Below are 115,343 nucleotides of genomic sequence, written 5' to 3'. Positions count from 1 at the left end.
GTTATTAAAGGTAACTTAGCCAAATTTTCGCAAAATCAACAATTAGCTAATTTTTTACTAGCTACTCAACAACGTATTTTAGTTGAAGCGAGTCTAGTTGATAACATATGGGGAATCGGTTTATCCCAAGATGCACTGAATATTGATAATCCATTAACGTGGTGTGGCAAAAATTTATTAGGGTTTGCGCTAATGATAGTCCGTGAAAAATTATCTATGTGTTTTAACACAGCTAAAAAAGCCCAATTAATATTGGGCTTTTTAATTCAATAATCATTAATTTTGTGCATTATTTTCTTGGGTGTTGGTTTCCGGTGTTTGTTCTGTTTGTGGTTTTTGAGTATTATCATTCAATTCAGGCAACTCACTAATAGAAACATGCACACTATATTGTTTTCCTTTTTCTTCAGGAAAAAATGTTGTAATTTTTTTGATGGTTTCTTCTGGATTATTGCTAGTAATTGTAATATCCAACAACGGTTTTTGGTGATTTAATGGTAAGTGGTTTTTACCGTGGAATGTTTTAGTATTTTGATTTGCTTCAGCTGCTGTATTTTCTGCTGATTTGATCGGTTCGTTGGCAAAAGCAGTTGAGGTTAATGTGATAAGTGCTAAAGATAATAGTGTTTTTTTCATATTTTCTCCTTAATAAAATAGCTGTTTTTACTTATTATTGATGAATATAAACAAGTAATTTGTGTTCATACTATACGATGTTTGGAGAAAATGTGATAGGAAAAAATAAGATACTAAACGCGTATAGAAGGATTCTTTTGAGTAAAGAAAGCAATATTTTAATTAAAAATATTGCTTATCATAATTATTAACCTAAAAGTAGGGCATCGTCAGTGACTTTTTCGCCTCGTGTTTTTTCAAACATATCTAATAAATCAGTAACGGTTAGTTTATCTCGTTGTTCTCCTGAGACATCAAGTACCACCTGCCCTTGATGAAGCATCACTGTTCTATTACCATATTCTAAAGCTTGTTTCATTGAGTGTGTTACCATTATTGTTGTTAAACGGTTTTTAGAAACAATATCATTAGTTAGTTCTAAAACAAATTGTGCTGTTTTAGGATCGAGTGCAGCAGTATGTTCATCAAGTAATAATACTTTTGAAGGTTGTAATGTTGACATTAATAAACTCACTGCCTGTCGCTGTCCACCAGATAGCAAACCCATCATATCGGATAATCGATTTTCAAGCCCTAAATTTAAAGTAGCTAATTTGTCTTTAAATAAGATACGTAGTTTACGGTTTAGCGCTGGTGACAGGGTAAAACGATGTCCACGGTTGTAGGCAATAGCGAGATTTTCTTCGATAGTTAAATTCTCACAAGTCCCTACCATCGGATCTTGAAATACTCTAGCAACCATACCCGCTCTTTTCCATGCTGGCCAACGCGTAACATCTTGTCCATTTATAATAATACTACCTGAGTCAACAAATAAATCGCCACTAATTACATTAAGTAGTGAGCTTTTTCCCGCACCATTACTTCCTATAATAGTAACAAATTCTCCCTCACTAATATTAAGATTTAATCCGCGTAATACATGATTTTCAATCGGCGTACCCTGATTAAAAGTTAATTGCAATTCTCCAACTTTAATCATGTTTACTTCCTCTTTTCTTTGAATGCTTTTTTAGCTGTTTAGGTAGAACTAAAGCAAGCACAACTAATATTGCAGTAATAAGATTTAAATCTTCTGTACCTACACCTATATTTTGTAAAAATTCGTTACTTAGGGCAAAGGCAATAAATAATCGATACAAAATAGAACCAAAAATAACCGCAAGCATTACAGCCCAAATGCGTTTAGTTGGAAATATACTTTCACCAATGATAATAGAAGCAAGTCCAATAACAATTGTTCCCACACCAATGGTGATATCAGAACCCCCTTGAGTTTGCACAAACAACGATCCACCAAGTGCAATTAGACCATTTGATATAGCCATGCCTAAAATAGTTATCCCTCCTGTCGGAATACCTTGAGATTTGGCCATTCTTTGATTTGTTCCGGTTGCTCGTAATGCTAACCCCATCTGTGTGTTTAAAAATAAATTTAGTATTATCCAAAACACAATGACAAATCCTAATACCATTAATGGTTGGACGATATATTGATTACTGTAATCTTCGGTAATGAAAGGCGAAAATATTGTTCTAGCATCCAATAAAGAGAGGTTAGGCGAACCAGCCATTTTAGGTGTTTCACCCATGATATAAGGTCCAATACCTAAAATTCGTAAATTGATCGAGTAAAGTCCAATCATAACAATAATACTAGAAAGTAACTGTAATATATTGAGTTTGACATACAGTATGCCTGTCAATGCACCTGCAATACAACCAGCAAACATACCTAATAACGTAGCTATCCAAGGATCGATACCGATATAGATACATAATCCACAAACAGCACCGCCAAGTGGAAAACTGGCATCGGCAGTAAGATCAGGAAAATCAAGTAAACGGAATGAGATAAATACACCTAAACTAACCAGTGCATAAATAAGTCCAATTCCAATTGAGCCTAATAAAAATTCAAAAGACATGAAAACGATCCATTAAAAGTAACCGCCAAAGTCGGCGGTTAGGTGTTGAAAGAGTAAAAAATTATTTTTCGACAACTTTTGCTGCAGATTTTAATACATCTTCAGATAATGTCACGCCTTGGCGTTCTGCAGCTTTTTTATTAATTGTTAATTGGGTAACATTACCAATTTGAGGTGGAATATCACCTGGTTTTTCTCCATTGAGTATACGAATGACAATTTTACCAGCTTGTCGACCTAGATCGTAATAACTCATACCCAAAGCGGCAATCGCGCCTCGCTCAGCAGAATCGGGATCGGATGCCAATAAAGGAATTTTACTTTCATTAGCAACTTTGGCTAAAGCTTCATAAGCGGAAACAACATTATTATCGGTTGTTGTATAAATCATATCAACTTTACCCTTTAAGCTTCTAGCTGCAGTTGAGATATCAGAAGTCCGCTGGGCTGGGGCGGCAATAATTTTCATTCCGCGTTTATCTAAAGCCACTTGCAATGCTTTAAGAACAATTGTTGAGTTCACTTCACTTGGGCTATAAACGTAACCAATATTTTTTGCATCAGGTTTAATCTTTAACATCATTTCTATTTGAGAATCTAATGATAGCGCGTCAGATACACCTGTGACATTTGTTTTTGACGCTTCCCAACTTGGCGTTAATTTTGCAGCGACAGGATCGGTAACTGCTGTGAAAACAATCGGAATCGTTTTCGTTGTTGCAACTAATGCTTGCGAGCTGGGTGTGGCAATTGCGACAATAGCATCGGGTTTACTTGCTGCAAACTGTTTAGCAATTTGGGCAGCATTAGCACTACTACCTTGTGCGCTGGCAAATTGTAATTTCAAGTTTTTACCTGCAATATAACCACTCTCTTTTAATTCATCTTCAACCCCTTTACGAACATTGTCTAATGCTGGGTGTTCAACAATTGCAGTGATAGCAACGTATTTTTGTTCATTTTGTGGCTCTGCCGAAGATAAAAAAGCGACTGCCGATAAACCGAGTAGCATACAAATTTTTATAATAGAATTACGCATATGAGTACTCCTGTAATATTTTTTTTACAACCAAACTGAATATTCAGTTACTATAAAGCAAAACTGAATAAATATCTACACTGAAAAATAGTTATGAGTGTAAATATTTCATTACAAGTTAAGTGCAAAACTTAATTATTTTCTCTAATCTTAGTTATTATCTATAGATGATGATTAATTATATATGTTACATTCTATATTGAATATCAATGAGTTTTTGCATGATTATTGCTCACTATAGTGAGCAATATTGTGAAGAAATTTATTGTAGGAATTAGCTATTGCCCAATAACTTTATAAGCAGATTGGATAACGTCGGTTGGTAACGTAATGCCTTGTTTTTTAGCCGCATCAAGGTTAATCACTAACTGTAATGCTTGCCCTATTTCGGGAGCAATGTTACCTGGTTTTTCGCCCTTTAATATTCTAACCACAAGTTTTCCCGATTGTCGACCAACATCGTAATAACTCATACCATAAGCGGCGACGGCTCCTCGCTCTATGGCATCAGGAAATGATGCTAAAAGTGGAATTTTATTTTCATTCGCAAATTTAACTAACGACTCATAGGCTGAAACGACATTGTTATCGGTAGTTGTATAGATTAAATCAACTTTACCTTTTAACGTATTTGCGGCTGTTGAAATATCTGCTGTTCGCTGTGCGGGAACTGCAAAAAGTATCATATTTTGTGCGGCTAGCTGTGTTTGAAGATTTTTTAATACAACAGTTGAGTTAATTTCACTTGGGCTATAAATATAACCAACTGACTTCATGTTAGGAACGATCTTCTTCATAAAATCAATTTGTGGTCCAATTTCTTGGTAATCAGAAACACCGGTAATATTGGTACCTGTAGGCTGCCAATTTTTAACTAATTTAGCTGCAATCGGATCGGTAATGCCAGCAAAAACGATTGGGATTTGTTTAGTCGCTGCCGCAGTTGCTTGGGCACTAGGTGTGGCAATAGCAACAATCACATCAGGTTTTGCCGCGACAAATTGCCGTGCTATTTGAGCTGCTGTTGCACTGCTACCCTGTGCACTTTTATATTGCACAGTTAAATTCTCATTTAATTTAAAGCCACTATTAGTTAACTCATCTTTTACACCATCACGAATTTGATCTAATGAGGGATGTTCAACTATCGCGGTAATAGCTACATTTTTTATCGAATCGGCAAAACTAAAAAAAGGCGTAAGCAAAAACAATATTATCAATAAAATAAAGCGCTTCATAAAATACACTCATCAACTAGTACAATAGTGTCATTCTAGCCTTATTAATAAAAAAAGTTAAGTTGTATTTATAAAATCCTCAAAAATGTAAGTTATATTAGAAATCTAGCTTAGATAACTTTAATGAATAACGCTTTTACACTTGGTTTTTTATTGGGCAAATATAAATGGGTTTATCCCACTTTTGGCATATCCTTCTTCTTCAGTTTTAATATCTAATATTAAGGAAGCAATATCGTCAGCAACGATTTCAATGTGAGGATCTTTATCTTGATCTAAAATTTTTAAGTAACTGTGACAAGCATCACAACACTCCGTTTTTGTTGCAGCTAATTCATTATCTAATGAAAAGTATTGAATATCTTTCATATTGTCACAGCTAGTACATTTTATTCTAGGTACATACCATTCGCTTTCACATAAACTGCAATGTAAATATCGTAAACCATTATTACTACCTAATTGGATAATACTGGCAACAGGCATACTATTACAGACTGGACATAGCCAATTTTTATCTGTGCTTTCTGCTATCGCTTTACCTTTAACTTGGCTGGCAAGTTGGCAGTAATAAACCGATAAAGCAGACCAGATAAATACTGCGTCATTCCCTGCTACACATTCAAACTCACCATTGAGTAAATGAAGTGCTTTTTCTTGTAATTGTTGTGTACTATTTTGTTTCAGCTGGTGTATAACTGAAGTAACTTGTTCGGTTGTGTTAGTCATTAGCGTGAATAACTGATTTAGATAATCTTGCCAAAAGGTCGATAAAGGAAGATTGGCTAAACTTAATGGCGGATATTCACTGTTTTTGATGTTTACAATCTCAATATTAATTGGATTGTGTTTAACTAAATTAGCTTGTTGCTCAGCTATTGCTGCACAAAAGTTAAGATAATCACTGAATGTGCTTTTTGCGGCTAACTCTTTTAGTCGTTTTGCACGACGAATATACAGTGTTTTAGGTGAGGGATAAAATAATAATGGAATTTGCCTAATAACAGAGTTTATAGTTTGTTGTTCAAGTTGCTGCTGAGGGATGATTTTAATACTCATTATTAATGACCATAATTATTATTTTATCTAAATCTTAATGCCAAATTAGCTTATTCCGCTGATCAGTATCAGCGGAGATTAGGCGTTTAATCTACAAAGTTTTATTAAGCGGGCTTTTGTTCTATTTTAGTCGATTGAGCTTCTTTAGCTTCGGTACTTGTTTTAAGTTCTTCTTGGTATATTTTTGACATTTCTGCTTCATACCAAGATGAATGATTTTTTCGTGCCCAAGCACGTGAAACGTAGCCTGTTATCATTCCTTTAATCGAACCTTTAACCCAAATAGCCATATAAGCATGACCAATAGCAAGTAAGATTAAACAAATTGCCGCAAAAGAGTGGAAAAAGATAGCTAAACGAACAATTGGTATTGGAAAGTAATCAGAAACATATCGGCGCCACATGATCATTCCTGTCACAAATAACACAAAAATTAAACTCATAATGCACCAAAATAGAAACTTTTGACCCACATTATATTTGCCAATAGGAATACCTTCTTCTTTACCCATAATCACTTTTTTGAAGTTTTTTATCCAGATAAGATCGTTCTTATTAGGAATATTATGGTGAGCCAGTTTTACAAACATAAACATTAAAAGGACAAACACAATGCAGCCAATAATTGGGTGTAATGCCCTAACTAATTGCGGGGTACCAAGCACTAATCCAAATAATTTTATTGAAGGAAAAAATAATGACAGTCCAGATAGTGCAGTTAAAATAAACAGACATACCATACACCAGTGACAGAAGCGAACAATAAGTGGTGTTCTAAGTATCATGCCTTTCTTATTCATGATGGCTCTCCTGTTGTGATGAATTTGCTGTATTTTTTCGTGAAAAAGCTGGCAAACCTAGTCGTTTTCGGGCTTGTGCATCAGCCTGTTTTTCATGTTCAATGTCTTCTTCATCCACTTCAATTGCGCCAACACCCATATAATGGAACAATAAACCTCCAAATGTTGCAACAAACGCAGCAGCTGAAAGTGGCTTCCATGCACCTTTCCAGAATTTAACAACTTCGCTAATATGTGGATCTTTTGGTAAACCATGGTATAGCTCAGGTTGATCAGCATGATGTAAGACGTACATAACATGAGTTCCCCCTACACCTTGAGGATCATAAAGACCTGCGTGTTCAAAACCGCGTTTTTTCAAATCTTCGATTCGATGTTCTGCATGGCGAATCATATCTTGCTTTGTACCAAAATGGATAGCGCCAGTTGGACAGGTTTTAACACAAGCGGGTTCTTGACCAACCGCTACGCGATCGACACATAAAGTGCATTTGTAAGAATGATTATCTTCTTTACTGACCCGAGGAATATTAAATGGACAACCCGCCACACAGTAACCACAACCAATACAATGCTCTGATTGAAAATCAACAATTCCATTCGCATACTGTATGATTGCACCTTCAGATGGGCAAGCTTTTAAACAACCAGGATCGGCACAGTGCATACAACCATCTTTACGAATAAGCCATTCAAATTTACCATTGACTTCAACTTCTGAATAGCGCATTACCGTCCATGCTTTAGGTTCTAAATCTGCTGGATTATCATATACGCCGACAGTATGACCAATTTCGGCTCGCAAATCATTCCATTCGCTACAAGCGACTTGACATGCTTTGCAACCAATACACGTAGTTACATCAATTAATTTAGCCACTTCTTGTTGATAATCTCGAGCTCGTGGAGCCGGAGTTAATGCATTTGTTGCAGAGCGGCGAATAATATCTTGAGTTTGTAATGACATAATTTTCCCTCCTTTTATGCCGCAGTGGTAACTTTCTCGATATTGACTAAGAATGATTTATATTCTGGAGTTTGTGAATTAGCGTCACCTAAATGTGGCGTTAATTCATTCACTAAAAATCCTTTCTTAGTCTGACCTGTGAATCCCCAAACGATCGGAATTCCAATGGTTTCGATTTCTTTACCATCAACAGTCAATGTTGGAAGGCGCTTAGTCACAACCGCTTTAGCCTTAATATAGCCTCGGTATGAAGTGACTTTTACGGTATCGCCAAGTTTAATACCTTTTTTATTGGCTAGATTTTCACTCAGCTCTATAAATTGTTCAGGTTGAGTAATAGATGCTAGTCTTGCATGCTGAGTCCAAAAATGAAAATGTTCGGTAATACTATAAGTCGTACCCACATAAGGAAATTGTTCAGCATTACCTAATCGCGCTAAATCCTCTTTAAATGCACGAGCCACAGGACTACTAATTTGACTTGGGTGCAGAGGATTGGTCGTAATAGGTGTTTCAAATGGTTCATAATGTTCAGGGAATGGTCCATCAACTAGTCGATTTAAGCAAAATAGTCCACCTAAACCATCATTATTCATGATAAAAGCACCCGCACCAGTGCTTGGTGATAAGGTTGCGGTAAAGTCAGGTACATCGTTTCCTACCCAACTAGAGCCATTCCATTTGACTAAAACGCGTTTAGGATCGTAAGGTTTACCATTTTCATCTGCTGATGCGCGGTTATACAAGACTCGTCGATTCATTGGCCACGCCCAAGCCCAACCAGCATGAACGCCTTTACCTGATGGATCGCTAGGATCGCGTCTTGCCATTTGGTTACCTTGTTCTGTCCAGGAACCACAAAAGATCCAAATACCTGAAGACGTAGTTCCGTCGGCTTTTAATTGGGAAAAACCGCTTAATAACTGGCCTTTTTTAAGTATGACATTGCCATTAGCATCGGTTAAATCTGCTAATGCTCGACCATTACACTCCTTGGATAACTCTTCGGCAGCTGGACCTTCAGGGTCTTGATAATCCCAAGTTAAATTATCGATAGCTTCATGGTACGCACCACCTTCTTCGGCATATAGCTCTTTTATTCTTAAGAAGATACGTGCAATAATTTCTGGATCATATATTGCTTCATAAGGTGGTCTTGCCGCTGCCCAATGCCATTGTAACCATCGAGAAGAGTTTACAATGGTGCCATTTTCTTCTGCAAAGCAGTTTGATGGTAATCTAAAAACTTCTGTTTGGATTTTACTTGGATCGACATCATTAGATTCACCGTGGTTTTTCCAAAATTCGGCTGTCTCTGTTGGCATTGGATCAATGCTTACCAAAAATTTTAGATTGGATAAACCTTCACGAATACTGTTTTTATCAGGTAGCGCGGCAAGTGGATTAAACCCTTGACAAATAAAGCCATTAGCTTGTTTATCACGCATCATCTTACTAAATCTTAAAACATCATACGTTTTGTCCCACTTAGGCAACCAATCAAAACCCCAATCGTTCTCTTTTGTTGATTTATCGCCGTACATTGACTTCATAAAACTGACAAAGAATTTTGGATAATTGCCCCAAAAGTTAACTTCGCTCGGGCCAAGCGGTTTGGGTGTTTTTTCTTCTAAATATTGTGCAAGCGTAATTTGTGATTCTTTTGGTAAATCAAGATAAGCAGGTAAACGGTTAGATAATAAACCGACATCAGTTAAACCTTGAATATTGGAGTGACCACGTAAGGCGTTAATTCCGCCGCCCATTACACCAATATTACCTAAAATAAGTTGTATCATAGCTGCAGTGCGGATAATTTGTGAACCATAAGTATGCTGAGTCCACCCTAAAGCATATAAGAACGTCGCAGCTCTATCATTAGTTTTAGTACTGGCTAAAGATTGGCAAACATGTAAAAAATTGTCAATAGGACTGCCGGTTACTTTATTGACCATTTCAGGTGTATAACGACTAACATGTTGTTTTAATAGGTTCCAAACACAACGAGGATGACTCAGTGTTTTATCCCTGAGGGCATAACCATTTTCATCTTTTTGATAGGCCCATGTTGTTTGATCGTATTGGCGGTTAGATGAATCATAACCACTAAATAAACCGGTATTGGTATCAAAATTGAAATCATCGCGTACGAGTAAACTTGCATTACTGTGGGTTACCAAATATTCAAAGTTGACTTCGTTATGGGTAATTAAATAATTAATCACACCCAGTAAAAATGTGATATCTGTTCCTGAACGAATTGGGACATAATGGTCAGCAACAGAAGCCGTTCGATGAAAACGCGGATCGATGGCGATCAGTTCTGCTCCGTTAGTAATTTTGGCTTCAATAGCCCATTTAAATCCAACTGGGTGGGCTTCAGCTGCATTTCCCCCCATGACAATAACGACATTTGCGTTTTTGATATCATTCCAGTTATTTGTCATTGCGCCGCGTCCAAAAGTGGCCGCTAGGCTTGATACAGAAGGACCATGACAAACCCTTGCTTGGGTTTCAAGGCTTAACATGCCTAACGCACGCGCCACTTTAAAAGCTAACCAACCCGTTTCATTGCTTGCTGCCGATGTGACAAGCCAACCGGTAGTTGTCCAGCGATTAACCGTTGTACCTTTCTCATTTTTTTCGATAAAATTTTTATCTCGGTCAGCTTTCATCAAACGCGCAATGCGATCAATGGCTTCATCCCAACTAATACGTTGCCATTTATCTGAGCCCGGTGCGCGATATTCCGGATATTTAACCCGTTGCTCACTTTTAATATAATCAAGGACACCGGCACCTTTTGGGCACAGTGAACCACGACTAACAGGATGATCAGGATCGCCTTCGATATGAAAAATAGACGATTCGGCATTTTTGGCGCCATCTCCACGGCTGTAGAGTAACATTCCACATCCAACCGAACAGTAGGTACAATTATTACGCGTTTCTTTTGATTTGATTAATTTATATTGGCGAGTTTGTGCGAGTGCTACAGTTGGCGCTAATCCGAGTGTAGCTACCGTTGTTCCTGCCATACCACCAGCACAGATCTTAAAGAACTGTCTACGGTTCAATAGCATATGAACTCCTTAAAAAAGCTGACATTACATTATTTGATTTATTATGTTTGAGGCTATAAACATCCCTATTTATACTAATAATAATCGTTTATTTAATAGAAATAAAGGAAAAAACGGAAATGAACTGACAAAGTTTGACATAGGTCAAAAAAGACAAAAATAAAGGTTTTAAGCTTAGTAAAAAAGATATAAAAAAATTATTTTTTGAAATAAGCTTCAGAAAAGTATTCGATATAAATCTTTATTTTTACTTAATCGTAATCATTGATTTTCTGAAACTTATTGACTATTTTATTGAGCTACTAAAGGATTTATCTCATCTATAGTTTGCATCACTCTTGCCGTAATCAAAGGTTTAAGCGTTTCATGCATAGTGGCAATTTTAGCTAAATTAGCACCACCTTGATCATCTAAATAACCTTGTTCACGTAGTGAGCTGACTAATGTAGCAAATACGCCTTTATCAAAAAACTCTGGGGCATTAATACCATGTAAAACTGATAATCTTTCGGCAATAAGCCGCCCTTCTTTTTCTAAAGTAGCACGACTAATAGACGGATCTTTTTGTAACAAAGAAAACGCAATCATATAGCGCTGCAAAGTATCTTTTGAGGATGAAGCAAGTAATTGTAATGCTGACATTTTTAAATAATTTAAGGTTAATTTATCAGGTGAATAACTAATTAAATTTAACTCAGCGTAAGTTTCAATGATTTTATTCACATATTGAGTAAGTTGTTCATCATTATGATAAAGAAATAGCTCTGATTTGATTAACGGGAATAATAATTTGATTTGATTAATCACTTCTTCTGAAGAAATCCGATTATGCTTTATTAAAATTCTGGCAACTAACGCTGGGATGATTAGCAAATGCTGGATGTTATTACGATAATACGTCATTAGCACGGCTTGCTCTGTTGTTAAGCCAACCATTTCACCCACTTCATCTGTTGTAATCACAAATTTTCCCATTTCTTTAGCGTGTTCAAACAGCTCTTCTGGCGTTTGATCGGGAATGGTTATCAAATCGGAATAAGGGATTTTCTTTAACAATTTTAGAAGATAGTCGATGTGTTCAAGTAGTCTGACTTTAGTTAACGCTCGTTGATCTGCGGCCAATAGTATTGAACAACATAAATTCATCGCATTAATTGCTGCTGACGCATTAATCCGTTCCATAATTTGCTTGGCGAGTAAATTGGTTGTAGGCGTTAACCAGTTAGGGCGGACTGTGCCTGTTGGCTCGATTGCGTCACGCCACTCAGGTATCTGTTGGTTTAAAAATTGATTAAGCAAAATAGGGTGACCAAAGTTGACATAGCCAAAACCTAACTTTTTCAATTTTAAGAAAGCTTTAAGTGTATGCCATAAGCTTTCTTTTTCTTTTTGTGCGCCGCGTAGTTCATTGGCGTAAGTTGCGACTTCTAAAACATGTTCATAACCTATATACACAGGTACAACCGTAATTGGTCTTGCATCACCACGTAACAATGTTTGTACTGTCATCATTAACATGCCTGTTTTAGGATCAAGTAATCTACCTGTACGTGAGCGTCCACCTTCAATAAAATATTCAACAGCGTAACCACGGATAAACAGTTCGGCTAAGTATTCTCTAAACACTGCTGTATATAACTTATTTCCTCTAAATGAGCGACGAATAAAAAAAGCGCCAAGTCGTCTAAATATTGGACCTGCAGGCCAGAAATTCAGGTTTATACCCGCTGCTATGTGAGGCGGGACTAATCCTTGTCGGTAAAGTACGTAGGAGAGTAATAAATAATCCATATGACTACGATGACAAGGCGCATAAACAATCTCATGCCCATTTTGTGCCAGTTCACGCACAGGATCTGCATTGGTGACTTTCAGCCCTTGGTAAAGTTTATGCCAAGCCCAAGTAAGAACAAAGTCTGTCACTCTGAGCATACGATAAGAGAAATTAGCGGCAATTTCGTTTAAATTGGCTAATGCATTTTTTTTAGCTTTATCTAAGCTAATATTTTTACTTTTTGCTTCTTCTTGTATCGCTTCGGCCAGTCTTGGACTATTTAGTAACTTATTTAGCATCTGTTGCCGAACGGGTAATTTGGGACCAACTGATGCCATTCGTAGTTTTGCAAAATGAATACGTGCTACCCGAGCTAGCTTATGTGCTAAAACAGAAATATCCTGTTTTTCATCAAATTCAATAGTCTTAAGTGAAACTGTTTTAGAAAAACGAGTATAACAATCACGCCCAGAAACGATAATCTTAAACAATTTATAGGTTGCACCTAATACTTGTAGTGAAGGCATTTTTTTGCCTTCTTTGTCTGGTCGGCGCCCAAACATAACCGAAACGGGCAACATTTGTATATCAAGATTAGGATTTTGTTGATGAGCCGAAATATAATCTTTTAAAATTTCGATGGTTTTATTTTGTTGGCGATTGGATGCAAAAATACCAGGACCTTTGTCGATATAAATGTAGGCTGGTACAGTTTTACCATTAACCTCTATACTATCTAAAGGGTCGGGTAGCTTATATTGTAAGCATAGTGACCGAACTACCATTAAGTCGATTTGTGAATTATACGGTAGTACATATAAAACAGGTCGGTGCGTATCTAAACCTAGTTCTGTAATTGGATCTGTTGGAATCGGTTTACTTTTGACAAAAAGTTTCACTAGGATCTGGATAAGAAAAAAATAAGCTTTTGTCCACCAAGAGAACATAAAAAAATAAACCTCATACTTTTGTGTTATTGATATACTTTAATCTCTTTAATTTTTAACTTATCAACCAAACTTAAAATAAGTATGTTGTTGGTAAAGCTAAATAATGCATCTTTAACACCAGAAAAGAGCAATGTATTGAGTATATACTTGTTAGCATTTTATCGTTAGTTAATTTGCACAATCTTTAGACCGTATTATTTTAATAACTTAAAAGATAAGTTATAACGATATTATCCAGTATTATAAATATTTATTAATCATGACACTACGAATAAATTGATTTTTTGTTATTACTTATTAAAAACAATGTAAAATTTGCCCCTATCTTTATGAAGCTAGGTAGTCTAAGTGTCTGCTATTCATAGGAATGAATCTTACATTTTATTGCATAATGGAGCTATTGTTTACAGCGATATAACACATCTAAGATATAACGCAATTGTTTAACATCAAGCTGTCCGGGGGCTGATGCATTTTTAGCCGCACCAAATGTCATTGCTGAACCAAATATTGTGCCAGCTATTCGACTAATTGCGCCAAGACCAGCCATTGACATAGTGATAATTGGTTTAGTGGCATACATTTCATTCATTTCGGTGGTGGCGGCAAGAAGTGTTAATACATCTTCAGTCTTTTTGGGCATAACCGCAATTTTAGGGATATCTGCACCTAAATCTTGCATTTTACGTAATCGATAAATAATACCGCTTTTAGTCGGTGTTTTTTCAAAATCGTGATTTGAAGCCACAACAAAGACATTATTTTTATGGGCAACATCGATAATTTCTTTAACATAGCTATCACCAATAAACACCTCAACGTCAATTAAATCAACTAAACCGCTTGATGCCATCGTTTTATTTAACTCAACATAAGCGCTTAACGGCCAAGGTTTTACCCCCCCTTCATTTGCAGTTCGAAAGGTAAATAAAATCGGTTTATTTGGTAATAAATCAGCCATTTTTTTTGCCATGGCCTTTACCGAGTCGAGATTATCAACGTGACAATAATGATCGGCACGCCATTCTAAAACATCAAAATCGATATCTTGTAGATAGGTAATTTCTTCAAGCAGTTCTTCTTCAGTTTTACCAACTAGTGGCACAATGATTTTAGGGGCACCTTTACCTATCTCTATATTTTTTATAGTAATTGTTTTCATGTCATATCCTATTAGCAATAAATTTTTATTAATAGAAAGTAATAATGTATCGCTTTTCTTTGATATTAAGTCAGATAGCAATTTGAAGCTCAATAAATTGATACTATCTTTTTTTAGTCATTTAAATCGTTATAATTAGCTAGTAATTCAATCCAAAAAAAATCTTGCTATCTATTAATCATTAAATCCCATTTTCTCTTTTACATACTCAATGGGGGCATCCTCACCCGTCCAAATTTTTATTTGAGCAGCACCCTGCCATAACATCATGCCAATACCATTTAAGGTTTTACAACCTTGTTTTTCAGCAATTTCTAATAATTTGGTTTTGCGAGGGCTATAAATACAATCAGTGACGACAAGCTCAGGCCTTAGTAGAGTAGGGTCGGTTATTAAACTCTGTCCTTCTAGTGGTTTCATGCCAACCCCAGTCGCATTACATAGTACGGCACTATCAGCTATTGCTTTACGTAATTGCGTTTCATTGGCAAGATCAAAAACCTGAACTTTACACTTGGTGTTTTCATTCAATTTTTTAGCAACAGTTTCAATTTTAGCATAGCAATCATCTTTTTGATTGAAGATAGCAATCTCATTTACTCCGTCGAGCGCTGCTTGAACCACAATTGCTGTTGCTGCACCACCTGCTCCAAGTATTGTCATTTTTTTGCCAATAACATCAACCCCAGCTTCTTTGAGCATGCGCATATAACCAATACCATCTGTGTTATAACCGGTCAATACACCATTATCATTAGAGATAGTATTACAAGCGCCACTCATTTCAACAGCAGGAGTCAACTTATCCAAATAGTTACAAACCAATTGTTTATTTGGCATAGATACAGCGCTACCACGTAATCCTAGTGCACGAAGCCCTTTTATAGCATCGGCTAGCTTTTCTTGATCGACTTCAAAAGCTAAATAGACATAAGGAATATCCAATTTAGAATAAATGGTATTTTGCATTTGAGGGGATAAGCTGTGACGAATAGGATATGCCATTAAACCAATCAGTAAAAAATGACCGTCTATATTACTTCTCATTAGCAACACTCCATAACAAACTTTTGTAGATCGCAGAACTTAATTTTTAAATAGAGTAAGTAATCAATTCTATTACCTAGGTTTTTATCTTGTACAATTAAAACTGCATTAAACACCATTATAACTGGATTGAGTGACAATGATAAGAAAGTTATTCTATAACACATTGAATAATCGGTATCTTATTGTGCGCTAATAACCAATTTAATGTATTGTACTTTATATTGAAAAGTTAATTTATATAAATGATAAATTTTATGAAATTATTGCGCTGAGCTTATACCGATTATTTTATCGCTTAGCCATTATTGTCGAATCTCAACAATCATTTATAGTCGATTCTGTAACGTGTCGAATGTTATCAATAATTGTATAAGTTTGATAACTGATGCTTAAAATCAAAGAGTTAAATTAACCAAATTGAAAAAAATCGTTGATTAATTAAGCTAGCCTTTTTAAGTTAAGCCTATCATAAATCGTTAAAACTAAGCGCAAATCTACATTGCTACTGTTAAATCTGCTAATTAGTGAGTGTACACTATCAATTGCACTTTCAGTATCGATCACCTAAAATGCTAAGCTTTCCTGATTAACCGAAAATCTTTTTATGAATATAGTGCTTGATTTGTTTTCGTCCATAAATGCAGTTGTTGTCGCGGTAGTTTGCATGTTAATTTTATCGCTCTGCCGTGTTCATGTCGTAATTAGTTTAATTATTGGGGCATTTATAGGTGGGCTATTTAGTCATTTATCATTAAAAGAAACCATTGATGCCTTTAATACCGGTATTAGTAATGGTGCTAATATTGCCTTATCTTATGCTATGCTTGGTGCCTTTGCGGTTGCAATATCAAAATCAGGCTTACCAGAGTTATTGGCCGATAAAGCTATTGAGCAGCTGACATCAAGCAGCGCGAAAACCCGAATTAAATGGTTATTAATCATTATTATTGCATTAGTGAGTATTTCCTCACAAAATGTTATTCCTATTCATATTGCCTTTATACCACTTTTAATTCCACCGCTTTTATATGTTATGTCACGTTTGCAATTAGATAGACGAATGATTGCTTGTATTATGACATTTGGTCTTATCACACCTTATATGTTTTTACCCGTAGGTTTTGGCAACATCTTTTTAAATCAGATTTTATTAAAAAATATTATCTCATCAGGTATGGATGTGAGCCATGTCAACGTCATGCATGCTATGGCAATACCTGCTCTGGGTATGTTTATCGGTTTATTATGGGCGATTTTTGTCAGTTACCGAAAACCTCGTGAATATAAAATTATTCGCCAAGAGACCAATTTATCCGCGTTGAATAATCTGAATAAGCGTTCACTTTTTGTTTCACTTTTAGCAATAGTGCTATCGTTTAGTATCCAACTTTATACTGGCTCAATGATTCTAGGCGCCTTAATTGGTTTTATTTGTTTTATTGTATCAGGCACAATTAAATGGGGCGAAGCCGACGGTGTTTTTACTGATGGTATAAAAATGATGGCAATGATTGGTTTTGTGATGATTTCTGCACAAGGTTTTGCCGAAGTTTTAAAACAAACTCACGAAATTGAGCCTTTAGTTATTAATAGTGCAGCTTTATTTGCTGGCAACAAAGTGATAGCCTCATTTATGATGATGTTAGTCGGATTAGTGATTACATTAGGTATAGGCTCTTCATTCTCAACTGTGCCAATTATTGCTGCTATCTATGTACCACTTTGTGTTCAACTTGGTTTTTCACCGATTGCAACAGTCTGTTTAATTGGTGCATCAGGCGCTATTGGCGATGCTGGTTCTCCTCCATCTGATACTATCTTAGCAACCTCAGCTGGGCTTAATAGTGACGGGCAGCACGACCATATTCGTGATAGTGTTATTCCAACTTTCACCCATTTTAATATCCCCTTATTTATTGCGGGTTGGGTGGGTTCATTAATTTTATAATAAGTCGCTCTCTAATTGAGCAAGGTTATTCTCTTGTATGAATAAAAAATTATACCCTAACATTCGTGCAGTTTGTGCACAGGTCATTTTTAATGTATTGGAAGGTGGGCAATCACTCAATACAGCGTTAACTGCTGAACATGATAAAATAGCTGATAAAGATCGTAGTTTAGTTCAAGAGATTTGTTTTGGGGTAATGCGAGTATTACCTGAGCTCAATTTTTATATTCATCATCTCATGGCTAAAGTCATGACTGGCAAAAATAGCGTTTTGCATTATCTATTATTTGTCGGGATTTACCAGATTCTTTATACCCGTATTCCTGAACATGCCGCAGTTGGTGAAACGGTCAATGCGGTTAATGTTTTAAAAAAATCGTCACTAAAGGGTTTGATTAATGGTGTATTACGTGAATTTTTACGCCAACAAGCCTCGTTACAACAAACTTTTAGTCAAAGCAGCAAAGAGCAAACAAGCCGAACATTACACCCAAGTTGGTTAGTTAATCGCCTTAAGCAAGCTTATCCTGATAAATGGCAAGCAATTATTGCTGCTAATAATCAAAAACCACCTATGTGGTTGCGTGTTAATCAAAATCACTATTGTGTAGCTGATTACCAGCAACGATTAGCTGACATAAACATTGAATCACAAGTTTATCCATCAATGCCAAGTGCATTACAGATAATTACACCGGTTAACGTGAACAAATTACCTTCTTTTGAAGACGGTGCGGTAACGGTACAGGATTTATCTGCCCAATATGCCGCTTACTTATTGGCACCTCAAAATGGTGAACAGATATTAGATATGTGCGCAGCACCAGGCGGTAAAACTACGCATATTTTAGAAATAGCGCCACAAGCCCACCTATTGGCTGTTGATGTTGATGCTAATCGAGCAAAACGTATTGAACAAAATTTGCAACGTTTAAAACAGCACGCCGAAGTCAAAGTAGGTGATGGTTTAACCCCTGAAAAATGGTGTAAAGGACGAATTTTTGATCGCATTTTGCTTGATGCACCTTGTTCGGCAACAGGGGTGATTCGGCGACATCCTGATATCAAGTGGTTACGTCGTGATAGCGATATTGCTCAATTAGTTGCGTTACAGTACGCTATTTTAACTCAAATTTGGCCCTATTTGAAAATAGGGGGAACCTTAGTCTATGCTACTTGTTCAATCTTACCAGATGAAAACAGTGCACAGATCACGCGTTTTCTTAATGAATATCGTGATGCCCAATTACAAGGTGAAATTAAACAACTACTACCAAGTGAGCATGGCGGTGACGGCTTCTTCTACGCGGTATTGCAGAAAATTTAACGCTTAAAGGTGAGCGCTGTTTTTTGCTCATAGATAGGGTCTTTAGAGTTTATGATAAGAAATAAAGCTTTTTATGACTTATTATGCTCAACTGAGCATAGTGATTTATTTCCTATTTTATTGACGAGAAAGGCTTTATCTTATTGGTTAATTTTTTGAGAAGATAAAAAATTACAATCGTACACAAAAATGGCACACCCAAAATTACCCACAACCCAGCAGGATCAAATTCACCGTCAGCTAAAGCAATACCCGTATAATTAAGAAAATCATCAATCACGTAAGCAAGCTTTTCGAGCAAACGAAATGTTGGTTTTGACAAAAAAACCACTGCTTGACAGATAAGATAGATCGCTATGAATACGAGAATCGAAGGTAAGCGTTTTCTAGGTTGGTTTGATGTTATCATATTGATATTATTCGTATGTAAATTTTGCATCATTTAAAACAATTAAACTCAACTCACCATTTAATAATAACGACGAGATCAAAGTGTTAATTGTACTAAACGTTAATTTTAACAGATGTTAACCGTTTAGCAAGGTGATGGTAGATGATTGTTTTTTCTATTTTTAAAAAGGATTTTTTACTTATAGATATAGCAAATTGTGATCGTTATTTCTATTGGGATTTTTTTAGTAAAAATACCTGAGTAAAAGAATTTTGAGCTAAATAACAAGGCAAGGTTAAACCATTTGTATTAATCAAGCTGGGATTGATAGTTTTTGTAGTATTAATTAAATCAAACTGATTAACGCATCAAATAGGATGATATATATTATTAATACATATCATCCTTTACCGATTAGCTGTATTTTTTTATTCTTTGAGCTAACTGTTTTGAATGTTCTAAGGCATTTGCTTTTATTTCACTTTCACCTTTCATAATTGGAGAAACACCATAGAGTAATGCCGGTGGAAGATATTCCATTTGTGTGTAGCGTGCTGAAACCTTAACCGATTCAAGTAAATTTTTGATTAAATCGGCGCTATATTCTTGAAAGTTTTGCTCAGCTTGCCCAATTGTTAAACTTGGTAATAACTTTTTACCTTTTAATTTATCGCCTTGTGAGCCATAAGCAAATTGGTAGGTTAATACCTGATCAAACCATATTTTAAGTATTGCTGGCATGTTAAACCAATACATAGGGTATTGTAGAACGATAAGATCATGCCTCAGTAAAGCGGCTTGTTCCTCTTGTACATTGATTTTGTAATCTGGATAAAGTTGGTGAATATTACGAATTTCTAAATCCGTAATCTGTTTTTGCAATGATTCTATAATGGTTTTGTTTGCAATAGATTGTTCAATATTGGGATGACCTAAAATAATTAATGCCATGATGATTCCTTTTGGATTTATACTATAAAAATATGAGTGACTATTATTAGTTTATGCCTTAATAGGTTTATGGCAATATCTATCAAATTAGATAGTTATAAACTTAAAGCGTTAGGTAGTTAAATGGAATTAGACAAGCAAAGCACTGTAAAAACGTATAACAATAAAACGTATTATTGCCCTATCAGTTTAGCGATGGATTTAGTTGGTGGAAAATGGAAAGGGGTGATACTTCATTATTTACTTTCTGGCGAAAAACGCTTTAGTGAATTAAAAACCATCATCCCAGAAATTACCGATATGACATTAAGTCTTCAACTTAAAAAGCTTGAAGAGGATGGCTTAATTACTCGCACTGTTTTTGGGGATAAACCGCCATTAAAAGTGTTATATAGATTGACCCCACAGGGTGAACGGATACGTCCTGCATTAGAACAACTTTGCTTGTGGGCATTAACGTTATGACATCCTATAATGATATGGGTAAGTATTAAAATGGTTTTGATAAATTGAAATTCAACCAAATACAATTATTAAAATTAAAAAGTCAAAGACACTTTGACGAATTCAATTTATGTTTAGATACTGAATATAAAACACCTTACCCATTTGGACAATCTTTTTTAGATATGATAAATTCTGGCTTCGTTTCACGTTATAAAGATTTTCTGATATGGCTTACACACTTACCTACAATGATTTACCTGAAAATATTCAATCTTGGCAAGGTTTACCGCTATCTTTGAATGGATGCGAAGTGGTACCCCTTGACTATAATGCGGGTAAAACAGGTTGGATTATTTATGGCAAAAAATTAAATAAAACTGTTTTATCAAAATTCCAAAACCAACTTGCTATGCCCATGGTAATTGTGTCATCGTGGAAAATTAAAACATATCAGATCGTTAGAATTGCGGGAGTTATGCCTAAAAAGGCTAAGTCCATTTCATTGGCTTTAAATATTGATGTTGCGCCCATTGATAATTTGCCATCATTACATTCACCGGGACTACTTGTTATGGATATGGATTCGACCGCAATTGGTATTGAATGCATTGATGAGCTGGCTAAATTACAGGGGGTTGGTGAACAAGTGGCTGCTGTGACGGAACAAGCCATGCGTGGCGAACTTGACTTTGCTACAAGTTTACGTAAAAGAGTAGCAACACTTAAAGGTGCCCAGCAAACTATTTTGCAACAGGTGAAAGACACGTTACCTCTTACGCCAGGCTTATCTTATTTAGTGAGAGAATTACATAAAAAAAATTGGCATGTTGCAATCGCTTCAGGCGGCTTTACCTATTTTGCTGATCATCTAAAACAAAAGTTAAAGTTAGTTGATGCTTATGCCAATGAGTTAGAAATTAAAAACGGTAAATTAACTGGTAAGGTTATCGGGCCGATTGTTGATGCAAAATACAAAGCCAGAACCTTACAGCATTTAGCGACATCACTAGATATTCCAATAGAGCAAACTGTTGCTATAGGTGATGGTGCTAATGATCTAATGATGCTTCGTATAGCGGGTCTTGGTGTAGCTTATCATGGTAAACCCAAAGTGGTGGAAAAAGCACGGATTAGCATTAATTATGCGGATTTAACCGGATTGTGGTGTATTTTATCAACCAGTTTATTAAGTGAAGGTTAGGAGAAGAGTTTGGCAAAAACAGTAAAGCGTGCTTATGTCTGTAATGATTGTGGTGCTGACTATCCTCGTTGGCAAGGTCAATGTAGCGCTTGTCATGCATGGAATACTATTACGGAAGTTAGATTAGCCAGCACTTCATCACGTAATGATCGATTATCCGGTTATGCCGGTGGTGCAGGACAAACTAAAATCCAAAAATTATCTGAAATTAGTTTGGAAGCGCTACCAAGATTTTCAACTGGATTTTCTGAATTTGACCGCGTACTTGGTGGTGGGGTTGTCCCTGGCAGTGCTATTTTAATTGGTGGTAATCCCGGAGCAGGCAAAAGTACGTTATTACTGCAAACCATGAGCAAACTGTCTACGCTAATGAACACGCTGTATGTAACTGGTGAAGAATCATTGCAACAAGTTGCTATGCGTGCACATCGATTAGGATTACCCACCGATAACATCAATATGCTGTCTGAAACCAGCATTGAACAAATTTGTTTACTGGCAGAACAGTCACAACCTAAATTAATGGTTATTGACTCTATTCAAGTTATGCATCTTGCTGATATTCAATCTTCACCCGGTAGCGTCGCCCAAGTGCGTGAAACCGCTGCTTATTTAACTCGTTTTGCCAAAACTAAAGGTATTGCCATTATTATGGTTGGTCATGTGACTAAAGATGGATCACTAGCTGGACCAAAAGTGCTTGAGCACTGTATCGACTGCTCAGTTTTATTAGATGGTGATGCCGATTCTCGCTTTAGAACACTACGTAGTCATAAAAATCGTTTTGGTGCGGTCAACGAGTTAGGTGTATTTGCCATGACAGAACAGGGTCTGAAAGAGGTGAGTAACCCATCAGCAATCTTTTTAAGTCGCGGTGATGAAATGTTACCCGGTAGCTCTGTTATGGTGCTATGGGAAGGAACAAGACCTTTATTGGTTGAAATTCAAGCCCTTGTTGATCACTCAATGTATGGTAATCCAAGACGAGTTACTGTAGGGCTAGAGCAAAACCGATTAGCACTATTACTTGCTGTTTTACATCGTCATGGTGGGTTACAAATGGCCGATCAGGATATTTTTGTTAACGTTGTTGGCGGGGTAAAAGTGACCGAAACTAGTGCCGATTTAGCATTAATTGCTGCATTAGTATCGAGTTTTCGTAATCGCCCATTACCGCAAGATATGGTGATTTTTGGCGAGATTGGTTTAGGCGGCGAAATACGCCCAGTACCGAGTGGACAAGAACGAATTGCTGAGGCTGCAAAACATGGTTTTAAAAAAGCGATTGTACCTTTTGCCAATATGCCTAAAAAGAGGCCTGAAAATATGCAAGTTTTTGGCGTAAAAAAAGTCTCAGAAGCGTTAGATATTTTAAATGATTTTTGACCGTTAGGTTAATTAAAACAATGGTCTACCGACATCTTAATTAGATAACAATCCAGAGTTGTTGGTAGATTTGTTGATTACAAATAAAGTCATTATTGAACTAATTTATCAGCCACTTTAACACTAACAACTAATCCCTAGATGTGATGATTACTCTTTTTAAATGTTAAAGTGACCTATAAATTATGTTTTTTTATTTTATTGGCTCAGTTAATAACAGATTTCGTAACAAGGTTTATAAGCAGTACCACCAGGTAACTTCATACGGTCTTGTTTAACAAAACTACGCAGTAAATTATCAAGTTGTGTCATGATCTCTCTATCGCCTTGCAATTTATAGGGGCCATGCTCGGCAATCTGTTTCATACCAAACTCTTTTACATTACCTGCAACAATACCAGAAAACGCTCGGCGCAAATCAGCAGCTAATAATTCAACTGGCTGATCTTTATGTAAATTGAGCGAAGCCATGTTTTCGTGTATTGGCTCAAATGGGTGTTGTAGCGATTCATCTATTTTTAATAGCCAGTTAAAGCCGTAAGCATCGCCAGTAGCTAAACGCGAAGCCTTCACTTGTTTTACCCCTTCTTTCATTATACGAGCAACTTGTTCTGGCGAATCAATGACAATTTGATAAAGTTTAGTTGCTTCATCACCTAAGGTATTGCGAATAAAACTATCAATCGCAGCAAAGTAGTCTTCGCACTCTTTGGGACCGGTTAAAATAAGAGGGAGTGCTTGATGTTTATTCTCTGGATTGAGCATAATACCTAAAATATAAAGCAATTCTTCGGCAGTGCCAGGCCCACCTGGAAAAATAATAATACCATGGGCAATACGTACAAAGGCTTCGAGTCGTTTTTCGATATCTGGCATAATAATGAGTTCGTTAACTAACGCATTTGGTGGTTCTGCCGCGATAATTGATGGTTCGGTTAGACCGATAAAACGGCTGTCTTTATAACGTTGTTGAGCATGACCAACAGCAGCCCCTTTCATTGGCGCTTCCATAATGCCTGGTCCACAGCCAGTGCAAATATTAAGCTCACGCAAACCAAGTTGCATTCCTACTTGTCTGGCATAGTAATATTCACTTTCGTTAATTGAATGGCCACCCCAACAAACAACCAGATTGGGCTCTTCGCCGACATGTAATGCGTTAGCATTACGTAAAATAGAGAAAACCAGATTGGTGATATAAAATGAGTGATCTCTATCCAATTTAACATTAGACACTAATTGTTTAACGGCACTGATTTGGCTATTTAAAAAGAGAATATCGCGCAGTACAGCAAAAAGATTGGCTTGAATAGAGCGAATCATTCGTTTATCGACAAAAGCACTTTCGGGCGCATCAATCAACTCTAATTTCACCCCGCGTTCTTTACTAATTACATTAATTTCGAACGATTTAAATCTATCTAATAACTCTTTGGTACTATCGGTTTTACTACCCGCATTAAGGGTCGCTAAAGAACAATTTCTAAATAATTGATAAAGCTCACTATTAGCAGATTTTTTTAACATATCAACTTCAGCTTGCGCAAGCAAATCCATTGATCCTAACGGGCTAATATGGGTAATCATTACCACCTCCATTTGACGGTTTTATCGACAAAAAATCATTATATATTCAACCAGAACTTTTAATAAGTAAAGTTAAGAATAATATAATATTCTAATAAATTGATATATCCTAAAAGGTATAAGTAATATTGATATAAATTAGATTTTTATACTATGATGATTAAATTATCAATTACATAGATTAAGCCATAAGGAAATGTGACAATTATGAAAAAAGATTTTTGTTTACTTAAAGGCACTGTCAGTAAATTGAGAAATTGATAAATTAGTTAAGCACTACCTAAAACTTCATAAAGATGGTATGCGGTGGGTTTATCTTTATCGTCATGCTCCATCTATTCCAAATTACATTACAGTTATCAATACCTAAAATGGCAATGACTAGCACGAATCAATAATTTGAGTACTAAATTGTTATTTATTATGTTGATATTGATTAATTGTTCATAGTCAAAAAATCGAGTCTATGCTAGACTAAAACAAACTCTGAAGCTATTTTACCTAAGTGAATTTTTAGTTTCATATGGTAACTTAGCCGCGGTATAGCGCAGAAATGGCTATGCTTCCCGATTTGGATAAGGTGTTTGTTATATATGCAATTAATGGATAATTATCAGCGTCGATTTCAGTATCTACGCTTGTCGATTACCGAACTGTGTAATTTTCAGTGTCAATACTGTTTACCCAATGGTTATCGCCCGAATAAAGATCATCACTTCTTAACGCTCAATGAGATCGATAATATTGTATCGACCTTTACTGAACTTGGTGTGCATAAAATTCGTTTAACTGGTGGAGAGCCGACCTTACGTCGAGATTTTATCGATATTTTATCAATGATCGCTTCTTATCCTAGTGTTCGCGATGTGGCGGTGACAACTAATGGTTCGCGTTTATTGAAAAATGTGCATCATTGGCATCAAGCTGGACTGAGTTCGATTAATATTAGTATTGATAGTTTTTCACCCCATTTATTTAAATTAATTACAGGTCAAGATAAACTTAAAGAACTATTGCAAGGGGTGGAAAAATCATTAGAAGTAGGTATTAAAAAAGTTAAAATTAATACTGTATTAATGAAAAATATGAATGATAAATTGAGCGATTATTTAGCTTGGATAAAACAGCGTCCGATAGAGTTACGTTTTATTGAACTTATGGAAACCGGTGAAAGCCAAGACCTTTTTAATCGTTATCATTTAGCGGGTCACTCCATTGAATTACAGCTCATTGAACAAGGTTGGCAGTTACAGCCTAAACAAGCTTTATCTGGTCCAGCTAAAGTTTATTTTCATCCTCAATACTTGGGTAAAATTGGTTTGATTATGCCTTATTCAAAAGATTTTTGTAAAAGTTGTAATCGCTTAAGGGTCTCTTCAATCGGTAAACTGCATTATTGTTTATTTGGTGATGCCGCAGTAGATTTGCGTGATTTGCTGGCTAGTTCTGAACAAAAAGCACAATTAAAAGCACGAATTTTAGCCTCACTAATGATAAAACCTGAAAAACATCTATTGCACCAACATAAAGTTGGTATTACGCCGAATTTATCCTACATTGGTGGATAATGGCTTATTTTGTTTCGGTATTAATGCGAGATTCCAATGGCTGATTGCCCAATCAAGTAGCTGTTGCTGAGTTGCATCTTGCCAATCAAGCGGTAAAGGTTGACCTAAAAATTGTAATGCTTGCGCAGTGATTGATTGAGTATTGCTAAGTTCAATGGCTTTAGCGTGATTTTGTTTAGATAATTTATTGCCATTATTATCCAGCACTAAAGGCAGGTGGCAGTAGCTGGGAACGTTAAAACCAAAAAGCTGATAAAGTGATATTTGTTTACCAGTAACGGGCAATAAATCTGCGCCGCGGACAATTTCGGTGATGCCTTGTTGATGGTCATCGAGTACCACTACTAAATTATAAGCAAATAAACCATCTTTGCGATGAATAATAAAATCTTCATTCGCATTTATTGCTGCAATTTTTTGTAAACCTAGAATTTTATCCGTGAACTCAAAAATAGGGTGATTTTGCTTTAAACGTATCGCATATGGTTGATCATCCTTTAGCGTTAAGTGTTGTTGGCGGCAAAAACCATCATAAAATCCGTTAGGCAATAACTGTATTCGTTGTCTTGTGCAATTACAATAGTAGGCTTGTTGGTTTTGTAGTAACTGGTTTAATGCAGCTCGGTAGCGTTCACTGCATGCGGACTGATAAAGGACGTGGTCATCCCAATATAAGTTGAGTGCGTCTAACGTTTTTAATATTAAGGATGATGCACCTTTTACTTCTCTTGGCGGATCGATATCTTCAATTCGAACGAGCCACTTACCATGCTTTGATTTTGCTTGTAAATAGCTACCTAAGGCGGTCACCAACGAACCAAAATGTAAAGGTCCGGATGGTGACGGTGCAAAGCGACCAATATAGCGCTTAGACATAGTTGTTAAATAGTGAGTTTTAACAAATAGGTTTACATACCCATCTGTTTTTCGCGAAGTTCAGCAAGTGTTTTACAATCGATGCATAAATCAGCCGTAGGTCTTGCCTCTAAGCGACGAATGCCAATTTCTACGCCACAAGACTCACAATAACCAAAATCATCGGTTTCGATTTTCTTTAATGTTTTCTCAATTTTCTTGATCAGTTTTCGTTCTCTATCACGAGCACGTAATTCCAGGCTAAATTCTTCTTCTTGAGTTGCTCGGTCAGCTGGATCTGGAAAATTTGCAGCTTCATCTTGCATGTGTGAAACAGTTTTTCCCATTTCACCTTGTAATTGAGCAAGCCACGCTTCTAAGATGAGTTTGAAATGCTTCAATTGCTTAGGATTCATATACTCCTCGTCTTTGGCCTCTTTATAAGGCTCAAGTCCCGCAATTGAAAGCAGGCTTAGAGAAGATGTATTTACTTTTTGTTCCTTTTTCACAGCAATCCCCTTAAGTACAGATTATTTGCAAGCGGTAAACTATAGCAATAAATTAGCCGTTGGCAAATTTTTTTTAATTTTTTTTTGCTTAAATCGAAATAAAATGTGACAACTCTATGTTATTAATCGAAATAATCAATTATCCCACTTTTTTAATCCATTTTCGGGGCATTTCTTGACTAAGTCATACAAGTTATCGTTATCAGGTAAGACTAAGTCTGGAGCGATATCAAATAAGGGATAAAGAACAAATTCTCTTTTTTTCATATGGTAATGTGGAATGGTTAATCGTTCAGTGTTCATGATTAACTCATCATATAACAAAATATCAAGATCTAACGTTCTTGCTCCCCAACGATTTTCTTTGCGAACGCGCCCTTGTGATTGTTCAATCGATTGTAATTGATCCAACAATTCAATGGGTGATAAGGACGTTGATAGCTTAATTACGGCATTAAGATAATCATTTTGATCCTGAGGACCTAGCGGTTTACTCCGGTAAAAAGGTGAAACATCGACAACATGAGTCTTGGGTAATTGTTTTAAAGCTGTAATAGCCTGTTTTGCTTGCGCAAGGGGATCTTGTAAATTACTTCCTAAGGCAATATAACAAATTGACATAATAAAACTTGCTAGTTTCTGATATGGATAACTCAAAGGTGATTTAGTTTAACATATAAAATTTTACTCAAGAAAGCCTATATCAATGCAACTGTATAATCTAATGATTTTTAGTTATAAAAATATAATTTTATAATCTTTAATTTATTACTGGTTATCGGTTATTTTAATGAGTAAGTAAATCAAACCGTTTTAATGAGCAGCGAATGAATTTAGGCAAACAGTTAAGTTGTTTAATAAAAAATACACCGCTAATTACTGATCCTCACACAATTGAGTGTGCGATTAATGGTGTGATTGATTATTTTGCATGTAGTTTACAAGCGCATGATGATAGTGATGCACAAAAGCTCTTAGCGTGGATAGAGGATGAAGGTGGGCATGCCCGATCTTGGCTGGTTGGGCAAAAAAAATTGGCAACAGCACGCCAGGCTGCCTTATTTAATGGCTATCAAGCGCACTGCTTAGATTATGATGATGTGCATGCTGATGTGCGAGGACATCCTTCGGCTGTTATTTTATCGGCACTGTTTGCCAGTATTCGATTAGACAACCGAAACGCGATTGATCTGAATGGACACCGGTTTTTAACCGCGTATATTATTGGTGTTGAAGTCATGGCTTTATTAGGTAAAAGCGTCAATCCACAGCATTATGAAAAAGGTTGGCATACAACTATTACGCTCGGGGCAATGGCAGCAACGGCAGCAATTTGTTATTTGTATGATATGCCTTTTATATCTCAAGCATTAGCGTTAGCAGTAACTCAAGCGTCAGGAATGCGCTTACTCATGGGCACACCGATTAAATTTTTACATGCAGGATTAGCGGCTCAACAGGCGATCCAGTCTATTTCATGGTTAAGTATTGGGATATCGGCTGATAAAGATTTTCTCGATGACAAATTAGGGTTTCTAGCGGTTTATGGGCAAGGTAATGGTAATTTTAGATTAAATCAATGGGGCAAAAGTTGGAAGATCGCTAACCCTGGATTATGGTTTAAGACTTATTCTTACTGTTCTGCAGCTGCATATATAGCTGATGCGGGACAATTACTGTTTCAGCATCCACAATTTAATTGTCATGATATATCTCATATCACAATTTTCTTTGCACCACCGAACAGTGATGCCGCGCTAATTTATTCATCACCAACCCTAGCGGAACAGGGGCGATTTTCTGCTGAATATATTTTAGCGTTAACGCTATTGGGGATCCCACTTGATTTTGAACAATTTTCCTCAAATCCTATACCAAAGAATATCCATAAATTGATGCAAAAAATGCAACGTACCTATCAAACTCAAGATAGCTGTCAGATAGATGTTACCGCACAACTAGGCGCTTATACTGGACGCTATGTTGTGGTAGAGATTCATTTTAATTCTGGAAATACAATTTGTCAGCGGATTGATAGCCCTAAAGGTTCCCCAAACAATCCCTATACCAAGCTTGAGATGCAGTTAAAATTAAAAAAAGCAGTAGGGAACGAACAAAAAGCCGATAATTTAGTGAAAGATATCTATCAATTGGCTACAGGACTAAGCGTTGACCAATTTGTTAAACGACATTGGTTAACGCTTTAACCCTTTAAGCGATAGAATGATTTCTGACTTTTATTCAATGAACAAGGTATTCACTAAATTTCGAAATTAATATCGTCGCTTAATTGACGCAAAAAGCGTTGCGTGAGGGCATGTTGTGGATTATCGATAACAGATTTAGCCACACCTTCTTCTATAATGATACCATTTGCCATAAAAATGATACGATCAGCGACATATTTGGCGAATTCCATTTCGTGCGTGACAATGATCATGGTAATGTTTTCTTTAGCAAGTTGTAACATGACTTGTAATACTTCGTGTACCCGCTCAGGATCGAGCGCTGATGTAGGTTCATCAAATAATAGTACTTTGGGCCTCACCGCTAATGCTCGAGCAATGGCAACCCGCTGTTGTTGACCTCCGGATAAAGTACTTGGGTACTGATTTGCGTATTCGAGCATGCCTACATGGGTTAATAGTGATATGCCAAGCTCTTTAGCCTGATTTTTATTCATTTTTTTACCCACCCTAAGTGGGTAGGTAATATTTTCTAACGCTGTTTTATTTTTAAATAAATTATAGTGTTGAAATACCATGGAAGATTGTTTACGTAAATTGCTTTCATCTTTATGGCTGTACTGATTACAATTAAGAACAACCTCACCGATACGAATTGTACCTGTATTGGGTTTTTCCAGTAAATTTAAACAACGTAATAATGTTGATTTTCCTGAACCAGAAGGACCAATAATAGCGACAACTTCGCCTTGTTTTACCTGCAAGTTAATATCTTTTAGCACTTCATTATCAGCAAACCGTTTAGATAAATGAGATACAGAAATCATTCCTTTGCTCCTTAACGATGATAGGGCTTGGTGAGTTTACGTTCTAACTGTTTTTGTATCCAAGAATAAGCAACAACAGTTAGCCAATAGACAATACCCACCGCTAAGTAGGTTTCAAAATAAAGAAAAGAGTTTGCCGTTAACATCTTCCCTGCGGCAAGTAATTCTTGCACACCAACAAAAAAAGCCACGGATGAATCTTTAAGTAAAGAGATAAACATATTACCAGTATTTGGCAGAGCGTTGACCATAGCTTGTGGCAATATTATGCCTCGATAAACTTGAAAGATACTTAAACCTGATGTAAGTCCTGCCTCTTTTTGACCAATATCGACTGATGTTAATCCTGCCCGAAAAATTTCGGCTAAATACGCTGAATATTTTAGGCTAAAGCAGATAATGGCCGCTGTAGTTGCGCCCATCTGTTTTAATGCAGGAAAAATTTGGGGTAAGCCATAATAGATAATAAATAGTAAAACAACTGAAGGGATCCCTCGAAATAGCGAAATAAACAGCGAAAAAATCGAATCGACAATAACAATGTTATTGTTTCTTACTAGTGCGATAGCGAGTCCTAAAACAATGGCGAAAATAATCGATACGATAGAAATAAAGAGTGTTACTGGCAAATAAGGTAAAATCTGCGGGAACACACCTAAAAAATAGTCTATGTTAAAATTCATGAGGTAATATCTTCGCCAAAATATTTAATTGATAGATTTTTCAATGTACCATTTGCACGTAATTTTTCTAAAGCTTGATTGAATTTTTCACGTAGTGCTTTACCTTTTTCATCTTTACTAAATGGGAACGCTACTTGTTCGATAGTTATTGGTTCACCGACTAATTTAAACGGTAAATTTTTTCGTTTAATTTCAGCAAGTAAAATTGGTTTAGAATTTACATAACCGTCAACACGCTGATATTCAGTGTCATACATTGCGCCGTCTCTTGTTTCGTAAGTTTTAATTGTGACTTCATTATTTGGGAATGCTTTTTTCAAATTGTTAATGTGATTTGAACCCAGCACGCCAGCAATAGTTTTACCCTTAAAATCAGAAAGAGTATTAATGGTTTGATTATCTTTATGTGTAACTATTTGGCTACCATAAAAGCTGTAAGCATTGGAAAAATCGTATTTGGCTTGACGGGCCGGCGTTATTGCAACAGCATTGGCAATGGTATCTAATCGCCCTGAATCGAACTGCCCCATTAAGCCACCGAATTCAGCAATGACCCATTCAACTTGATAGCCTAACTCGTTAGCAATCGCTTGTGTCACTTCCACATCAAAACCAATTAACTTGCCGTCTTGTTTGAAGCCATTTGGATAGCTTTGTCCTGTCGAGCCAACTTTAATGACCTTTTGTTCTGTTGCTTGATTGGTCGCTTTATCATCACAACCAACTAGTAACGTCAAGCTTGCAAATAATACGGCCGATACTATCGTTTTTATTGTTCTCATCGTTAATTACTCCTTGATTTCCATTGAGTATAATTTTTATGATTAAGTATTTTTTCAAAATAAAGTGTAGTGTGATCTGGTGTTAAGTCAGCTTGACCAATCGGACGATAACCTTTATTGATATAAATTTGTGCTAACCAAGGATGATTTTGTGCAGTACCTAATGTAACCGCAGGTAATTTTAATTGATTGATTAAAATTTGATTTTCTACCCAGTCCCATAATGCATTGCCATAGCCTTGACCTTTATATTGGGGATTGGTTGCAAACCAGCCTAAATGGGGTAAGCCATAAGGTCCAGGATTATTACCCCAAGGAAAGCGAATACTCAACGTTGATACTAATTCGCTATCTTTTTCAGTAACATACACCGCATTCGATTCAATATGATCGGCAATGGTAAATCGGTCAACAGTCGCAGCGGCAAAATGAATGCCTAATTGACTGACTGCCTGATAGGCATTGTGTAATAACGTTTGATAAGCAGGAATATCATCATAAGTCATCAAGCGAAAAATCATATTAACACTCCGCTTTTATCCGCATAATCAATCACTTGCTGGACTTTTTCGGATGCTGATCCTAAGTAATTAATTGGATTTAACCAGTTTTCAAGCTCAGTATCGGTAAATTCTTGGTTCAAGTTGGGATCTTCTAATAATACCGCTTTAAAGGGGCGATGCTGTTCAAAAGCCTTCATTGCATTTTGATAAACTAAATGATGTGCTGTCTGTTTACCTAACCGTTTACCGATTTCAAACATGACCTTCTCTGACAGTAATAAGCCATTTTGTAATGACAAATTGGTGAGCATTTGTTCGGCATTGACTTTTAAACCTTTCAAAACAGCTAATGCTGTTTGTAATTGTGCAGAAATATAAAGGTTAATTTCAGGCAGGGCGATCCACTCAGCTCGCCAGCTCATGGCGTCACGTTCATGTTCAACTTTCATTGATTCATGAATTAGCGCCACACTTTTTAATAATGGCGCCGTTAAGCTGGCAAGACCTTCTAGTGCTGCTGGATTGCGTTTATGTGGCATGGTCGTTGAGCCAATTTTTCCGTCTGAAAAAGGCTCTTCTACCTCATTAATTTCAGTACGCATTAAATTATAAAATTCATTACCAATTTTACCGAGTGTGCCGCTGATTAAGGCGATGACTGATGCGTATTCTGAAAACCGATCACGCGCGGCTTGCCAGCCAATATTCGGAGTATTAAGACCGAGTAAGGTTAATGCCTGCTGTTCAATTTTCGGCCCTAGCTCACCCATTGATGCATAGGTACAAATTGCGCCACTGATATTACCGACCAGTACTCGTTGTTTAATTTCATTTAACCGTTGTAAGTGGCGAACAAACTCATCTAACCAAACTGCAAGCTTAAAGCCAAACGTTGTTGGAAGTGCTTGCATACCATGAGTACGCCCAACCATCGGTAAATATTGATATTGTTTGGCTAACCGTTTGAGTTCATTCGCGATCAGTTTGGTATCACGCTCAATTATTGCAAATGATTGTTTTAGTTGTAAAACTGTCGCCGTATCAACAATATCTTGGGTCGTTGCGCCATAATGAATAAATTGACCTGCTTCGCCGACTTGTTTTTGCAGTGCATTGATAGTTGACATTAAGGAGTGTTTGGCTTTAGCGGCTTCATCGGCTATTTGTTCAATAGATAGTTGAGAAGCATCGGCTTTTTCAATAATTGCATCAGCAACCTCGCGAGGTATCACACCCAGTTCACCTTGTGCTTGCGCCAGGGCGACTTCAACTTGTACTTGTTTTTCTAAACGATGTTGTTCTGACCAAATGGCGCGCATTTCACTCGTGCCAAAATTATTACCTAAAATCAAAAAATCTATAACGTGTGATGCCACTAAATCACCCTCAATAATTATTCTCTACTCTGTTTAATAATTATTCATAATAATTCGATCATCGTCTAATAATCAGTTTGTCTATTGTTATAACTAAAAGGAATATCGTGTTATGTGTTGTAGTGGAGAAGATATTTTAAGAAGCAATATTGTGAATAATGGCACGATAATTATGGATGGATGTTATACAATGCCTTAAAAGGTCAGAAAATAGTGCTATCAAGCCGCTATATTTTCAGTAATATGGTGCAGTTGCTAAAAAATCGGTAGGTGATACTAATTTTATCTTATGAAAGATTGAATTAATTCACCCCAATTTTATAGCAAAATAAATTTTATAAAACCTCTACAATTGATTCACACAGTCTTGACATGTTATCTAACGTCATGCCTGCAACGTTAATTCGTCCTGAATTGACAATATAAATGCCATAATCGTTACGCAATTTTAGTACTTGTTCTTCACTTAAACCGCTAAATGAGAACATACCATTTTGTTTAGCGATGAAACTAAAATCTTGGTTAGCGCCTTTTTCTTGTAAGGTTTTGACAAATAATTGACGCATACGGTGAATACGTTGTCGCATATTGGTTAATTCATCTATCCATTCTTCTTTTAATTCATCATTGTTTAAAATATAAGAAACGATTTTTGCACCATGCGCAGGTGGATTTGAGTAATTTGCTCGAATAATGGTTTTAACTTGGCTAAAAGCGCGATCGGCAATTTCACTATCGGCAGCAATTAAGGTAAATGCGCCAACGCGTTCGTTATACAGGCCAAAGTTTTTTGAATAAGAACTAGCAATCAGTAGTTCTGGTTGACTTTCGACAAACAACTTTAATCCGTAAACATCTTCTAAAATGCCTTGACCAAAACCTTGATAAGCCAGATCAAAAAGCGGTAACCAACCATTTTTTAAGGCTAAATCGGCAATGGCTTGCCATTGTTCTGTGGTCGGATCAATGCCTGTCGGATTATGGCAACAACCATGAAATAGCACAGCTTCACCAGCTGCAACTAGACTTAAATCACTCATCATTGCATCAAAATTAAGTTCATGGTTTTGTGGGTCATAGTAATGATATTCACGCACTTCAAGCCCTGCTGTTTGGAATACACTGCGATGATTTGGCCAAGATGGATTACTGACCCAAACTCGTTTTACTTTAGTTCGGCGTGCTAAAAAGTCGGCCATAATTCGTAATGCACCCGTTCCACCCGGCGCTTGCGCGGTTCTTGCACGTTCATTTTCACGACCAAACAGAAGTTTTTGAGTTGCTACGTTAAAAGCGTTGACACCATCAATAGGTAAATAACTTTTGGTCGTTTCATCAGTTAATAAAAAGTGTTCTGCTTTTTTTACACTTTCTAAAATAGGTGTTTTAGTTGTTTCATCTTTGTAAACACCAACGCTAAGATTAATTTTGTTAGTGCGTTCATCTTTATTATAAAGATCTGCTAATCCTAAAATGGGATCGGCGGGAGCTGCTGTTAAATTTTCAAACATAATTCACCTATCTGATCTAATGACTTTCAATGCATTATATACACATTATTTTGTAAGATACAATTTCGATAATAGTTAATTTTGTCTATTATCTATATAATTAATGCGTTATTGGTATACAATTATTGTTTAACAAGTAACAATTAATTTATTTAAAAAAGCGGTTAAATCCTGACTTAACGTTGTCAATTCTCCACTAATCAAATCCTCTTTGACGACTTCCCCTGTTAAATTATTTATTGCAATAATTTCGGTACTGTCATTGGTTGACGCAATAAAAATAGTGGGGATCCTTTTTAATTTTTTTTGTTGGGTTAGATGCGCAATTAAATTTTGTTCCAGATTCGAAAAATCATCATCATTCCAAGCTTGTATTAAGAGTAATTCAATATTGTCAAAGATTGCACTCATATTGCCAGCATATTGGCTACCATAAAAAAGATGAGCACTTGGGTGTAATTTAAGACCAACGACTTGTTCAATAATCATTAGATTTTTCGGTGGCTGTAATAAAAAAGGTTGCCAATAAACCGATAAATTTTGGGTTTTTATGATACAAGGAGAGGGCAGAGCGTGGAGTTCGTCATTGTGCGGCGCGCCATCAAATTGATGTATCCAACGTGAAGTAAATTCGACTAATGCATTTTTTTCACAATTATCCATAAAGTAAGGTGTTCTCTTTAACCATTGTTTGACAGTCATTATACTCAATCGATTTAGATATGCACTAAGCGAGTGAGCTTTGATTCTCGATTTTGCGTTATCAATCACAGAATAAAAAAACTGTAAAAATATTTCAGGTTATTATGATGTTTTAGTATAAAGTATATTGGGAATAAGCTTAGTTTTTGACTATTGACTCAACAGTATTTATAAGGCATTTAAAATAACTTGCTAACTATCTATAAAATTTGAAGTTTAATTTACTTGCTATCCTTTGCTGAAACGTTAATAATAAGACAGGATTTTTTATCCTTGTAATGCAGCAATGGCGTTAGACATTACAATTTATCAAAAATAAAATAGCGTAAGTAGAATCATTATAATTAAATAATATGTTTATTTTAAACAATCACATAAAGATTTAGTTTGTTAGCCAAGGTCGATAACCTCACTGCGGTTTGCAAATTAACCAAAGTAATAATATCGATGAATTATATGTTTAGGAATAGTTCAAAAAGTATGCAAGATTTTTGAATTCTAATGATGCCTAAAATTTTGTATAGATATTGTGTAACAGATATTGGATTCACATAAAATAATAACAAAAATAACACAACTAAAATAATGAATACCGTATCAAAATATTTAGTTAAGTACCATTAATGATCATTGTGAAAATAAGCACTTATTAATAGTAAGGTTCTACCTACAATTAATTAAGATTAATTAAGAGTGTAGAATAATGAAAAGAATGCTAATCAACGCAACCCAGCAAGAAGAGCTGCGTGTTGCTCTTGTTGATGGCCAACGCTTATATGATTTAGATATCGAAAGTCTTGGGCATGAGCAAAAAAAGGCCAATATTTATAAAGGCAAAATTACTAAAATTAATCCAAGTTTGGAAGCGGCTTTTGTTTCTTATGGTGGTGAACGTGATGGATTTTTACCCCTAAAAGAGATTGCTGATAGCTATTTCCCCTCTAATGTGACTGGTCGTCGAAGTATTAAAAATTTACAAGAAGGCCAAGAAGTTTTAATTCAAATCGAAAAAGAAATTCGTGGCAAAAAAGGTGCAGCGCTTACCACTTACATTAGTTTAGCGGGGAGTTATTTAGTTTTAATGCCAAACGATCCTCGTGCAGGTGGGGTTTCACGACGAATAGAGGGTGAAGAGCGAGCCGATTTAAAACGCATTATTGATGCGATTGAAAAACCTAAAGGTATGGGCGTTATTGCTAGAACTGCTGGTGTAGGTAAAAGCCAAGAAGAGTTACAGCAAGATTTAGATGCATTAGTTAACTATTGGACAGCGATCCAAAACGAATCGAAAAATCATCCAGCGCCGAGCCTAATTCATAAAGAAAGTGATATTATTACTCGGGCATTTCGTGATTATTTGCGTGATGATGTGGGCGATATCTTAATTGATAACCCTAAAGTGCTTGAAATTGCTAAAAAACGGCTTGTTGATTTAGGGCGAGTAGAATATGTTAGCCGATTAAAACTTTATGATGGTGATGTGCCGTTATTTAATCATTTCCAAATCGAAGGACAAATTGAATCAGCATTCCAGCGAGAAGTTCGCTTACCTTCTGGTGGTTCGATTGTTATTGATGCAACCGAAGCTTTAACCGCGATAGATATTAACTCAGCCAAATCAATCCGTGGTAGTGATATTGAAGAAACCGCGTTTAATACTAACCTTGAAGCCGCAGAGGAAATCGCCCGTCAGTTACGTTTGCGCGATTTAGGTGGGTTAATTGTTATCGATTTTATTGATATGACCCCAATTCGTAACCAACGCGAAGTTGAAAATCGTTTAAAAGAAGCGATGAAAACTGACCGTGCAAGGATTCAAACCACTCGTATTTCGCGCTTTGGTTTACTTGAAATGTCACGTCAACGTTTAAGTCCTTCATTACGAGAAGCCACGCATCATATCTGTCCTCGCTGTCAAGGGACGGGTACGGTTCGTGATAATAATTCATTATCACTTTCTATCTTGCGATTAATCCAAGAAGAGGCAATGAAGGATAATACTGTTCAGATTGATGTAATTGTTCCTGTTCCTATTGCCAGTTATTTACTTAATGAAAAACGTCGCGCCATCACTAATATTGAAAGAATGCACCCAGATGTGAAAATTGTCATAGCAGGTGATGAAGAGATGGAAACGCCACTTTATAAAGTTATTCGTAAACGAAGTGGCGAAGAGACTGATGTACTAAGTTATAATCTGCCTAAATTGATCCGTGAACTTGAAGAAGAGGAAGAAGATCAGGCAACGGAAGTGGTTGTTGAACAAGCGGTCTTATCAGGTCCTAAAGTCGAAGCTAGTACCATTACAAAAGTTAAGGTTGAAACTAAAAAAGCTGAAAATTCAGGAAGCTTTTTCGGTGGGTTATTCGGTAAGATACGCCAATTATTTGCAGGTGAAAAAGAAAAACCACAGCCAGAAGTCAAACCTCAACCGGCCAAACGACGCGATAATCAGCGTTCAAATAACAGGCGTCAACGTAATAATCGTCAAAATAATACCATCAATAACGCCAATAATGAGTTAGTGACAACGCCATCTTCTTCTGAAGCTGTAGTAAAAGAAGCGAGTAATAAAACTAATCATCGTCGAAGTAAACAAAATAGTCATGCAAATTCGGCAACTACTGTTAATGCAACGAAAGCAGATAAAGTGGCGAACGAAACAGCACCAAGTAAGCCAAAAGAGGTTAAACCAAGACGACAACAGCGCGCATTAACCAAAAGCGTTCGCGTGAAAAATGTTGAGACAATTACTCAACATCAAATTGAAAGCGGAACAACAAATGAAAGAGTCATTATTCCAACTTTATTGTTGCCAGTTATTGCCGCTGAACCAACGGATAATAATGTTATTGCTGATGTACAACCTAAACGCCAACGACGTACATCAAGGCATTTACGTATGAACGGTCAACGTAATAAGCGACGAGTTAAAAATACTGAACTTAAGCAGTCACCAATGCCGTTGCCATTTGCTGCGGCATCATTAGAATTAGCTTTAGGACGCGTATCGATTGATTATAGTCAATTGACTCAGGATGAACCTAATACTGCTGTGGCAGTGATACCTTCATTATTATTGCCGATTATTATTAAAGAAGATCAAGTAGCAAGTGATGGTGCAGTGGTTAATGATACGGTGTCAGTATCGAATCAACCTGAAGGTAATTTGCAGTTTGATTTTAATGATATCGAACAAAATACCAATGAGAGTAAATTGGATAATACAATTACGCATTCAACCGGCTACTCTTCGTCAGTGATGACAAAAGCCCCTGCACCTGATTATGTGATATCGGAAACGGGTATAAAATCACGTCAAGAAGCGGATTATCAATATCAAGGAAAAGGTAATGCTGGCGGTTTAAGTGCGCAAGATCATGCTTATGCCGCAGCAAGTAAACCGGTTATACCTGATTAATCAATCAACTAAATAAAACACGGTAATAGCTACTACCGTGTTTTATTTATACTAGCGATAAAGATAAACAATGATTATCTATATTTTCAAAAAAATAGTGACGTTTTTATTTATTATCTGCGTATTGGCTCAGATTAGCTTCTGTTTAGTCTATTTTGCGCCTAATTCAATGTTTAATTTCAATAGTCTAAGTTTTGTTGATGCCTACAGTGCTTTTTTTAAGCAATTGCTTCAAGGGCAGTTTAAATTGATAACAGGTGAAACTGTGCCGTTTTTTCATACACTGTTGGCAACATTTGAACTTTGTATTTTGGCTTTATTGGTCGCTTTGTTTGTTGGATTACCTTTAGGTATCTTTCTGGGTTTAAGCAATATTAACTGGTTAAATACCGCCATTCGTTTAGTGAGTTTATTGCTATATTCTTGCCCAATCGTTATGCTGGTTATCATTATTATGTACTTGTTATCGCCTACTTGGTCGGTATCAATGAATTTTAATGTATCACCATCTATTACTGGTACCTCTTTGTTGGATATATTAATTTCATCTAAAAAAGTCAAATTACCCGCTCTGCTTGATCAGTTGCATCATTTGTTATTGCCTATCATTATTTTAGCCATTCAACCGAGCATTATGACGATTCAGTTAGTCAGTCAAAATGTTAAAAGTACTTCACGACAAAATTATATTAAAATGGCGATTATTCGGGAGCGATCACCTTTTAAAATTTTACGTCGCCATTTGTTACCTAATTCCATTCCTGCGACAATTCCACAATTGACTTACAATACAACAACACTATTATTTTCAACGATGGTGATTGAAATTCTATTCAATCGAGTGGGATTAGGGCAATGGGTGATGATTGCTTATCATCACCATAATTATTTTATTATTTCTATTGCGATTCTTGCTTGTGGTACTGTAATAAGCCTACTCACCTTATTAGGCGATATTACGGCAATTGCTATCTATCCTTTGCGCCATAAGGAACACTATGTCTAAGGTTGCACAATTATTTAAAAACATAAAATTATGCTTTAATCGATTGCATAGTAATCTTTATTCAATTGTCGGATTTTATGGCATATTAGCTATCGCTTTTGTGGCGTTATCAACGAAGTGGTTTTTTCATGCCAATTTAAATCCTATTTATCCAACATTATTACCGCCAGCTTGGTGGGCAAATGGGGATTTGAATCATATTTTAGGTACCAATGCTAATGGGCAAGATATTTTTGATTATCTGCTTATTGGATATCGTTCCACAATATCAATGACACTAAAAGCGGTATTTTATGTGGTAGTAATTGGTGGTTTAATTAATTACCTTATGTTTTTTGTTTCGTTTATACGCCCATTTGTCATATTTATTTTTCGATTTTGTATGGTAGTTCCACCACTATTAGGTGTGATTGTCATTAGCTTATTATGGGAAGATGATATCACCAATATGTTATTTGTCGTTGGCTTATCCTATACGCCACGTTTTATTTATAATATTCATCAACGGGCGATTAATGAATGGAATAAAACTTATATCACGGCATATCGTCTTGATGGCTTATCGCCATTTTCAATTTTAAATCATTATATTTTACCTAATATTTTACCTGTATATTTGACTGAGATTGTCTCGCTATTTGGTTCAATTATTTTAGCCATAACGACTATCACTTTTTTAGGCTTTGCCAACGATCTTTCACGACCAGATTTAGGTATGATGATGTTTAAAATGAAAGATATTATTGATAGTAATTATTTAGCATTTCTAGCTCCAGGTTTAGCGGTGTCTGCGACAATTACGTTTGTTTATCTATTCAATTTTGGTTTATATGGCCGTCGAGCAGGACATTAATTATGGCTTTGTTAGATATTCGCAATTTAACCATTGAATTTATCACCCCAGATGGACTATTACGCGCGATAGATCGTGTTAATTTGAAATTATCAGAAGGTGAAATTCGTGGATTAGTGGGTGAATCGGGTTCAGGTAAAAGTCTGATTGCTAAAGCTATTTTGGGTGTGACGAATCATAATTGGAAGATTTCAGCCGATCGTTTTTATTTTAATGATATTGATTTACTTAAACTAACGACAAAGCAACGCCGCAAGGTCATTAGCGCACATATTTCGATGATATTTCAAGAACCACAATCTTGTTTAGATCCGTCTATGAAAATTGGCCAGCAATTAGTTGATGCAATTCCAAGGCGAACGTTTAAAGGACATTGGTGGCAGCGGCTATTTTGGCGCAAAAATCGTGCAGTTGAATTACTGCACCGAGTAGGGATTAAACACCATAAAGAGATATTAAAATCTTACCCGTTTGAATTAACAGAAGGTGAGTGTCAAAAAGTCATGATTGCTATTGCGTTAGCCAATCAACCTAAACTATTAATTGCGGATGAACCAACTAATGCGATGGAAGCAACCACAGAAGCGCAGATATTTAGATTACTTGCCAGTATGAATCAAAATATTGGTACGACGATTTTACTTATTAGTCATGATTTACAGATGGTCACCAGATGGACCGACCGGATCAATGTCCTTTATTGTGGGCAAACGGTTGAAATTGCTGACAGCGAAGATTTAATTAAATCGCCTTATCATCCTTATACTCAAGCTTTAATTTATGCTATTCCTGATTTTGGTAAAGCTATGCCACACAAAAGCCCATTAAATACACTTCCGGGTGTAATTCCATCACTCGAACACTTACCTATCGGTTGTCGTTTAGGTCCACGATGTCCTTATGCTCAAAAAAAATGTATTCAAGCACCTGACCTTATCTCGATAAAAGATCATTCTGTTGCTTGTCATTTTCCGTTAAATATGGATGAGTAGTTATATAAAATAGGAACAGATCATGAATCCAATACTGAAAGTGCGTAATTTATCGAAGCGTTTTAAAATACCTAAAGGCTTGTTGGGTACGCTGCTAATTAATGCTGTTAATCCGGTATCTTTTTCGTTAAATGAAGGAAAAACGTTAGCCATTATTGGGCAAAATGGATCGGGAAAATCGACGTTGGCTAAAATGTTGGTTGGTATGATAAAACCAGATAGTGGCGATATTTGGCTTGACGGTAATAAGGTTGAATATGGCGATTATCATTATCGCTGTCAACTTATTCGCATGATATTTCAACATGTTGAAAGTTCGTTTGATCCAAGATTACGCATTGGTCAATTGTTAGAAATACCTTTAAAACATAATACTAAATATAATGCTTATGAGCGTGAAAGATTAATTAGTGATGTATTAAAACAAGTTGGGTTATTACCTGAGCATGCTGCTTATTATCCTTCGGTTATGGCGGCGGGGCAAAAACAGCGAGTCGCATTAGCTAGGGCATTAATATTAAAACCTAAAGTCATTATTCTTGATGAAGCTTTGGCGGCGTTAGATATTTCAATGCGTTCTCAAATTGTTAACTTAATGTTATCACTACAAGCCGAGCATAATATTTCTTATGTTTATGTCACACAAGATATTGGTATGATGAAGCATATTAGTGATGAAATTTTAGTTATGCATAATGGGGATGTTGTTGAGTATGGTAACACAGCAGAAGTGTTAGCATCGCCGTTAAGCGATATTACCCAAAAATTAATTAATAGTTATTTTGGTGAAGCGTTAACCGCAGATAGCTGGCGAACTGATACCCGAGCTTTTTAACGTGTATTGATTTTTCTTATATCATCTTTAGCTCGATAAGCTTTCATCTATCCTATAATAACGGTTAACTATTCTCATGATTTTTTGTGAATTATGTTAGCTAATTGATTAAATAAAAATCTCGACAAATAATATAAAACACTCTATATTTAGCTATATGGATTTCTAGACGTCTATTTTAGGTGTTTAAAAATAACTCATTGTTTTTAGGAGCTTTTGTTATGCCAATTTGTATTCCTGACTCATTACCTGCGGTTGATGTATTACGTAATGAAAATGTATTTGTTATGACTTCATCTCGGGCCAATACTCAAGAAATTCGTCCACTCAAGCTTCTTTTTCTTAATTTAATGCCTAAAAAAATCGAGACTGAAAATCAATTTTTACGCTTACTTTCCAACTCATCTTTACAAGTTAATATCCAGCTATTACGTATTGATCAACGCGAATCAAAAAATACACCGGCTGAGCATTTAAATAGTTTTTATTGTGATTTTGATAATATAAAAGATCAGAATTTTGATGGGCTTATTATTACCGGTGCGCCATTAGGCAAAGTTGCATTTTCAGATGTTGTTTATTGGCCTAAATTGACTGAAATTATCAAATGGGCGAAAGATCATGTGACTTCCACCTTATTTGTTTGTTGGGCGGTACAAGCAGCGTTAAATGTTTTATATGATTTGCCAAAATTTACACGCACCCAAAAACTATCTGGGGTTTATCAGCACCAAATCGCTCAGCCTAATGCCATTTTAACACGCGGTTTTGACGATACTTTCTTAGCCCCTCATTCGCGTTATGCTGATTTTCCTGTTGATAAAATTAAACATTACACTGATTTAACCATTTTGGCAGAATCTGAGATAACCGGACCATATTTAATGGCAACAGCCGATAAACGTATGGCGTTTGTGACTGGCCATCCGGAATATGATTCTTTCACGTTAGCTAATGAATATTTTCGTGATTTAAAAGCCGGTATTAATCCACAAATACCTTATAACTATTTTCCTGACAATAATCCTGAGTTAGCCCCTAAAGCGACATGGCGTAGCCATGCTTATTTATTATTTAGTAATTGGCTGAACTATTACGTTTATCAATTAACACCATATGATTTAACCACACGTAATTTAACTATTGATGATTAAGTGAAAATAAATCATGTCTTCATTTAAAGAAATAGTAATAAATTAACTGGTTTGGTGTTAATCATTCACTATCTATGTAATGTCGTTTGATGTCTATTTTATAAATTGAATTTTTCTGTCATTGGACGGAATACGAGATGGGTAGAAAACAACTTTGATTTTTATGGGATAGCACCTTAATTAATTGGGTATTTCCGTTTTTTTACCTCGGGTCTATGCAGAAATTATCCATGATAAATCGATTGGTGAAACGCTAAATTTCCATACACCTCACTTAGGTTTCATCGCTGGCGCGTTAACTAATGGCATGAGTCAATTTGTTATCTTGTATATACCTATAGTGAAGGCAAGTAAGTTTAGTAAAATACTGCAAAAAGTCGGCGCATGGGGCAAAGGGATGATAGGTAGCCGGTGGTGTCACCGATTTTGTGGTATTTGATCCCCATTAAGAACGCTGTCAAACTCAGTACAAGAACTTCCCGAACTTCGCAACCCAAAAACTGAATATTTGGTAAGCCAAGTCAGATGACAATGTTGCAGAAGGAAGATTAAAAAAATTGTTTGAAAGGACCATTAGATAGCGCTTTTTATAAATTTTTAGCGTGATTAATTTAAAAATAAAAGATAAAAGATCCTTATCTTGCATCATGTTAGTCATAGTTATATTATGGTTAGTAATGCTATATTATTTAAGGAATTTATTATGTTAAAGTCAATTGATCCAACTACTACTTCCGCTTGGAAGTCACTGCAAACAAGCTACCAAAAACACCATAATAAAACTATTGCACAGATCTTAAAAGATGAACCTAATCGTGTTGAAAAACTCAGTATTCCATTCGAAGATGAATTTTTGGTCGATTTATCAAAAAATCGTGTGACACAAGAGACATTGGACATTCTCTACAAATTGGCGCAAGAATGTGATTTAAATAGCGCAATTAAAGCGATGTATAGTGGTGAAAAAATTAACCGTACTGAAAACCGTGCTGTTTTACATGTAGCATTGCGTAATGTAGAAAATAACCCGATCTATGTCGATGGAAAAAATGTCATGGATGACGTTAATGCCGTACTGGCAAAAATGGCGTCATTCAGTAAAAAAGTGATTAGCGGTGAGTGGAAAGGTTATACCGGTAAAGCAATTACCGATGTTGTCAATATTGGTATTGGTGGTTCGGATCTTGGTCCACATATGATTACAGAAGCTTTACGCCCTTATAAAAATCATTTAACCATGCATTTTGTATCGAATGTTGACGGTACGCATATTGTTGAAGCGCTCAAAGGATTAAATCCTGAAACAACCTTATTTTTAGTTGCATCTAAAACGTTTACTACCCAAGAGACCATGACCAACGCGCAAACTGCACGTAAATGGTTACTTGATGCTGCAAAAGATGATAAAGCGGTTGCATTACATTTTGTCGCGTTATCAACTAACGCCAAAGAAGTTGAAAAATTCGGCATTGATACGGCAAATATGTTTGAATTTTGGGACTGGGTCGGTGGGCGATACTCATCGTGGTCAGCAATCGGGTTATCGATTGTTTTATCTATTGGATTTGATAATTTCAAACAATTTTTAGCTGGCGGTCATGCTATGGATAAACATTTCCAAAGTGCGCCAATTGATAAAAATATTCCTGCATTACTCGCGTTAATAGGGCTTTGGTACAATAACTTTTGTGGTGCTGAAACCGAAGCTATTTTACCTTATGATCAATATATGCATCGCTTTGCTGCTTATTTTCAACAAGGAAATATGGAGTCAAATGGTAAAAGTGTTGATCGTAATGGTAATAAAACCACGTATACGACTGGTCCAATCATTTGGGGCGAACCAGGAACCAATGGGCAACATGCGTTTTATCAACTCATTCATCAAGGTACTAAGCTCATCCCTTGTGATTTTATCGCACCAGCTATCAGCCATAATCCGGTTGGGGACCATCATCCAAAATTGTTATCTAACTTTTTTGCTCAAACAGAAGCATTGGCTTTTGGTAAAACAGCGCAGCAAGTTGAACAAGAGTTTATTGCAGCAGGTAAACGTTTAGATGAAGTTAAATCCGTTGTGCCATTTAAAGTATTTGAAGGTAACAAACCGACTAATTCAATTTTAGTGAAAAAAATTACGCCTTATACTCTCGGTGCATTAGTTGCGATGTATGAACATAAAATCTTCACACAAGGTGTTATCCTTAATATATTTAGTTTTGATCAATGGGGCGTTGAACTTGGCAAGCAGTTAGCGGGTCGAATTTTACCTGAATTGGCTGATGATAAGCCGGTAAGTTCTCACGATCAATCAACCAATAACTTAATTAATCAGTATAAAAAGTGGCGTTAATCTGATTTTATTGATTCAATATAGTTGAATCAATAAAAAACCTTCAGTTTTTGGACTGAAGGTTTTTTTTATAGCTAACAAGATAAGTAATTACTTCTTAACTCGCATTATTGGTGTTTTTCCTGCTTCGACAGTGCCCGATAATTTAGTTAGTTCGGCAATGGTTTCCATGTTGGAAATGACAACTGGCGTTAAGACTGATTTTGCTTTACTTTCCAGTAATGGTAAATCAATCTCTATAATTGTATCACCTACTTTAACTTGCTGACCTTCTTCGGCTATACGTGTAAAACCTTCACCTTTAAGTTCTACTGTATCAATACCAAAATGCACAAAAAGCTCAATACCTTCGTCTGATTCGATGGCGAAAGCATGATTGGTCTCGAAGATTTTGCCAATTTTACCACTTAATGGCGCAACAATTTTATTCCCAGAAGGTTTGATTGCAACACCATCACCGACAATTTTTTCAGCAAAAACCACATCAGGTACATCTTCGATTTTGACAATTTCACCACTTAGTGGCGCAATAATTTCGATGCTATTTTTACTATCATCGGACACAAATTGCTTTATTTTATCGAACAGTCCCATCGTTGTCTCCTAACAAATTTGCTTTTCAGCGGTATAAGTTTGTATTAAATCAAGAATTTCTTTAGCTGTTGCTTTTTCTAATGCTGTATCTGCAAATTTTTTCGCTTCTTGGTAATTAGTATTACGAATTAATTTTTTAATTTTCGGAATAGATACCGCACTCATACTGAATTCATCAAGCCCCATACCAAGTAATAAGATAGTGGCTCTTTCATCACCAGCAAGCTCACCACACATACCTGTCCATTTACCTTCTTGGTGAGACGCATCGATAACTTTCTTAATTAAAGTTAATACCGATGGTGAAAGTGGATTATAAAGGTGTGAAATAAGCTCATTACCACGATCAACGGCTAATGTATATTGTGTTAGATCATTAGTACCAATACTAAAGAAATCAACTTCTTTCGCTAAATGATGTGCAATTACCGCAGCAGCTGGCGTTTCAATCATGACACCAATTTCGATATTTTTATCGAATGCTTTACCTTCTGCATTTAATTGTTCTTTTAGAATATTGATTTCTGATTTTAATAAACGAATTTCTTCAACAGAAATAATCATTGGGAACATAATGCGGAGTTTACCAAATGCTGATGCACGTAAAATAGCGCGCAACTGAGCATGAAGTATTTCTTTTCTATCTAAGCAAATACGAATCGCTCGCCAGCCTAGGAATGGATTCTCTTCTTTTGGAAGATGCATATAAGGAACATCTTTATCACCACCAATATCCATAGTACGGACGATGACAGATAAACCATTAGTGGCTTGTGCTACTTCTTTATACGCTTTAAATTGTTCTTCTTCATCAGGATAACTTTCACGATCCATGAATAAAAATTCAGTACGATAAAGACCAACACCTTCATAACCATTACGTTCTGCACCAGCGATATCGCGTACGGTACCAATATTGCCACAAATTTCCACTTGATGCCCATCAAGGGTAACAGCTGGTAAATCTTTCAATTTAGCGAGTTCTTCTTTGTCGGCAAGATATTTTGCTTGAACTTGTTTTAGCTTTTCTTGAGTTGAATGATCCGGATTGATGTAAATTGCATTGTTGATGGCATCTAAAATTACAAAATCACCTTGTTTGATTTCTTGTGTTGCATTAGATGTCCCCACGATTGCTGGAATTTCTAATGAACGAGCCATGATTGATGTGTGTGAAGTGCGTCCACCTGCATCAGTGATGAAGCCTAACACCATTTCTAAATTTAATTGAGCGGTTTCAGAGGGTGTAAGATCCGTTGCAACTAAAATACAAGGTTGGCTTATTGCACTTAAATCGACAATTTCGATGCCTAAAATATTTTTTAGTAATCGTTTACCAATATCACGAATGTCTGCTGCACGTTCTTTTAGATATTCATCGTCTAAATTTTCAAGCTCTTTTGCTTGTGCTTCAAATACAGATTGTACTGCCGCATCGGCGCTTGAGTGTTTACTTTCGATTCGTGAAATAACTTCTTGTTCAAGATCTTCATCTTCAAGAAGCATAATATGACCTTCAAAGATAGCCGCTTTATCTTCACCTAATGTTGATTTAGCTCGTTCCATGATAGCGTTAAGTTGCTCGCTAGACTTTTGACGAGCTTCTTTAAAACGTTCAATTTCTGCATCGATTTTGTTATCAAGAATTTGTTTATTATTAATAACAATAGGCTCTTCTTTTAATAATAACGCTTTTGCAAAAGCGATACCGGGAGAAACAAGTATACCTGATACCATAACATTTAATCCTTATTCAATTTTAAAACTGTTCATAGCTAATTGGGAGTTATTATTCTAATTCTGGAATTAATTTTACTAGATGATGTACTGCTTCTTTTTCATCTTCGCCTTCAGCAGAAATTGTAATTGTTGTTCCTTGTGTTAATCCTAAAGTTTGTAATTTAAATAAACTTTTAGCACTTGCGCTCTTACCATTGGATGTAACTGTAATTTCAGAGTTAAAGTTTTTTGCTTCTTTGACAAATTGTGCAGCAGGACGGGTATGAAGACCATTCGATGCAGTAATTGTGACATCTTGCTTGTACATAGTTATTTTTACTCCCAAAAATATTATCATTTACGCGAACAATATAAATAAAAACTGCCAGAAACGCCAGTAAGATTTAATATAACTTTGAAACAGTTAATATTATTTTTAGTAATACCTCAAGATTAGTCATATTTTATCAATATTGGTAAATTCGAGTGATCTTATCACTACACTTTTTGAATTCAACTTGCCCATGAACACCATGTTTAATGTTTTCAAAAACGGCCTCTTCGCTACCATCATGCTTTGAAATTTTAATTTCTTGCTCACAGAATGTTTCAAATCGTTGCAGTTCTTGTTCACTCGTTCCTAATTTATAATGGTTTGGTAAATCTTGGCTTTTTACATAGGTATGGGTTTTATCGCGTAGATCGAGAATAATAACACCTTTGTTTGATGACCATGAACTACAGGCTGTTAATGTTAAAGCAAACGTGATAAATAGCAGGGGAAATTTGATGAATAAACTTGCAATGTTCAAAATAATTCCTTTATAAAGCTTGGTAACCTGTTTATTATTTATAACTAGGTATGAATTATATACTAATTATTAATGAAAGTGCAGGGTGCATTTTATTGACGTGACAAGATCAGGGTGGGGTAATGACTGATACTATTAACTATGACGAATTAAATCGTCAATTAATCGAATGTAACATTGGGATTAATGCTGCTGAATTACATGGTTTTATATCCGGGATTTTAGCCGGTGGTAATCATGATGAAAGTTGGCGTCCATTAGTCAAGGATATGTTAAATAATGGAGAGGCGATTGCAGAACCATTAGAGCAACAAATTAAAAAGCTTTATGATTTAACCAAACAGCAATTTTCTAATGAAAATTTTGAGTTTGAGTTATTACTTAGTGAGCATGATCTGTTTTCGCAGATCGATGAATTAGTTGGTTGGGTTAATCATTTTTTACTGGGAATAGGTTTAGTTCAACCAACGATTAACCGGTTAAAAGGTGATGTTGGCGAAGCGATTTATGATTTACGTCAAATAGTCAAGCTTGGTTATGATGAAAATGAGGATCAGCAAGAACTTGGTTTTGCTTTTGAAGAAATTAAAGAGTATGTCCGTATCACCTCAATGTTGTGCTACGATGAATTTAATGAATCAGATATTGTACCGACTATTCATTAATTGGAATAATCATTTCTTTTTAGGATCATTAAAATGATAGATACAGATATTAAAACTGAACTGTGTAATCGTCGTGAAACATTACTTGCTAAAATGGCAACCAATAGTGTGGCACTTTTCTTTGCAGCGCCAGAAGTTGTTCGAAGTAACGATACGCATTACCCTTATCGGCAAAATAGTGATTTTTGGTATTTTACTTGTTTTAATGAGCCAGAAGCGGTTTTTGTAGTAATTAAACAACATGATAATCAGGCACGTTATGTCTTATTTAATCGAAAAAAAGATCCTTTAGCTGAAACATGGACCGGTTATCGTTTAGGGCAAGCGCTTGCTTTAGACACAGTTTGGGTGGATGAGGCTTATTGTTTTGACAGCATTAATGCTAATTTACCTAAAATCTTGAAGGGAAAAGATATCGTTTATTATGCCGATGAGCAGTATCAATACGCGGATAAGATTATTAAAAAAGCATTACGAGCTTTAATCAAAGAAGGTAAATCCACTGGTTTAAAACCAATTTCAATCAGTGATTGGCGGCCTGTTGTGCATAAAATGCGAATGTTTAAATCAGATTTTGAGATAAATATTTTACGGCAGGCTTGTGATATCAGTGCTCAAGCTCACCGAAGGGCTATGCAAAAATGTAAGCCAAACTTGTATGAGTATCACTTAGAGGCAGAAATTTTATATGAATTCGCGTGTCATGGTGCCCGATATCCTGCTTATAATACTATTGTTGGAAGCGGTAATAATGGCTGTATCTTACACTACGAAAATAATAGTGCACCATTGAAAGAGGGTGATTTGGTACTCATTGATGCGGGATGTGAGTATCAGCATTATGCGGGTGATATTACGCGAACATTCCCTATAAACGGTAAATTTAGTCAGGCTCAACGTGAAATTTATGATATTGTTCTAGCATCACAATATGCCGCAATTAAGCTCTTAAAACCCGGAAACTCAATTAACCAAGTTAATCAGACCGTGATTAAAATTATGGTCGAGGGATTGGTAAAATTAGGTATTATGCAAGGCGATGTGGATAAATTGATCGCTGATAAGGCGTATACTGAATTTTATATGCATGGTTTAGGGCATTGGTTAGGCATTGATGTTCACGATGTAGGAAGTGATCGCCTTTATCTTTTAAAACCAGGTATGGTGTTGACTGTTGAACCAGGATTATATATTAACCAAAATGCCGATGTACCTGATCAATATAAAGGGATTGGGATTCGTATTGAAGATAATATTTTAATTACTTCATCGGGTAACGAAGTACTCACTTCTGCTGTACCTAAAGAGCCTAGTGAAATTGAAAAGCTGATGGCCAATAAAGCATCGGTTATTGAGTGATAAAAAGTGCCATAATCATTGTTTAAAAAGATTATGGCTTTTAGTTTAATTATTGTTAATGAATTGTATATAGTCTAGCGTTTGATTATTAGTCTAAATTAATTGATTTATCCCGATTAAATACAATTTTGATTTTTAAATTTTGTGCAGCAATAGGTTTGTATTTCCATGTCTTCATGGCATTAATTACCGATCGGTTAAAAATATTATTGGGTTGCGCTTCAATAATTCTGATATTTTCAACACGCCCTTCGCTATTAACATCAAACATAGCAATGACATATCCTTCTAAACGCATATCGAGTGCTCGTCTAGGGTATTCTGGTTGATTTCGACTAATTGGAGAAGCGCTTGCCGAATATTGGCGATTATCCGATATTTTAGGTGCGACCGAAGTGCTAGCCATATTTTCACTTGCAACTTCTTGTCTAACTTGTTGTTGTGATGATTTTTGTGTCGGTTGTGGTTTTTTCTTTGGTTTGGGTTGTGGCTTTACCACCTCTTTTTCAGGTGTTATAACTGGTTTATCCGGTATTTTAACGGGTTCTGGCTCTGGTTTTTTTTCTTCAATAACTTCTGGCTCAACAACTGGTTCTACTGGTGTTTCTTCAATAGGTTTATTGTCGATAACATCACTGTTATTGTCACCTTTTATTTCAGGTTTGTCTTCAACTAAAGATTGTTCAGGCGCTGCTAATTGTGATAAATCAACCATCACAGCTTTGATTGAGTTGTCTCCTTCTTCAACAATGATATCTTTGGCAAATAGTGCGGAGCTAAATAATAAGGCGAATAAGCATAAGTGTGAAGCGACCGAAAGGGAGGTAAATAAATAAGTACCTTTCGGCTTTTTCTGAGCAACAATTTGCGGATCTTTTTCAGTATTGATATCAATATCAAAGTTAATCTTCATAATAATTATCATTTTTTACTTAAGGATGGCATTTTAAATGAAAATGCTTATCATTTGTAGTTTTTTTTTAAAGATGATATATCAATAACTTGTTGCACAAAAAGATTTATCAGATAATAGTCAATAAATTTCTATTGTTTTTAGCGGTTAGGCTGATGAATAATCCATCAATGAATCAAATTCTCGATCTTATAAAAGATGACTTAGTAAAAGTTAACGCAGCAATACAGGCAGAGCTTAGCTCTGATGTCGCTTTAATTAATCAATTAGGTAATTATATTATTAGTAGCGGCGGCAAACGTATTCGCCCTGTTATCGCATTATTAATTGCTAAGGCGCTTAATTATCAGGGCGATAAACACATTATTGCTGCTGCTTTTATTGAATTCATTCATACAGCGACATTGCTACATGACGATGTGGTTGATGAATCTGATTTACGACGTGGAAAATCAACCGCTAATGCACTTTTTGGTAATGCCGCTAGCGTATTAGTTGGCGATTATATCTATACGCGATCATTTCAAATGATGGTACGCACCGAATCGTTTAAAGTGTTGACTATCATGTCAGCGGCAACAAATGTTATTGCTGAAGGTGAAGTGCAACAGTTAATTAATTGTAATGATCCAAACATTACTAAAGAGCAATATTTGGAAGTTATTTATCGCAAAACCGCGCGTTTATTTGAAGCCACCTCCCATTCTGCTGCGGTATTAGCTGGCGCTAATGAGCAGCAAGAATTAGCCTTGCAAGAGTATGGTAAATTTTTAGGTACCGCATTTCAAATTATTGATGATCTATTGGACTATAGTGCTGATAGTAATCAAAAATTGGGTAAAAATTTAGGTGATGATCTTAATGAAGGTAAACCAACATTACCGTTGTTACATGCTATGCATAATGCTGGCAACAGTGATGATGCTGAATTAATTCGTCAAGCTATTTTACAAGGTAATGGGCGACATTTGTTAGATCGTATTTTACAGATTATGCAAGACTGTGGATCTCTCGAATTTACGTTACAAACTGCACAGCAGGAGGCCCAAAAAGCCTTTGATGTTATTGCAATTTTACCTGATTCACCTTACAAAAAAGCGCTGCAAGATCTTGCTTTGCTATCTGTTAAAAGAGAAAACTAAGCTGACTGAGCATGTTTGTGTTTGATGCTGAGCAGCATCGTTTTCTTTAAACTGTTTGATATTCACTATTTGAATAATCATTGTCAAATTTTGTCAGAGTAATACTTTATGTTTAACCGTACTTGGCCTGTTTTTTTAATATTTATTTCGATGATTTCGGTTCAAGGTAGTGCATCTATGGCGAAATACTTGTTCCCTGTACTTGGTCCAGAAGGGATGACCGCTTGGCGACTGACTTTTTCATCAGTTATGTTATCGATTATCTTCAAGCCTTGGCGTAAACCAATAACCAAACAAGCTTTCAAATATATTTTTTGCTATGGTGTTGCAATGGGCTGTATGAATTTGAGCTTTTATAATGCTATTGCTCGTATTCCGTTAGGTATTGCTGTTGCCATTGAATTAACCGGTCCTATTATGGTAGCGATGTTTTCTGGCCGTCGTTTGACTGATTTTGTCTGGTTAGCCATTGCGGTTGTCGGGTTAGCGATGTTATTACCGATTCATCAAGCATCCAATGATTTAGATCCGATGGGTATTTTGTTGGCATTATCCGCCGGTGCATGTTGGGCATGTTATATACTCTTTGGGCGTCAATCAGGTGCTATTCACGGTTCATCAAGTGTTGCAATTGGATCTATTATTGCGTCATTTTTACTATTTCCAATTGGTGTGTGGCAAAGTGGCAGTGCTATGTTTTCGATAGACTTATTACCGTTAGTTTTTGTCGTTTCTTTATTAGCGTCGGCTATACCTTATGCCTTAGATATGGTTGCACTACCAAGGTTACCGGCTCAAACATTTAGTACGCTAATGAGTTTATCGCCAGTATTTGCAGCATTTTCAGGTTTGATAGTGTTGCATGAGCAATTAACTCATTATCAATGGTTTGCTATTGGGTTAATTATTATCTCATCAATAGGAACCGTATTGGCGATGAATCGACCGGCTAAGATTAAATCGATCAAGCCAGTCATTAACTCAGAAAACACATCGCAAAACTAATATTGGGTGCGATGTGTTGTTTAGATTAGAAAATTGAATAGGTTAGACGCAATTATATATTGCAATAATTGCGCATTAGCGTCTTGGTAAGCCCATTCCCCCGCCCATAAGTCCTTTCATTTGGCGCATCATTTTCATCATGCCGCCGCCTTTCATCTTCTTCATCATTTTTTGCATATCTTCAAACTGTTTTAATAGTTTGTTAACATCTTGCACTTGCGTACCCGAACCATTAGCAATACGACGTTTACGCGATCCTTTAATAATTTCAGGATTGGCGCGTTCTTTTAGTGTCATCGATCCAATAATGGCTTCCATTTTAATTGTAATTTTGTCATCCATTTGAGCTTTGATATGGTCTGGTAATTGACCAACACCCGGTAGTTTAGCCAACATGGCGCCCATTCCACCCATATTACGCATCTGCTTGAGTTGATCTTGGAAGTCGTTAAAATCGAATTTGTCACCCTTTTTGAGTTTTTTAGCAATTTTTTCTGCTTTTTCTCGATCGACATTGCTTTGTAACTCTTCAATCAGAGAAATCACATCGCCCATGCCTAAAATTCGAGAGGCAATACGGTCAGGATAAAATGGTTCTAAAGCATCAGTTTTTTCACCCATGCCTAAGAATTTAATTGGTTTACCTGTAATATGCCGAATTGATAATGCAGCACCACCACGTGCGTCACCATCGACTTTGGTTAAAATAACACCGGTTAACGGCAGAGCCTCATCAAAAGCTTTAGCTGTATTAGCGGCATCTTGACCCGTCATCGCATCAACCACAAATAGGGTTTCAATTGGATTAATTGCTTGATGTAGTGCTTTGATTTCGTCCATCATGTCATTATCGACATGTAAACGGCCTGCGGTATCGACAATCAGCACATCAAAGAATTGTAATTTAGCATGGTTAATTGCTTTATTAACAATATTGACTGGTTTTTCGTTAATATCGGAAGGAAAAAATTCAACATCAATCGCTTTAGCTAAGGTTTCTAATTGTTTAATCGCAGCAGGACGATAGACATCGGCAGAAACGACGAGTACTTTCTTTTTCTGTTTTTCTTTTAAAAACTTCGCTAATTTCGCGACGCTGGTCGTTTTACCTGCACCTTGTAAACCCGCCATTAAAATCACAGCTGGGGGTTGGGTTGCCAAATTCAGTGAGCTATTGACTTCGCCCATGGCACGAGTGAGTTCATCTTGGACTATTTTGATAAACTCTTGGCCTGGTGTTAGACTTTTACTAACATCTAAGCCGACAGCTTTTTGTTTAACTTGATTTATAAACTCACGAACAACAGGCAAAGCAACATCGGCCTCAAGTAATGCCATGCGCACATCACGTAGTGCTTCTTTAATATTATCTTCAGACAGACGCCCACGCCCACTGATATTGCGAAATGTCTGTGATAAACGGTCGGTTAAATTCTCAAACATGTTAACTCTCAATAAATAAAAAAATTATGTTTATCATAGCAGAAATTTGTCAGAAGTCCCACGATCATAATCAAGTACAAACTTGACAGTAAATTAGGTTACTGTTGAAATGGCAATAGACAAAATAAATGAATGTATTGAGATGAATGATTAACCAGACAAGATGAAAAAGGAGAAAATCAAACATGGTAAAAAAAGTGATTAGTACCGATAAAGCGCCTGCTGCAATTGGTCCATATGTTCAAGGGGTTGATTTAGGTAATATGTTATTTGCATCTGGGCAAATTCCACTCGATCCTGTTACTGGTCAAATGGCAACGTCTATTGAGGAACAAACCAAACAAAGTTTAGCTAATGTTAAAGCAATTGTGACAGCTGCGGGTTATCAGATCAATAATATTGTCAAGACAACTATATTTTTAGCAGATATGAATGATTTTGCCGCAGTGAATGCTATTTATGAGTCATTTTTTACTAAGAACAATGCGGCATTTCCGGCACGCTCTTGCGTACAAGTAGCTAAAATACCTAAAGATGCAAAAGTAGAAATTGAAGTGATTGCAGTTAAATAAGCGTGACATATTCTGTTAGCACCATAAAGTGCTAATGCTTACGATAAATAAACTATAACTAATAGATTGAGCTAATTGCGTATAGATTGGTCTATTTTTATAGTTTAAGAATGAATATTTTGCCTTTATTTACTCAGTAAATATCGTTCTAATTATTTGTTGTTAAACTTTTATTTAGTGATTGATTGACAATTAAGTTGATGTAATAATCTACAACTATTAGTCAGTGTTGATTGTGTTAGTAGGTAGTCAATATGTTTGAAAAAATCGATTCGTATGCGGGCGATCCAATTTTATCTTTGGTCGCAGAATTTAATAATGATAATAGAGAAAACAAGACCAATTTAAGTATTGGCTACTATTATGATGAAAACAGTGTCGTCCCACAATTATCATGTATTAAAGCTGCTCGCGATTATATCTATCAGCATAATCAAGGTGCGCAGCTTTATTTACCGATGAGTGGATTGCCTGCTTATTGTCAAGCTATTCAAGTTTTGCTTTTTGGTGAAAATCACAGCGCTTATAAAGATAAGCGAATTGCAACTATTCAAACACTAGGTGGATCGGGTGCATTAAAAATTGGTGCCGATTTCTTATATCGCTATTTTCCAGATTCTCAGGTTTGGGTAAGTGATCCTACTTGGGAAAATCATATTGCCATTTTTAGTGGGGCAGGTTTTAAGGTCAATCAATACCCTTATTTCGATGATAAAACCTGTGGCGTAAAATTTGATGCTATGCTTCAAACTTTAGACCAATTACCGGCTAAAAGCATTGTTTTACTGCATCCTTGCTGCCATAACCCAACAGGTGCTGATTTAACGCACGATCAATGGGATAAAGTCATAGCAGTTTTAAAAAATCGAGATTTAATTCCTTTTATGGATATTGCTTATCAAGGCTTTGGTGAAAATATTGACGATGATGCATATGCGCTTCGAAAAGCCGCAGAAGTAGGATTGTGTGGACTTATCAGTAACTCTTTTTCTAAAACATTTTCCCTTTATGGTGAGCGAGTTGGTGGTTTGTCGGTTTTATGTGATAATAGCCAAGTCGCAAGTCATGTGCTTGGGCAACTTCAAGCGACCGTTCGTCGTAATTATTCAAGTCCAGCAGCTTATGGTGCACATCTTGTGTCTTATGTTTTAAATAATAATGATCTTAAAGCGTTATGGTTCAAAGAAGTGGCATCAATGCGTAATCGTATTGTGACAATGCGATCAACCTTAGTTGAATTATTAAAAAACAAATCGTTAGACCGTAATTTTGATTATTTAGTTAAACAACGTGGTATGTTTAGTTACACTGGATTTACCCAAAATCAAGTTACACAATTAAAAGATAACTTTGCTGTTTATTTGGTGGGCAGCGGAAGAATGTGTGTGGCTGGGTTAAATCACCATAACATTCATCGTGTGGCAGAAGCATTTGCTACACTAAAATAACAATGTAAATAATGAAAGGAGTATCAAATGTTGCAAAAAATGTTAATTATTGTGTTCGGTCTTGTAATGACAACATTAGTTACTGGATGTAATACAGTAAATGGTGTAGGTAAAGATGTTCAATCTGGCGGTAAAGCTATTTCAAATACTGCTGAAAAAGTTAGCGATAAAATGTAAATAAGACAAAGTAGTCTATTTGCAAGGTAAATGTGAAAACGGTTATTTTGTGAATATACTTAAGTAAAAATGAAGCGTCTTATTATTTTCGTCGTGTTTTTTTTACTTGTTGGGTGTGGTTCATTAAATTTTCGAACTGCACCCTCAGTTATGCATAATTGCCAATACTCAACTCGCGCAGGCGTTGAGTTTTCGTTAAATTTACTTCCTTCCAATAAAAAAAGTTACCAATCAATTTATATCGCGCAAAGTCGTGCTAGTAAGCATTTATCTTCAAGTTATGCAGGTATAAAAGGCAAGCTAACCGATCAGATTTTTACACGTGATTATCCTAAGGAAACTTTTTGGCGAACACAAAGTTTATTAGATAGGGCTACCTTGTATGATGACGGTTACGATGATCTTTATATTAGCCCTGCACAAAAACAAGAACGCGATCGCAAAGCAAAATTTGTTGTTAGACAAGCAGTTTTACAAAATTGCCAAATTGTTTATATTGCTATTGATTCTTTAGCCAAAGATAAAGATAACCCTTTATTAATTGAGTCTAATGAGATATCGATAAATAAATAGGCATTATATGAGAGAACAAAATTCATTGCGATATTTGTTAATCGACTGATAATAGGTTTTGCTTGGTTGACCTTATTTTATATCGTATTTGAGTAATTTTTTGTGAAATTGAGTTGCATTCTTACTTTATATTAATCATCTAATTCTCTCATTGGTTATCGTTGGATTTTTTCGCTAGCATCAAATGGCGATTTGTTCTTATTTAAGATAAACGATAATGGTGTCTATTGCTTGTTAAGCTGAAATAAGCCTTTGCTAATTTTGTTTAATATTTTTAGATTTATCTTAGATGTTTTATTGATATCTAATACCGTTCTGACTGATTTTGTATTACAATCTAAAACCAAAGTGGCTTATCTAATATCAAATTTTGTAGCAATAATTTATTTGAGTATTTCGATTGCTTGTATGCTAAAGTTTATACCAATCAAAAATACCTTTGTTAATCGCTGTTATAGTATTTATAGCTATAACAGCGTTGTCAGTTAATTTGTTTTTAAGGAAATAAAATGACACTAAATTTTGAACCATCAGTAAATGGAAAAGTAAAAAAAGCAGTTATCCCTGTTGCAGGGCTGGGTACTCGCATGTTGCCTGCGACTAAAGCCATCCCTAAAGAAATGCTGCCTGTTGTGGATAGACCACTTATTCAATATGTCGTTAAAGAATGTATTTCAGCTGGAATCACAGAAATTATTTTTGTAACGCACTCATCAAAAAATTCTATCGAAAATCATTTTGATACAAGTTTTGAATTAGAAGCTATGCTAGAAGCCCGAGTTAAACGTCAATTACTCCAAGAAGTGCAAGGTATTTTGCCAAAAAATGTGACGATAACCAGTGTTCGTCAAGGCTTAGCTAAAGGGCTTGGTCATGCAGTATTATGCGCTTACCCTTTAGTTGGCGATGAGCCATTTGCGGTCGTGTTACCGGATGTAATTATTGATGAATATGATAGTGATCTTAGCACAGACAATTTAGCAGCGATGATTAGTAACTATCAAGAAACCAAACGTAGTCAAATCATGGTCGAACCAGTGCCAAAAGAGTTAGTCTCTTCTTATGGTATTGTCGATTGCCGTGGTGAAGCGCTATTAGCAGGCAATACTGCTCAGATGTATAGTGTAGTTGAAAAACCGACCATTGACGCTGCGCCTTCTAATCAATCAGTTGTCGGACGATATGTATTATCTGAAAAAATCTGGCCATTACTTGCTAAAACGCCTTTAGGAGCTGGTGGTGAAATTCAATTAACCGACGCTATTGCAATGTTACTAGAAGAAGATCCGGTTGATGCTTATTGTATAAAAGGTCGTAGCCATGATTGCGGTAATAAATTAGGTTATGTTCAAACTTTTGTACAATACGCAATGCGTCACAAAAGTTTAGGTAATGATGTAAAAGCTTGGCTTAAAACGCTTTAATGTTTTTACTGTCATTAATGGATTATAAGAAAGGTGCACTTCGCACCTTTTTTATTTTGAATTTATTAATTGAGATGTACACAATTTGTAGATTTTCAATCTAAATGATTATTTATAGTCTACTCCACTTTATCATTAGTGTAATTTGTTAAAATATTGATTGTGTTTATCTCAGCTAACATTTAGCTTACTATTTAATAATAGCAACCTAATTAGGCATCTGTTGATTCATCTTCAAGTGTCACATTAGGATCATTATATACGTTCAAGTCCATCAAACCTACTTCACGATCAGTGGCAATCGCCGCGGTCATTGCACCAGATACATTGGCTAAAGTTCTGGCCATATCAATAATTGGATCAACAGCAAGGACCATACCAATCAACGGAAAATACTCAGCCATGCCCATTCCAGATAATACGACAGTTGCCGCAACGGTTGCGGTGCCAGGAATACCCGCAATACCGATTGAACCAATCACAACGACAATCACTAACATAATATAAAATTGAATATTAGTATCAATACCAACCATATGTGCAACCATGACTGCAAGTAATGCTGGAAAGAAGCCAGCACAGCCGTTCATCCCCATTGTACTACCAAGCGAGCAGACTAAATTAGCTGTACCGGTATTAACCCCCATTCTGACAGTTAATGTAGAAATTGTCATAGGTAATGTGCCAACAGATGACCGACTGGTAAAGGCTAATAGCCATGTACCCAACGCTTTTTTGATAAACGTTATTGGTGATATACCATGCGTTAATACAATAGCAACATGCATAATTAGCATAATTAAGGTCGCAACATAAATGGCAACGACAAAACTGGAAACTTGAATAATAGCCGGTATACCATTAGAAATGATGGTACGGGCAAGTAAAGCTATTACCGCGTAAGGCATGTATTTTATTACTGTCATAGCAATTGACATGACAATTTTGTATAGCGCTTCGATAAATGTTTTAAATAGTTCGATTGGTTTAGGATTTTTCTTTTCCATTCGATTGGCAGCAAGTCCCATCAAAGCAGAAAAGATGACTAAACCAACAATATTTTCTTTAACCATTGAGGCGATAATGTTACTGGGTATTAGGTTGATAAACGTATCAATTATATTGGTATATTGTTTTGCTTGAGCTTGAAGTTCTGATGCTTTGCTCATTTCACCGAGGGAAAATAGGTTGGCAAGTATAATACCCACCAAACAAGCGATAGCCGTAGTAAAGAGTAACCAAAAGATACCTCTAAAAGCAATCTGAGGGAGATTGTCTTTTCCGGAGAAATCAATGATGACTTTAACGATGGATACAAAGATGAGTGGAATAACTAGCATACGAATAAAGGCAATAAATGCACGCCCAAAAAGACCATACCATGTTGCTGTTTCTTGCATCCAAACACTTGATGTATCAGGAAATCCAGCAGCAGCTTGGATGCCTAAACCAAGTACTGCGCCAAGTATTAATCCGACTAACATACGAATCGAAAAATTGACTTTTCGGTTTTGTAATGGCCTCATTACAGCAAAAAAGCAGACAAGTAAAAGTCCAATTCCAATTAAGGTTTGGTAATGAGTTATGGATAAGAACTTTTCAAAAAAAGTTCCTTGAAAAATGGCATCTGACATAGTTGAACCTCGCCTTTGCTGATAAATTTAATTATCAAATAAAAAATGTAAATATATCGGTTATAAAATAAATTTCTGATTTAATTAATCTATCAATGGGTATATTTCAGTATTGTGTTTACTTTAATTGAATATTAATCGCTAATTTGCAATATAGTTGTTAGATAACCCTGATTGATTATGTATTCGCTATTTTGCGATGGATCCTGCGATATTTAAAACATCCCATGGTCTAGAAAAAGGAGGAGCATATAAAAAATCCAACATAGTTAATTCATCAATGGTCATTTTTGCCCATATTGCTGTTGCTAACACATTGACTCTTAACGCTGCTCCAACCCCACCGGCAATTTGTCCACCTAAAATAATACGAGTTTCGGCATGATAAATCAGTTTAGCGGTTATGCTGGTTTGCCCAGCAACGTAGTTGCTATGGTTTTTATCTTTTACTACAACGGTTTTATAGGCAATGGCTGCTTTTTTAGCATCATTTTCTGTAATACCTGTTCGACCAGCTTCAATATCAAACACTTTTAATGCTGATGTACCTAAGGTTCCAGGAAATTGACAGTGTCCACCGGCTAAATTTTCACCTACAACTTTGCCAAGTTTATTTGCTCCGGTCGCTAATGGAATATAGACCATATCATGGCTAACCTTGTGATAAAGTGCGGCACAATCGCCTGCTGCATAGATGTCACAAATATTGGTTTGACCTAACGCATCAGTAATAATCGCACCATTTTTTAAGGTACTAATCCCTAAATTGTTATAAATGCTGCTATTGGGTTTTACACCTGTTGCAATAATAACCATATCGGCTGGGTACTGGCCTTTATCGGTTATCACGTGGGTGACTTTATCTTGTCCACCAAAACCTAGTACTTTTTCTTGTAAATGTAAATCGCAATATTGCTTGATATTTTCAGCTATGATATCGGTAATTTGCGCATCGAATGCATCAACTAATACTCTATCATCCAATTGAATCAACTTAACTTTTTTGTTTAATGCAACAAGTGATTCGACCAATTCTAGTCCAATATAACCAGCTCCAACCACAATAATATTGTTAACTTGAGCATCATTTAGCGTTTTTTTAATTGCTTGACCATCATAGATATCACGAAGTGTAAAAATATTTTTGAGTTTATCATTTGAAAATGGTGGAATGATTGGACTTGCACCCACCGCTAAAAGTAATTTGTCGTAAGTGTCTTCAAAACAGTGCCCATTAGTCAGATCTTTTATCTTCAATTTTTTAGATAGAGTATCTATTGCAACAACTTCATGAAGAATTTTTATGTCAATACCGTCTTTTTCGAACTGTTGGGGTGTTCGTGATATCATTTCGTTGGCATCACTAAAGTGATCACCAATAAAGTAGGGTAAACCACAAGCACCAAACGATACGATATCGGATTTTTCATAAATACGGATAGTTGCCTTGGGATTGATTCTTTTAGCTTTTGCTGCGGCACTTGCTCCAGCTGCTTGAGCACCGATAATAATTATTTTCATCTATTTTTCCTTACTGCTAATAATATTGATATTTATTATCCTACCACACGTTAAATCAAATATTGTTGGCCGCTCATTATTTCGCATTAATTGTAATCAATTTCGAATTTATAATTGAAGCATATATGCGTTTTAAGTGATTAGACTTTTAATTAGTGGTTATGATTAATGTTTAACATTATGTCGACTAATTTAGGTTAAAGGATAGGTTTTATCACAATTAACCAAACTTTTTATTAATTCAATATGTAAACGAGAATCATTTAGTGCTGGAATATAATAGAATTGTTCACCACCAGATTGTAGAAATATTTGCCGATTTTCATCATCGATTTCGTATAGGGTTTCAATACAATCAGCGGAAAAGCCAGGGCACATGACTTGTACATGTTTGATACCAGTATTCGCTAGATTTTGTAGGATATCACTGGTGTTAGGTTCGACCCATTTTCCTTTACCAAATTTCGATTGATAAGCCATCTGAATTGATAAATCAAGACCACTTTGATGACATTTTTTTATCAATAATTCGGTAGTGAGTTGACAACGCTCAATATAATCTTCTTGACGTCTTTTGCGGTAACGTTCAGGAATACCATGATAAGAAAGTAGTAATACTTCCGGCTTTCCATTTTTTAAAATTGCCTGTTCAATTTGTGTATAAAGCGCGTGAATATAACATGGATTGTCAGCATAATCGCGAATATAGTTAATATTATTAAAATGACTATCACGTTTAATCATCTGTTTTAATTTATCCAATACTGCAAGCGTTGTCGTGGTAGAGTATTGTGGGAACAAGGGTAATACAGTAATTTTATTGCATGATTTAAGATTATTGAGTGCCGACTGCATATCGGGTTGAGCATAAGTCATTGCCAGCTCGCAGTGAGTTTCTGGTAGCTCATGTTGTAACTTGTCACATAATAATTGACTGTAGTGGAGTAAAGGCGAGCAGTTATTGACCCATATTTTTTTATAGTGATTTATAATATAGGGAACACGTTTGGGTAATATTAGATATTTTAAAATGGGATACCATAACAAATAAGGTAAATCGACCACATGCTTGTCCAATAAAAACTCTGTTAAATATTGTTTTATTGCATCTGGTGTTAATTTGCTAGGTGTGCCTAGATTCACTAATAATAAGCCTTGTTTTTTATCCACAAATCACCCTTCGATTAACAAAGATAATGGTTAATAATAGCAAGTAACTTAGCTAAAGCACCTTGATTTTGTTTTAACACATAGTGTGCTTTTTCGCCAATTTGCTTGCAGTGAGTTGGGTTAGTTAATAAATTATCAACGAATAAAGCCAATTTATTGGCTGAACTATCACTAATAATCATTGCATTATCAGCAATGAGCTGTTCACAAATAACGTTGAAATTAAAATAGTGCTCTCCGCTGATAATAGGAATATGGTGTAAAGCGGGTTCCAATGGATTATGTCCACCGTGTTTGACGAAACTACCTCCAACTACGGCAATATCGGCAATACCATAAAGCACCATTAATTCTCCCATTGTATCGCCTAAAATTATTTGTGTTTGGGGCGTTGGTATTTGTTGATTACTGCGTTTGATGTAATTAAAACCTTCATCATTAATTAACTTTTCAACAGTATTAAAACGTTCAGGATGACGGGGTACTAAAATTAATAAAAGATTAGCGTGTTTTTGCAGTAATAGTTTAAAAGCAGATAAGATAATTTCATCTTCACCAGTATGTGTACTTGCTGCAATTAATACCGGTCGATTTAATTGCCATTGTTGTTTTAATGCGATTATTTGTTGTTGCTGTTGATTTGTTAAGTTGATATCAAACTTGATACTGCCGGTGATGGACAAATGTTCTTTTGGCAAGCCTAGCGATATAAAACGCTCGCCATCTTGGTGATTTTGTACCGCGACAGTACTAATTTTAGCCAATAAGTGGCTAATCGTTTTTCCTAACTTAGCATACCTTTTAGCCGATCGCTCTGACAACCTAGCATTGGCAATAATCACTGGGATATGGCGTTTATAGCACTGGGATATCAAATTGGGCCAAAGTTCTGTTTCCATAATAATCACCAATTTAGGTGATACGATTTTAAGAAATCGATGTAATGCACAAGGTAGATCGTAAGGCAAGTAGACATGGCTGACACTATCTTTTAATAATGATTTTACTTGTTCTGAACCTGTTGGCGTCATTGTAGTAACAGTAATAGGTAAATCGGGATATCGCTGCTGTAACGCTTTTACTAGCGGAATGGCGGCAATGGTTTCACCAACAGATACGGCATGAACTAAAATGCCATTTGGTTTGACTTTGTGTTTACAAAAACCATAGCGTTCTAACCAACGTTTGCGATAAGCTGGTGCTTTACGGCTACGCCACAGTAATTTTATCCATATTAATGGTTGGATAATATATAACAGGACATTATATAGAATTTGCATAACAATTATCCAACATGTCTAATTATTGGGTTACATTAAAAAAATACTTACGATAATAAGTAAGTTCAGCAATTGAGTCGCGTATATCATCAAGCGCTTGGTGTGTACTTTGTTTACTTATTCCTTTTAATATCTCAGGTTTCCAACGTTTGGCTAACTCTTTAATAGTGCTGACATCTAAATAACGATAATGAAAGTAACGTTCTAAATTAGGCATGTAATTAAATAAAAAACGACGATCTTGTGCAATAGTGTTGCCACAAATGGGGGAGCAGTTTTCTGGTACCCATTGTTTTAAAAATTCGATGGTCTGTTGTTCTGCTTGCTGTTCATTGATTTGACTTTGACGAACGCGTTCAATTAAACCTGATTTTCCATGGGTATTTTTGTTCCAATCGTCCATCAGCGCCAGTTGTTCATCGGATTGATGTACGGCAATAACAGGACCTTCAGCAACAATGTTGAGATCTGAATCAGTCACAATTGTGGCGATTTCGATGATGCGATCAACAGTGGGATTCAGACCTGTCATTTCAAGGTCAATCCAGATAAGATTATTACTGTTAACTTGTGATGATGTAGTCATAATATGTCATAGAAATTTTCTTTTTAATGCTGACTAGTGTAGCATAACTGTCAAACTGTTTTAGTAAAAATTATTGACTGTGGCAAAAAATCAATTATCTCAAAATCAAAAAAGACGCATGGCTGCGAAACATCAACAACGTTTAGCCATAAAGTCAGATGAAAACTTAGCCAACTTCACGTCACCAAGTGATGGTGTGGTTGTTAGCCGTTTTGGTAAGTCTGCGGATGTGGAGGATAGTTTAGGCAAAATTTGTCGATGTAGTATTCGTCGAACTTTACCTTCATTGGTGACTGGCGATAAAGTGGTTTGGCGTGAAAGTTTAGAGCCAAATACCAATGGTATTATCGAGGCCGTTTACCCTCGCCATTCAGAGTTGGTTCGTCCTGATTTTTATGATGGTGTTAAGCCGGTCGCTGCGAATGTCGATCAAATCGTCATTATCTCAGCTGTTTTGCCTGAATTATCGCTTAATATTATTGATCGCTATTTAGTTGCTTGTGAGGCAACAGACATCACGCCAATTATTGTGTTAAACAAGATTGATTTGCTTACTGATTCACAACGTAAAGACGTTGAAAGTCAATTAGCCATATATCGCCAAATTGGTTATCAGGTGCTTTTTGTTTCTTGTCAAGATCAGCAGGGCATTATAGCGTTACAACAGACCTTACAAAATAAGGTATCTATTTTAGTTGGGCAGTCAGGGGTGGGAAAATCAAGTATTATTAACTTATTATTACCTCATCAATCGCAATTTGCACTCACAGGCGATGTTTCAGAAATATCTGGGCTTGGTCAACATACCACCACGTCAACGAGGTTATATCATCTGCCTAATGGTGGCGACATTATTGATTCTCCAGGTATTCGTGAGTTTGGTTTGTGGCATTTAGAACCTGAGCAGGTTATTAGTGGTTTTAAAGAATTTGCGGATTATTTAGGGGGATGCCAATTCCGTGATTGTGATCATTTAACAACGCCAGGTTGTGTGTTGCAACAAGCGGTTATTGATGGAAAAATAGCCCCTTCAAGGCTTGATAACTATCATCGAATTTTACAATCCATGAAAGAAGTCAAAGCAAAAACGAATAAAAATTACAAATAGTTATTTGGTTGTATTTGCCAAACATCAATTATAGAGTATGACATCATTTTAGTGAAAGTTGTTGCTCACATAATTTATACACTAAGTTAGTGAGCAACTTTTGAGTTTAGGCTATCGATTTTTAAGTGCAAAACCAATTGCTACATATGCCCAACCTTGGAATATAAGATCAATACCTAAAAACATGCCTAATACCCAAAGGCTGTTATATGGCCAACCTGCAAGTATCATAAATCCTAAAATTAATGTGATGATTCCTGAGGTTAAAACCCATCCCCAGCGTGGTAAATAGCGGTTGTTCATTGCCGCAAAGATTTGAGTAAAGCCACTCATAATCAGTAGAATAGAAACCACTAATGTTAACGCTGATGATACAGCGATAGGTTGGAAAAATGACATTAAACCAATAAAAATATATAAAACGCCCATTACAGCCCATAACGCTGATTGTCCAAAACCTTTAATATTAAAAGAGTGTACTGCTTGAGCAATACCTGCAATTAAAATTAATGTTCCAATAAAATACACTGAAAAGACAGTTGCGACGAATTGATAGCCTAGTGCTAAACATCCTAACACGATTAAAATTATACCAACTAAAATAAACCAGTTTGATTTTTGTTTGAGATTATTAATATTGTTTAAATCAGTTATCATATGCATTTCCTATATTGTCATGATTAATTTATGTTGTTGGGTATATGCCTATCAATAATTTTGCCAATAGCGATTGACGAAAAAAGATAAGCTATTACAGTTTAATACAATATACACAACAATGATTAGGGTTGAGTTTTGTTGTGTTTTTATAGCGTTAATATAATAAAACTAAATATAAAATTATTCTTTATCTTTCAGTGCTTCATCAAGTGTTGAGAAAAACATCAATTTATTTGGAACAGGTACAATTTTAGCTCGCGCTATTGTTTTTAGCGGCTGAAATTGTAATTCACAAATTGATAAATCAACCTGTTTTGGTAATTCATCAATAAAATGAATTAATGCATTTAATCCACCAGCATCAAGAATAGGCACCGCATCCCATTGTAATACAATATGCTCATAGCCATTTATTTTCTGGTAAATTTCCGAAAAGGTGCGCTCAGCAGCGGCAAAAAATAGTGGTCCATTAATGCGGAGAACTAATGTTTTTTCATTGGTTCGATTGATTTCAACCAAACGTGTCATATGTGCAATGCGACGCATAAATAGAATTGAAGCTAAGACTATGCCAAGTGTTATAGCAATCACCATATCAAATAATACGGTTAAAGACATACAAATAAGCATAATCAAAATATCATCTTTAGGTGCGCGTTTAATGATATAAATTACGCGTTGTACTGCGCTCATATTCCACGCCACGATTAATAATAATGCTGCCATTGCTGAAAGCGGGATATAAGATAAAAGTGGAGCAAAGCAGATAAGCGCTAATAAAACAATGATTGAATGTAGCATTGCAGCAACAGGGGATGTCGCACCCGCTTTGACATTGGCGGCAGAACGTGCGATAGCTGCTGTTGCTGAAATTCCACCAAAAAATGGCGCAATGATATTTCCCAACCCTTGACCGATCAATTCACTATTGGAATGATGTTTGGTATGAGTCATTTCATCTAATACTACAGCGCAAAGCAGTGATTCAATAGCACATAACATCGCCATAGTGAGTGAAATGGGGAGCAGCGCGGAGAGCGTAGACCAGTCTAAATTAAAATCCGTATATTGCCATGGCAAAATGAATTCAGGTAACACCGATGGAATGCCATGACCAATACTATTGTCGGCTAACGTATAAGTGAATCGAGAACCGATGGTTTCAATTTGATAACCAAATTGTTTAAAAATAAACATAACGGCAATACCAGCAATTAAGGCAGGTAAATGACCTGATATTTTTACTCGAAATTTTGGCCAGACAATTAAGACAATTAATGTCACGATTCCAACTAGGGTATCGGCTATGTTGATAGTGGGTAATGTTTTTGCTAATTCAATGACCTTTGTAATGTAATTTTCGGGCATGTGTTCGAGTGTTAAGCCAAAAAAATCTTTGATCTGCATGGTGGCAATAGTAATTGCAATACCAGATGTAAAACCTAAAACCACGGGTAGAGGAATATATTCAATTAATCGACCTAATCTTACAACGCCCATTAAAATTAGAAAAAAACCGGATAATAGTGTCGCTACTAATAATCCAGCTAATCCATATTGTAACGAAACTGGATATAAAATAACAACGAAAGCAGCAGTTGGACCCGAAACGCTATAACGCGATCCGCCTGTTAATGCAATGACTAATCCTGCAATAATTGCCGTATAAAGTCCATGTTGAGGCGGTACACCACTGGCAATAGCTAGTGCCATTGCTAGCGGAATTGCAATAATACCAACTGTAATGCCTGCAATAAGGTCTTTAAAAAAGCGAGTGAGGTTATAAGGGGTTGTTATACATGCCGAAATGAAAGCACAACAAATTTTAGTACCAGTAAATCCATATAATTTCATTAGTTTTTTTATCAATTAAGCAAAGGTTATTTTTAATGGGTAATAAGATAATCCTTTTTACAAAAATTAAAAAGAGATGACTTAAAATAATAATCTGTTTTTTGACCTTGCCATTTATAATAGGTAGAATAAAAATTAAATGATTTAATTCGACTGATCACAATACTATCTGAAACATTCAATTTGGCTACATTATAATTAAACGTTTATTGTGTTATATAAGTTAATTTTTTACTGAGAAGTTTGGTAAATAGATATTTAATTGTCAGGAGTATTTTTATGGATTATGCCAAAAAAATTTGTGCTCTGTGTTTATTTGCCTTTTCTTGTATGGGATTTGCCGAACAGCAAATAGCGGCAGGATCTAAAACTGCATATCATTTTGATTCGAAATACACATACACACCAGCGCCTGATGGTTACGATGCTTTTTATATTGATCATGTTGGGCGGCATGGATCGCGTTATATTAGCAAATCAAAATATGAAGATATTGCCTACCAAACTTTATTAATCGCTGAAAACAAGGGTCAGTTGACGCATCTTGGTAAAGATTTGCTTGACCAAATTAGCCGTATTACACAATTGAATAAAGGCCATTATGGCGCTCTAACCGATCTGGGACGACAAAATATTCGTTTAATCAGTCAGCGGATGTTGAATAATTATCCTTCTGTTTTTAAAGGTCAGAAAATTGAGGTTATCTCTTCAAGTTCACCCAGAGCTAAAGAGACAGCAAACATTTTTGTTGAAGCTTTTCATTCAAAATATCCTCAAATCAACGTCACGCAACAGCAAGAAGATCAACAAACATTATTGCGTTTTTTCGAGTATTCCCCCGCTTATGAGGAATTTAAACAAAGTAAAAAAGTGAAAAATGCAGTAAAATTGATTGAAAATATGCCAGATTCATGGGAGATGGGGTACCATTTTTTACACCGAATTTTTAGTGATGAGTTTATCCAAAAACATTTAGATAAAGGTCTTGAAATTAATGAAAATTCATCCATAAAATCAATGGATTTTGTTATTGCAGTTTATCAGTTGTATCAAGAATTACCCGCTTTTTCTCCACAATTATTAGCAGAAAATCATGTGGATCTTAATTCATTTTTTCATGAAGATGAAAAAACACAATTTAATAATATCGTTACTGTAAAAAATTATCTACAAATAGGTCCAGCCTTTGATGCAAATGGTATTCAGATTAAAATAGCTGCACCTTTACTATGGGATATGTTAAATACAGCAGATTTTGCCATAAAGAATAATAATATTGACGCTAATTTGCGTTTTGCCCATGCCGAAACCGTATCGCCTTTGGCGACTTTACTTGAAATAGAAGGGACTGCAACAGTTGCAAATCCGATAGTACAATATCCTTTGGTTTGGCAGGCAGATAAAATTATTCCTATGATGGCGAATATTCAATGGATTTTTTATAAAAGTAAAAAAGTAGATCAACCGATACTGGTAAAGATTCTGTTAAATGAGCAGGAAGTGCATCTTCCTGTCAAAACTGAACATTATCCTTACTACTATTGGGAAGATGTAAAACAATATTATCTTACTAAGCTAAATAAATTAGGTTTATCCCCTCAAGCATCAGCAATAGATATGTTAAAAAATTTAAGATGATTATAAAGGTGATAAATAATAATTTTACTGAAATTGTTTATTCGTCTTTTACGGTAAAATAATTCACTTTTTAGTTAATCTATTTGTTGAGGCATGAATAATATTTTAAGTCTGTAACCAAAAAGTAACCGGACCATCATTAATCAATGATACTTGCATATTGGCAGCAAATTGCCCAGTTTGGGTATTAATTTGTTTTTTACATTGCTCGACAAAAAATTGATAGAGTTTATTGGCTTCGTCGGGTTTTGCTCCCTTAGTAAAACTAGGTCGCATTCCCTTTTGGGTATCAGCAGCAAGTGTAAATTGAGAAACAACTAATACCTCACCTTTAGCTTGCTGAACATTCAAATTCATTTTTCCCTCACTATCGCTGAAAATACGATAGCCTAGAACTTTTTCACATAATCGAGTGGCTTTTTGTTGATCATCACCTTGCTCAACACCTAATAAAATAAGTAGGCCATGGTTGATTTGTCCAATAATTTGTTTATCAACAGTAACACTGGCTTGCGTAACGCGTTGTATTAAGGCAATCATAGATTTTATTATTCCACTTGAGACTGATTTTCAATAGATTGTTTTTGTTGGCGGTTATAGTCAGTCAATGTCGCGGCAAACTCTGCACCAAATAGCACAATACACCATGAACAGTAAATCCAAACCAACATAATAGGTATCGAAGATACCACACCATAAATCAATTGATAGGTAGGAAAAGAGCTAACATAAAGTGAAAATGCTCGCTTTCCTATTTCAAATAAGACTGCAGCGACGATTGCGCCAATAAATGACTCTTTAAAAGGGACAGATTCGGTAGGAATAATACTATAAAGTAACCAAAAACCAATAACAGAAATAAGAAATGGTAAAATGCTAATTAGTAGGTTACTGGTTATCGCTGTAGAAATCCATTTTAACGAAAAAATATATGAACTTATCGCTACGCTACTGCCAGCCAAAATAGGGCCTAAGGTTAATATTGTCCAATAAATGGTTATATTATAAATTAATGAGCGTTTGCGTTTTGTTTTCCAAATATGATTGAGAGCTGTGTTAATTGAATTGATCAATAATAACGATGTGACAATTAGTCCGATTATCCCAACCACAGTCATTTTCTTTGTATTGGCAATAAACTGTTCCAGATAGTTTTGGATAGTGTCACTGGCTGTTGGTACTAAATTACTATAAATTAACTGCTTCAATGATCGACTCACTTCACTAAACATTGGAAAAGCAGACAGTAAAGAAAAGATTACCGTAATCAACGGTACTAGTGCAAGTATCGTGGTATAAGCTAACCCTGCAGATGATGTCGTTAAACGGTCATGGTTGATCCGCCACCATAACATTTTTGAGAACAGTTGTATGTGCTTAAATGTTTTCATCGTTTTTATTTGTTAGAAACAACACAATTGTTAATACCATTACTGAGTAACGAGCTCATTGTTTTATCAGCCTCATTTTTGTTGGTAAAAGGTCCGACAGTCACACGATACAGTTGACCTGCAGAAATATTACCACTTATTCCTGTCATAGCAAGTTTGGCTCTTAGTGTATCAGCATTAGCTTTATCTTTAAAAGCTCCACATTGTAGTGACCATTTATTTGAGGTATTCACTATTTGACTTGTTTGTGATGGGGCTGAAGTCGTTGTTATTTGTGTGTTAGCATTATTCGTGTTATTGGTATTTTGTGTGGTTGTAACAGGACGTGAATTATTAACAAAACTATCGAGAATTTGTTGTCGTTCACTTGCAACAGAATTTGTTTGAGCGTTAGAGCTAGCATTTGGCGTTTCTAATTCTTTTAAATATGTCCATCTTTCTTGGGGTTGTTCTGGTAACGTGATTGCCGGAGGTTGAGTTTTCGCTTTGGGCTGTTCAGTAATTTGCGTAGGTTTATTATTTGAAACAAAGTAGAGAATAGCAGAGAACAGAATAATAATGATAATAGCTAATAATATCATTAAATTAGGCATATTTCGTGACTTATTTTTTTTAGATTGGCTCTTTTTTCTCACATAATCACGCTGAACCACAATAAACTCTCTTTGTTTTTATTTGTTATTGATAAATGATTAGCACATAAATAAAAAAAGTGGTTTTCACCACTTTTTGCTAGGTTCTTAATTAACTATAGTAACTAACAGAATAAAGTATTAAGCTAATGCTTTTATCTGTTTGATTAAATTCGCTTTATGACGTGCTGCTTTGTTTTTGTGGATTAGACCACGAGCCGCTTGACGGTCAATAACTGCTTGCATGTCTTTAAATGCTACTTCAGCTGTTTGTTTATCACCAGCTGCAACAGCTGCGTAAACTTTTTTAATATAAGTACGCATCATTGAACGGTTACTAGCATTATGTTTACGGCGTTTTTCGGATTGAACCGCACGTTTCTTAGCTGATTTGATATTAGCCAAAGTCAACTCCCAAATTTAGAAAAATTAGATATTAATAAGGCGGCAAAATATGCCTGATTTTCTTTCTTTTGTCAATGCTGTTAGATAAAAAAATTTTGTGGCTTTTCGATTAAGTATTTAACGTAAATGTTTACTATTTAAGCGTTAATGAAAGTAACCTAATCTTATTTTTTATGTTAGAATAATGTAAAATTTATTTTATTTATATTTCATAAGAGGATGTCTCATGTCTATTATTAGAATGCAAGATCTTGATCTAAAAGGAAAACGTCTATTTATTCGTTCAGATCTTAATGTGCCAGTTAAAAATGGTAAAGTAACCTCTGATGCACGTATTAAAGCATCATTGCCAACAATTGAAGAGGCAATTAAAAAAGGTGCTAAAGTAATGGTAACCTCGCATATTGGGCGTCCAACCGAGGGAGAATATAATCCAGAATTTTCACTGCAACCTGTTGTTGATTATTTAAAAGAACATGTTTCATTTCCTGTCCGCCTAGTTAAAGATTATCTTAACGGTGTTGACGTTAAAGAAGGTGAACTTGTTGTGCTTGAAAACGTACGTTTTAATGTCGGCGAAGGTAAAGATGATGAAGCTTTATCAAAAAAATATGCCGCACTTTGCGATATCTATGTTATGGATGCTTTTGGTACAGCACATCGCGCTCAAGCGTCTACTCATGGTGTTGGTAAATTTGCGCCAGTTGCTTGTGCAGGCCCATTATTAGCTGCTGAATTAGATGCTTTAGGTAAAGCGCTTGATAACCCAGCTCGTCCAATGGTTGCGATTGTTGCGGGTTCTAAAGTATCAACTAAGTTAACAGTACTTGATTCTTTATCAAAGATCGCTGACCAAATTATCGTTGGTGGTGGTATTGCGAATACTTTCATTGCTGCTGAAGGTTATAATGTTGGTAAATCACTTTACGAAGCAGATTTAATTCCTGAGGCAAAAAAATTAATGGCAAATTGCCATATTCCTGTTCCAACTGATGTGCGTGTGGCTACTGAATTTAGCGAAACGGCTACAGCCACTGAAAAATCAGTAAAAGATGTTAAAGAAAATGAACAAATTCTTGATTTAGGTGATAAATCAGCAGAAGCATTAGCTGATATCATCAAAAAAGCCAAAACTATTTTATGGAATGGCCCTGTTGGTGTGTTTGAATTCCCGAATTTCCGTCGAGGTACTGAAATTGTAGCGAAAGCTATTGCTGATAGTGCAGGTTTTTCAATCGCAGGTGGTGGTGATACATTAGCTGCAATTGATTTATTCGGAATTGAAGATAAAATCTCTTATATCTCAACTGGTGGTGGAGCTTTCCTTGAATTTGTGGAAGGTAAAAAATTACCGGCTGTTGCAATGCTAGAAGCGAGAGCTAAAGCGTAATTAAGACATTTAATAAAAAAGGATGAGCCAATCACTCATCCTTTACTTTTTATATAAATAAATTTATAGGTAATAAAATGGCTACAAAGATTTCTGATGTTGTTAAACCTGGTGTGGTAACTGGTGATGATGTGCAAAAAGTATTTCAAATTGCACGAGAAAATAATTTTGCATTACCAGCTGTAAACTGTGTTGACACTAATACAATCAATGCGGTTATTGAAACAGCAGCTAAAGTTGGTTCGCCTGTTATTGTGCAATTTTCTAATGGCGGTGCACAATTTATTGCGGGTAAAGGTTTAAAACTTGAAGGTCAAGAATGTGCAGTGTTAGGTGCTGTATCTGGTGCTAAACATGTGCATTTAATGGCTGAAAAATATGGTGTACCAGTGATTGTTCATACCGATCACTGTGCAAAAAAATTACTGCCTTGGGTTGATGGGTTACTTGATGCTGGCGAAACGCATTTTGCTAAAACTGGCAAACCACTATTTTCTTCTCACATGATCGATCTATCAGAAGAAACTTTAAAAGACAATATTGATATTTGTTGCCAATACCTTGCTCGTATGTCAGCAATGAAAATGACATTAGAGTTAGAGCTTGGTTGTACTGGTGGTGAAGAAGATGGTGTTGATAATAGCCATATGGATAGTTCAGCACTTTATACTCAACCTGAAGATGTCGCTTATGCTTATGAGCGTCTAAGTGCAATTAGTCCACGTTTTACTATCGCAGCATCATTTGGTAATGTTCATGGTGTGTATAAACCAGGAAATGTTAAGTTAACACCAAAAATTCTCGATAATTCACAAAAATATGTTTCTGAAAAATTTAGCTTACCTGAAAAATCATTGAATTTTGTATTCCATGGTGGTTCAGGCTCTACTCCTGAAGAAATTGCTGAAGCAGTTAGTTACGGTGTTGTTAAAATGAATATCGATACTGATACGCAATGGGCAAACTGGGCTGGTATTTTAGATTATTACAAAGCCAACGAAGCATATTTACAAGGTCAATTAGGCAACCCAGAAGGACCTGATGCACCTAATAAAAAATATTACGATCCACGTGTATGGTTACGTAAAGGACAAGAATCATTAGTTGCACGTTTAGAACTTGCATTTAAAGAACTTAATGCAATTAATGTACTTTAATTCTTGAATAACATTGTTATTAAATAAAAGCAGGCGGTAAATATTGCCTGCTTTTATGTGTAATAAATAAATCTTGCATTTATTAATCGATTGTAGGATAATTCTGCCCTCATTTAACTTAGGGGAGCTGTCTATTTATTAATAGAGGCGTTTGCACCCGAGAAAAGGAAACTAAAAATGGCAAAAAAAGTACAAGCTTACATCAAGTTGCAAGTTGCAGCTGGTGCAGCAAATCCTAGTCCACCAGTTGGTCCAGCACTTGGTCAACACGGTGTTAATATTATGGAATTCTGTAAAGCATTTAATGCAAAAACAGAAAGCATGGAAAAAGGTCTACCTATTCCTGTTGTTATTACAGTCTATTCTGATCGTTCATTTACTTTTGTTACTAAAACTCCACCTGCGGCAGTATTATTAAAGAAAGCTGCTAAAATCAAGTCTGGTTCTGGCGAACCTAACAAGAAAAAAGTAGGTAAAGTAACGAGTGCGCAAATTCGCGAAATCGCTGAATTAAAAGCTGCAGATATGAATGGTGCTACCATTGAAACGATGATGCGTTCTATTGAAGGGACTGCACGTTCAATGGGCTTGGAAGTGGAGGGTTAATTCATGGCTAAACTATCTAAAAAAGCTAAACTTATCCGCGAAAAAGTGAATGCGACTAAACAATATGATATCAACGAAGCAATTGCTTTATTAAAAGAACTTGCCACTGCTAAATTTACAGAAAGTGTTGATGTTGCAGTTAATTTAGGTATTGATTCACGTAAATCAGACCAAAATGTGCGTGGTGCAATTGTACTTCCACACGGAACCGGTCGTAGTATTCGTGTTGCAGTCTTTACTCAAGGTGCAAACGCTGATGCCGCTAAAGAAGCTGGCGCTGAATTAGTGGGTATGGACGATTTAGCGGATCAAATCAAAAAAGGCGAAATGAATTTTGACGTGGTTATCGCATCACCAGATGCTATGCGTGTTGTTGGTCAATTAGGTCAAATTTTAGGGCCTCGTGGTTTAATGCCAAACCCTAAAGTGGGTACTGTAACGCCTAACGTTGCTGAAGCAGTGAAAAACGCTAAAGCTGGTCAAATCCGTTACCGTAATGATAAAAATGGTATTATCCATACCACTATCGGTAAAGCTGATTTTGATGCAGATAAACTTAAAGAAAATTTAGAAGCATTACTTGTTGCGTTAAAACGAGCAAAACCTGCATCTGCTAAAGGTGTATTTGTGAAGAAAGTTAGCCTATCTACTACAATGGGCGCAGGTGTTGCTATCGATCAAGCGACATTAAATGCAACAGTTTAATTATTTCGATAATTAAAAAAAAATCGGTTGGTGTCTGGCCTTAACCAGACCCCGTCCAAGACCGTAGGTGTAATTGATATTTAATTACTTAATCTTCCTACGTAGACGGTGACAGAACCTGATAAGATATAATAGAGGGATTCTGCTCATCGTGGTTGTGCTAGCTACGTGTGTAGTTAGTTAAAATAAGTCTAGGCTTTGCCTAGTATATAATCCAGGAGCAATACCAATGGCACTAAATCTTCAAAATAAACAAGAAATTGTTGCTGAAGTTAATGAAATCGCCAAAGGTGCGCTATCTGCAGTTGTTGCTGATTCTCGTGGCGTAACTGTAGAAAAGATGACTGCATTACGTAAATCTGCTCGTGAAGCGGGTGTTTATATGCGTGTTGTTCGTAACACCTTATTACGCCGCGTTGTTGAGGGAACTCAATACGAGTGCTTAAAAGATGCGTTTGTTGGTCCAACTCTTATTGCATTTTCAAATGAGCACCCAGGTGCTGCTGCGCGTATTTTTAAAGCGTTTGCAAAAGAAAATGAAAAATTTGAGATTAAAGCCGCAGCCTTTGAAGGTGAGTTGATTACTGCAGCGAACATTGATCGCTTAGCAACATTACCTACTTATGAAGAAGCATTAGCTCGCTTGATGTCAACCATGAAAGAAGCCGCAGCTGGCAAATTGGTTCGTACTCTTGCAGCAGTTCGCGATCAAAAACAAGCTGCTTAATTGGCAGTGTGATTGTGAATATTATTAATTAAAAAAATTGTAAATTTGGGAAACTATATTATGTCTATCACTAAAGAACAAATTTTAGATGCAGTTGCTGAAATGTCTGTAATGGATGTTGTTGAACTTGTATCAATGATGGAAGAAAAATTTGGCGTTTCTGCAGCGGCAGCTGTAGCAGTTGCAGCAGCTGGTCCAGCTGAAGCAGCAGAAGAAAAAACTGAATTTGATGTAATCTTAAAAGATGTTGGCGCTAACAAAGTCGCTGTTATCAAAGCAGTTCGTGGTGCAACAGGTTTAGGCTTAAAAGAAGCGAAAGATCTTGTTGAATCAGCTCCAGCAACAGTTAAAGAAGGCGTTAGCAAAGCTGATGCAGATGAACTTAAAAAGGCACTTGAAGAATCTGGTGCAGTTGTCGAACTTAAATAAGTTTATCAATTGTAAGCTAAGTGGCTGGGGGTTTTTACCTCCAGCCTTTTTGCGCTGTAAAAAGTCAAAGAATTTTATTTGAAGACTATCAATAAAAAGTAATAAAGAAATAGTATATTTATTAAGCCTAATCAATTGATATTTATAGATATTTTCGATGAGGTGTCAGGCGTTCTTATTTGATAGATAGTAATACCCCTGATGAATATTTAATCATGCTAAAATAGCAGATAAGCAAGTTGAGGAACTAATGGTTTACTCTTATACCGAGAAAAAACGAATTCGTAAGAATTTTGGTAAACGTCCACAAGTCTTGGATATACCGTATCTTCTTTCTATTCAACTTGATTCGTTCCAGAAATTTATTGAGCAAGATCCAGAAGGTCAGTACGGCTTAGAAGCCGCTTTTCGTTCAATATTTCCGATAAAAAGTTATAGTGGTAACGCTGAGTTACAATACGTGAGCTTTAAAATGGGCGAACCTGTGTTTGATGTTAAAGAATGTCAAATTAGAGGGATCACTTACTCAGCACCGTTGCGCGTTAAATTACGTTTAGTTATTTATGATAAAGATGCGCCAGAAGGAACAGTTAAAGATATTAAAGAGCAAGACGTCTATATGGGCGAAATTCCTTTAATGACGGATAATGGTACATTTGTGATTAACGGCACTGAACGTGTTATCGTTTCACAATTACATCGTAGTCCGGGTGTGTTCTTTGATAGTGATAAAGGTAAAACGCACTCTTCTGGTAAAGTTTTATATAATGCGCGGATTATTCCTTATCGTGGCTCTTGGCTTGATTTCGAATTTGATCCAAAAGACAATCTTTTTGCTCGTATTGACCGTCGTCGTAAACTTCCAGCGACAATTATTTTACGAGCGCTTGGTTATGAAACCGAAGAAATTTTAGATATCTTCTTTGAAAAAACTATTTTTGAAGTTGGCAAATCAAAATTAAAAATGGATCTGGTTCCTGAGCGTTTACGTGGTGAAACGGCTCTATTTGATATTGAATCAAAAGGTAAAGTTTATGCTGAAAAAGGCCGTCGTATAACCGCACGCCACATTCGTGAACTAGAAAAAGATAAAGTAACTAAGATTGATGTACCAGTTGAATATATCGTTAATAAAGTATTAGCAAAAAATTATGTTAATGAAGAGACTGGTGAAGTTATTGCTTTTGCTAACACGCCAATTTCGTTAGAGCTATTGCTTGAATTAACCAATGCTGGCCATAAAAAAATTGAAACATTATTTACCAATGATTTAGATCATGGTGCATTCATTTCTGAAACATTAAATGTTGATTCAACTCGTGACCGTTTAGGTGCATTAGTTGAAATTTATCGTATGATGCGCCCTGGTGAGCCACCAACAAAAGAAGCAGCTGAAGCACTATTTGATAATCTATTCTTCTCTGACGAACGTTATGACTTATCAGCAGTAGGTCGTATGAAGTTTAATCGTTCTTTAGGGCGTGAAGATATCGAAGGCGAAAGCGTGTTAACCAAAGGCGATATCGTTGATGTCATGAAGAAACTTATCGCTATCCGTAATGGTCATGGCGAAGTGGATGATATCGACCATTTAGGTAATCGTCGTATTCGTAGTGTTGGTGAAATGGCAGAAAACCAATTCCGTATTGGTTTAGTTCGTGTTGAGCGAGCTGTAAAAGAGCGTCTATCTTTAGGCGATCTTGATTCATTAATGCCACAAGATATGATTAATGCTAAACCAATTTCAGCGGCAATTCGCGAATTCTTTGGTTCGAGTCAGTTATCGCAGTTCATGGATCAAAACAATCCATTATCTGAAATTACGCATAAACGTCGTATTTCTGCCTTAGGTCCGGGTGGTTTAACGCGTGAACGTGCAGGCTTTGAGGTGCGTGACGTACATCCAACTCATTATGGTCGCGTATGTCCGATTGAAACACCTGAAGGTCCAAACATTGGTTTGATTAACTCATTGGCGGTGTATGCTCGTACTAATGAGTATGGATTCTTAGAAACCCCATATCGCCGAGTCATTGATGGCGTTGTAACTGATGAGATTAACTATTTATCAGCAATCGATGAAAGTGAATTTGTTATTGCACAGGCAAACTCAAATTTAGATGATGATGGTCGTTTTAAAGAAGATTTAGTGACTTGTCGTTTAAATGGTGAATCTGGTTTATATAGCCCGGAACAAGTTCATTATATGGACGTATCAACACAACAAATCGTTTCTGTTGGTGCTTCATTAATCCCATTCCTTGAGCACGATGATGCGAACCGTGCCTTGATGGGTGCAAACATGCAACGTCAAGCAGTACCGACATTAAAAGCGGAAAAACCGTTTGTTGGTACAGGTATGGAACGTGCAGTTGCGGTTGACTCAGGTGTAACTGCTGTTGCTCGTCGAGGTGGTACTGTTCAATATGTTGATGCATCACGTATCGTAATCAATGTCAATGCTGACGAAATGTATGCTGGTGAAACAGGGATTGATATTTATAACTTAACCAAATACACCCGTTCTAACCAAAATACTTGTATTAACCAAATTCCATGTGTGGAGTTAGGTGAAAAAGTTGAGCGTGGCGATGTGCTTGCAGATGGTCCATCAACGGATTTAGGCGAGTTAGCACTTGGTCAAAATATGCGCGTGGCATTTATGCCATGGAATGGTTATAACTTTGAGGATTCGATTTTAGTCTCTGAAAAAGTGGTACAAGATGACCGTTTCACCTCGATTCATATTCAAGAGTTATCTTGTGTATCTCGTGATACTAAATTAGGTGCTGAAGAGATTACTGCTGATATTCCAAATGTGGGTGAAGCAGCACTTTCTAAACTCGATGAGTCTGGTATTGTTTATATCGGCGCTGAAGTAAAAGGTGGTGATATTCTGGTTGGTAAAGTGACGCCTAAAGGTGAAACACAATTAACACCAGAAGAGAAATTACTACGTGCTATTTTCGGTGAAAAAGCATCTGATGTTAAAGATACTTCATTACGTGTACCAAATGGTGTTTCTGGTACAGTTATTGATGTTCAAGTCTTTACGCGTGATGGTGTACAAAAAGATAAACGTGCACTTGAAATCGAAGAGATGCAGCTTAAACAAGCACGAAAAGATTTGACTGAAGAACTTAAGATCTTAGAAGCAGCATTGTTTGCACGTATTCGTGATGTGTTAATTTCTGGTGGTATCAAAGCAGATAAATTAGATGCTCTGCCACGTGAAAAATGGTTAACTATTGGGATTGCTAATGAAGATAAGCAAGCACAATTAGAGCAACTTGCCGAGCAGCACGAAGAAATTAAAGTTGAGTTTAACAAAAAACTTGAAGCTAAACGCATGAAGATTACTCAAGGTGATGATTTACAACCTGGAGTGCTCAAAATTGTTAAAGTTTATTTAGCGGTTAAACGTCAAATTCAGCCTGGTGATAAGATGGCGGGTCGCCATGGTAACAAAGGGGTTATCTCAAAAATCAACCCAATTGAAGATATGCCATATGATGACAAAGGACGTCCAGTTGATATCGTGTTAAACCCACTAGGGGTTCCATCACGTATGAATATTGGACAGATTCTCGAAACCCACTTAGGTATGGCGGCTAAAGGTATTGGTCAAAAAATTGATACAATGCTTAAAGAACAGCAAGAACTTGCTAAATTACGTGAGTTTATCCAAAAAGCATACGATCTTGGTTTAGGTGCTGCACAAAAAGTTAATGTTGCAGAATTTACCGATCAAGAAGTGATGACATTGGCACAAAATTTACGTAATGGTATGCCACTTGCTACACCAGTATTTGATGGTGCAAAAGAGCAAGAAATCAAGTCATTACTAGAATTGGGTGATTTACCGACTTCAGGTCAAATTACATTATATGATGGCCGTACGGGTGAACAGTTTGAACGTCCGGTAACGGTAGGTTATATGTACATGCTTAAATTAAATCACTTAGTTGATGATAAGATGCATGCACGTTCTACAGGTTCATATAGTCTGGTTACTCAACAGCCATTGGGTGGTAAAGCTCAATTTGGTGGTCAGCGTTTCGGTGAGATGGAAGTATGGGCACTTGAAGCTTATGGTGCTGCTTACACACTACAAGAAATGCTAACGGTCAAATCAGATGACGTAAACGGCCGTACTAAGATGTATAAAAATATTGTAGATGGTGATCATCGTATGGAACCTGCGATTCCAGAATCATTTAATGTATTGTTAAAAGAGATTCGTTCGCTAGGTATTAATATCGAGTTAGATGAAGAGTAATCTTCACTAACTAAAAATGATTTCTATTTATAGGGATAACTTATCAGCAATGATAAGTTATCTAATTGGTTTAACTCCATAGGAGCCAATTGTGAAAGACTTACTAAAGTTTCTAAAAGCACAAACAAAAACAGAAGACTTTGATGCTATCAAGATAGGCCTTGCTTCTCCTGATATGATTCGTTCATGGTCTTTTGGTGAAGTTAAAAAACCTGAAACAATTAACTATCGTACGTTCAAACCTGAACGTGATGGATTATTTTGTGCGCGTATTTTTGGACCCGTTAAAGATTATGAATGTTTATGTGGAAAATATAAACGTTTAAAACATCGTGGTGTAATTTGTGAAAAATGTGGCGTTGAAGTCACACAAGCTAAAGTGCGTCGTGAACGTATGGGGCATATTGAGCTTGCATCACCAACTGCACATATCTGGTTCTTAAAATCATTACCATCACGTATTGGTCTATTATTAGATATGCCACTTCGTGACATTGAACGTGTGCTTTATTTTGAATCATTTATGGTTCTTGACGGCGGAATGACAAACTTAGAACGTGGTCAAATCTTAACAGAAGAACAATATTTAGATGCGTTAGAAGAGTTTGGCGATGAATTTGATGCTCGTATGGGAGCGGAAGCTATTCAAGAATTATTACGTAATATTGATGTGCAAGCGGAATGTGAAGCACTACGTGACGAACTTTCAACGACAAACTCTGAAACAAAACGGAAAAAAATCACTAAACGGATTAAGATTATCGAAGCATTCATTCAATCAGAAAATAAACCTGAATGGATGATCTTAAACGTATTACCTGTGTTGCCACCTGATTTACGTCCATTAGTACCACTTGATGGCGGACGTTTTGCAACATCAGATTTAAATGATCTTTATCGTCGAGTGATCAACCGTAATAACCGTTTAAAACGTTTATTAGACTTAGCTGCGCCAGATATTATTGTACGTAATGAAAAACGTATGTTACAAGAATCTGTCGACGCATTATTAGATAATGGTCGCCGTGGTCGTGCTATTACTGGTTCAAACAAACGTCCATTAAAATCACTTGCCGATATGATTAAAGGTAAGCAAGGTCGTTTCCGTCAAAACTTATTAGGTAAACGTGTCGATTACTCGGGTCGTTCTGTAATTACTGTAGGTCCATATTTACGATTACATCAATGTGGTTTACCGAAGAAAATGGCACTTGAACTATTCAAACCATTTATTTACGGTAAATTAGAGCGTCGTGGTTATGCAACTACCATTAAAGCAGCCAAGAAAATGGTTGAGCGTGAAGATGCAATTGTTTGGGATATCTTAGATGAAGTTATTCGTGAACATCCAGTATTACTAAACCGTGCGCCGACACTACATAGATTAGGTATTCAGGCATTTGAACCTATTCTAATTGAAGGTAAAGCGATTCAATTACACCCATTAGTTTGTGCGGCATTCAATGCTGACTTCGATGGTGACCAAATGGCGGTGCACGTTCCATTGACGTTAGAAGCGCAATTAGAAGCGCGTGCGTTGATGATGTCAACCAATAATATCCTTTCACCTGCGAGCGGTGAGCCTATTATTGTTCCTTCTCAGGACGTGGTATTAGGTCTTTACTACATGACGCGTGACAAAATCAATGCGAAAGGTGAAGGCATGGTTTTAACTGGTCCTAAAGAAGCAGAAAAACTGTATCGTTTAGGTTTAGTTGAGTTACATGCGAAAGTTAAAGTACGTATAACAGAAAGCCAACGTAACAGTGTTGGTGAGTGGGAAGAAACAACCTCTGTGGTAGATACTACAGTTGGTCGTGCTATCTTATGGTTAATTATGCCGAAAGGTATGAGCTTCTCTGTGATTAACCAACCACTAGGTAAAAAAGCGATTTCTCGTATCTTGAATATCTGTTATCGTCAATTAGGTATGAAAGAAACCGTCATTTTGGCTGACCAAATAATGTACACTGGATTTGCTTATGCTGCTCGTTCAGGTGTATCAGTTGGTATTGATGATATGGAAATTCCAGCGAAAAAATCGCAAATCATCAATGAAGCTGAAATTGAAGTTGCTGAAATTCAAGAACAGTTCCAATCAGGTTTAGTTACCGCTGGTGAACGTTATAATAAAGTTATCGATATTTGGGCAGCAGCGAATGAACGTGTTGCAAAAGCGATGATGGATAACTTATCAACTGAAAAAGTGACTAACCGTGAAGGCAAAGAAGAAGTACAATCTTCTTTTAACAGCATCTATATGATGGCCGACTCAGGTGCTCGTGGTTCTGCCGCTCAGATTCGTCAGTTAGCAGGTATGCGTGGTTTGATGGCAAAACCGGATGGTTCTATCATCGAAACCCCAATTACGGCAAACTTCCGTGAAGGGTTGAACGTTCTTCAGTACTTTATCTCGACCCATGGTGCGCGTAAAGGTCTTGCCGATACCGCATTAAAAACAGCGAACTCAGGTTACTTAACTCGCCGTTTAGTTGATGTGGCGCAAGATCTCGTTGTTATTGAAGATGACTGTGGCACGTTAGAAGGTGTAGTAATGACACCCGTTATCGAAGGTGGAGATGTTAAAGAGCCACTTCGTGAACGTGTATTAGGTCGTGTAACAGCAGAAGATGTATTAAAACCAGGTAGTGCAGATATTTTAATTCCTCGTAATACACTACTTGATGAAAGTTATTGTGATTTACTCGAAGCTGAATCAGTTGATAGTGTGAAAGTCCGTTCTGTGGTTTCGTGTGATACTGATTTTGGGGTTTGTGCGAAGTGTTATGGTCGTGACCTTGCCCGTGGTCACTTGGTGAATAAAGGTGAAGCAATCGGTGTTATTGCAGCACAATCAATCGGTGAGCCAGGTACACAGTTAACCATGCGTACGTTCCATATTGGTGGTGCGGCATCGCGAGCGGCAGCAGAATCGAGTGTTCAAGTGAAAAACAAAGGTAGCATTAAATTAACCAATGCTAAATTTGTAACTAACCCAGATAAGAAACTGGTTATTACATCTCGTAATGCTGAGTTAACCATTATTGATGAATTGGGTCGAATGAAAGAAACTTACAAAGTTCCTTATGGTTCGATTTTAACCAAAGGTAATGGCGCAACAGTTGATGCTGGTGAAACAATCGCTAACTGGGATCCACATACCATGCCAGTTATCTCTGAAGCGAAAGGCTTTGTCAAATTTGTAGATATGGTTGATGGTCAAACTATTACTCGTCAAACCGACGAATTGACAGGTTTATCATCAATTGCAATTTTAGATGTGGCTGAACGTACTGGGGTAGGTAAAGATTTACGTCCGGCAATTAAGATTGTGGATGCAAAAGGTAATGATATTTATGTTGCTGGCACTGAAATGCTCGCGCAATACTTCTTACCTGGTAAAGCATTAGTCCAATTAGAAGATGGTGCTGAAATCAATGTGGGTGATACCCTTGCACGTATTCCACAGGCATCGGTTGGTACCAAAGATATTACCGGTGGTTTACCACGCGTTGCTGACTTATTTGAAGCACGTAAACCGAAAGAGCCAGCAATTCTTGCTGAAATCGATGGTATTATCTCGTTTGGTAAAGAGACCAAAGGTAAACGTCGCTTAATTATCACTCCACTTGATGGTAGTGATCCATATGAAGAGATGATTCCAAAATGGCGTCAACTTAACGTATTTGAAGGTGAACAAGTTGGACGTGGTGATGTGATTTCTGACGGTCCAGAATCTGCACATGACATTTTACGTTTACGTGGTGTTAATGCAGTGACACGTTACATCGTTAACGAAGTTCAAGAAGTTTATCGCTTACAAGGTGTAAAAATCAATGATAAACACATTGAAGTCATTGTTCGTCAGATGTTACGTAAAGCGACAGTTATTCATCCGGGTGGTTCTCGTCTACTTGACGGTGAACAACTTGAAGTATCACGCTTGAAAATTATTAATCGTGAACTTGAAGCACAAGGTAAAGAACCAATTGTTTACTTGCATGATCTGCTTGGTATTACTAAAGCATCACTTACTACTGAATCATTTATTTCTGCGGCATCGTTCCAAGAAACGACTCGCGTATTAACTGAAGCAGCAGTTGCGGGTAAAAACGACGAATTACGTGGCTTGAAAGAAAACGTTATTGTTGGTCGATTAATTCCGGCTGGTACGGGTTATGCTTACCATAAAGAGCGTTTACGTAAACGTGCAATGCCATCAACTGATGACATTCAAACAACTGTTTCTGCTGAAGAAGCAACAGCAAACTTAGCTGAATTACTTAACTCTGCAGCGGAAGAAAACAACAATCAATAATTGGTTGATTTAATTTTTAAAATAGCACGTGTAAACGTGCTATTTTTTTATCGGACATAAGTAAATTAAAAGGAGATATTTATGTATATAGTCATGAATCGTTTTAAAATTAAACGTGGTAGCGAAGATACTTTTATTGATATATGGCGAAATCGTGATAGCCATTTGAAAGAGATGAAAGGATTTAATCGTTTTTATTTCTTACAAGGAAAAACTGAAGAAAACTATACACTATTTTCATCTTTTGCAGAGTGGGAAACTAAAGCGGATTTTGACGCTTGGGTAAACTCTGAACATTTCAAACATACTCATCGAAATACCAATAATCGGTCAAATAATCATGATATCTATTTTGCGCCAGCAGAGCTTGAATGCTTTGAAGTGATTTTATAGCCAATAATCTGATTATAATTATCGGTAAAAATTAAAAGATTGTTATACTTATAATAAATGGCTTTGTGAGCAACCATTAATAAAGCAATGAAGTGTTTTGCATAAATTCCTTCGATTATACTTCGCAAGTTTGCGAAAACTCGATATAATATTTAACAGTTAATTTAAACTATGTGGTATGCAACTGAAATATAGTGAATGATAACAATCAGTTAGCGACATAAATTTTTGTCTTTATCTCTAATAATCTCATCTTTATCGATTAAGTTGTCTATTGTTGTTTTTACGCCATTTGCTTTTGTGCATTATGGTTATTTAAAGCAGTAACTGGATGTCAGAATAAGTTATTTTTCATCGTTGCTTAATTAATTAGTATTCACATTTAACCAAAGTTAAGTACTTTATAAGAGGTTTATAATGAAATCAAAATCTTTGTTAGTTATTCTTGTACTCATTATTATTGGTGGATTTATCTTTTTTAAAGATTATAACAGTATTCAAACTCAAGATGAGGCGGTTGCAGCTTCTTGGTCAGAAGTTATTAACCAATATAAAAGACGTGCTGATTTAGTGCCCAATTTGGTTAATACAGTAAAAGGTTATGCAACTCATGAAAAAGAAGTATTAACACAAGTCACTGATGCACGAGCTAAAGTTGGATCGATTCAAATTAATGCTGATCAGTTAACGGATCCTACTTTATTTTCGAAATTCCAACAAGCACAATCCGATTTAAGTTCAGCATTAAGCAGGCTTATTGCTGTAAGTGAGAATTATCCCGATCTTAAAGCTAATACACTTTATCAAGATTTGATGAGCCAACTTGAAGGTACAGAAAATCGTATTACAGTAGCAAGAGGACGCTACATTGAAACGGTTAAAAATTTTAACAGTTATATCCGTACGCTACCAACTAAATGGGTTGCAGATATTTTAGGTCAACAACCTAAGCAACAATTTACGGTTGATAATGAAAAACAGATCTCTGATGCACCTGCTGTCAATTTTGGACAGTAAATATAAATGAAAAGGTTATTTGTATTCAGCGTGCTATTGATGATCAGTTGGCTGAGTTATGGGTTAACTGAGATCCCCGTATTTAGCCAACGTGTTATTGATATCACGCATACCCTGACATCGTCACAAATTGATAAGCTAGAATCAAGTTTAATTGCGTTTGAAAAACCACGTACTGATGGTGCACAAATTGCGGTATTGATGATAGCGAAGCTTGATAATGAAACGATTGAGCAATATGCCGATAGGGTTTTTATTGACTGGAAAATTGGTAAAAAAGGTCGTGATAATGGCATATTGTTACTGATCGTTAAAGATGATAAACGTATGCGTATCGAAGTCGGCTATGGTCTTGAAGGCACCATTACCGACTTGATTGCTAGCCACATTATTCGTGACCAACTTGCACCTCAGTTTAAACAACATAACTATTATCAAGGCATATACGACGCTTTAACCGTATTAAGTCAAAAAATCGATAATTCAGACACTACAACCGATGATGACTCACAACAGAATCTGAATTCATTGCTAGCAAGTGACTTTGGCGCAACTGTTTTTAATTATGGATTAGTCTCATTTTTTATCTGTTTTGTCATTGCTAACTTCATCTTATCTAACTCAGGCAAAATCAGTGCAAAACGAAGTTTAAGCACAGGATTACTCAATGGACTCTCTGTTGGCGGATTTACATTATGGCATGGCTATCCACTATATATTGCATTACCACTATTATTTTTAGCTTTTGTAGCAAGTACCATTTTAAGTGGTATTTTAATGGCTAAAGGAAGTGGAGGGGGCATTAACCGACGCGGTGGTGGCGGAGGTTTTGGTGGTAATAGTGGTGGTTTTGGTGGTTCTGGCGGATTCGGTGGTGGAGGTGGCGGACGCAGTGGTGGAGGTGGTGCTTCTGGTAGTTGGTAAAGATTTTAAGGGCGCTATACATAAAGGTATAGTATTTTTTAAATTTCTTAAAAGAGATTTTTTGTATGGTAGGATTTCGGACGTTTGCACCGAAATGAAAAAATCACAAAATTACTCACGTCCGAGATCCTAAAGAACAAAAATCAAAAAACGTTGTCAAGAATTTTAAGGAAATAAGTACGTTTCAGTATAGCATCCTACCCTGAATTTAAGCAAAACCACAAAAATTCCAAAACTTTTGCGTATAAAATCCCAAAAATAAAAAATCTTCACTTCTCTCTCTATGTATCATTTTTATGATCAAACTCACAAATTTAACAATCTGTTTATTCTGGCTTAATTTAATTTTTCCCTCTATAAACGCAGATGACGCCATTTATTGCGATAAATGATAATTAATTTCCTGTTGTTGACGGAAAAAGTCTCTATCCACGTTAATTGTGGTTTCATTTACGCTTAATCCATGCTTAAAAAAGAAGAGAATTATGTGTGTTATGTCATCAATAAAGTTTCGCATGATCGAGGATAATCTTGAACCAGAATTAGTTACATCACAAATTATTAAAATTATAAATGGCTGGTTGATTGAACAGCAAATTACGCAAAATGATGTGCAAAAGGCTATGTTACTTTCGCACGTTAAAGCTATGGTGCAACGGGCAAAAACACTTGAAAAATTACCAGAAATTGATCCAAGCTTATTTGATGAACTTTCACAGGAATCTTTAGCGCTAGCTCGCAGAACAGTAGAATTATTTGATAATTTGCCAATGGAAGAAGCCTATTTATTGGCTGTGCATTATGAGGTAGCTAAGGCAAATTGAAAAGATTACTAGACAATTAAAAAACAATAATTAATAGGAGAAATAGTATGACTGAAGTAGTCATTGTTATTGGCGATAGGATGGGAAAAGGGCAAAAGATTGCCGAAGGAATTAACTCTGTAGAAGGTTGTAGGGCAATTGTTATTCCTGGTATGGCAGCTGATATGAAGTTAGGTGATGTCATGAATGAGAAGCATGCTGATTTGGGCTTATCGTTTTGCGGTAGCGGCGGCGCAGGTGCGATTACTGCACAAAATAAATATGGCTATTCACAACGCCATGGTATGCGATCAATAGAGGAAGGTGAGACCGCAATTAATGATGGTTGTAAAGTTCTTGGTTTTGGTTTTATGGATACACAAGAGCTTGGCAAGCGTATTGCACAAGCATTTTTGAAAAAAAATCCACGTCCATAAGTGCGAAGATAAAAATGAAAAAAACACAACAGTTGTCTGTCAGGGTAAATGGTAAAGGTGAATCTAAACAACGGGCATTTGCAATAGCATTAAGCCAGGTTCAAAAAGAGGTATTTAACCATATCGGCGATATTGTATTACGTATTGAACCACAAGATATTCAAGTTGTATCAGCAAAACAAATGATAACAACTGAGCGCTTTTTGTTTGTTTTTCTGCCAAGGAAAAGAACCCTTTACGACATCACTCTTGATGTCTCTGTTAATGTAAGTTTCGTTAATCTTGCGGATATTGAATTTAAATCTGAATAACATAACGTATAAGGGAAATGATGGAAATTCTAATTATTGCATTAAAGTCTATTATTATTGGTGGACTTTGTGGTTTTGGCGTTGGTGCCGGGGCTGCTCGAATGTTTCATGCGCCAACCTATCAAGGTATGGGGGCTTTTCGAACACTTGGCGAACTTAATTCTTGTGAAGGTGATCCTGCGGCGCATTTCTCATTTGGTCTTGGTTTCTTTTTTAATGCATGGGCATCATCAGTGGCTGCGGGCTCTTTTACCCAAGATGTCGATCACCGAATTATTCCCAACTGGGGAGCATCGTTACTGATGATAAAAAATCGTAATCTTGCCGAAACGCTACATGATCCTAAAAAAATGGCATTAGCTTGTGCATTTGTCGGCGTAATTGTGGTGTTATTTTTAAATACCACCACTTCTGTTATTCCTGATTCCCTAAAAATTACCGCGACGAAAGTATTAGTCCCTGCGGCAAATCTGCTTGTGGCAACCGTAATGCCTGTTATCTTTTGGTTGGCAGCGTTAGATGCTGGTCGTCGTAGTGGTTTTTGGGGGACATTGTTTGGTGGACTTGCTCAATTGATTATGGGTAATGCTGTACCGGGCTTAGTTTTAGGTATCCTAATTGGTAAAGGCGTAGATGACAGTGGCTGGAATCGTGTTATGAAGATTATGTTAGTTGCGATCATTGTTCTATTTGTGATGAGTGGATATTTTCGCGGTTTTGATATGAAGATGATAAATTCATTTCGAGATGGTCTGTCTTATTGGTTTAAATAATATAGGGAATAACACATTATGAATACTCAAACAACCATTAATAAAAGTTTTTGGTATGCCGATTGGTCATTCCCGATTATTTGTGGACTTTTATCAGCAGGTATTTTTGCTGGAACGCATACTTTTTATGTATATGGTATAGGTGCATTTAATGAGATTGCGTTTGTTGCAATGCTCAAATCAGGAATGACAACCGGTGATTATGGTGCAGTTGCAGCATTTGGCGCTAGTTTTTTGTTTGCCCGCGTTATTGAAGGTTCATTAGTTGGCATATTGGATATTGGTGGCGCTTTACAAACAGGTATTGGATTAGGTGTACCAGCATTATTGTTAGCGGGTGGTTATACCTTTCCTGTTGAAAACTTTTTAGCTGCATTAGTGACAGGATTAGTGTTAGGTGCAATGATTGGCGCCATTATTATTCTTATCCGAAAGTTTACTGTTAATAGTGGCAGTGGATCGACTTTTGGTGCTGATGTGATGATGGGTGCCGGTAATGCTTCTGGACGATTCTTAGGACCAATGATTATTTTATCAGCTATGGTAGCTTCAATTCCTATTGGTATTGGCTCTTTACTTGGTGCATTACTTTTTTATGTATGGAAAAAGCCAATTACAGGTGGTGCAATTTTAGGTGCGATGATTTTTGGTGGAATATTTCCAATTGTCTAATGTTAACTCTCCGCTGTAGTTGGTTAAATTACAGCGGATTTGGAACAACTTATGTATGATTTAATTATAAGAAACGCCATATTAATTGATGACTCGATAACCGACATTGCTATTTATCAAGGAAAAATTGTCAAAATAGACAGTGCCATTTCAGATCCAACTATTCGCATTTTAGACCTAAAACAGAAATATTATGTCAGTGCCGGATGGATCGACTCTCATACTCATTGCTTTGCACGTTCACCCATCTATCATGATGAGCCTGATTTAATTGGGGTTAAAGCGGGCGTAACTTCTGTTGTGGATGCAGGTAGTGTTGGTGCACTTGATGTTGATGAATTCTATCAATTAGCTCAGCAAGTGCAGACTCATGTTTATTCATTTTTGAATATTTCAAAAATTGGCTTAATCAGACAAAATGAACTTGCCGATATGCAAGATGTTGATGTCGCGTTATTTGACAAAACTTTAGCTAAATATCCTCATTTTATTATTGGAATAAAAGTTAGGATGAGCCGTAGTGTGGTGGGTGAAAATGGTATTTTACCATTAATCAAAGCGAAAGAGATGCAGAAAAAGACCGGTTTACCACTGATGATTCATGTCGGGAATAATCCGCCAGAACTAGATGAAATTGCCGATTTATTAACTAAAGGCGATATTATTACTCACTGTTTTAATGGTAAGCCAAATCAAATATTTGATAAACAAAACAATTTGCGAGATTCAATCAAACGCGCTATTGAACGTGGCGTAATTTTAGATATTGGCCATGGTGGAGAAAGCTTTAGCTTTGCTGTTGCCGAGCGTGCTAAGTGCTTAGATATTTATCCTAATACAATTAGTTCCGACATTTATTCTAAAAATCGTTTACAAGGTCCCGTATTTAGTTTAGCAAATGTGATGACCAAGTTTATTTGTCTTGGTTATAGCCGAAAAAAAATTATTGATAGTGTTACTCAAAATGCGGCACAAGTTTTGCGTCTTAAAAATAAGGGCAAGTTAACAGTTGGTTATGATGCTGATTTGACTGTTTTTGATATTAAACAACAAGCTATTGAGTTAGCTGATTCAGAAGGTGAAGTCAGACGATGTCATGAACAATTCGTGCCTTTAGCATCGATTGTTGCTGATTCGACAAAACATTCGTTATACATAGAAATAACAGAAGAAGGTAGTAAAAATGCGCTCACAATCTCAAACTGAAAAAGACGTTTATAGTCAATATCATTTAAAAAAGGTCATTAATGCGTCAGGGCGTATGACTATTTTAGGCGTTTCAACACCAAGACCTGAAGTGGTGGATGCGGTATCGCATGGTTTAAGCGAATATTTTGAAATCAAAGACTTAGTTGATAAAACTGGGCAATATATTGCCAAATTACTCAATGTCGAAAGTGCAGTCGTGGTTTCATGTGCGTCAGCAGGTATAGCACAAGCTGTTGCAGGGTTAATTATTAAGGATGATCGCGATCTATTATTTAATCTCCATTCGTCTGATAAATATGTACCCCGTGAAATTATTGTTCCTAAAGGGCATAACGTCAATTTTGGTGCACCAATTGGGACAATGGTGTCTTTAGGTGGCGGGATTGTCGTTGAGGCAGGTTACGCGAACGAATGTAAACCCGAACATATCGAATCATTAATTAATGCTGATACAGCAGCCATTTTATATGTTAAGTCACACCATTGCGTGCAAAAAAGTATGTTAACAGTTGCACAAGCAGCTACCATTGCCAAAAAACATAATATACCACTGATTGTTGACGCTGCCGCAGAAGAGGATTTATATATCTATTATCAGCAAGGAGCTGATTTAGTTATTTATAGTGGTGCAAAAGCAATTGAAGGACCGACAAGTGGTTTAGTGATTGGTCGTCATCAAGCAATTGAATGGTTAAAACTTCAATCTCAAGGCATTGGACGCCCAATGAAGGTGGGGAAAGAAGGTATTTTAGGTTTAACTAAAGCCATTGAACTTTATGTAAACGATCCTAAGCAAGAAACTGGTCAGCAAATGGTGAGTAAAATGACCCCATTTATTGATAATCTTAATTCTTTACCTGGCGTATTAGCCAACGTGGTTTGGGATAGTGCAGGGCGAGATATTGCTCGTACAGAAATCGCATTTGATAGCACTGTAATAGGTAAAAGTGCTATCGAAATAGTTGAATTAATGAAGCAAGGTGAAATTGCTGTTTATTTTCGCGAATATAAAGCTAACGAAGGTAAAGTTGATGTTGATGTACGTAGTGTAACTTCTGCTCAACTTGACATTATTTATAATAAAATTAAACGTATTATACTAGGAGTAAAATAATGCAGTTGACACCTAATTATTATAATGATCGTGTCTGTTTAAATGTTCTGGCTAACTCAATTGATAATGCTAAAGCCGTTTATGAAGCAGCACAAACTCATGTTGTAGTTGGTATTTTATCGAAAAACTATTGTGATAATCAATCAGCAATAACCGATATGAAAAAATATGCGCAAGCAATTGATAATGCTATTTCAATAGGGTTGGGCGCTGGCGATCCGAATCAGTCAGATATGGTTTCACAGCTTGCGGCAGTTCTTCAACCACAACATGTCAATCAAGTCTTTACTGGTGTGGGAGCTAGCCGTGCTTTGTTAGGTCAAAAAGAGACTGTGATTAATGGCTTAGTATCACCAACGGGTAGAATTGGATTGGTCAATATTGCTACTGGCCCGTTAAGTAGTAAAACCATGACGGGTGTGGTACCGATTGAAACAGCAATTGCATTACTTAAAGATATGGGCGGAAGTTCAATTAAATTTTTTCCAATGGGTGGATTAAAACATCGAGCCGAATTTGAATATGTGGCAAAGTGTTGTGCTGAACAAGATTTTTATCTGGAACCCACAGGGGGAATCGATTTAGACAACTATGAAGTCATTTTAAAGATAGCTTTAGATGCTGGTGTGAAAAGGATTATTCCACATATTTATAGTTCTATTATTAATCAAGCGACAGGAGAAACGCGCACTGCTGATGTTGAAAAACTTTTGGCAATTACACAAAAATTGGTAGGATAAATAATGTCATCTAAAGTGCTGTTTTCTCATCAGCGATTAGCGTATTTATTTGATACCATAAAAAACGAAACGCTGCCCCAACAGGAACTCGCTAACCGTTTTTCGGTATCTACTCGTACTATTCGTACTGACATTTCAGCACTTAATGATATTTTACGTCATTATGGCGCGCAAATTGATTATACTAAAAATATTGGTTATCAACTGCTAATATCTGATGCTAAACGTTATGCAGCTTTAACTAATTCACATTCAATAGAAAATATTCCACGAACAAGCAAAGAAAGGATAGTTGCTTTAATAATCGCTTTTCTAACACAATCTAATTCTGTCAAATTAGATGATATTGCTGATAAATGGTTTTTAAGTCGTAGCACGTTGCAAAATGATGTGATTGAAGTTAAACAATATTTAGATAAGTATAATTTGCAATTAGAAAATCGCCCCTATTATGGTATGCGTTTAATTGGCGAAGAGCCTTCCATACGAGCATGTTTAACCGATATTTTATGGCAACGATATATGGCGGAAGATACCTTAACAATTGGTAGACTTCAAAAGCATATATTGAATGATATTGAGTTGGATTATTTAGAAAAGGTATTGCAAGATCAAATTGAGCGTTTTGAGTTAAAATTAAATGCTGAAGGAAAAAGTTATTTACTCTATAGTTGTGCTGTTTCAATTAGCCGAATTACGCAAGGTTATGAGTTAATTGATTATCAAATAGATCAGATTAATAGTACTGTTATTGGCGCAGCTCAAGAGATTTCTGAAGAGTTTTCTTATTTTCTAGGTAGTGTACTTTCTCAAGCTGAGTTGAATTATTTATGCGTTCAAATCATGTCTCGCACCATTATTGATTCGCCAAATCAAGCAAAAAGTTTAGCGCTTGTAAAACATATTTTATCTTATATTAATCATACTTATCACTATAATTTATTGAAGGATGAAAAATTATTCGAAGATATGTCAATCCACGTTTCATCGATGCTATCGCGCGTGAAATATCAAATTCGTACAACAAATCCTTTATTGCAAGAAATAAAACAATATTATCCGTTTGCTTATGATATTACCTTATCAGCACTAGCAAATACGGAAAAATATACCGAATCCAAAATGACCGAAGATGAGATCAGTTACTTGGCTGTGCACATTGGTGTCGCATTAGAACGTAATTATAGTGCTGGTCATGAAAGATATGCTCAAATACTATTAGTGAGTGATCTTGGTAATGCAACCTTACGTATGATTGAATCAAAAATTAAGCGTGATTTTCCACATATTCAAATTAGTCGTATACTTTCATATCGAGAGTATGAGCAGTTAACAAATATTGAGGAAGATTTTATTGTCTCAACCGTACGCTTAACTGAAAAAGATAAGCAAATTGTTAAAATAGCGCCATTTCCAACTGCCTATCAACTCGAGCAATTAGGGCGATTGGCTATGATAGACAGAACAATGCCCTATATGATCGAGCGTTTTTTCGACAAAAAATTTTTTCTTATCATGGATAAACCAATAACACAATCAGAACTTTTTAAAGTGGTTTGTCATCGTTTAGAAAAGCAAGGATATGTCGATGCATCTTTTTATCATTCTGTCATTGAACGTGAAGCGATTGTTTCAACATTATTAGGTGAAAATATTGCTATTCCTCACTCAGTAGGTCTGTTGGCCAAAAAGACGGTTGTGACAACCATATTAGCGCCACAAGGAATTTTATGGGATAAAAATGAAGTCGCACACGTCATTTTTTTATTAGCAATTAGTAAGGATGAATATGAAGATGCGATGCGAATTTATAATTTGTTTGTCAATTTAGTGAAGGAACGTTCAACCAAACGTTTATTAAATAGTAAAACCTTTGAAGATTTCCAAGCTATTGTCAAAGATAGCTTTGGACGATTGTCTTAAACTGTCATTGGTATTGTTAATAGTCGAAATTGCATTTTTTTATATTAAACTTTTTACGAAATTAAAATAAATATATTTGATAAAATATTAAGGGAATAATCAATAACTAATACAAATAATATTAGTTGCGCCCATTGACGAAATGGTCATTTAAAGGTAAGATGCGCGCCTTACGGCATTGTGTAGTTTTTAACTACATAAAATAATTTTCAAGGTAGCAAGCTTATCTTATGCAAAATAAATTGCCATTAACAATTGACCCTGTCAAAGCGGCACAAAAACGACTTGATTATGTTGGATACTATCCAGCGCAAAGTGCAACAAGGGTTGAAAGTCTGAAAAGCGATATTGAGTGTAGTTTGTCTTTTTATTATGATGAGCAGAAACTTTGTGTTATCGCAATTGATGCAAAAATAACGTTGGAGCTTATTTGTCAACGTTGTTTCAAACCTTTTATCACTGAAGTTCATGTGATGAATAAATTTAGTCCTGTTAAGAGCGATGCTCAGGCAGAGGCGTTACCGGAACATTATGAACCCGTTTTTATGAACGAGTTTGGCGAGGTCGATATATTAGCGTTACTTGAGGACGAAATTATTCTCTCGTTACCAATTGCGCCGGTACATGATAGTAAACACTGCGAAGTGTCAGAGGCAGATATGGTATTTGGTGAAATTCCTGTTGAGAATGAAAAGCCGAATCCATTTGCAATTTTAGTTAGTTTAAAGAATAAGGGGTAAATCCATGGCTGTTCAACAGAATCGTAAAACTCGTGCAAAACGTGGTATGCGTCGTTCTCATGATGCATTAACTGCTGCTAATATCTCAGTTGATGAATCAGGCAAAACACATTTACGTCATCACGTAACCGCTGATGGTTATTATCGTGGTCGTAAAGTGATTTCTAAATAATTATTTAGTCATTAGAAATCTTCAGGTGACATTTTGGATAATCTAACCATTGCGTTAGATGCTATGAGCGGGGACTTTGGTCCTCGTGTGATTGTTCCTGCTGCAATACAAGCACTAAATTGTTATCCAAATCTCTCTATTTTTCTGGTGGGTGATCCGGCAGAAATTAGTCTTTTTTTATCTAAAGAAAATGCAAAGTTTGTCAAGCAATATCAACAAGACCATCGACTAATGTTGATCGAATCAACATCTGTTATTGCTAATGATATGAAACCTGCTTATGCCATCCGGCATAGCCATGGCTCATCAATGAGAATAGCGCTAGAATTGGTTAAAAATAACCAAGCTCAAGCTTGCGTTAGCGCTGGTAATACTGGTGCATTAATGGGACTGTCTAAGCTATTATTACATGCACTAGTTGGTATTGACCGTCCTGCATTAGTTGCCATCATTCCTGCATTAAATAATCAAAATACAGTAGTATTGGATTTAGGTGCTAATGCTCAGTGTGATAGTGATATGTTAGTGCAATTTGCCATAATGGGGCAAATCTTAGCCAAAACAGTGCTTAAAATTGATCATCCCAGAGTTGCTTTACTTAATATTGGTGAAGAAGATACAAAAGGTTTGGATAAAATACGTGCTGCAGCAGCGATTTTAAAATCGAATGATAATATTAATTATATCGGCTATTTAGAAGGTAACGAGCTTTTAACTGGTAAAACCGATGTACTAGTCTGTGATGGCTTTGTGGGTAATGTGACATTAAAAACAGTAGAAGGTTTACTTAAAATTTTCATGTCTTCATTTAAGCTATCTATTGGCCATAATTCATTATTAATGAAACTATTAAGTAAGTGGTTACAAAGAAAGGTGTCTAAAAATTTTGGTTATTTAGATCCCGGACGATATAATGGCGCATGTTTGCTTGGGCTTCAAAGCATTGTGATTAAAAGTCATGGTAGCGCTAATCAAAAATCATTCTTTGCAGCAATAGAACAAGCTATTTTGGCTATCCAAACCAATATACCTGAGAAGATTGCAAGCAGCCTTTCTTCCGTACTACCTAAGAGCGAATAATTAGATGTATACAAAGATATTAGGAACAGGGAGTTATCTTCCAAAACAGATAAGAACCAATGCCGATCTTGAAAAAATGGTCGATACCAGTGATGAATGGATCACAACACGAACAGGAATAAAAGAACGACGCATTGCAGCACCAGACGAAACAGTAACTTCTATGGCTTATGAAGCGTCTTTAAATGCTATTGAAATGGCAAAGATTGATAAAAATGAGATAGGTATGATTATAGTTGCCACCGCAACTTCAGTGAATGCTTTTCCTAGCTCAGCCACCGAACTGCAAGCAAAGTTAGCTATCGGAGATGTCATTGCTTTTGATGTTTCTGCTGCATGTTCAGGGTTCGTCTATGCACTTGATATTGCCGATAAATATATAAAAAGTGGTGCAATTAAATATGCATTAGTGGTTGGTTCGGACATGCTAACTCGTGGTGTCGATCCAACAGATCGTGGAACAATTATCATTTTTGGCGATGGTGCCGGTGCTGTTGTGGTTGGTGCTTCTCAAGAACCAGGGATTATTGCTTCACATCTTCATGCTGATGGTCGTTACGGCGAGTTATTAAAATATCCTTATGTTGATCGCCGTGATATGAATGATCCCGTTTATATGACTATGCAAGGCAATGATGTATTTAAAATTGCTGTCAAAGAGCTTTCAAATTTAGTCGATGAATTACTAACAGAAAATTCCTTTAATAAATCCGATTTAGATTGGTTAGTACCACATCAAGCAAATTTAAGAATTATTTCAGCCACAGCAAAACGTTTAGATATGGATTTAAGTAAAGTTATTGTTACTTTAGATAAACAAGGCAACACTTCAGCCGCATCGGTCCCTTGTGCATTAGATACAGGTGTGCGAGATGGCCGTATTAAGCGAGGCCAACTAATCTTATTAGAAGCTTTTGGTGGCGGTTTTGTTTGGGGCTCTGCGCTCGTTAGATTTTAAACAAAAATTATTTTGAGTATTCAAGGATTTAAAAATGACCAAATTTGCAATGGTTTTTCCAGGACAAGGTTCACAAGCCGTCGGTATGTTAAAAGATCTTGCTGACAATTATCCAATTGTAAAATCTACTTTTGACGAAGCGTCACAAGTATTAGGTTACGATTTATGGGCATTGGTACAACAAGGTCCAGTTGAGGAACTGAACAAAACATGGCAAACACAACCAGCTTTATTAGCTGCTTCAGTTGCTACGTTTAGAGTTTGGCAAAGTGTTAATGGTGCACAACCTGAATTTATGGCAGGACATAGTTTAGGTGAATATTCGGCATTGGTATGTGCTGGCGTGATTGATTTTAAAGATGCAATTAAATTAGTTGAATTACGTGGCAAACTTATGCAAGAGGCTGTACCAACAGGAACTGGTGCGATGTATGCCATTATCGGTTTAGATAATGAGTCAATAAGTAAAGCGTGTGAACAAGCATCGCAAGGCCAAGTTGTTGCGCCTGTCAATTTTAATTCACCAGGACAAGTTGTTATTGCCGGTAATAAAGAAGCTGTAGAGCGCGCTGGCGTACTTTGCAAAGAAGCAGGTGCTAAACGTGCTTTACCATTAGCTGTTAGTGTTCCTTCCCATTGTGAGTTAATGAAACCCGCGGCCGAAAAATTAGCTATTACCTTGAATGAAATTACTTTCAACACGCCAAAATTTGCGGTTATTAATAACGTTGATGTTAAGATTGAATCCTCAGCAGAAAAAATTAAAGCCGCATTAATTGCGCAGCTTTATAGCCCTGTTCGCTGGACAGAAACTGTTGAGCAAATGGCGAAACAAGGTGTAACACTGTTAGTTGAAATAGGGCCAGGTAAAGTACTAACTGGATTGGCTAAACGTATTGTTGATTCGTTATCAGCATGTGCTGTCAATGATAAAGCGTCATTAGATGTTGCAATAGAAAATACTAAATAGAAGATAAAAGGGGTAGTTATGAACCTATCAGGAAAAATTGCTTTAGTTACTGGTGCAAGTCGCGGGATAGGTAAAGCGATTGCTGAAAAGTTAGTTGCTTGTGGTGCAACTGTTATTGGCACTGCAACAACAGAAAAAGGTGCTGAAGCAATCAGTCAATATTTAGGTACACATGGCAAAGGTTTTGCTTTAAATGTGACTGACGAAGCATCGATTGAATCTGTCATTAATGCTATTAAAACTGAATTTGGTGATATTGATATTTTAGTGAATAATGCTGGTATCACTCGTGATAATTTATTAATGCGAATGAAAGAAGAAGAGTGGCAATCTATTTTAGATACCAATTTAACTTCAGTGTTCCGTCTATCTAAAGCTTTAATGCGATCTATGATGAAAAAACGTTATGGACGAATTATTACAATCGGTTCTGTTGTTGGTACAATGGGTAATGCAGGGCAAGCTAACTATGCGGCAGCTAAAGCAGGATTAATTGGTTTTAGTAAATCATTAGCTCGTGAAGTTGCATCTCGAGGTATTACGGTTAATGTGGTAGCGCCTGGATTTATTGCAACAGATATGACTGAAGCATTAACCGATGAGCAAAAAGCCGTGACGTTAGCACAAGTGCCAGCTGGACGATTAGGAGAGCCATCAGAAATAGCCAATGCTGTTGCATTCTTGGCTTCCGATGAAGCATCTTATATTACTGGTGAAACTTTACATGTCAATGGTGGCATGTATATGGTGTAATTGATCAGAATAGTGTAGAATAAGCCAATATTTTGACTTTTTGAGCAAAAAATAAGCAATTGGGTTGAAAAATGATTTGCATCTTTTTCAACATTTTATAAACTTACATTCACCGCCGCTTTTGGCGATATTTATAGGAAAAAAAAGAGTATGAGCACTATTGAAGAGCGAGTTAAGAAAATTATTGTTGAGCAACTTGGTGTGAAAGAGGAAGAAGTTAAGAATGAATCTTCTTTTGTTGAAGATCTTGGCGCTGACTCTCTTGATACAGTTGAATTAGTTATGGCTTTAGAAGAAGAATTCGATACTGAAATTCCTGATGAAGAAGCTGAAAAGATTACAACTGTACAATCAGCAATTGATTATATTACTGCGAATCAATAAGGTTAGCAGAGTTTTCATAATAGGCGGTCAAATGATCGCCTAGTTTGTATTTATATCTTTAATTTTTATATAAAAATTAATATTCATGTATTGAAAACTCAACATAAAATTTTCAATGATTCAAATTTCATTTCAATCCTTTTCTGGAGGACAATGTGTCTAAACGCAGAGTTGTTGTCACCGGAATGGGCATGATATCTCCAGTAGGTAATACAGTTGAATCCACTTGGCAAGCACTTTTAGCTGGACAAAGTGGTGTTGAACTAATAGAACACTTTGATACTGCCCCTTTCGCAACGCGCTTCGCCGCTATGGTTAAAAATTTTAATGGCGAAGATTATAATATTTCACGTAAAGATGCTCGTAAAATGGACTATTTTATCCAATATGGCATTGCTGCTGGTATACAAGCAATGCAAGATGCGGGTATTGAAATTTCGGAAGAAAATGCAGAACGTATTGGTTGTGCTATTGGTTCAGGCATTGGTGGACTTGGATTAATTGAAGAAAATCATAGTGCTTTAATTAATGGTGGCCCGCGTAAAATTAGTCCGTTTTTTGTTCCTTCTACCATAGTGAATATGATAGCTGGTCATTTATCGATTATTTATGGATTAAAAGGACCAAGTATTACAATTGCAACAGCTTGTTCTTCAGGCGTACACAATATTGGTCATGCAGCACGTATGATAGCCTATGGTGATGCTGATGGTATGCTTGCTGGTGGCGGTGAAAAAGCGAGTACACCGCTTGGTATTGGCGGTTTTGGTGCAGCGCGTGCATTATCAACTAATAATGATAATCCTAAAGCGGCAAGTCGACCATGGGATAAAGATCGTGATGGTTTTGTACTGGGTGATGGTGCTGGCATTATGTTTTTAGAAGAGTATGAGCATGCTAAAAAACGCGGTGCAAAAATTTATGCAGAAGTTGTCGGCTTTGGTATGAGTGCTGATGCTTATCATATGACTTCACCACCAGAAGATGGTAGTGGGGCAGCATTAGCCATGAAATGTGCTATTCGAGATGCAGGAATAACACCTGAGCAAGTGGGCTATATTAATGCTCATGGTACATCAACGCCAGCTGGTGATAAAGCAGAAACACAAGCAGTTAAAAGCATTTTTAAAGAAAATGCCAACAAAGTAATGGTAAGTTCAACTAAATCAATGATTGGTCATTTACTAGGCGCTGCGGGTGCTGTTGAGTCTATTTTTACGGTATTGGCATTACGCGATCAGGCTGTGCCTCCAACAATTAATTTAGATAATCCTGATGATGGATGTGATCTAGATTATGTACCGCATACCGCTCGTCAAGTTAAAAACTTAGAATATGCACTTTGTAATTCGTTTGGTTTTGGCGGAACTAATGGTTCAGTGTTATTTAAGAAAATTTAATTGATCTCTACCCACCGATAAATTAGATTATCGGTGGTATAAGTTTAATCATTTTCATCGATCAACGTTATTCAAAAGATTCCTTCTTTTTTCAATTCAAACAAAACATGTTGATAAACAGAATAAGAATATTGCTATTGCTTGTGATATAATCGCTAACAATTTTTTAGCATAATTATTTCTGATAAATATGACAGAGCCTAAGTTTATTCATCTTCATCTACATAGTGACTTTTCAATGGTTGATGGTATCGCTAAAGTGGGGACACTGGTTAATGAGGTTAGCCAGTTGCATATGCCTGCTTTTGCTATTACCGACTTTACCAATCTTTGTGGTTTGGTTAAGTTTTATGGATCTGCGATGGCAAAAGGAATTAAGCCGATTATTGGTGCTGATTTAGCAATCAGAAGCTCACAATTACCGGATGATATTTATCGATTAACGCTACTCGCTGCTAATAATGAAGGTTACAAAAATCTGACATTACTTATATCTAAAGCTTATGAAAGGGGATATATCGGTGATATGCCAGTTGTTGATCAGCAGTGGTTAGCTCAATATCGTACCGGACTTATAATTTTGGCTGGGCGGGAAAGTGATATTGGTATAGGTATTATTCGTAATAATGAGTCTATAATCGATAACGCTATCAATTTTTATAAAGAAAATTTTCATGATCACTTTTATTTTGAGTTAGTTCGTACTAAACGTAACAACGAAGAGTTGTTTATTCATAGCGCAGTAAAACTTGCTGAACAATATATGTTGCCGGTTGTTGCGACCAATGATGTTCGTTTTTTACAACCTTCTGATTTTGAGGCCCATGAAATTCGCGTAGCGATACATGATGGCAACACTCTTGAAGATCCTAATCGTCCTAAGAACTATTCACCAGAACAGTACCTGCGTAATGAGCAGGAAATGTGTGAGTTGTTTTCAGATATTCCTGAGGCTTTAGAAAATAGTGTAGAAATAGCTAAGCGTTGCAATGTGACTATACGTTTGGGTGAATATTTTTTACCTAAATTTCCAACAGGGGATATGTCTACTGAAGATTTTCTAGTCTATAAATCACGTGAAGGCCTTGAAGAACGACTAAAGTTTCTTTTTCCTGATCCAGATATTAGAGCACAAAAACGAGCAGAATATGATGAGCGTTTAGAAACTGAACTTAATGTTATTAATCAAATGGGTTTTCCCGGTTATTTTTTGATTGTGATGGAGTTTATTCAATGGTCAAAAGATAATGATATTCCAGTTGGCCCAGGTCGAGGTTCGGGAGCGGGTTCATTAGTGGCTTATGCATTAAAAATAACAGATTTAGATCCGCTAGCCTTTGACTTACTTTTTGAACGTTTTTTAAATCCCGAACGTGTATCAATGCCTGACTTTGATGTCGATTTTTGCATGGAAAAACGTGATTTGGTTATTGATCACGTTGCTGATATGTATGGTCGTGATGCGGTTTCACAGATTATTACTTTTGGTACAATGGCAGCTAAAGCTGTAATTCGAGATGTTGGGCGAGTGCTTGGCCATCCTTATGGGTTTGTCGATCGTATTTCTAAATTGATTCCTTTAGATCCAGGTATGACACTGGCTAAAGCATTCGAAATTGAGCCACAATTACAAGAATTATATGATAATAACGAGGAAATTAAGTCGCTAATTGATATTGCTCGTCAATTAGAAGGCGTAACTCGCAATGCAGGTAAACATGCGGGTGGTGTTGTGATTTCACCAACAAAAATTACCGATTTTTCACCTATTTATTGTGATCCCGAAGGGCATCATCCTGTTACTCAATTTGATAAAAATGATGTTGAATATGCTGGCTTAGTTAAGTTTGATTTCTTAGGATTGCGCACATTAACCATTATTGATTGGGCGATCAAAATGATTAATGAACGTCAGATTAGAGAAGGGAAAGAACTTGTTGATATTACGCGCATTCCTCTGGATGATAAAGACTCTTTCGATTTATTGTTGAAAGCTGAAACAACCGCAGTATTTCAGCTAGAATCGCGTGGCATGAAAGATTTAATTCGGCGCTTAAAACCAGACTGTTTTGAGGATATGATTGCTTTAGTAGCATTATTTCGCCCGGGACCTTTACAGTCAGGAATGGTAGACAATTTTATCGATCGTAAACATGGGCGAGAAGATGTTTCTTATCCCGATATAAAATATCAACATGAGTCATTAAAACCTATTTTAGAGCCAACTTATGGGATTATTTTATATCAAGAACAGGTCATGCAAATAGCACAAACTTTGTCCGGTTATACCTTAGGCGGTGCTGATCTACTGCGTCGTGCTATGGGTAAAAAGAAACCAGAAGAGATGGCTAAACAACGTTCTGTTTTTAAAGAAGGCGCTGAGAAACAAGGTGTGGATGGTGAACTTTCAATGCATATTTTTGATTTGGTTGAAAAGTTTGCTGGTTATGGTTTTAATAAATCACACTCTGCCGCCTATGCACTGGTGTCTTACCAAACTTTATGGCTGAAAACCCATTATCCAGCTGAATTCATGGCAGCTGTTATGACAGCAGATATGGATAATACCGATAAAATTGTGGGCTTGGTTGATGAATGCTTACGAATGGGACTAAAAGTTAATCCTCCAGATATTAACAGCGGTTTGTACCATTTTCATGTGAATGACAAAGGCGAAATTGTTTATGGCATTGGTGCAATAAAAGGCGTTGGTGAAGGGCCAATTGAAGCAATTGTTGAAGCTCGTAATAGTGGGGGCTATTTTAAAAATATTTTTGAACTGTGCGCGCGCACAGATATGAAAAAAATCAATCGACGTGTATTAGAAAAGCTAACTATGGCCGGTGCTTTTGATAAATTAGGACCGCATCGGGCAGCAATTTTACATAGTATTAGTGATGCAATGCAGGCAGCTGAGCAATATACCAAAGCGCAAAATATTGGCCAAGAAGATATGTTTGGCGTATTAGCTGAAGAGCCTGAACAAGTTGAACATGCTTATGCAGCAGTACCAGAATTACCCGCTCAAGTATTACTTGATGGCGAAAGAGATGCTTTAGGACTTTATCTAACCGGCCATCCGGTTACGCAATATTTAAAAGAACTCAATCGTTATGCCGGTGGCGTACGCATTAGTGAAGCTGCGCCAACTGGTTGGGGAAAGACAGCAACCTTCGCAGGAATAGTTGCTGATGCAAGAGTTAGAATTACCAAAAAAGGCAATAAAATTGGTCTATTTACTTTAGATGATCGTTCTGGTCGAATCGATGGTATGTTATTTTCCGATTCTTTAGAAAAGTTTGGGCATCTTTTAGTTAAAGATAAAATTCTGATAGTGTCAGGACAAGTTAGCCCCGATGATTTTAATGGTGGACTAAAGATGTCTGTTCGCGATATTGTTGATTTGAAAGATGCTCGAGCTAAATATGTTAAGGGCTTGGCTATTACATTAACTGAAGCTGAAGCTAATCGTTCGATATTACAGCGTTTACAACAGATTTTAGAACCTTATCGACATGGAAGTGTACCGGTTAATCTTTATTATCATCGAGATGATTCGGTCGTTCGGATCCAATTTGGAACAACTTGGCGTATAGTTCCTGAAGATGCTTTAATCGTAGAGTTGAAAACATTACTTGGAAATGAGCGTATTGAATTTGAGTTCGAATAGCCCATATATATCAGTGATGCATTTTCATCAACTACTCAGAATAAAATTTATATCAATAGAATTAGGTAAAATGATTTTAATATATCTTAAAGCTTACTGAAATAAATATTGGTGACTTTAATGCGTATTACATAGTAGAATTGGCTTAATTTTATCTTAAGAAATAGTCAGTATACTGTATTTAGTAGTGTATTTTTTAGGAAATACAAATAACACAAGAGGCAATCATAATCGTTATGAGCAATTTTTTGGAATTTGAAAAGCCGATAGCGGAATTAGAAGCAAAAATTAATTCCTTAAAGAATATTGATTCACAACAAGTGGAATTAGATATCAATTTAGATAAAGAAATTAAACAGTTAAATCAAAAAAGTCGTGAATTAACTAAAAAAATATTTGCAAACTTGTCCCCTTGGGATGTTGCACAACTAGCTCGGCATCCAAACCGACCGTATACATTAGATTATATTAAAGAGATTTTCACTGATTTTGATGAATTAGCTGGTGATCGTGCTTATGCTGATGATAAAGCTATTGTAGGTGGAATTGCACGTATTGATGATCGTGCTGTTATGGTTATTGGCCATCAAAAAGGTCGTGAGACCAAACAAAAAATATATCGTAATTTTGGTATGCCTGCTCCGGAAGGATATCGTAAAGCATTAAGGCTGATGCAATTGGCTGAACGCTTTAAATTACCTATTATTACTTTTATCGATACACCCGGTGCTTATCCTGGGATTGGTGCAGAAGAACGAGGTCAAGCTGAAGCCATAGCGCGTAACCTACGTGAAATGTCACGTTTAAAAGTGCCAACAATTTGTACTGTAATTGGTGAAGGTGGATCTGGCGGCGCACTGGCTATTGGTGTTGCAGATAAAGTGAATATGCTACAGTACAGTACCTATTCTGTGATTTCTCCTGAAGGCTGTGCTTCTATATTATGGAAAAGCGCAGATAAGGCATCAGTTGCTGCTGAAGCTATGAATATGACAGCTGATAAATTACTTAAATTAAATCTTATTGATTCTATTGTGCCTGAACCTCTTGGCGGTGCGCATCGTGATTATAGTACAGTAGCTACTTCATTGAAAAAACAGCTACTAAATGATCTTGAAGAGCTTGAAAATATGGATGAGTCGGTTTTATTGGAGAGAAGATTTCAAAGGCTAATGAATTACGGATATGTTAGATAATTTTAAATTTGGAATGCTATGATGGAAAAATCGACAGGTTTACAACGTATTTTTAATGCAACTAAATATTCTTTAAAAGGCTTTAAATCGGCTATTAGGTATGAAGCTGCATTTCGGCAAGAATTAATTTTATTAATAGTAGCTTATATTATTGTAATGCTAATCGATTTTTCAATTTATGAACGTATTTTATTACTTGGCTCGATTGGTGTAGTCATGATTGTTGAACTGATTAATAGTGCAATTGAGTGTGTTGTTGATCGTATAGGCAAGGAAAGGCATGAGTTATCAGGTCGAGCTAAAGATTACGGTTCAGCAGCGGTATTTTTATCTTTATTATTAACTATTATTTTATGGATCTATTTATTTGCATGCCATTTTTTTCCATAATTTCAGTTTTAACATTTTCTTTATAATTATTTAAAATGCGAGAAAACCTCGCATTTTGTTTATTAACCCGGCAATTTATTCTGTCACTAATTTTTTAATCAGTATATTGCCCGTTTTATCTGTATCAAGAATATTGGATAGCCACGGTAAGATTGTTTGCATTTGCTCATGCAATTTCCAAGGTGGATTGATGACAATCATGCCTGATGCAGTCATTCCTTTGTGATTGTTATCCGGTCTTAATGCTAGTTCAAATTGCGATATTCGTTTCATTCCTAAATTTACAATTCCATCTATCATTTTTTGGGTTTGTGTTCTTGACACAACCGGATACCAAATCAAATAAACTCCAGTTGCAAAACGTTTATAAGCCTCATAAATTGCTGTTGGAATTTTTTGATAGTCTTCTTTTATTTCGTAAGATGGATCGATTAGAATAATGCCGCGACGTGATTGTGGTGGTAATTTAGATTTTAATTGCAAAAAACCATCTTCACGTAATACCTTAGCGCGCTTATCCTTTGCAAATTCTTGCTTTAATAAAGGATAGTCACTTGGGTGTAATTCAGTTAAATTCAATTTATCTTGTTCTCTTAATAGTTGTTTAGCAATTAAAGGAGAACCTGGATAATATTTCAAAGTATCAAAAGGATTATATCGTTTTAACACTGAAATATACGGAGTAAGAGCTTCTGGTATAGCTGTTTGTTGCCAAACTAAATTTATTCCTGATAAATATTCACCCGTTTTTTCAGCATGCTCGCTTTGTAATAAATAACGGCCAGCACCAGAGTGCGTATCTAAATATAAAATCGATTTTTCTTTTTCTTTTAACGATTCAAGACACAAGGTTAAAACAATATGTTTTAACACATCTGCATGATTACCAGCATGATAGCTATGACGATAACTTAACATGATTTACTCAACCTTTTTTGTTCATTTGTTTGCATATAGAAAGTTGTTAATGCTATACAGAGCAGGCAAGGAATTTCCATTAATTCTTCAATCAAATCTTTACGTTCTCGAGTTAATACTAAAAATTCGTGTCCCATACGATGGTGCTCTGCGATATCTGCAATTCCCAAAAAAAGAAATGCGAAAAAGATATGCCAAAAAGGAATACTTTCAAATTTATAACGCCGTGCTATTTCTTTGCGGATTGTTGGTAAGAAAGTCGTCAGTAATGGTATACCCATTACAATAGCTGCAATGATTTTATAATAAAAACGTGGAACGTCAGGATAAAAATCACGCCCCCAACTTATTCCTCGTCCAAAAAGCATAATCCACCAAAAGATTGTCCAAATCCAGAATTTATATAAGGTAGCATGATGTTGTACGCGTTTTGCATAATAAAACGTATAACCACACATAAATAATAAAAAGAGAGATTGTAGGTGTTCAATAAGTGTAACTGTTAACCCATTATATAGAGGGATATAAAAATTACCGAAAATATAAAGAAACACACCTAAGAAAAGAATAAAGAATGAACTTTTATAAAAATGAAAATCGAGTTTACACATCTAATGGTCTAAATTGGAATAACTTGTTTAAGTATACTACCGCATTTTTGGCATAAATAACTAGTTTTATTGTTTTGGATTTTATTATGTCTGATTTTAGTTAAATGGTGGATTTGGCAATTACAACGATACATATAGCTATTGCGCTTTATTGTAAAGTTATGGGTTACTTTTGGTAATTTACCTAATACTTCAGACATCATATATTGCCACTCTTTGCCATGAGGTTTAACTTTACCAAATGTTTTAAACACCAGTAGATGAGCAAGTTCATGAGGAACGACTTCATCAATAAATGTATCACCATTGTCAGTTAACATTATTGAATTAAGCTGTATTTCCCAGCGTGTTAACAGTGCGCTACCGGCAATACTTCCTTTAACTTTATACATTACTTTAGGTTCAGGAAATACGGTGTGTAAAATAAGGCTGGCTTGTCTTAGGTTTTCCCTTAAACAAGCCATGACTTTATTATGTAATAAAATGGGTATTCGTCTATAATCCTGCGGCATCGCGAAGTAATGTAGCTTTATCTGTTTTTTCCCATGGGAAAATATCACGACCAAAATGGCCATAACTAGCAGTTTGTTGATAAATTGGCTGAATCAAATCAAGCATTTGAATCAATCCATAAGGTCTTAAATCAAAAAATTCTTTGATTAAATTCACTATTTTATCATGATCAATCTTTTCTGTGCCAAAAGTATTGACATAAATCGATGTTGGATTTGCAACGCCTATTGCGTACGATATTTGTAATTCACATTTATCGGCAAGCCCTGCTGCAACAATATTTTTAGCAACATACCGAGCAGCATATGCAGCTGAACGATCAACTTTAGATGGATCTTTTCCTGAAAATGCGCCTCCGCCATGACGTGCAGCTCCACCATAAGTATCGACAATAATCTTACGACCCGTTAATCCACAATCCCCCATTGGACCACCGATAACAAATCGACCCGTAGGATTAATAAAGTATTTGGTTCTTGATGTTAACCATTTGGCAGGCAATGTTGGTTTAATGATTTCTTCCATTACTGCTTCTTGTATTGCTTTTTGTTCAATACCTTCTGAATGCTGGGTTGATAAAACTACTGTATCAACGCCTTTTATCTGACCATTTTGATAGATTAATGTGACTTGACTTTTAGCATCAGGGCGTAACCATGGGAGCGTTCCATTTTTTCTGACTTCTGCCTGACGACGCATTAAATCATGTGCATAACTAATTGCTGCAGGCATTAAATTTGGCATTTCATTGGTAGCATAACCAAACATAATGCCTTGATCACCTGCACCTTGTTCAAGAGGATCTTTGCGATCGACACCTTGGTTTATATCTGGTGATTGTTTACCAATAGCATTGAGTACCGCACATGAATTGGCATCAAACCCCATTTCTGAGCTAGTATATCCGATGTCATGAATAGTTTTGCGAGTCAACTCTTCAATATCTACCCAAGCAGATGTCGTTATCTCTCCACCGACTAAAGCCATGCCAGTTTTAACATAAGTTTCACAAGCTACTCTTGCTTTTGGATCTTGCTTTAAAATAGCATCAAGCACTGCATCAGATATTTGATCGGCGATTTTATCTGGATGACCTTCTGAAACAGATTCTGAAGTAAATAAAAATTCTGACATGATATACCTTCTTTTAACTTATTAAATGCAATACTTGATATGCGATGAGATGTATTCTATTTTAGCAGTTTTACCATCTAGACGTCTATTTTAATAATTTATGAGTAAAAAAGCCAGTATTACCTTAAACAAAATTACTTGCATAAATTTTTATTCAATTTAGGATAATGTCGATTTAATTTCCTAATCTTTATTTAATATGAGCATAGCGAGACAATCTCCAACAATATTAATATTTGATTCGGGTATCGGTGGGTTATCTGTCTATAATGAAATCTACAAAAAGATGCCTAATCTACACTATATCTATGCATTTGATAATGAAATGTTCCCTTACGGAGATAAATCAGAACAGTTTCTTATTGATAGAGTAATTAATGTTATTGATAACATTAGCAAATTATATACTATTGATTTAGCGGTTATTGCTTGTAATACAGCAAGTACCATATGTTTACCTAGTTTACGTGCTAAATTTTCTTTTCCGATTGTTGGCGTCGTGCCAGCTATTAAACCAGCTAGTCAAATGACTAAAAATAAATGTATAGGGCTATTAGCAACCAAAGCAACAGTTCAAAGAGCCTATACAAACAATTTGATTAAACAGTTTGCACCTGATTGTAAAGTTGAATTACTTGGGCTATCTGAACTAGCACAGATTGCAGAGAATAAACTGCAAGGTATGGCAGTTAATATGCCGCAACTTAAACAGTTATTACAGCCTTGGCTAAGTTTATCGGTTTGCCCTGATACTATTGTATTGGGATGTACACATTATCCTTTTATCAAAGAAGAGTTGCAGGTAATTTTTCCTCACGCTACTTTTATTGACTCTGGTAATGCAATTGCTATGCGTGTATATGAATTACTTCATGAAAAAGGCAAATTGATTGATAGTAATTTATCACTAAATGAAGAGAATATTATTGTTAGCACAGCGCTTAATCAATATGTTGAAAAATTAACTAGCAAATTAGCTCAATATAATCTTCAACGATATCAATGCATTAATGTTTTGAGTGTTTAAAGCTTATTCGAACAATTAAAAGATCATGTTTTTTTGCTTGATAAAAAAAATGAAGTGCCTATAATGCGCATCCACTGACACGGCGTTAGTGAAAAACAAACGAAGAACGTGTTAGAGAGCAAGATCAAAAATATTGAAAAAAGATCTTGACGAATAAAAAGGTGTAGCGTAGTATACGCAGCCCTTGAGACAGCAAACTAAAACAACAAAATGTTTGGTTAAATTTAACGCTGTCAGCTCTTTAAAAAGAAGAAACAGACAATCTGTGTGGGCACTTGCGAGACGAAGAAATTAAAAGTCTACGGACTGAAAAAATTAAGTCTTGATAAGTGACACTGAAGATTCATTTGAATATGTCAGAGACAGTTATTGAGCATCAAACTTTAAATTGAAGAGTTTGATCATGGCTCAGATTGAACGCTGGCGGCAGGCTTAACACATGCAAGTCGAACGGTAACATGAGTGCTTGCACTTGATGACGAGTGGCGGACGGGTGAGTAAGGTATGGGGATCTGCCGAATGGAGGGGGACAACAGTTGGAAACGACTGCTAATACCGCATAACGTTGAGAGACCAAAGCATGGGACCTTCGGGCCATGCGCCATTTGATGAACCCATATGGGATTAGCTAGTTGGTGGGGTAAGGGCTTACCAAGGCGACGATCTCTAGCTGGTCTGAGAGGATGACCAGCCACACTGGAACTGAGACACGGTCCAGACTCCTACGGGAGGCAG

104 protein-coding genes, 1 rRNA gene, 1 pseudogene and 1 riboswitch (1 of these 107 running past the window's edge) are annotated in these 115,343 nt (G+C 36.2%); of the genes and pseudogenes, 60 read left to right on the top strand and 46 right to left on the bottom strand.

Going from position 1 to position 115,343, the window contains the following annotated elements; genetic code table 11:
* Positions 1-273, top strand: a pseudogene (locus J3U59_RS10325) (NADAR family protein) (it extends 327 nt beyond the left edge of the window).
* 3 nt (positions 274-276) lie between these two features.
* Here the strand turns inward: J3U59_RS10325 and J3U59_RS10320 are convergent.
* The 12 genes from J3U59_RS10320 to J3U59_RS10265 form a co-directional block, all read right to left on the bottom strand.
* On the bottom strand, positions 277-636 hold the full coding sequence (locus tag J3U59_RS10320) for a hypothetical protein (RefSeq protein WP_267334106.1): 360 nt from the start codon (positions 634-636) through the stop codon (positions 277-279).
* Between the two features lie 187 nt (positions 637-823).
* On the bottom strand, positions 824-1,618 hold the full coding sequence (locus tag J3U59_RS10315) for an ABC transporter ATP-binding protein (protein WP_267334107.1): 795 nt from the start codon (positions 1,616-1,618) through the stop codon (positions 824-826).
* A complete protein-coding gene (locus tag J3U59_RS10310; RefSeq protein ID WP_267334108.1) occupies positions 1,611-2,564 on the bottom strand; it encodes an ABC transporter permease in 954 nt (317 codons plus the stop codon). The genes J3U59_RS10315 and J3U59_RS10310 overlap by 8 nt, the downstream gene beginning before the upstream one ends.
* A gap of 61 nt (positions 2,565-2,625) precedes the next feature.
* The gene (locus J3U59_RS10305; RefSeq protein WP_267334109.1) at positions 2,626-3,603 is read right to left on the bottom strand and encodes an ABC transporter substrate-binding protein; all 978 of its coding nucleotides are present in this window, start codon (positions 3,601-3,603) and stop codon (positions 2,626-2,628) included.
* Positions 3,604-3,881: 278 nt separating this feature from the next.
* Positions 3,882-4,841 (bottom strand): ABC transporter substrate-binding protein, encoded by a 960-nt coding sequence (locus tag J3U59_RS10300; RefSeq protein ID WP_267334110.1) that lies wholly within the window; start codon positions 4,839-4,841, stop codon positions 3,882-3,884.
* A gap of 150 nt (positions 4,842-4,991) precedes the next feature.
* Positions 4,992-5,900, bottom strand: a complete 909-nt coding sequence (gene fdhE, locus J3U59_RS10295; protein ID WP_267334111.1) for a formate dehydrogenase accessory protein FdhE — start codon at positions 5,898-5,900, stop codon at positions 4,992-4,994.
* Between the two features lie 104 nt (positions 5,901-6,004).
* Entirely contained in the window at positions 6,005-6,700 is a 696-nt protein-coding gene (locus J3U59_RS10290; RefSeq protein WP_267334112.1) for a formate dehydrogenase subunit gamma, read from the bottom strand.
* A complete protein-coding gene (gene fdxH, locus J3U59_RS10285; protein WP_323849464.1) occupies positions 6,693-7,667 on the bottom strand; it encodes a formate dehydrogenase subunit beta in 975 nt (324 codons plus the stop codon). Before fdxH ends, J3U59_RS10290 begins: the two co-directional genes overlap by 8 nt.
* A gap of 14 nt (positions 7,668-7,681) precedes the next feature.
* Complete coding sequence (fdnG, locus tag J3U59_RS10280; protein ID WP_267334113.1) at positions 7,682-10,750, bottom strand: formate dehydrogenase-N subunit alpha; 3,069 nt, start codon at positions 10,748-10,750, stop codon at positions 7,682-7,684.
* 291 nt (positions 10,751-11,041) lie between these two features.
* Positions 11,042-13,471, bottom strand: coding sequence for a glycerol-3-phosphate 1-O-acyltransferase PlsB (plsB, locus tag J3U59_RS10275; RefSeq protein WP_267334114.1), 2,430 nt, complete (start codon positions 13,469-13,471; stop codon positions 11,042-11,044).
* A 400-nt stretch (positions 13,472-13,871) separates the two neighbouring features.
* Positions 13,872-14,636, bottom strand: coding sequence for a type I 3-dehydroquinate dehydratase (gene aroD, locus J3U59_RS10270; protein WP_267334115.1), 765 nt, complete (start codon positions 14,634-14,636; stop codon positions 13,872-13,874).
* A 174-nt stretch (positions 14,637-14,810) separates the two neighbouring features.
* Positions 14,811-15,683, bottom strand: coding sequence for a shikimate dehydrogenase (locus J3U59_RS10265; protein WP_267334116.1), 873 nt, complete (start codon positions 15,681-15,683; stop codon positions 14,811-14,813).
* A 607-nt stretch (positions 15,684-16,290) separates the two neighbouring features.
* On the opposite strand from J3U59_RS10265, the gene J3U59_RS10260 reads away from it, so the two are divergent.
* Positions 16,291-17,634, top strand: coding sequence for a Na+/H+ antiporter family protein (locus J3U59_RS10260; RefSeq protein WP_267334117.1), 1,344 nt, complete (start codon positions 16,291-16,293; stop codon positions 17,632-17,634).
* Positions 17,635-17,671: 37 nt separating this feature from the next.
* Entirely contained in the window at positions 17,672-18,961 is a 1,290-nt protein-coding gene (rsmB, locus tag J3U59_RS10255) for a 16S rRNA (cytosine(967)-C(5))-methyltransferase RsmB (RefSeq protein ID WP_267334118.1), read from the top strand.
* Positions 18,962-19,073: 112 nt separating this feature from the next.
* Here rsmB and J3U59_RS10250 read toward each other — a convergent pair whose 3' ends face one another.
* Both J3U59_RS10250 and J3U59_RS10245 read right to left on the bottom strand, forming a co-directional pair.
* Positions 19,074-19,283 (bottom strand): hypothetical protein, encoded by a 210-nt coding sequence (locus J3U59_RS10250; protein ID WP_267334119.1) that lies wholly within the window; start codon positions 19,281-19,283, stop codon positions 19,074-19,076.
* Positions 19,284-19,766: 483 nt separating this feature from the next.
* The gene (locus J3U59_RS10245; RefSeq protein WP_267334120.1) at positions 19,767-20,303 is read right to left on the bottom strand and encodes an NAD(P)H-dependent oxidoreductase; all 537 of its coding nucleotides are present in this window, start codon (positions 20,301-20,303) and stop codon (positions 19,767-19,769) included.
* Positions 20,304-20,426: 123 nt separating this feature from the next.
* Here J3U59_RS10245 and J3U59_RS10240 point away from each other — a divergent pair, with 123 nt between their 5' ends.
* The 3 genes from J3U59_RS10240 (at position 20,427) to radA (ending at position 23,337) form a co-directional block, all read left to right on the top strand.
* A complete protein-coding gene (locus J3U59_RS10240) occupies positions 20,427-20,768 on the top strand; it encodes a winged helix-turn-helix transcriptional regulator (protein ID WP_065799233.1) in 342 nt (113 codons plus the stop codon).
* 208 nt (positions 20,769-20,976) lie between these two features.
* Positions 20,977-21,951, top strand: a complete 975-nt coding sequence (serB, locus tag J3U59_RS10235; protein ID WP_267334121.1) for a phosphoserine phosphatase — start codon at positions 20,977-20,979, stop codon at positions 21,949-21,951.
* Positions 21,952-21,960: 9 nt separating this feature from the next.
* Positions 21,961-23,337: a DNA repair protein RadA gene (gene radA / locus J3U59_RS10230; protein WP_267334122.1), complete on the top strand. Its 1,377-nt coding sequence runs from the start codon at positions 21,961-21,963 to the stop codon at positions 23,335-23,337.
* A 210-nt stretch (positions 23,338-23,547) separates the two neighbouring features.
* Here the strand turns inward: radA and ppnN are convergent, their stop codons facing one another.
* A complete protein-coding gene (gene ppnN, locus J3U59_RS10225; RefSeq protein ID WP_267334123.1) occupies positions 23,548-24,924 on the bottom strand; it encodes a nucleotide 5'-monophosphate nucleosidase PpnN in 1,377 nt (458 codons plus the stop codon).
* A gap of 473 nt (positions 24,925-25,397) precedes the next feature.
* A riboswitch (molybdenum cofactor riboswitch) is annotated at positions 25,398-25,522 on the top strand.
* On the opposite strand from ppnN, the gene moaA reads away from it, so the two are divergent.
* Positions 25,518-26,492, top strand: a complete 975-nt coding sequence (moaA, locus tag J3U59_RS10220; protein WP_267334124.1) for a GTP 3',8-cyclase MoaA — start codon at positions 25,518-25,520, stop codon at positions 26,490-26,492. It overlaps the preceding riboswitch by 5 nt.
* Here the strand turns inward: moaA and gluQRS are convergent.
* The 3 genes from gluQRS to folK all read right to left on the bottom strand — a co-directional run bounded on the left by gluQRS (position 26,472) and on the right by folK (position 28,477).
* A complete protein-coding gene (gluQRS, locus tag J3U59_RS10215) occupies positions 26,472-27,368 on the bottom strand; it encodes a tRNA glutamyl-Q(34) synthetase GluQRS (RefSeq protein ID WP_267334125.1) in 897 nt (298 codons plus the stop codon). The genes moaA and gluQRS overlap by 21 nt on opposite strands.
* A 32-nt stretch (positions 27,369-27,400) precedes the next feature.
* Complete coding sequence (gene dksA / locus J3U59_RS10210) at positions 27,401-27,856, bottom strand: RNA polymerase-binding protein DksA (protein ID WP_065634076.1); 456 nt, start codon at positions 27,854-27,856, stop codon at positions 27,401-27,403.
* 135 nt (positions 27,857-27,991) lie between these two features.
* The gene (gene folK, locus J3U59_RS10205; protein ID WP_267334126.1) at positions 27,992-28,477 is read right to left on the bottom strand and encodes a 2-amino-4-hydroxy-6-hydroxymethyldihydropteridine diphosphokinase; all 486 of its coding nucleotides are present in this window, start codon (positions 28,475-28,477) and stop codon (positions 27,992-27,994) included.
* 206 nt (positions 28,478-28,683) lie between these two features.
* Between folK and J3U59_RS10200 the strand changes: the two genes are divergently transcribed.
* Positions 28,684-30,063 (top strand): MmgE/PrpD family protein, encoded by a 1,380-nt coding sequence (locus tag J3U59_RS10200; RefSeq protein ID WP_267334127.1) that lies wholly within the window; start codon positions 28,684-28,686, stop codon positions 30,061-30,063.
* A gap of 53 nt (positions 30,064-30,116) precedes the next feature.
* Here the strand turns inward: J3U59_RS10200 and J3U59_RS10195 are convergent, their stop codons facing one another.
* The 7 genes from J3U59_RS10195 to syd all read right to left on the bottom strand — a co-directional run bounded on the left by J3U59_RS10195 (position 30,117) and on the right by syd (position 36,387).
* Entirely contained in the window at positions 30,117-30,869 is a 753-nt protein-coding gene (locus tag J3U59_RS10195) for an amino acid ABC transporter ATP-binding protein (protein WP_267334128.1), read from the bottom strand.
* Between the two features lie 11 nt (positions 30,870-30,880).
* Positions 30,881-31,552: an amino acid ABC transporter permease gene (locus J3U59_RS10190; RefSeq protein ID WP_267334129.1), complete on the bottom strand. Its 672-nt coding sequence runs from the start codon at positions 31,550-31,552 to the stop codon at positions 30,881-30,883.
* Complete coding sequence (locus J3U59_RS10185; RefSeq protein ID WP_267334130.1) at positions 31,549-32,334, bottom strand: amino acid ABC transporter substrate-binding protein; 786 nt, start codon at positions 32,332-32,334, stop codon at positions 31,549-31,551. The genes J3U59_RS10190 and J3U59_RS10185 overlap by 4 nt, the downstream gene beginning before the upstream one ends.
* Positions 32,335-32,336: 2 nt before the next feature.
* Positions 32,337-32,855 (bottom strand): GNAT family N-acetyltransferase, encoded by a 519-nt coding sequence (locus tag J3U59_RS10180; RefSeq protein WP_267334131.1) that lies wholly within the window; start codon positions 32,853-32,855, stop codon positions 32,337-32,339.
* Positions 32,852-34,213, bottom strand: coding sequence for an adenylosuccinate lyase (purB, locus tag J3U59_RS10175; RefSeq protein WP_267334132.1), 1,362 nt, complete (start codon positions 34,211-34,213; stop codon positions 32,852-32,854). The genes J3U59_RS10180 and purB overlap by 4 nt, the downstream gene beginning before the upstream one ends.
* 335 nt (positions 34,214-34,548) lie before the next feature.
* A complete protein-coding gene (locus J3U59_RS10170; protein ID WP_267334133.1) occupies positions 34,549-35,724 on the bottom strand; it encodes an aromatic amino acid transaminase in 1,176 nt (391 codons plus the stop codon).
* Between the two features lie 129 nt (positions 35,725-35,853).
* Complete coding sequence (gene syd, locus J3U59_RS10165; protein ID WP_267346536.1) at positions 35,854-36,387, bottom strand: SecY-interacting protein; 534 nt, start codon at positions 36,385-36,387, stop codon at positions 35,854-35,856.
* Between the two features lie 742 nt (positions 36,388-37,129).
* On the opposite strand from syd, the gene rne reads away from it, so the two are divergent.
* The 8 genes from rne (at position 37,130) to pgi (ending at position 47,040) form a co-directional block, all read left to right on the top strand.
* Entirely contained in the window at positions 37,130-39,847 is a 2,718-nt protein-coding gene (gene rne, locus J3U59_RS10160) for a ribonuclease E (RefSeq protein WP_267334135.1), read from the top strand.
* A 70-nt stretch (positions 39,848-39,917) separates the two neighbouring features.
* Positions 39,918-40,853 (top strand): ABC transporter permease subunit, encoded by a 936-nt coding sequence (locus J3U59_RS10155; RefSeq protein WP_267334136.1) that lies wholly within the window; start codon positions 39,918-39,920, stop codon positions 40,851-40,853.
* On the top strand, positions 40,846-41,706 hold the full coding sequence (locus tag J3U59_RS10150) for an ABC transporter permease subunit (protein WP_267334137.1): 861 nt from the start codon (positions 40,846-40,848) through the stop codon (positions 41,704-41,706). The genes J3U59_RS10155 and J3U59_RS10150 overlap by 8 nt, the downstream gene beginning before the upstream one ends.
* A 2-nt stretch (positions 41,707-41,708) precedes the next feature.
* Positions 41,709-42,698, top strand: coding sequence for an oligopeptide/dipeptide ABC transporter ATP-binding protein (locus tag J3U59_RS10145; RefSeq protein WP_267334138.1), 990 nt, complete (start codon positions 41,709-41,711; stop codon positions 42,696-42,698).
* A 19-nt stretch (positions 42,699-42,717) separates the two neighbouring features.
* Positions 42,718-43,533, top strand: coding sequence for an ATP-binding cassette domain-containing protein (locus tag J3U59_RS10140; protein WP_267334191.1), 816 nt, complete (start codon positions 42,718-42,720; stop codon positions 43,531-43,533).
* Between the two features lie 221 nt (positions 43,534-43,754).
* On the top strand, positions 43,755-44,687 hold the full coding sequence (gene metA, locus J3U59_RS10135) for a homoserine O-acetyltransferase MetA (RefSeq protein WP_267334139.1): 933 nt from the start codon (positions 43,755-43,757) through the stop codon (positions 44,685-44,687).
* 184 nt (positions 44,688-44,871) lie between these two features.
* Entirely contained in the window at positions 44,872-45,126 is a 255-nt protein-coding gene (locus tag J3U59_RS10130) for a hypothetical protein (protein ID WP_267334140.1), read from the top strand.
* Between the two features lie 264 nt (positions 45,127-45,390).
* Entirely contained in the window at positions 45,391-47,040 is a 1,650-nt protein-coding gene (pgi, locus tag J3U59_RS10125) for a glucose-6-phosphate isomerase (RefSeq protein WP_267334141.1), read from the top strand.
* A gap of 90 nt (positions 47,041-47,130) precedes the next feature.
* On the opposite strand, the gene crr is transcribed toward pgi, so the two are convergent.
* The 4 genes from crr to J3U59_RS10105 all read right to left on the bottom strand — a co-directional run bounded on the left by crr (position 47,131) and on the right by J3U59_RS10105 (position 50,165).
* On the bottom strand, positions 47,131-47,634 hold the full coding sequence (crr, locus tag J3U59_RS10120) for a PTS glucose transporter subunit IIA (protein ID WP_065634094.1): 504 nt from the start codon (positions 47,632-47,634) through the stop codon (positions 47,131-47,133).
* A gap of 9 nt (positions 47,635-47,643) precedes the next feature.
* The gene (gene ptsI / locus J3U59_RS10115; RefSeq protein WP_267334142.1) at positions 47,644-49,371 is read right to left on the bottom strand and encodes a phosphoenolpyruvate-protein phosphotransferase PtsI; all 1,728 of its coding nucleotides are present in this window, start codon (positions 49,369-49,371) and stop codon (positions 47,644-47,646) included.
* A 52-nt stretch (positions 49,372-49,423) separates the two neighbouring features.
* A complete protein-coding gene (gene ptsH, locus J3U59_RS10110) occupies positions 49,424-49,681 on the bottom strand; it encodes a phosphocarrier protein Hpr (RefSeq protein WP_065634096.1) in 258 nt (85 codons plus the stop codon).
* A 139-nt stretch (positions 49,682-49,820) separates the two neighbouring features.
* On the bottom strand, positions 49,821-50,165 hold the full coding sequence (locus tag J3U59_RS10105) for a hypothetical protein (RefSeq protein WP_267334143.1): 345 nt from the start codon (positions 50,163-50,165) through the stop codon (positions 49,821-49,823).
* Between the two features lie 122 nt (positions 50,166-50,287).
* Here J3U59_RS10105 and J3U59_RS10100 point away from each other — a divergent pair, with 122 nt between their 5' ends.
* Complete coding sequence (locus J3U59_RS10100; protein WP_267334144.1) at positions 50,288-50,830, top strand: UPF0149 family protein; 543 nt, start codon at positions 50,288-50,290, stop codon at positions 50,828-50,830.
* Between the two features lie 33 nt (positions 50,831-50,863).
* Positions 50,864-52,189 (top strand): Xaa-Pro aminopeptidase, encoded by a 1,326-nt coding sequence (pepP, locus tag J3U59_RS10095; protein ID WP_267334145.1) that lies wholly within the window; start codon positions 50,864-50,866, stop codon positions 52,187-52,189.
* A gap of 88 nt (positions 52,190-52,277) precedes the next feature.
* Here the strand turns inward: pepP and J3U59_RS10090 are convergent, their stop codons facing one another.
* Positions 52,278-53,102, bottom strand: a complete 825-nt coding sequence (locus J3U59_RS10090) for a TonB family protein (RefSeq protein ID WP_267334146.1) — start codon at positions 53,100-53,102, stop codon at positions 52,278-52,280.
* A 155-nt stretch (positions 53,103-53,257) separates the two neighbouring features.
* Here J3U59_RS10090 and ispB point away from each other — a divergent pair, with 155 nt between their 5' ends.
* Both ispB and J3U59_RS10080 read left to right on the top strand, forming a co-directional pair.
* Positions 53,258-54,244, top strand: a complete 987-nt coding sequence (ispB, locus tag J3U59_RS10085) for an octaprenyl diphosphate synthase (RefSeq protein ID WP_267334147.1) — start codon at positions 53,258-53,260, stop codon at positions 54,242-54,244.
* Between the two features lie 108 nt (positions 54,245-54,352).
* On the top strand, positions 54,353-55,249 hold the full coding sequence (locus tag J3U59_RS10080; protein ID WP_267334148.1) for an EamA family transporter: 897 nt from the start codon (positions 54,353-54,355) through the stop codon (positions 55,247-55,249).
* 75 nt (positions 55,250-55,324) lie between these two features.
* On the opposite strand, the gene ffh is transcribed toward J3U59_RS10080, so the two are convergent.
* On the bottom strand, positions 55,325-56,692 hold the full coding sequence (gene ffh, locus J3U59_RS10075) for a signal recognition particle protein (RefSeq protein WP_267334149.1): 1,368 nt from the start codon (positions 56,690-56,692) through the stop codon (positions 55,325-55,327).
* 185 nt (positions 56,693-56,877) lie between these two features.
* Between ffh and J3U59_RS10070 the strand changes: the two genes are divergently transcribed.
* The 5 genes from J3U59_RS10070 (at position 56,878) to galU (ending at position 60,886) form a co-directional block, all read left to right on the top strand.
* Positions 56,878-57,264: a RidA family protein gene (locus J3U59_RS10070; RefSeq protein WP_267334150.1), complete on the top strand. Its 387-nt coding sequence runs from the start codon at positions 56,878-56,880 to the stop codon at positions 57,262-57,264.
* A gap of 254 nt (positions 57,265-57,518) precedes the next feature.
* A complete protein-coding gene (locus J3U59_RS10065; protein ID WP_267334151.1) occupies positions 57,519-58,712 on the top strand; it encodes an aromatic amino acid transaminase in 1,194 nt (397 codons plus the stop codon).
* A gap of 27 nt (positions 58,713-58,739) precedes the next feature.
* Positions 58,740-58,889 carry an entericidin A/B family lipoprotein gene (locus J3U59_RS10060; protein ID WP_081297505.1) on the top strand — a complete coding sequence of 50 codons (150 nt, stop codon included), beginning with the start codon at positions 58,740-58,742 and terminating at the stop codon, positions 58,887-58,889.
* A 69-nt stretch (positions 58,890-58,958) separates the two neighbouring features.
* Complete coding sequence (locus J3U59_RS10055) at positions 58,959-59,462, top strand: hypothetical protein (protein WP_267334152.1); 504 nt, start codon at positions 58,959-58,961, stop codon at positions 59,460-59,462.
* Between the two features lie 509 nt (positions 59,463-59,971).
* Positions 59,972-60,886: a UTP--glucose-1-phosphate uridylyltransferase GalU gene (galU, locus tag J3U59_RS10050; RefSeq protein WP_267334153.1), complete on the top strand. Its 915-nt coding sequence runs from the start codon at positions 59,972-59,974 to the stop codon at positions 60,884-60,886.
* A 212-nt stretch (positions 60,887-61,098) separates the two neighbouring features.
* Here the strand turns inward: galU and J3U59_RS10045 are convergent, their stop codons facing one another.
* The 5 genes from J3U59_RS10045 to orn form a co-directional block, all read right to left on the bottom strand.
* Positions 61,099-62,520, bottom strand: coding sequence for a cation:dicarboxylate symporter family transporter (locus J3U59_RS10045; protein WP_267334154.1), 1,422 nt, complete (start codon positions 62,518-62,520; stop codon positions 61,099-61,101).
* A gap of 189 nt (positions 62,521-62,709) precedes the next feature.
* Positions 62,710-64,041 carry a CoA-disulfide reductase gene (locus tag J3U59_RS10040; protein WP_267334155.1) on the bottom strand — a complete coding sequence of 444 codons (1,332 nt, stop codon included), beginning with the start codon at positions 64,039-64,041 and terminating at the stop codon, positions 62,710-62,712.
* A 192-nt stretch (positions 64,042-64,233) separates the two neighbouring features.
* Positions 64,234-65,211 (bottom strand): ferrochelatase, encoded by a 978-nt coding sequence (hemH, locus tag J3U59_RS10035; protein WP_267334156.1) that lies wholly within the window; start codon positions 65,209-65,211, stop codon positions 64,234-64,236.
* A gap of 14 nt (positions 65,212-65,225) precedes the next feature.
* Complete coding sequence (gene waaA / locus J3U59_RS10030) at positions 65,226-66,491, bottom strand: lipid IV(A) 3-deoxy-D-manno-octulosonic acid transferase (protein WP_267334157.1); 1,266 nt, start codon at positions 66,489-66,491, stop codon at positions 65,226-65,228.
* A 22-nt stretch (positions 66,492-66,513) separates the two neighbouring features.
* Complete coding sequence (orn, locus tag J3U59_RS10025; RefSeq protein ID WP_267334158.1) at positions 66,514-67,077, bottom strand: oligoribonuclease; 564 nt, start codon at positions 67,075-67,077, stop codon at positions 66,514-66,516.
* Positions 67,078-67,156: 79 nt separating this feature from the next.
* Here orn and rsgA point away from each other — a divergent pair, with 79 nt between their 5' ends.
* Positions 67,157-68,185, top strand: a complete 1,029-nt coding sequence (gene rsgA, locus J3U59_RS10020; protein ID WP_267334159.1) for a small ribosomal subunit biogenesis GTPase RsgA — start codon at positions 67,157-67,159, stop codon at positions 68,183-68,185.
* A gap of 111 nt (positions 68,186-68,296) precedes the next feature.
* On the opposite strand, the gene J3U59_RS10015 is transcribed toward rsgA, so the two are convergent.
* On the bottom strand, positions 68,297-68,842 hold the full coding sequence (locus J3U59_RS10015) for an HdeD family acid-resistance protein (RefSeq protein ID WP_267334160.1): 546 nt from the start codon (positions 68,840-68,842) through the stop codon (positions 68,297-68,299).
* 183 nt (positions 68,843-69,025) lie between these two features.
* A complete protein-coding gene (dauA, locus tag J3U59_RS10010; protein WP_267334161.1) occupies positions 69,026-70,699 on the bottom strand; it encodes a C4-dicarboxylic acid transporter DauA in 1,674 nt (557 codons plus the stop codon).
* Positions 70,700-70,978: 279 nt separating this feature from the next.
* Here dauA and J3U59_RS10005 point away from each other — a divergent pair, with 279 nt between their 5' ends.
* Positions 70,979-72,337 carry a histidine-type phosphatase gene (locus tag J3U59_RS10005; RefSeq protein WP_267334162.1) on the top strand — a complete coding sequence of 453 codons (1,359 nt, stop codon included), beginning with the start codon at positions 70,979-70,981 and terminating at the stop codon, positions 72,335-72,337.
* 105 nt (positions 72,338-72,442) lie between these two features.
* Here the strand turns inward: J3U59_RS10005 and dtd are convergent, their stop codons facing one another.
* The 4 genes from dtd to rpsT all read right to left on the bottom strand — a co-directional run bounded on the left by dtd (position 72,443) and on the right by rpsT (position 74,765).
* Entirely contained in the window at positions 72,443-72,877 is a 435-nt protein-coding gene (gene dtd, locus J3U59_RS10000) for a D-aminoacyl-tRNA deacylase (protein WP_267334163.1), read from the bottom strand.
* Positions 72,878-72,885: 8 nt separating this feature from the next.
* Positions 72,886-73,728 (bottom strand): virulence factor BrkB family protein, encoded by an 843-nt coding sequence (locus J3U59_RS09995; RefSeq protein WP_267334164.1) that lies wholly within the window; start codon positions 73,726-73,728, stop codon positions 72,886-72,888.
* Between the two features lie 5 nt (positions 73,729-73,733).
* Positions 73,734-74,381 carry an SPOR domain-containing protein gene (locus tag J3U59_RS09990; RefSeq protein ID WP_267334165.1) on the bottom strand — a complete coding sequence of 216 codons (648 nt, stop codon included), beginning with the start codon at positions 74,379-74,381 and terminating at the stop codon, positions 73,734-73,736.
* Positions 74,382-74,501: 120 nt separating this feature from the next.
* Positions 74,502-74,765 (bottom strand): 30S ribosomal protein S20, encoded by a 264-nt coding sequence (rpsT, locus tag J3U59_RS09985; RefSeq protein WP_065634119.1) that lies wholly within the window; start codon positions 74,763-74,765, stop codon positions 74,502-74,504.
* 226 nt (positions 74,766-74,991) lie between these two features.
* Between rpsT and pgk the strand changes: the two genes are divergently transcribed.
* From pgk to J3U59_RS09830, 31 genes are all read left to right on the top strand, one after another.
* Positions 74,992-76,155, top strand: coding sequence for a phosphoglycerate kinase (gene pgk, locus J3U59_RS09980; protein ID WP_065634120.1), 1,164 nt, complete (start codon positions 74,992-74,994; stop codon positions 76,153-76,155).
* A gap of 77 nt (positions 76,156-76,232) precedes the next feature.
* On the top strand, positions 76,233-77,312 hold the full coding sequence (fbaA, locus tag J3U59_RS09975; protein ID WP_065634121.1) for a class II fructose-bisphosphate aldolase: 1,080 nt from the start codon (positions 76,233-76,235) through the stop codon (positions 77,310-77,312).
* A gap of 177 nt (positions 77,313-77,489) precedes the next feature.
* Complete coding sequence (gene rplK / locus J3U59_RS09970; protein ID WP_034884321.1) at positions 77,490-77,918, top strand: 50S ribosomal protein L11; 429 nt, start codon at positions 77,490-77,492, stop codon at positions 77,916-77,918.
* 3 nt (positions 77,919-77,921) lie between these two features.
* On the top strand, positions 77,922-78,623 hold the full coding sequence (rplA, locus tag J3U59_RS09965) for a 50S ribosomal protein L1 (RefSeq protein ID WP_065634122.1): 702 nt from the start codon (positions 77,922-77,924) through the stop codon (positions 78,621-78,623).
* Positions 78,624-78,852: 229 nt separating this feature from the next.
* Positions 78,853-79,350, top strand: a complete 498-nt coding sequence (gene rplJ, locus J3U59_RS09960; RefSeq protein WP_065634123.1) for a 50S ribosomal protein L10 — start codon at positions 78,853-78,855, stop codon at positions 79,348-79,350.
* A 60-nt stretch (positions 79,351-79,410) separates the two neighbouring features.
* The gene (rplL, locus tag J3U59_RS09955) at positions 79,411-79,779 is read left to right on the top strand and encodes a 50S ribosomal protein L7/L12 (RefSeq protein WP_034884317.1); all 369 of its coding nucleotides are present in this window, start codon (positions 79,411-79,413) and stop codon (positions 79,777-79,779) included.
* Positions 79,780-80,029: 250 nt separating this feature from the next.
* Positions 80,030-84,058, top strand: a complete 4,029-nt coding sequence (rpoB, locus tag J3U59_RS09950; RefSeq protein WP_267334166.1) for a DNA-directed RNA polymerase subunit beta — start codon at positions 80,030-80,032, stop codon at positions 84,056-84,058.
* Between the two features lie 91 nt (positions 84,059-84,149).
* A complete protein-coding gene (gene rpoC / locus J3U59_RS09945; RefSeq protein ID WP_267334167.1) occupies positions 84,150-88,376 on the top strand; it encodes a DNA-directed RNA polymerase subunit beta' in 4,227 nt (1,408 codons plus the stop codon).
* 81 nt (positions 88,377-88,457) lie between these two features.
* Positions 88,458-88,769 carry an antibiotic biosynthesis monooxygenase family protein gene (locus J3U59_RS09940; RefSeq protein WP_267334168.1) on the top strand — a complete coding sequence of 104 codons (312 nt, stop codon included), beginning with the start codon at positions 88,458-88,460 and terminating at the stop codon, positions 88,767-88,769.
* Positions 88,770-89,186: 417 nt separating this feature from the next.
* On the top strand, positions 89,187-89,786 hold the full coding sequence (locus tag J3U59_RS09935) for a LemA family protein (RefSeq protein ID WP_267334169.1): 600 nt from the start codon (positions 89,187-89,189) through the stop codon (positions 89,784-89,786).
* Positions 89,787-89,825: 39 nt separating this feature from the next.
* A complete protein-coding gene (locus tag J3U59_RS09930; RefSeq protein ID WP_267334170.1) occupies positions 89,826-90,710 on the top strand; it encodes a TPM domain-containing protein in 885 nt (294 codons plus the stop codon).
* Between the two features lie 494 nt (positions 90,711-91,204).
* Positions 91,205-91,534, top strand: coding sequence for a hypothetical protein (locus tag J3U59_RS09925; RefSeq protein WP_267334171.1), 330 nt, complete (start codon positions 91,205-91,207; stop codon positions 91,532-91,534).
* Between the two features lie 47 nt (positions 91,535-91,581).
* Positions 91,582-91,950: an SFCGS family glycine-rich protein gene (locus J3U59_RS09920; protein ID WP_267334172.1), complete on the top strand. Its 369-nt coding sequence runs from the start codon at positions 91,582-91,584 to the stop codon at positions 91,948-91,950.
* Positions 91,951-91,964: 14 nt separating this feature from the next.
* Positions 91,965-92,261 (top strand): DUF4312 family protein, encoded by a 297-nt coding sequence (locus tag J3U59_RS09915; RefSeq protein ID WP_267334173.1) that lies wholly within the window; start codon positions 91,965-91,967, stop codon positions 92,259-92,261.
* Between the two features lie 20 nt (positions 92,262-92,281).
* Positions 92,282-93,034, top strand: a complete 753-nt coding sequence (locus J3U59_RS09910; protein ID WP_267344553.1) for a DUF4311 domain-containing protein — start codon at positions 92,282-92,284, stop codon at positions 93,032-93,034.
* Between the two features lie 18 nt (positions 93,035-93,052).
* The gene (locus tag J3U59_RS09905) at positions 93,053-93,706 is read left to right on the top strand and encodes a DUF4310 family protein (protein WP_267334175.1); all 654 of its coding nucleotides are present in this window, start codon (positions 93,053-93,055) and stop codon (positions 93,704-93,706) included.
* Positions 93,707-93,757: 51 nt separating this feature from the next.
* Positions 93,758-94,912, top strand: coding sequence for an amidohydrolase/deacetylase family metallohydrolase (locus tag J3U59_RS09900; RefSeq protein WP_267334176.1), 1,155 nt, complete (start codon positions 93,758-93,760; stop codon positions 94,910-94,912).
* Complete coding sequence (locus tag J3U59_RS09895; RefSeq protein WP_267334177.1) at positions 94,890-96,029, top strand: DgaE family pyridoxal phosphate-dependent ammonia lyase; 1,140 nt, start codon at positions 94,890-94,892, stop codon at positions 96,027-96,029. The genes J3U59_RS09900 and J3U59_RS09895 overlap by 23 nt, the downstream gene beginning before the upstream one ends.
* On the top strand, positions 96,029-96,769 hold the full coding sequence (dagF, locus tag J3U59_RS09890; RefSeq protein ID WP_267334178.1) for a 2-dehydro-3-deoxy-phosphogluconate aldolase: 741 nt from the start codon (positions 96,029-96,031) through the stop codon (positions 96,767-96,769). Before J3U59_RS09895 ends, dagF begins: the two co-directional genes overlap by 1 nt.
* 3 nt (positions 96,770-96,772) lie before the next feature.
* Positions 96,773-98,692: a BglG family transcription antiterminator gene (locus J3U59_RS09885; protein WP_267334179.1), complete on the top strand. Its 1,920-nt coding sequence runs from the start codon at positions 96,773-96,775 to the stop codon at positions 98,690-98,692.
* 230 nt (positions 98,693-98,922) lie between these two features.
* Positions 98,923-99,432 (top strand): 23S rRNA accumulation protein YceD, encoded by a 510-nt coding sequence (gene yceD, locus J3U59_RS09880; protein ID WP_267334180.1) that lies wholly within the window; start codon positions 98,923-98,925, stop codon positions 99,430-99,432.
* Between the two features lie 4 nt (positions 99,433-99,436).
* Positions 99,437-99,604 (top strand): 50S ribosomal protein L32, encoded by a 168-nt coding sequence (gene rpmF, locus J3U59_RS09875; RefSeq protein ID WP_065557369.1) that lies wholly within the window; start codon positions 99,437-99,439, stop codon positions 99,602-99,604.
* A 33-nt stretch (positions 99,605-99,637) separates the two neighbouring features.
* Entirely contained in the window at positions 99,638-100,684 is a 1,047-nt protein-coding gene (gene plsX / locus J3U59_RS09870) for a phosphate acyltransferase PlsX (RefSeq protein WP_267334181.1), read from the top strand.
* Positions 100,685-100,688: 4 nt separating this feature from the next.
* Complete coding sequence (locus J3U59_RS09865) at positions 100,689-101,642, top strand: beta-ketoacyl-ACP synthase III (protein WP_065634140.1); 954 nt, start codon at positions 100,689-100,691, stop codon at positions 101,640-101,642.
* Positions 101,643-101,676: 34 nt separating this feature from the next.
* Complete coding sequence (fabD, locus tag J3U59_RS09860; protein WP_267334182.1) at positions 101,677-102,612, top strand: ACP S-malonyltransferase; 936 nt, start codon at positions 101,677-101,679, stop codon at positions 102,610-102,612.
* Positions 102,613-102,630: 18 nt separating this feature from the next.
* Positions 102,631-103,365 (top strand): 3-oxoacyl-ACP reductase FabG, encoded by a 735-nt coding sequence (gene fabG, locus J3U59_RS09855; RefSeq protein WP_065634142.1) that lies wholly within the window; start codon positions 102,631-102,633, stop codon positions 103,363-103,365.
* Between the two features lie 150 nt (positions 103,366-103,515).
* Positions 103,516-103,749 carry an acyl carrier protein gene (acpP, locus tag J3U59_RS09850; protein ID WP_034948180.1) on the top strand — a complete coding sequence of 78 codons (234 nt, stop codon included), beginning with the start codon at positions 103,516-103,518 and terminating at the stop codon, positions 103,747-103,749.
* Between the two features lie 155 nt (positions 103,750-103,904).
* The gene (gene fabF, locus J3U59_RS09845; protein WP_267334183.1) at positions 103,905-105,149 is read left to right on the top strand and encodes a beta-ketoacyl-ACP synthase II; all 1,245 of its coding nucleotides are present in this window, start codon (positions 103,905-103,907) and stop codon (positions 105,147-105,149) included.
* Positions 105,150-105,339: 190 nt separating this feature from the next.
* Positions 105,340-108,819: a DNA polymerase III subunit alpha gene (dnaE, locus tag J3U59_RS09840; RefSeq protein WP_267334184.1), complete on the top strand. Its 3,480-nt coding sequence runs from the start codon at positions 105,340-105,342 to the stop codon at positions 108,817-108,819.
* Between the two features lie 236 nt (positions 108,820-109,055).
* Entirely contained in the window at positions 109,056-110,015 is a 960-nt protein-coding gene (gene accA, locus J3U59_RS09835; protein WP_267334185.1) for an acetyl-CoA carboxylase carboxyl transferase subunit alpha, read from the top strand.
* A 21-nt stretch (positions 110,016-110,036) separates the two neighbouring features.
* Positions 110,037-110,405 (top strand): diacylglycerol kinase, encoded by a 369-nt coding sequence (locus tag J3U59_RS09830; protein WP_141671541.1) that lies wholly within the window; start codon positions 110,037-110,039, stop codon positions 110,403-110,405.
* 75 nt (positions 110,406-110,480) lie between these two features.
* Here the strand turns inward: J3U59_RS09830 and J3U59_RS09825 are convergent, their stop codons facing one another.
* Genes J3U59_RS09825 through metK form a run of 4 tightly spaced genes read right to left on the bottom strand, consistent with a single transcriptional unit; the run spans position 110,481 to position 113,581 of the window.
* Positions 110,481-111,323, bottom strand: a complete 843-nt coding sequence (locus J3U59_RS09825; protein WP_267334186.1) for a 23S rRNA (adenine(2030)-N(6))-methyltransferase RlmJ — start codon at positions 111,321-111,323, stop codon at positions 110,481-110,483.
* Positions 111,317-111,934 carry a hypothetical protein gene (locus J3U59_RS09820; protein ID WP_267334187.1) on the bottom strand — a complete coding sequence of 206 codons (618 nt, stop codon included), beginning with the start codon at positions 111,932-111,934 and terminating at the stop codon, positions 111,317-111,319. Before J3U59_RS09820 ends, J3U59_RS09825 begins: the two co-directional genes overlap by 7 nt.
* 8 nt (positions 111,935-111,942) lie before the next feature.
* Complete coding sequence (locus J3U59_RS09815) at positions 111,943-112,446, bottom strand: SprT family zinc-dependent metalloprotease (protein WP_267334188.1); 504 nt, start codon at positions 112,444-112,446, stop codon at positions 111,943-111,945.
* Positions 112,430-113,581 carry a methionine adenosyltransferase gene (gene metK, locus J3U59_RS09810; protein WP_267334189.1) on the bottom strand — a complete coding sequence of 384 codons (1,152 nt, stop codon included), beginning with the start codon at positions 113,579-113,581 and terminating at the stop codon, positions 112,430-112,432. Before metK ends, J3U59_RS09815 begins: the two co-directional genes overlap by 17 nt.
* Positions 113,582-113,780: 199 nt before the next feature.
* Here metK and murI point away from each other — a divergent pair, with 199 nt between their 5' ends.
* Positions 113,781-114,608: a glutamate racemase gene (murI, locus tag J3U59_RS09805; protein WP_267334190.1), complete on the top strand. Its 828-nt coding sequence runs from the start codon at positions 113,781-113,783 to the stop codon at positions 114,606-114,608.
* Positions 114,609-114,993: 385 nt separating this feature from the next.
* A 16S ribosomal RNA gene (locus J3U59_RS09800) occupies positions 114,994-115,343 on the top strand; the annotation flags it as partial.

It is taken from the genome of Gilliamella sp. B3783 (assembly GCF_026536125.1).
In the GTDB taxonomy this organism is placed as follows: Bacteria; Pseudomonadota; Gammaproteobacteria; order Enterobacterales; family Orbaceae; genus Gilliamella.
The sequence above is the reverse complement of the archived record's forward strand: the minus strand, read 5'-3'. Positions and strand labels throughout refer to the sequence as shown.

What these genes read in the sequence shown, in the direction of transcription:
- J3U59_RS10240 (WP_065799233.1), top strand. Translation starts at nt 20,427, where the DNA reads ATGGAATTAGACAAGCAAAGCACTGTAAAAACGTATAACAATAAAACG.
- J3U59_RS10190 (WP_267334129.1), bottom strand. Translation starts at nt 31,552, where the DNA reads ATGAATTTTAACATAGACTATTTTTTAGGTGTGTTCCCGCAGATTTTA.
- yceD (WP_267334180.1), top strand. Translation starts at nt 98,923, where the DNA reads ATGCAAAATAAATTGCCATTAACAATTGACCCTGTCAAAGCGGCACAA.
- rplJ (WP_065634123.1), top strand. Translation starts at nt 78,853, where the DNA reads ATGGCACTAAATCTTCAAAATAAACAAGAAATTGTTGCTGAAGTTAAT.
- J3U59_RS10195 (WP_267334128.1), bottom strand. Translation starts at nt 30,869, where the DNA reads ATGATTTCTGTATCTCATTTATCTAAACGGTTTGCTGATAATGAAGTG.
- J3U59_RS09920 (WP_267334172.1), top strand. Translation starts at nt 91,582, where the DNA reads ATGACTGAAGTAGTCATTGTTATTGGCGATAGGATGGGAAAAGGGCAA.
- rplL (WP_034884317.1), top strand. Translation starts at nt 79,411, where the DNA reads ATGTCTATCACTAAAGAACAAATTTTAGATGCAGTTGCTGAAATGTCT.
- J3U59_RS09905 (WP_267334175.1), top strand. Translation starts at nt 93,053, where the DNA reads ATGAATACTCAAACAACCATTAATAAAAGTTTTTGGTATGCCGATTGG.
- J3U59_RS10045 (WP_267334154.1), bottom strand. Translation starts at nt 62,520, where the DNA reads ATGTCAGATGCCATTTTTCAAGGAACTTTTTTTGAAAAGTTCTTATCC.
- dauA (WP_267334161.1), bottom strand. Translation starts at nt 70,699, where the DNA reads ATGAAATTATATGGATTTACTGGTACTAAAATTTGTTGTGCTTTCATT.
- J3U59_RS10145 (WP_267334138.1), top strand. Translation starts at nt 41,709, where the DNA reads ATGGCTTTGTTAGATATTCGCAATTTAACCATTGAATTTATCACCCCA.
- pgi (WP_267334141.1), top strand. Translation starts at nt 45,391, where the DNA reads ATGTTAAAGTCAATTGATCCAACTACTACTTCCGCTTGGAAGTCACTG.
- fabG (WP_065634142.1), top strand. Translation starts at nt 102,631, where the DNA reads ATGAACCTATCAGGAAAAATTGCTTTAGTTACTGGTGCAAGTCGCGGG.
- J3U59_RS10015 (WP_267334160.1), bottom strand. Translation starts at nt 68,842, where the DNA reads ATGATAACTGATTTAAACAATATTAATAATCTCAAACAAAAATCAAAC.
- J3U59_RS10290 (WP_267334112.1), bottom strand. Translation starts at nt 6,700, where the DNA reads ATGAATAAGAAAGGCATGATACTTAGAACACCACTTATTGTTCGCTTC.
- J3U59_RS10265 (WP_267334116.1), bottom strand. Translation starts at nt 15,683, where the DNA reads ATGAGAAGTAATATAGACGGTCATTTTTTACTGATTGGTTTAATGGCA.
- rplK (WP_034884321.1), top strand. Translation starts at nt 77,490, where the DNA reads ATGGCAAAAAAAGTACAAGCTTACATCAAGTTGCAAGTTGCAGCTGGT.
- dnaE (WP_267334184.1), top strand. Translation starts at nt 105,340, where the DNA reads ATGACAGAGCCTAAGTTTATTCATCTTCATCTACATAGTGACTTTTCA.
- J3U59_RS10305 (WP_267334109.1), bottom strand. Translation starts at nt 3,603, where the DNA reads ATGCGTAATTCTATTATAAAAATTTGTATGCTACTCGGTTTATCGGCA.
- plsB (WP_267334114.1), bottom strand. Translation starts at nt 13,471, where the DNA reads ATGTTCTCTTGGTGGACAAAAGCTTATTTTTTTCTTATCCAGATCCTA.
- J3U59_RS10170 (WP_267334133.1), bottom strand. Translation starts at nt 35,724, where the DNA reads ATGTTTGAAAATTTAACAGCAGCTCCCGCCGATCCCATTTTAGGATTA.
- J3U59_RS10090 (WP_267334146.1), bottom strand. Translation starts at nt 53,102, where the DNA reads ATGAAGATTAACTTTGATATTGATATCAATACTGAAAAAGATCCGCAA.
- fdhE (WP_267334111.1), bottom strand. Translation starts at nt 5,900, where the DNA reads ATGAGTATTAAAATCATCCCTCAGCAGCAACTTGAACAACAAACTATA.
- pgk (WP_065634120.1), top strand. Translation starts at nt 74,992, where the DNA reads ATGTCTATTATTAGAATGCAAGATCTTGATCTAAAAGGAAAACGTCTA.
- J3U59_RS09915 (WP_267334173.1), top strand. Translation starts at nt 91,965, where the DNA reads ATGAAAAAAACACAACAGTTGTCTGTCAGGGTAAATGGTAAAGGTGAA.
- J3U59_RS10315 (WP_267334107.1), bottom strand. Translation starts at nt 1,618, where the DNA reads ATGATTAAAGTTGGAGAATTGCAATTAACTTTTAATCAGGGTACGCCG.
- rpoB (WP_267334166.1), top strand. Translation starts at nt 80,030, where the DNA reads ATGGTTTACTCTTATACCGAGAAAAAACGAATTCGTAAGAATTTTGGT.
- acpP (WP_034948180.1), top strand. Translation starts at nt 103,516, where the DNA reads ATGAGCACTATTGAAGAGCGAGTTAAGAAAATTATTGTTGAGCAACTT.
- ppnN (WP_267334123.1), bottom strand. Translation starts at nt 24,924, where the DNA reads ATGATTACCCATATTAGCCCGTTAGGATCAATGGATTTGCTTGCGCAA.
- dagF (WP_267334178.1), top strand. Translation starts at nt 96,029, where the DNA reads ATGCAGTTGACACCTAATTATTATAATGATCGTGTCTGTTTAAATGTT.
- J3U59_RS09830 (WP_141671541.1), top strand. Translation starts at nt 110,037, where the DNA reads ATGGAAAAATCGACAGGTTTACAACGTATTTTTAATGCAACTAAATAT.
- rpmF (WP_065557369.1), top strand. Translation starts at nt 99,437, where the DNA reads ATGGCTGTTCAACAGAATCGTAAAACTCGTGCAAAACGTGGTATGCGT.
- J3U59_RS10070 (WP_267334150.1), top strand. Translation starts at nt 56,878, where the DNA reads ATGGTAAAAAAAGTGATTAGTACCGATAAAGCGCCTGCTGCAATTGGT.
- J3U59_RS10005 (WP_267334162.1), top strand. Translation starts at nt 70,979, where the DNA reads ATGGATTATGCCAAAAAAATTTGTGCTCTGTGTTTATTTGCCTTTTCT.
- J3U59_RS10155 (WP_267334136.1), top strand. Translation starts at nt 39,918, where the DNA reads ATGATTATCTATATTTTCAAAAAAATAGTGACGTTTTTATTTATTATC.
- metA (WP_267334139.1), top strand. Translation starts at nt 43,755, where the DNA reads ATGCCAATTTGTATTCCTGACTCATTACCTGCGGTTGATGTATTACGT.
- J3U59_RS09910 (WP_267344553.1), top strand. Translation starts at nt 92,282, where the DNA reads ATGGAAATTCTAATTATTGCATTAAAGTCTATTATTATTGGTGGACTT.
- J3U59_RS09865 (WP_065634140.1), top strand. Translation starts at nt 100,689, where the DNA reads ATGTATACAAAGATATTAGGAACAGGGAGTTATCTTCCAAAACAGATA.
- J3U59_RS09825 (WP_267334186.1), bottom strand. Translation starts at nt 111,323, where the DNA reads ATGTTAAGTTATCGTCATAGCTATCATGCTGGTAATCATGCAGATGTG.
- J3U59_RS10200 (WP_267334127.1), top strand. Translation starts at nt 28,684, where the DNA reads ATGAATTTAGGCAAACAGTTAAGTTGTTTAATAAAAAATACACCGCTA.
- J3U59_RS10320 (WP_267334106.1), bottom strand. Translation starts at nt 636, where the DNA reads ATGAAAAAAACACTATTATCTTTAGCACTTATCACATTAACCTCAACT.
- ffh (WP_267334149.1), bottom strand. Translation starts at nt 56,692, where the DNA reads ATGTTTGAGAATTTAACCGACCGTTTATCACAGACATTTCGCAATATC.
- galU (WP_267334153.1), top strand. Translation starts at nt 59,972, where the DNA reads ATGACACTAAATTTTGAACCATCAGTAAATGGAAAAGTAAAAAAAGCA.
- orn (WP_267334158.1), bottom strand. Translation starts at nt 67,077, where the DNA reads ATGACTACATCATCACAAGTTAACAGTAATAATCTTATCTGGATTGAC.
- dtd (WP_267334163.1), bottom strand. Translation starts at nt 72,877, where the DNA reads ATGATTGCCTTAATACAACGCGTTACGCAAGCCAGTGTTACTGTTGAT.
- fabD (WP_267334182.1), top strand. Translation starts at nt 101,677, where the DNA reads ATGACCAAATTTGCAATGGTTTTTCCAGGACAAGGTTCACAAGCCGTC.
- murI (WP_267334190.1), top strand. Translation starts at nt 113,781, where the DNA reads ATGAGCATAGCGAGACAATCTCCAACAATATTAATATTTGATTCGGGT.
- folK (WP_267334126.1), bottom strand. Translation starts at nt 28,477, where the DNA reads ATGTCAATTTGTTATATTGCCTTAGGAAGTAATTTACAAGATCCCCTT.
- J3U59_RS09925 (WP_267334171.1), top strand. Translation starts at nt 91,205, where the DNA reads ATGTCATCAATAAAGTTTCGCATGATCGAGGATAATCTTGAACCAGAA.
- metK (WP_267334189.1), bottom strand. Translation starts at nt 113,581, where the DNA reads ATGTCAGAATTTTTATTTACTTCAGAATCTGTTTCAGAAGGTCATCCA.
- rsmB (WP_267334118.1), top strand. Translation starts at nt 17,672, where the DNA reads ATGAATAAAAAATTATACCCTAACATTCGTGCAGTTTGTGCACAGGTC.
- J3U59_RS10260 (WP_267334117.1), top strand. Translation starts at nt 16,291, where the DNA reads ATGAATATAGTGCTTGATTTGTTTTCGTCCATAAATGCAGTTGTTGTC.
- J3U59_RS09935 (WP_267334169.1), top strand. Translation starts at nt 89,187, where the DNA reads ATGAAATCAAAATCTTTGTTAGTTATTCTTGTACTCATTATTATTGGT.
- J3U59_RS10300 (WP_267334110.1), bottom strand. Translation starts at nt 4,841, where the DNA reads ATGAAGCGCTTTATTTTATTGATAATATTGTTTTTGCTTACGCCTTTT.
- J3U59_RS10185 (WP_267334130.1), bottom strand. Translation starts at nt 32,334, where the DNA reads ATGAGAACAATAAAAACGATAGTATCGGCCGTATTATTTGCAAGCTTG.
- J3U59_RS10245 (WP_267334120.1), bottom strand. Translation starts at nt 20,303, where the DNA reads ATGGCATTAATTATTTTAGGTCATCCCAATATTGAACAATCTATTGCA.
- fdxH (WP_323849464.1), bottom strand. Translation starts at nt 7,667, where the DNA reads ATGTCATTACAAACTCAAGATATTATTCGCCGCTCTGCAACAAATGCA.
- J3U59_RS10060 (WP_081297505.1), top strand. Translation starts at nt 58,740, where the DNA reads ATGTTGCAAAAAATGTTAATTATTGTGTTCGGTCTTGTAATGACAACA.
- moaA (WP_267334124.1), top strand. Translation starts at nt 25,518, where the DNA reads ATGCAATTAATGGATAATTATCAGCGTCGATTTCAGTATCTACGCTTG.
- J3U59_RS10040 (WP_267334155.1), bottom strand. Translation starts at nt 64,041, where the DNA reads ATGAAAATAATTATTATCGGTGCTCAAGCAGCTGGAGCAAGTGCCGCA.
- rne (WP_267334135.1), top strand. Translation starts at nt 37,130, where the DNA reads ATGAAAAGAATGCTAATCAACGCAACCCAGCAAGAAGAGCTGCGTGTT.
- rplA (WP_065634122.1), top strand. Translation starts at nt 77,922, where the DNA reads ATGGCTAAACTATCTAAAAAAGCTAAACTTATCCGCGAAAAAGTGAAT.
- waaA (WP_267334157.1), bottom strand. Translation starts at nt 66,491, where the DNA reads ATGCAAATTCTATATAATGTCCTGTTATATATTATCCAACCATTAATA.
- fbaA (WP_065634121.1), top strand. Translation starts at nt 76,233, where the DNA reads ATGGCTACAAAGATTTCTGATGTTGTTAAACCTGGTGTGGTAACTGGT.
- J3U59_RS10080 (WP_267334148.1), top strand. Translation starts at nt 54,353, where the DNA reads ATGTTTAACCGTACTTGGCCTGTTTTTTTAATATTTATTTCGATGATT.
- J3U59_RS10310 (WP_267334108.1), bottom strand. Translation starts at nt 2,564, where the DNA reads ATGTCTTTTGAATTTTTATTAGGCTCAATTGGAATTGGACTTATTTAT.
- J3U59_RS10180 (WP_267334131.1), bottom strand. Translation starts at nt 32,855, where the DNA reads ATGATTTTTCGCTTGATGACTTATGATGATATTCCTGCTTATCAAACG.
- J3U59_RS09815 (WP_267334188.1), bottom strand. Translation starts at nt 112,446, where the DNA reads ATGCCGCAGGATTATAGACGAATACCCATTTTATTACATAATAAAGTC.
- J3U59_RS10055 (WP_267334152.1), top strand. Translation starts at nt 58,959, where the DNA reads ATGAAGCGTCTTATTATTTTCGTCGTGTTTTTTTTACTTGTTGGGTGT.
- J3U59_RS09885 (WP_267334179.1), top strand. Translation starts at nt 96,773, where the DNA reads ATGTCATCTAAAGTGCTGTTTTCTCATCAGCGATTAGCGTATTTATTT.
- ispB (WP_267334147.1), top strand. Translation starts at nt 53,258, where the DNA reads ATGAATAATCCATCAATGAATCAAATTCTCGATCTTATAAAAGATGAC.
- ptsH (WP_065634096.1), bottom strand. Translation starts at nt 49,681, where the DNA reads ATGTACAAGCAAGATGTCACAATTACTGCATCGAATGGTCTTCATACC.
- aroD (WP_267334115.1), bottom strand. Translation starts at nt 14,636, where the DNA reads ATGAAAACAATTACTATAAAAAATATAGAGATAGGTAAAGGTGCCCCT.
- J3U59_RS09900 (WP_267334176.1), top strand. Translation starts at nt 93,758, where the DNA reads ATGTATGATTTAATTATAAGAAACGCCATATTAATTGATGACTCGATA.
- fdnG (WP_267334113.1), bottom strand. Translation starts at nt 10,750, where the DNA reads ATGCTATTGAACCGTAGACAGTTCTTTAAGATCTGTGCTGGTGGTATG.
- gluQRS (WP_267334125.1), bottom strand. Translation starts at nt 27,368, where the DNA reads ATGTCTAAGCGCTATATTGGTCGCTTTGCACCGTCACCATCCGGACCT.
- J3U59_RS09930 (WP_267334170.1), top strand. Translation starts at nt 89,826, where the DNA reads ATGATCAGTTGGCTGAGTTATGGGTTAACTGAGATCCCCGTATTTAGC.
- ptsI (WP_267334142.1), bottom strand. Translation starts at nt 49,371, where the DNA reads ATGGTATCAGGTATACTTGTTTCTCCCGGTATCGCTTTTGCAAAAGCG.
- J3U59_RS10065 (WP_267334151.1), top strand. Translation starts at nt 57,519, where the DNA reads ATGTTTGAAAAAATCGATTCGTATGCGGGCGATCCAATTTTATCTTTG.
- crr (WP_065634094.1), bottom strand. Translation starts at nt 47,634, where the DNA reads ATGGGACTGTTCGATAAAATAAAGCAATTTGTGTCCGATGATAGTAAA.
- J3U59_RS09895 (WP_267334177.1), top strand. Translation starts at nt 94,890, where the DNA reads ATGCGCTCACAATCTCAAACTGAAAAAGACGTTTATAGTCAATATCAT.
- pepP (WP_267334145.1), top strand. Translation starts at nt 50,864, where the DNA reads ATGATAGATACAGATATTAAAACTGAACTGTGTAATCGTCGTGAAACA.
- serB (WP_267334121.1), top strand. Translation starts at nt 20,977, where the DNA reads ATGGCTTACACACTTACCTACAATGATTTACCTGAAAATATTCAATCT.
- J3U59_RS10150 (WP_267334137.1), top strand. Translation starts at nt 40,846, where the DNA reads ATGTCTAAGGTTGCACAATTATTTAAAAACATAAAATTATGCTTTAAT.
- J3U59_RS09820 (WP_267334187.1), bottom strand. Translation starts at nt 111,934, where the DNA reads ATGTGTAAACTCGATTTTCATTTTTATAAAAGTTCATTCTTTATTCTT.
- J3U59_RS10100 (WP_267334144.1), top strand. Translation starts at nt 50,288, where the DNA reads ATGACTGATACTATTAACTATGACGAATTAAATCGTCAATTAATCGAA.
- J3U59_RS09995 (WP_267334164.1), bottom strand. Translation starts at nt 73,728, where the DNA reads ATGAAAACATTTAAGCACATACAACTGTTCTCAAAAATGTTATGGTGG.
- syd (WP_267346536.1), bottom strand. Translation starts at nt 36,387, where the DNA reads ATGGATAATTGTGAAAAAAATGCATTAGTCGAATTTACTTCACGTTGG.
- J3U59_RS09940 (WP_267334168.1), top strand. Translation starts at nt 88,458, where the DNA reads ATGTATATAGTCATGAATCGTTTTAAAATTAAACGTGGTAGCGAAGAT.
- accA (WP_267334185.1), top strand. Translation starts at nt 109,056, where the DNA reads ATGAGCAATTTTTTGGAATTTGAAAAGCCGATAGCGGAATTAGAAGCA.